General features: G+C 31.7%; 96 protein-coding genes, 3 rRNA genes, 5 pseudogenes and 1 riboswitch (2 of these 105 cut by a window edge). Of the genes and pseudogenes, 75 read left to right on the forward strand and 29 right to left on the reverse strand.

Going from position 1 to position 115,343, the window contains the following annotated elements; all coding sequences use genetic code 11:
• The 14 genes from FDN13_RS14550 to FDN13_RS12890 form a co-directional block, all read left to right on the forward strand.
• Nucleotides 1–274, forward strand: partial view of a BMC domain-containing protein gene (locus FDN13_RS14550; RefSeq protein WP_138980754.1) — the 3' portion only. 296 nt of this gene lie to the left of the window's left edge; the window shows 274 of its 570 coding nt (coding positions 297–570); the start codon falls outside the window, past its left edge; the stop codon is at nucleotides 272–274.
• Nucleotides 267–920: a phosphate propanoyltransferase gene (locus FDN13_RS12830; protein WP_138980755.1), complete on the forward strand. Its 654-nt coding sequence runs from the start codon at nucleotides 267–269 to the stop codon at nucleotides 918–920. The genes FDN13_RS14550 and FDN13_RS12830 overlap by 8 nt, the downstream gene beginning before the upstream one ends.
• Nucleotides 921–924: 4 nt before the next feature.
• Complete coding sequence (eutJ, locus tag FDN13_RS12835) at nucleotides 925–1,737, forward strand: ethanolamine utilization protein EutJ (RefSeq protein WP_138980756.1); 813 nt, start codon at nucleotides 925–927, stop codon at nucleotides 1,735–1,737.
• 12 nt (nucleotides 1,738–1,749) lie between these two features.
• A complete protein-coding gene (locus FDN13_RS12840) occupies nucleotides 1,750–2,496 on the forward strand; it encodes a flavoprotein (RefSeq protein WP_138980757.1) in 747 nt (248 codons plus the stop codon).
• A gap of 5 nt (nucleotides 2,497–2,501) precedes the next feature.
• Complete coding sequence (locus FDN13_RS12845) at nucleotides 2,502–2,786, forward strand: EutN/CcmL family microcompartment protein (RefSeq protein ID WP_138980758.1); 285 nt, start codon at nucleotides 2,502–2,504, stop codon at nucleotides 2,784–2,786.
• A 17-nt stretch (nucleotides 2,787–2,803) separates the two neighbouring features.
• A complete protein-coding gene (locus tag FDN13_RS12850) occupies nucleotides 2,804–3,778 on the forward strand; it encodes a cob(I)yrinic acid a,c-diamide adenosyltransferase (protein ID WP_138980759.1) in 975 nt (324 codons plus the stop codon).
• Entirely contained in the window at nucleotides 3,759–5,201 is a 1,443-nt protein-coding gene (locus FDN13_RS12855; protein ID WP_138980760.1) for an aldehyde dehydrogenase family protein, read from the forward strand. The genes FDN13_RS12850 and FDN13_RS12855 overlap by 20 nt, the downstream gene beginning before the upstream one ends.
• Nucleotides 5,202–5,252: 51 nt before the next feature.
• Entirely contained in the window at nucleotides 5,253–6,584 is a 1,332-nt protein-coding gene (locus FDN13_RS12860; RefSeq protein WP_138980761.1) for a 4Fe-4S dicluster domain-containing protein, read from the forward strand.
• Nucleotides 6,585–6,594: 10 nt separating this feature from the next.
• Nucleotides 6,595–7,143, forward strand: a complete 549-nt coding sequence (locus FDN13_RS12865; protein ID WP_138980762.1) for a BMC domain-containing protein — start codon at nucleotides 6,595–6,597, stop codon at nucleotides 7,141–7,143.
• Between the two features lie 223 nt (nucleotides 7,144–7,366).
• Entirely contained in the window at nucleotides 7,367–8,011 is a 645-nt protein-coding gene (locus tag FDN13_RS12870; RefSeq protein ID WP_138980763.1) for a LysE family translocator, read from the forward strand.
• Between the two features lie 714 nt (nucleotides 8,012–8,725).
• Nucleotides 8,726–9,205 (forward strand): complex I 24 kDa subunit family protein, encoded by a 480-nt coding sequence (locus tag FDN13_RS12875; protein WP_138981107.1) that lies wholly within the window; start codon nucleotides 8,726–8,728, stop codon nucleotides 9,203–9,205.
• 19 nt (nucleotides 9,206–9,224) lie between these two features.
• Complete coding sequence (locus FDN13_RS12880; protein WP_138980764.1) at nucleotides 9,225–9,614, forward strand: (2Fe-2S) ferredoxin domain-containing protein; 390 nt, start codon at nucleotides 9,225–9,227, stop codon at nucleotides 9,612–9,614.
• 3 nt (nucleotides 9,615–9,617) lie between these two features.
• Nucleotides 9,618–11,426 carry an NADH-quinone oxidoreductase subunit NuoF gene (locus FDN13_RS12885; protein WP_138980765.1) on the forward strand — a complete coding sequence of 603 codons (1,809 nt, stop codon included), beginning with the start codon at nucleotides 9,618–9,620 and terminating at the stop codon, nucleotides 11,424–11,426.
• A gap of 15 nt (nucleotides 11,427–11,441) precedes the next feature.
• The gene (locus tag FDN13_RS12890; RefSeq protein ID WP_138980766.1) at nucleotides 11,442–13,184 is read left to right on the forward strand and encodes an NADH-dependent [FeFe] hydrogenase, group A6; all 1,743 of its coding nucleotides are present in this window, start codon (nucleotides 11,442–11,444) and stop codon (nucleotides 13,182–13,184) included.
• 32 nt (nucleotides 13,185–13,216) lie between these two features.
• Here the strand turns inward: FDN13_RS12890 and FDN13_RS12895 are convergent, their stop codons facing one another.
• The 3 genes and pseudogenes from FDN13_RS12895 to FDN13_RS12905 form a co-directional block, all read right to left on the reverse strand.
• The gene (locus FDN13_RS12895) at nucleotides 13,217–14,458 is read right to left on the reverse strand and encodes a DUF1015 domain-containing protein (protein ID WP_138980767.1); all 1,242 of its coding nucleotides are present in this window, start codon (nucleotides 14,456–14,458) and stop codon (nucleotides 13,217–13,219) included.
• Between the two features lie 11 nt (nucleotides 14,459–14,469).
• Nucleotides 14,470–15,381: a D-2-hydroxyacid dehydrogenase gene (locus tag FDN13_RS12900; RefSeq protein WP_138980768.1), complete on the reverse strand. Its 912-nt coding sequence runs from the start codon at nucleotides 15,379–15,381 to the stop codon at nucleotides 14,470–14,472.
• A 13-nt stretch (nucleotides 15,382–15,394) separates the two neighbouring features.
• A pseudogene (locus tag FDN13_RS12905) lies at nucleotides 15,395–16,467 on the reverse strand (pyridoxal-phosphate-dependent aminotransferase family protein).
• Nucleotides 16,468–16,647: 180 nt separating this feature from the next.
• On the opposite strand from FDN13_RS12905, the gene FDN13_RS12910 reads away from it, so the two are divergent.
• Entirely contained in the window at nucleotides 16,648–17,250 is a 603-nt protein-coding gene (locus tag FDN13_RS12910; RefSeq protein WP_138980769.1) for a Sir2 family NAD-dependent protein deacetylase, read from the forward strand.
• A gap of 127 nt (nucleotides 17,251–17,377) precedes the next feature.
• On the opposite strand, the gene FDN13_RS12915 is transcribed toward FDN13_RS12910, so the two are convergent.
• From FDN13_RS12915 to FDN13_RS12930, 4 genes are all read right to left on the reverse strand, one after another.
• Nucleotides 17,378–18,268, reverse strand: coding sequence for a sulfite exporter TauE/SafE family protein (locus FDN13_RS12915; RefSeq protein WP_138980770.1), 891 nt, complete (start codon nucleotides 18,266–18,268; stop codon nucleotides 17,378–17,380).
• A gap of 220 nt (nucleotides 18,269–18,488) precedes the next feature.
• On the reverse strand, nucleotides 18,489–26,630 hold the full coding sequence (locus tag FDN13_RS12920; protein WP_138980771.1) for a GH36-type glycosyl hydrolase domain-containing protein: 8,142 nt from the start codon (nucleotides 26,628–26,630) through the stop codon (nucleotides 18,489–18,491).
• 23 nt (nucleotides 26,631–26,653) lie between these two features.
• Nucleotides 26,654–29,113, reverse strand: a complete 2,460-nt coding sequence (locus FDN13_RS12925) for a sugar phosphate nucleotidyltransferase (protein WP_138980772.1) — start codon at nucleotides 29,111–29,113, stop codon at nucleotides 26,654–26,656.
• 75 nt (nucleotides 29,114–29,188) lie between these two features.
• Nucleotides 29,189–29,620 carry a DMT family transporter gene (locus FDN13_RS12930; protein WP_138981108.1) on the reverse strand — a complete coding sequence of 144 codons (432 nt, stop codon included), beginning with the start codon at nucleotides 29,618–29,620 and terminating at the stop codon, nucleotides 29,189–29,191.
• Nucleotides 29,621–29,727: 107 nt separating this feature from the next.
• Between FDN13_RS12930 and FDN13_RS12935 the strand changes: the two genes are divergently transcribed.
• A complete protein-coding gene (locus FDN13_RS12935) occupies nucleotides 29,728–30,300 on the forward strand; it encodes a M15 family metallopeptidase (protein ID WP_138980773.1) in 573 nt (190 codons plus the stop codon).
• 34 nt (nucleotides 30,301–30,334) lie between these two features.
• Here the strand turns inward: FDN13_RS12935 and FDN13_RS12940 are convergent, their stop codons facing one another.
• Entirely contained in the window at nucleotides 30,335–30,511 is a 177-nt protein-coding gene (locus tag FDN13_RS12940; RefSeq protein WP_078696048.1) for a zinc-ribbon domain-containing protein, read from the reverse strand.
• A 363-nt stretch (nucleotides 30,512–30,874) separates the two neighbouring features.
• Between FDN13_RS12940 and FDN13_RS12945 the strand changes: the two genes are divergently transcribed.
• Complete coding sequence (locus tag FDN13_RS12945) at nucleotides 30,875–32,587, forward strand: IS1634 family transposase (protein WP_138978594.1); 1,713 nt, start codon at nucleotides 30,875–30,877, stop codon at nucleotides 32,585–32,587.
• 144 nt (nucleotides 32,588–32,731) lie between these two features.
• On the opposite strand, the gene FDN13_RS12950 is transcribed toward FDN13_RS12945, so the two are convergent.
• From FDN13_RS12950 to FDN13_RS12965, 4 genes are all read right to left on the reverse strand, one after another.
• Nucleotides 32,732–33,772 (reverse strand): M42 family metallopeptidase, encoded by a 1,041-nt coding sequence (locus FDN13_RS12950; protein WP_168190167.1) that lies wholly within the window; start codon nucleotides 33,770–33,772, stop codon nucleotides 32,732–32,734.
• A gap of 61 nt (nucleotides 33,773–33,833) precedes the next feature.
• Complete coding sequence (locus tag FDN13_RS12955; protein WP_138980774.1) at nucleotides 33,834–34,085, reverse strand: hypothetical protein; 252 nt, start codon at nucleotides 34,083–34,085, stop codon at nucleotides 33,834–33,836.
• Nucleotides 34,086–34,094: 9 nt separating this feature from the next.
• Nucleotides 34,095–35,312 carry a tyrosine--tRNA ligase gene (tyrS, locus tag FDN13_RS12960; protein WP_138980775.1) on the reverse strand — a complete coding sequence of 406 codons (1,218 nt, stop codon included), beginning with the start codon at nucleotides 35,310–35,312 and terminating at the stop codon, nucleotides 34,095–34,097.
• Nucleotides 35,313–35,392: 80 nt separating this feature from the next.
• The gene (locus FDN13_RS12965) at nucleotides 35,393–36,556 is read right to left on the reverse strand and encodes a cation diffusion facilitator family transporter (RefSeq protein WP_138980776.1); all 1,164 of its coding nucleotides are present in this window, start codon (nucleotides 36,554–36,556) and stop codon (nucleotides 35,393–35,395) included.
• Nucleotides 36,557–36,884: 328 nt separating this feature from the next.
• Nucleotides 36,885–37,048: riboswitch (Lysine riboswitch) on the forward strand.
• Between the two features lie 65 nt (nucleotides 37,049–37,113).
• Between FDN13_RS12965 and FDN13_RS12970 the strand changes: the two genes are divergently transcribed.
• The 3 genes from FDN13_RS12970 to FDN13_RS12980 all read left to right on the forward strand — a co-directional run bounded on the left by FDN13_RS12970 (nucleotide 37,114) and on the right by FDN13_RS12980 (nucleotide 41,108).
• Nucleotides 37,114–38,304: an aspartate kinase gene (locus FDN13_RS12970; protein WP_138980777.1), complete on the forward strand. Its 1,191-nt coding sequence runs from the start codon at nucleotides 37,114–37,116 to the stop codon at nucleotides 38,302–38,304.
• Nucleotides 38,305–38,382: 78 nt separating this feature from the next.
• The gene (locus tag FDN13_RS12975) at nucleotides 38,383–39,465 is read left to right on the forward strand and encodes a polysaccharide deacetylase family protein (protein WP_138980778.1); all 1,083 of its coding nucleotides are present in this window, start codon (nucleotides 38,383–38,385) and stop codon (nucleotides 39,463–39,465) included.
• A gap of 176 nt (nucleotides 39,466–39,641) precedes the next feature.
• The gene (locus FDN13_RS12980; RefSeq protein WP_138980779.1) at nucleotides 39,642–41,108 is read left to right on the forward strand and encodes a DUF445 family protein; all 1,467 of its coding nucleotides are present in this window, start codon (nucleotides 39,642–39,644) and stop codon (nucleotides 41,106–41,108) included.
• A 96-nt stretch (nucleotides 41,109–41,204) separates the two neighbouring features.
• On the opposite strand, the gene FDN13_RS12985 is transcribed toward FDN13_RS12980, so the two are convergent.
• Nucleotides 41,205–42,287, reverse strand: a complete 1,083-nt coding sequence (locus FDN13_RS12985) for an NlpC/P60 family protein (RefSeq protein ID WP_138980780.1) — start codon at nucleotides 42,285–42,287, stop codon at nucleotides 41,205–41,207.
• A 177-nt stretch (nucleotides 42,288–42,464) separates the two neighbouring features.
• Between FDN13_RS12985 and FDN13_RS14605 the strand changes: the two are divergent.
• The 3 genes and pseudogenes from FDN13_RS14605 to lysA form a co-directional block, all read left to right on the forward strand.
• Nucleotides 42,465–42,596, forward strand: a pseudogene (locus tag FDN13_RS14605) (PAS domain-containing protein); the annotation flags it as partial.
• Between the two features lie 300 nt (nucleotides 42,597–42,896).
• Nucleotides 42,897–44,274, forward strand: a pseudogene (locus FDN13_RS14610) (sigma-54 interaction domain-containing protein).
• A gap of 203 nt (nucleotides 44,275–44,477) precedes the next feature.
• Nucleotides 44,478–45,767, forward strand: coding sequence for a diaminopimelate decarboxylase (gene lysA, locus FDN13_RS13000; protein WP_138980783.1), 1,290 nt, complete (start codon nucleotides 44,478–44,480; stop codon nucleotides 45,765–45,767).
• A gap of 207 nt (nucleotides 45,768–45,974) precedes the next feature.
• Here the strand turns inward: lysA and FDN13_RS13005 are convergent, their stop codons facing one another.
• Nucleotides 45,975–47,024 (reverse strand): GerMN domain-containing protein, encoded by a 1,050-nt coding sequence (locus tag FDN13_RS13005; RefSeq protein ID WP_168190169.1) that lies wholly within the window; start codon nucleotides 47,022–47,024, stop codon nucleotides 45,975–45,977.
• A 108-nt stretch (nucleotides 47,025–47,132) separates the two neighbouring features.
• Nucleotides 47,133–48,176, reverse strand: a complete 1,044-nt coding sequence (locus FDN13_RS13010) for a GerMN domain-containing protein (protein WP_138980785.1) — start codon at nucleotides 48,174–48,176, stop codon at nucleotides 47,133–47,135.
• Between the two features lie 146 nt (nucleotides 48,177–48,322).
• Here FDN13_RS13010 and FDN13_RS13015 point away from each other — a divergent pair, with 146 nt between their 5' ends.
• The 5 genes from FDN13_RS13015 (at nucleotide 48,323) to rrf (ending at nucleotide 54,840) form a co-directional block, all read left to right on the forward strand.
• Complete coding sequence (locus tag FDN13_RS13015) at nucleotides 48,323–48,505, forward strand: hypothetical protein (RefSeq protein ID WP_138980786.1); 183 nt, start codon at nucleotides 48,323–48,325, stop codon at nucleotides 48,503–48,505.
• An 85-nt stretch (nucleotides 48,506–48,590) separates the two neighbouring features.
• Nucleotides 48,591–49,073 (forward strand): LiaF transmembrane domain-containing protein, encoded by a 483-nt coding sequence (locus tag FDN13_RS13020; RefSeq protein WP_138980787.1) that lies wholly within the window; start codon nucleotides 48,591–48,593, stop codon nucleotides 49,071–49,073.
• A gap of 584 nt (nucleotides 49,074–49,657) precedes the next feature.
• A 16S ribosomal RNA gene (locus FDN13_RS13025) occupies nucleotides 49,658–51,279 on the forward strand.
• Nucleotides 51,280–51,596: 317 nt separating this feature from the next.
• Nucleotides 51,597–54,489 (forward strand): 23S ribosomal RNA (locus FDN13_RS13030).
• 234 nt (nucleotides 54,490–54,723) lie between these two features.
• Nucleotides 54,724–54,840 (forward strand): 5S ribosomal RNA (gene rrf, locus FDN13_RS13035).
• The 16S, 23S and 5S rRNA genes sit together here, the layout of an rRNA operon.
• 181 nt (nucleotides 54,841–55,021) lie before the next feature.
• Here the strand turns inward: rrf and FDN13_RS13040 are convergent.
• The 6 genes from FDN13_RS13040 to FDN13_RS13065 all read right to left on the reverse strand — a co-directional run bounded on the left by FDN13_RS13040 (nucleotide 55,022) and on the right by FDN13_RS13065 (nucleotide 61,467).
• Nucleotides 55,022–56,023 carry an isocitrate/isopropylmalate dehydrogenase family protein gene (locus FDN13_RS13040; protein ID WP_138980788.1) on the reverse strand — a complete coding sequence of 334 codons (1,002 nt, stop codon included), beginning with the start codon at nucleotides 56,021–56,023 and terminating at the stop codon, nucleotides 55,022–55,024.
• Between the two features lie 10 nt (nucleotides 56,024–56,033).
• Nucleotides 56,034–57,968 carry an aconitate hydratase gene (locus FDN13_RS13045; protein WP_138980789.1) on the reverse strand — a complete coding sequence of 645 codons (1,935 nt, stop codon included), beginning with the start codon at nucleotides 57,966–57,968 and terminating at the stop codon, nucleotides 56,034–56,036.
• A gap of 15 nt (nucleotides 57,969–57,983) precedes the next feature.
• Entirely contained in the window at nucleotides 57,984–59,408 is a 1,425-nt protein-coding gene (locus FDN13_RS13050; RefSeq protein WP_371414847.1) for a 2-isopropylmalate synthase, read from the reverse strand.
• Nucleotides 59,409–59,652: 244 nt separating this feature from the next.
• Nucleotides 59,653–60,492 carry an aminotransferase class IV gene (locus tag FDN13_RS13055; RefSeq protein ID WP_138980791.1) on the reverse strand — a complete coding sequence of 280 codons (840 nt, stop codon included), beginning with the start codon at nucleotides 60,490–60,492 and terminating at the stop codon, nucleotides 59,653–59,655.
• A gap of 78 nt (nucleotides 60,493–60,570) precedes the next feature.
• Nucleotides 60,571–60,981, reverse strand: coding sequence for a hypothetical protein (locus tag FDN13_RS13060; RefSeq protein ID WP_138980792.1), 411 nt, complete (start codon nucleotides 60,979–60,981; stop codon nucleotides 60,571–60,573).
• Nucleotides 60,982–61,023: 42 nt separating this feature from the next.
• Entirely contained in the window at nucleotides 61,024–61,467 is a 444-nt protein-coding gene (locus FDN13_RS13065; protein WP_138980793.1) for a cell wall hydrolase, read from the reverse strand.
• Nucleotides 61,468–61,646: 179 nt separating this feature from the next.
• Here FDN13_RS13065 and FDN13_RS13070 point away from each other — a divergent pair, with 179 nt between their 5' ends.
• From FDN13_RS13070 to FDN13_RS13150, 18 genes and pseudogenes are all read left to right on the forward strand, one after another.
• The gene (locus FDN13_RS13070) at nucleotides 61,647–62,567 is read left to right on the forward strand and encodes an acyl-CoA dehydratase activase-related protein (RefSeq protein ID WP_138980794.1); all 921 of its coding nucleotides are present in this window, start codon (nucleotides 61,647–61,649) and stop codon (nucleotides 62,565–62,567) included.
• Nucleotides 62,539–63,636 (forward strand): acyl-CoA dehydratase activase-related protein, encoded by a 1,098-nt coding sequence (locus tag FDN13_RS13075; protein ID WP_138980795.1) that lies wholly within the window; start codon nucleotides 62,539–62,541, stop codon nucleotides 63,634–63,636. Before FDN13_RS13070 ends, FDN13_RS13075 begins: the two co-directional genes overlap by 29 nt.
• Entirely contained in the window at nucleotides 63,617–64,573 is a 957-nt protein-coding gene (locus FDN13_RS13080; RefSeq protein WP_138980796.1) for an acyl-CoA dehydratase activase, read from the forward strand. The genes FDN13_RS13075 and FDN13_RS13080 overlap by 20 nt, the downstream gene beginning before the upstream one ends.
• Nucleotides 64,574–64,590: 17 nt before the next feature.
• Nucleotides 64,591–65,277: a heparan-alpha-glucosaminide N-acetyltransferase gene (locus tag FDN13_RS13085; protein WP_138980797.1), complete on the forward strand. Its 687-nt coding sequence runs from the start codon at nucleotides 64,591–64,593 to the stop codon at nucleotides 65,275–65,277.
• Between the two features lie 178 nt (nucleotides 65,278–65,455).
• Nucleotides 65,456–67,584, forward strand: a pseudogene (locus FDN13_RS13090) (glutamine synthetase III).
• 125 nt (nucleotides 67,585–67,709) lie between these two features.
• Nucleotides 67,710–68,984 (forward strand): ATP phosphoribosyltransferase regulatory subunit, encoded by a 1,275-nt coding sequence (hisZ, locus tag FDN13_RS13095; protein ID WP_138980798.1) that lies wholly within the window; start codon nucleotides 67,710–67,712, stop codon nucleotides 68,982–68,984.
• Nucleotides 68,985–68,998: 14 nt separating this feature from the next.
• On the forward strand, nucleotides 68,999–69,640 hold the full coding sequence (hisG, locus tag FDN13_RS13100) for an ATP phosphoribosyltransferase (protein WP_138980799.1): 642 nt from the start codon (nucleotides 68,999–69,001) through the stop codon (nucleotides 69,638–69,640).
• Nucleotides 69,618–70,916 carry a histidinol dehydrogenase gene (gene hisD / locus FDN13_RS13105; protein ID WP_138980800.1) on the forward strand — a complete coding sequence of 433 codons (1,299 nt, stop codon included), beginning with the start codon at nucleotides 69,618–69,620 and terminating at the stop codon, nucleotides 70,914–70,916. Before hisG ends, hisD begins: the two co-directional genes overlap by 23 nt.
• Nucleotides 70,900–71,955 (forward strand): histidinol-phosphate transaminase, encoded by a 1,056-nt coding sequence (hisC, locus tag FDN13_RS13110; protein ID WP_138980801.1) that lies wholly within the window; start codon nucleotides 70,900–70,902, stop codon nucleotides 71,953–71,955. Before hisD ends, hisC begins: the two co-directional genes overlap by 17 nt.
• Nucleotides 71,948–72,535, forward strand: a complete 588-nt coding sequence (hisB, locus tag FDN13_RS13115) for an imidazoleglycerol-phosphate dehydratase HisB (RefSeq protein ID WP_138980802.1) — start codon at nucleotides 71,948–71,950, stop codon at nucleotides 72,533–72,535. The genes hisC and hisB overlap by 8 nt, the downstream gene beginning before the upstream one ends.
• A gap of 17 nt (nucleotides 72,536–72,552) precedes the next feature.
• Nucleotides 72,553–73,158, forward strand: coding sequence for an imidazole glycerol phosphate synthase subunit HisH (gene hisH, locus FDN13_RS13120; protein ID WP_138980803.1), 606 nt, complete (start codon nucleotides 72,553–72,555; stop codon nucleotides 73,156–73,158).
• The gene (gene hisA, locus FDN13_RS13125; protein WP_138980804.1) at nucleotides 73,155–73,889 is read left to right on the forward strand and encodes a 1-(5-phosphoribosyl)-5-[(5-phosphoribosylamino)methylideneamino]imidazole-4-carboxamide isomerase; all 735 of its coding nucleotides are present in this window, start codon (nucleotides 73,155–73,157) and stop codon (nucleotides 73,887–73,889) included. Before hisH ends, hisA begins: the two co-directional genes overlap by 4 nt.
• Nucleotides 73,858–74,643, forward strand: a complete 786-nt coding sequence (hisF, locus tag FDN13_RS13130; protein WP_138980805.1) for an imidazole glycerol phosphate synthase subunit HisF — start codon at nucleotides 73,858–73,860, stop codon at nucleotides 74,641–74,643. Before hisA ends, hisF begins: the two co-directional genes overlap by 32 nt.
• Nucleotides 74,621–75,241 (forward strand): bifunctional phosphoribosyl-AMP cyclohydrolase/phosphoribosyl-ATP diphosphatase HisIE, encoded by a 621-nt coding sequence (hisIE, locus tag FDN13_RS13135; RefSeq protein ID WP_138980806.1) that lies wholly within the window; start codon nucleotides 74,621–74,623, stop codon nucleotides 75,239–75,241. Before hisF ends, hisIE begins: the two co-directional genes overlap by 23 nt.
• On the forward strand, nucleotides 75,231–75,356 hold the full coding sequence (locus tag FDN13_RS14510) for a hypothetical protein (RefSeq protein ID WP_256372265.1): 126 nt from the start codon (nucleotides 75,231–75,233) through the stop codon (nucleotides 75,354–75,356). The genes hisIE and FDN13_RS14510 overlap by 11 nt, the downstream gene beginning before the upstream one ends.
• Nucleotides 75,350–75,532, forward strand: a complete 183-nt coding sequence (locus tag FDN13_RS13140; protein WP_138980807.1) for a hypothetical protein — start codon at nucleotides 75,350–75,352, stop codon at nucleotides 75,530–75,532. Before FDN13_RS14510 ends, FDN13_RS13140 begins: the two co-directional genes overlap by 7 nt.
• Before the next feature lies 1 nt (nucleotide 75,533).
• On the forward strand, nucleotides 75,534–76,286 hold the full coding sequence (locus FDN13_RS13145; RefSeq protein ID WP_138980808.1) for an EFR1 family ferrodoxin: 753 nt from the start codon (nucleotides 75,534–75,536) through the stop codon (nucleotides 76,284–76,286).
• Between the two features lie 11 nt (nucleotides 76,287–76,297).
• Nucleotides 76,298–77,248, forward strand: a complete 951-nt coding sequence (locus FDN13_RS13150) for a flavodoxin domain-containing protein (protein WP_138980809.1) — start codon at nucleotides 76,298–76,300, stop codon at nucleotides 77,246–77,248.
• 23 nt (nucleotides 77,249–77,271) lie between these two features.
• On the opposite strand, the gene FDN13_RS13155 is transcribed toward FDN13_RS13150, so the two are convergent.
• Nucleotides 77,272–77,469, reverse strand: coding sequence for a DUF378 domain-containing protein (locus tag FDN13_RS13155; protein WP_138980810.1), 198 nt, complete (start codon nucleotides 77,467–77,469; stop codon nucleotides 77,272–77,274).
• Between the two features lie 129 nt (nucleotides 77,470–77,598).
• On the opposite strand from FDN13_RS13155, the gene FDN13_RS13160 reads away from it, so the two are divergent.
• The 17 genes from FDN13_RS13160 (at nucleotide 77,599) to FDN13_RS13240 (ending at nucleotide 98,424) form a co-directional block, all read left to right on the forward strand.
• Nucleotides 77,599–78,141: a hypothetical protein gene (locus tag FDN13_RS13160; RefSeq protein ID WP_138980811.1), complete on the forward strand. Its 543-nt coding sequence runs from the start codon at nucleotides 77,599–77,601 to the stop codon at nucleotides 78,139–78,141.
• Between the two features lie 175 nt (nucleotides 78,142–78,316).
• The gene (pyrB, locus tag FDN13_RS13165; protein ID WP_138980812.1) at nucleotides 78,317–79,234 is read left to right on the forward strand and encodes an aspartate carbamoyltransferase; all 918 of its coding nucleotides are present in this window, start codon (nucleotides 78,317–78,319) and stop codon (nucleotides 79,232–79,234) included.
• 7 nt (nucleotides 79,235–79,241) lie between these two features.
• Nucleotides 79,242–79,679: an aspartate carbamoyltransferase regulatory subunit gene (locus tag FDN13_RS13170; protein WP_138980813.1), complete on the forward strand. Its 438-nt coding sequence runs from the start codon at nucleotides 79,242–79,244 to the stop codon at nucleotides 79,677–79,679.
• Nucleotides 79,676–80,875, forward strand: coding sequence for a dihydroorotase (locus FDN13_RS13175; protein WP_138980814.1), 1,200 nt, complete (start codon nucleotides 79,676–79,678; stop codon nucleotides 80,873–80,875). Before FDN13_RS13170 ends, FDN13_RS13175 begins: the two co-directional genes overlap by 4 nt.
• A complete protein-coding gene (gene pyrF / locus FDN13_RS13180) occupies nucleotides 80,865–81,731 on the forward strand; it encodes an orotidine-5'-phosphate decarboxylase (protein ID WP_138980815.1) in 867 nt (288 codons plus the stop codon). Before FDN13_RS13175 ends, pyrF begins: the two co-directional genes overlap by 11 nt.
• Nucleotides 81,715–82,461, forward strand: a complete 747-nt coding sequence (locus tag FDN13_RS13185) for a dihydroorotate dehydrogenase electron transfer subunit (RefSeq protein ID WP_207670894.1) — start codon at nucleotides 81,715–81,717, stop codon at nucleotides 82,459–82,461. The genes pyrF and FDN13_RS13185 overlap by 17 nt, the downstream gene beginning before the upstream one ends.
• Nucleotides 82,448–83,350 carry a dihydroorotate dehydrogenase gene (locus FDN13_RS13190; RefSeq protein ID WP_138980817.1) on the forward strand — a complete coding sequence of 301 codons (903 nt, stop codon included), beginning with the start codon at nucleotides 82,448–82,450 and terminating at the stop codon, nucleotides 83,348–83,350. The genes FDN13_RS13185 and FDN13_RS13190 overlap by 14 nt, the downstream gene beginning before the upstream one ends.
• A gap of 3 nt (nucleotides 83,351–83,353) precedes the next feature.
• Entirely contained in the window at nucleotides 83,354–83,908 is a 555-nt protein-coding gene (pyrE, locus tag FDN13_RS13195; protein WP_138980818.1) for an orotate phosphoribosyltransferase, read from the forward strand.
• A 309-nt stretch (nucleotides 83,909–84,217) separates the two neighbouring features.
• Complete coding sequence (gltB, locus tag FDN13_RS13200) at nucleotides 84,218–88,747, forward strand: glutamate synthase large subunit (protein ID WP_138980819.1); 4,530 nt, start codon at nucleotides 84,218–84,220, stop codon at nucleotides 88,745–88,747.
• Between the two features lies 1 nt (nucleotide 88,748).
• Complete coding sequence (locus FDN13_RS13205) at nucleotides 88,749–90,170, forward strand: glutamate synthase subunit beta (protein ID WP_138980820.1); 1,422 nt, start codon at nucleotides 88,749–88,751, stop codon at nucleotides 90,168–90,170.
• A gap of 138 nt (nucleotides 90,171–90,308) precedes the next feature.
• Nucleotides 90,309–91,757 carry a PLP-dependent aminotransferase family protein gene (locus FDN13_RS13210; protein ID WP_138980821.1) on the forward strand — a complete coding sequence of 483 codons (1,449 nt, stop codon included), beginning with the start codon at nucleotides 90,309–90,311 and terminating at the stop codon, nucleotides 91,755–91,757.
• On the forward strand, nucleotides 91,758–92,519 hold the full coding sequence (locus FDN13_RS13215) for an alpha/beta fold hydrolase (protein WP_138980822.1): 762 nt from the start codon (nucleotides 91,758–91,760) through the stop codon (nucleotides 92,517–92,519). It begins immediately after the preceding gene.
• Between the two features lie 43 nt (nucleotides 92,520–92,562).
• Nucleotides 92,563–94,131 (forward strand): UDP-N-acetylmuramoyl-tripeptide--D-alanyl-D-alanine ligase, encoded by a 1,569-nt coding sequence (locus FDN13_RS13220; protein WP_207670895.1) that lies wholly within the window; start codon nucleotides 92,563–92,565, stop codon nucleotides 94,129–94,131.
• A gap of 15 nt (nucleotides 94,132–94,146) precedes the next feature.
• Nucleotides 94,147–95,340 carry a D-alanine--D-alanine ligase family protein gene (locus tag FDN13_RS13225; RefSeq protein ID WP_138980824.1) on the forward strand — a complete coding sequence of 398 codons (1,194 nt, stop codon included), beginning with the start codon at nucleotides 94,147–94,149 and terminating at the stop codon, nucleotides 95,338–95,340.
• Between the two features lie 76 nt (nucleotides 95,341–95,416).
• The gene (locus FDN13_RS13230) at nucleotides 95,417–96,451 is read left to right on the forward strand and encodes a M20/M25/M40 family metallo-hydrolase (protein ID WP_138980825.1); all 1,035 of its coding nucleotides are present in this window, start codon (nucleotides 95,417–95,419) and stop codon (nucleotides 96,449–96,451) included.
• Complete coding sequence (locus tag FDN13_RS13235) at nucleotides 96,444–97,454, forward strand: M42 family metallopeptidase (protein ID WP_138980826.1); 1,011 nt, start codon at nucleotides 96,444–96,446, stop codon at nucleotides 97,452–97,454. Before FDN13_RS13230 ends, FDN13_RS13235 begins: the two co-directional genes overlap by 8 nt.
• On the forward strand, nucleotides 97,441–98,424 hold the full coding sequence (locus FDN13_RS13240) for a M42 family metallopeptidase (protein ID WP_138980827.1): 984 nt from the start codon (nucleotides 97,441–97,443) through the stop codon (nucleotides 98,422–98,424). The genes FDN13_RS13235 and FDN13_RS13240 overlap by 14 nt, the downstream gene beginning before the upstream one ends.
• A gap of 47 nt (nucleotides 98,425–98,471) precedes the next feature.
• Here FDN13_RS13240 and FDN13_RS13245 read toward each other — a convergent pair whose 3' ends face one another.
• A complete protein-coding gene (locus FDN13_RS13245; RefSeq protein ID WP_138980828.1) occupies nucleotides 98,472–99,344 on the reverse strand; it encodes a DMT family transporter in 873 nt (290 codons plus the stop codon).
• Nucleotides 99,345–99,531: 187 nt separating this feature from the next.
• Between FDN13_RS13245 and FDN13_RS13250 the strand changes: the two genes are divergently transcribed.
• Both FDN13_RS13250 and FDN13_RS13255 read left to right on the forward strand, forming a co-directional pair.
• Entirely contained in the window at nucleotides 99,532–99,798 is a 267-nt protein-coding gene (locus tag FDN13_RS13250) for a DUF1294 domain-containing protein (RefSeq protein ID WP_138980829.1), read from the forward strand.
• A gap of 68 nt (nucleotides 99,799–99,866) precedes the next feature.
• Nucleotides 99,867–101,219, forward strand: a complete 1,353-nt coding sequence (locus FDN13_RS13255) for a glucose-6-phosphate isomerase (RefSeq protein ID WP_138980830.1) — start codon at nucleotides 99,867–99,869, stop codon at nucleotides 101,217–101,219.
• An 83-nt stretch (nucleotides 101,220–101,302) separates the two neighbouring features.
• Here FDN13_RS13255 and FDN13_RS13260 read toward each other — a convergent pair whose 3' ends face one another.
• On the reverse strand, nucleotides 101,303–101,569 hold the full coding sequence (locus FDN13_RS13260) for a hypothetical protein (protein WP_138980831.1): 267 nt from the start codon (nucleotides 101,567–101,569) through the stop codon (nucleotides 101,303–101,305).
• Between the two features lie 375 nt (nucleotides 101,570–101,944).
• On the opposite strand from FDN13_RS13260, the gene FDN13_RS13265 reads away from it, so the two are divergent.
• The gene (locus FDN13_RS13265) at nucleotides 101,945–103,336 is read left to right on the forward strand and encodes a glycine--tRNA ligase (RefSeq protein ID WP_138980832.1); all 1,392 of its coding nucleotides are present in this window, start codon (nucleotides 101,945–101,947) and stop codon (nucleotides 103,334–103,336) included.
• 18 nt (nucleotides 103,337–103,354) lie between these two features.
• A complete protein-coding gene (locus FDN13_RS13270) occupies nucleotides 103,355–103,738 on the forward strand; it encodes a DUF6762 family protein (RefSeq protein ID WP_138980833.1) in 384 nt (127 codons plus the stop codon).
• On the opposite strand, the gene FDN13_RS13275 is transcribed toward FDN13_RS13270, so the two are convergent.
• Nucleotides 103,735–104,865, reverse strand: coding sequence for an AlbA family DNA-binding domain-containing protein (locus tag FDN13_RS13275; protein WP_138980834.1), 1,131 nt, complete (start codon nucleotides 104,863–104,865; stop codon nucleotides 103,735–103,737). The genes FDN13_RS13270 and FDN13_RS13275 overlap by 4 nt on opposite strands.
• A gap of 220 nt (nucleotides 104,866–105,085) precedes the next feature.
• On the opposite strand from FDN13_RS13275, the gene FDN13_RS13280 reads away from it, so the two are divergent.
• The 3 genes from FDN13_RS13280 (at nucleotide 105,086) to FDN13_RS13290 (ending at nucleotide 107,332) form a co-directional block, all read left to right on the forward strand.
• Nucleotides 105,086–105,463 carry a universal stress protein UspA gene (locus tag FDN13_RS13280; protein ID WP_138980835.1) on the forward strand — a complete coding sequence of 126 codons (378 nt, stop codon included), beginning with the start codon at nucleotides 105,086–105,088 and terminating at the stop codon, nucleotides 105,461–105,463.
• A 233-nt stretch (nucleotides 105,464–105,696) separates the two neighbouring features.
• The gene (locus tag FDN13_RS13285) at nucleotides 105,697–106,110 is read left to right on the forward strand and encodes a hypothetical protein (RefSeq protein ID WP_138980836.1); all 414 of its coding nucleotides are present in this window, start codon (nucleotides 105,697–105,699) and stop codon (nucleotides 106,108–106,110) included.
• Nucleotides 106,111–106,183: 73 nt separating this feature from the next.
• Nucleotides 106,184–107,332, forward strand: a complete 1,149-nt coding sequence (locus FDN13_RS13290; protein ID WP_138980837.1) for a class I SAM-dependent methyltransferase — start codon at nucleotides 106,184–106,186, stop codon at nucleotides 107,330–107,332.
• A gap of 45 nt (nucleotides 107,333–107,377) precedes the next feature.
• On the opposite strand, the gene FDN13_RS13295 is transcribed toward FDN13_RS13290, so the two are convergent.
• A complete protein-coding gene (locus FDN13_RS13295) occupies nucleotides 107,378–108,040 on the reverse strand; it encodes an HAD family hydrolase (RefSeq protein WP_138980838.1) in 663 nt (220 codons plus the stop codon).
• A gap of 177 nt (nucleotides 108,041–108,217) precedes the next feature.
• On the opposite strand from FDN13_RS13295, the pseudogene FDN13_RS13300 reads away from it, so the two are divergent.
• A pseudogene (locus tag FDN13_RS13300) lies at nucleotides 108,218–110,673 on the forward strand (FAD-dependent oxidoreductase).
• A gap of 26 nt (nucleotides 110,674–110,699) precedes the next feature.
• On the opposite strand, the gene FDN13_RS13305 reads toward FDN13_RS13300, so the two are convergent.
• The 3 genes from FDN13_RS13305 to FDN13_RS13315 are packed head-to-tail and all read right to left on the reverse strand — an operon-like array spanning nucleotide 110,700 to nucleotide 113,029.
• Entirely contained in the window at nucleotides 110,700–111,476 is a 777-nt protein-coding gene (locus FDN13_RS13305) for a DUF2225 domain-containing protein (protein ID WP_138980839.1), read from the reverse strand.
• Between the two features lie 45 nt (nucleotides 111,477–111,521).
• A complete protein-coding gene (locus FDN13_RS13310) occupies nucleotides 111,522–111,782 on the reverse strand; it encodes an EscU/YscU/HrcU family type III secretion system export apparatus switch protein (protein ID WP_138980840.1) in 261 nt (86 codons plus the stop codon).
• The gene (locus FDN13_RS13315; RefSeq protein WP_138980841.1) at nucleotides 111,779–113,029 is read right to left on the reverse strand and encodes a flagellar hook-length control protein FliK; all 1,251 of its coding nucleotides are present in this window, start codon (nucleotides 113,027–113,029) and stop codon (nucleotides 111,779–111,781) included. The genes FDN13_RS13310 and FDN13_RS13315 overlap by 4 nt, the downstream gene beginning before the upstream one ends.
• A 76-nt stretch (nucleotides 113,030–113,105) precedes the next feature.
• On the opposite strand from FDN13_RS13315, the gene FDN13_RS13320 reads away from it, so the two are divergent.
• The 4 genes from FDN13_RS13320 to FDN13_RS13335 all read left to right on the forward strand — a co-directional run.
• Nucleotides 113,106–113,783 (forward strand): metallophosphoesterase, encoded by a 678-nt coding sequence (locus tag FDN13_RS13320; RefSeq protein ID WP_138980842.1) that lies wholly within the window; start codon nucleotides 113,106–113,108, stop codon nucleotides 113,781–113,783.
• A gap of 36 nt (nucleotides 113,784–113,819) precedes the next feature.
• Nucleotides 113,820–114,032 carry a heavy-metal-associated domain-containing protein gene (locus FDN13_RS13325; RefSeq protein ID WP_138980843.1) on the forward strand — a complete coding sequence of 71 codons (213 nt, stop codon included), beginning with the start codon at nucleotides 113,820–113,822 and terminating at the stop codon, nucleotides 114,030–114,032.
• A 101-nt stretch (nucleotides 114,033–114,133) separates the two neighbouring features.
• Nucleotides 114,134–115,045, forward strand: a complete 912-nt coding sequence (locus FDN13_RS13330; RefSeq protein ID WP_138980844.1) for an AEC family transporter — start codon at nucleotides 114,134–114,136, stop codon at nucleotides 115,043–115,045.
• 26 nt (nucleotides 115,046–115,071) lie between these two features.
• On the forward strand, nucleotides 115,072–115,343 hold the beginning of the coding sequence (locus FDN13_RS13335) for a [Fe-Fe] hydrogenase large subunit C-terminal domain-containing protein (RefSeq protein ID WP_138980845.1). Its footprint extends 1,060 nt past the window's final position; the window shows 272 of its 1,332 coding nt (coding positions 1–272); the start codon lies at nucleotides 115,072–115,074; its stop codon lies beyond the right edge, outside the window.

Raw genomic sequence — 115,343 nt, forward strand, 5'->3', positions numbered from 1 at the left:
GAATGAAAAAAGTAATGCTATAGAAAATAATGAAATAGTAAAAAAAATAATTGATAGTAAAGAAAAAATTATTGAAGAAAGTACTGCTCAGGATAATGTAGAGGAAATCTTAAAAATAGATGAAAAACAGTTCAATCAGGATGATGAACATCAAGAGAGTAAAGATGATGTATGTAATATATGTAAGGATCCTTTATGCCCAAGAAAAAAAGGACAACCAAGGAACCTATGTATTCATTATAAAAAAGATAAGTTGGTGAATGAAGATGAATAATATAACAGCTGAAGTTATCAAGGATATAGTTAGAGTAACTTTAGAGAAATGTTTGGTTAAGGATAGCAGTTTTTCAATCCCTGTTGGAGTATCTAATAGACATGTCCACTTATCTCAGGAGGATTTAGATATTTTATTTGGAAAAGGATATAAATTGACTCCTAAAAATCCAACTTTACAACCAGGACAGTTTGCAGCAGAGGAGACTGTATGTATAGCAGGTAAAAAGGGAGCCTTTGAAAGAGTTAGAATTTTAGGACCAGTTAGGAAAGAAAGTCAGGTTGAAATATCAAGAACTGATTCTTATGTTCTTGGAATAAAAGCTCCAGTGAGAAACTCTGGAAATTTAGAAGGCTCGGAATGCCTTTCTGTAATAGGGCCAAATGGTATGAAAATATTTAAAGAAAAGGTAATTGTAGCAATGAGGCATATACACATGTTGCCAGAAGATGCAGATAGATTTGGGGTAAAAAATGGAGAATTGGTGGATGTTGAGTCTTTAGGGGGTAAAGGAGTTATATTTAAAAATGTGTTAATAAGGGTTAGCAGAGATTCGGCCCTTGAATTTCATATTGATACTGATGAAGCTAATGCAGGAGAAATTAAAAACGGAGATAAAGTTAGAATTATTAGAATAAATAGGTGATAAAATGCTGGAGAGAGCAAATAACTTAATAAAAGAAACTGAGAAAACTATAAAGGTTTATAAAGAAGTAAAAAATAATGAGGAATTAAAGGTAGGGGTTGACCTTGGCACAGCCAATATAGTGCTAACGGTGCTAAATAAAGAAAATATACCTGTTGCATGTAATATCTATCCTGCAGATGTAGTAAGGGATGGAATAGTTGTTGATTACTTAAATGCCGTAAATATAGTTAGAAATTTAAAGAAAGAAGTAGAGAATAAACTTGGAAGAAATCTTGAAAACGCAGCAACAGCTATTCCTCCAGGAATAATACCAGGGAATGTAAAAGTGATTAGAAATGTTGTAGAGGCTGCGGGATTTAATGTTCTTAATATTGTAGATGAGCCAACAGCTGCATCTAAAGTTTTAGGAGTTAAAGATGGTGCAGTTGTAGATATTGGAGGAGGTACAACAGGAATTTCTATTTTAGAAGATGGTAAGGTAGTATATTCTGCTGATGAGGCTACAGGAGGAAGACATTTGACTTTGGTTATATCAGGTAACCTTGGAATATCCTACGAAGAGGCAGAAATATATAAAGTTAATAAAGAAAACTATAATACAGTTTTTCCACTTGTAAGGCCTGTAATAGAGAAGATGGCAAATATAATACAAAGGCATGTAAGAATGCATAATGTTAAAAATCTTTATCTTGTTGGAGGAACATGCTGCCTTGATGGAATTGAGGATGTTATTGAAAAATATACGTCTATTAGGACAATAAAAACATATAATCCTCTTCTTGTAACGCCAATAGGTATTGCAATGAGCCTATAGAGAGGTGAATTTATGGATATTGAAGAGTTGATAAAAAGTATAGCCATAGAAGTTTTAAGTAAAATGAAAAGAAGAGTACTTCTTTTTATAACAGGTGGTTCTGTTAATATCAAAGAAGTTTTTATTGCGTTAAGAGAAAATTCCATGATTCAATATAGCATTGTTATGTCGGATGCAGCTTTAAATGTTATTCCTAAAGAGTATATAGAGAGTATAGATGGAAAATTAATAAACGAAAAATCAGAAATGACAAAGGAGATAAGTAAAGCTGACCTTATTGTTATACCAGTTCTTACAAGGAATACTTTGTCTAAGATTAGTAATGGAATATCAGATAACCTTGTAACCCTTGGTATCTCTGAGGCTATTATGATGAATAAAAAAATTGTTGCAGTAAAGGATAGCTTTGATCCTAATAACTCTGTAAATATATATCTTGGATACACAAGAAACAAGGCATATAATGAAATGCTACTTAAATATTTAAAAGTACTTGAAGATATGGGTATAGAGTTTGTAAATGCAGAACAGCTAAAGGATAAAATAAACGATTTTTTTAATTTTAATATAGAAACTAAAAAGAATAATAAAGTTGTAAAGAAAATTTTTTCTGGTGTATTAACTCTTGAAGATATTTTATGCATAGAAGGAAAATTAGAGGAATTATGCATTAAGAAGGGAACGACAATAAGCCCTTTAGCTTTAGACTATGTAAGCAACAATAAAATAAAAATATGTTACGTTGAAGAGAAGGAGTAGAGTTTATGTATTTAGCAAAGGTTATAGGCAATGTTGTTTCAACTCAAAAGGATTCAAAATTTATAGGAACAAAGCTTTTGCTTGTTCAAAGAATAGATGCAAGAGAGAATCCGATTGGTGATGTAATTGTGGCGGTTGATACTGTTGGTGCAGGTATTAATGAAATTGTTCTTGTAATAACTGGCAGTGGAGCAAGGCTTGTTTATGAGGATAGAAATGTACCTGCAGATGCTTCTATTATTGGAATTGTAGATAACATAGAGGTAGATGATAGAATCTATAATGAATGAAATAGGGAGTTGGTCTAATGAAAATATATACTAAAACAGGGGATAAAGGTGATACCAGCCTTGTTGGAGGAAGCAGAACAACAAAGTCGGATATAAGAGTATGGGCTTATGGTACTATTGATGAAGCTAATTCAAGCCTTGGGCTTGCAAGAGCTAAAATCTGCAATAAGGAAATAAAAGAAAATATTTTATTAATTCAAAAGATGCTTTTTGAAGTAGCAGCAGAGATTGCATCTATCGGAACTGAATCCTATAAAGAGAGGATTAATGAAGAAGATGTATTTAAACTTGAAAAGTTAATAGATTATTATGACGAGTTGAAACCTCAAATACATGCTTTTATTGTTCCAGGCGGAACGGAGGAATCAGCACTTCTTGATATATCAAGGACGATAATAAGAAAGTCTGAAAGATATATTGTAGAATTAAAAGATTATTATAAGGTAAATGAACAACTTTTAAAATATATAAATAGATTATCTGATGCAATATATACCTTTGCAAGGTATTTAGATTATATAGATATAAAAAATAAGGTTAAAGTGAATATAGGATTATATAAAAAAAATAAATTAGATAGGGAGTTTGCAAGGTATTTAGTTGATAAATGTATAGTTAAAGCTTTGGAAATTGGTGTTCCAATGGTAATTACTGTAGTTGATGATAGCGGGAATATTATTATTCAGGAAAGAATGGATGGGGCACTACTTGCGAGTATAGATATATCAAAGAATAAAGCCTATACAGCTGCTATATTTAAAAAACCAACCCATGAGCTTAAAAAATTATCAGAGCCAGGGGAAGAACTCTACGGTTTAAGCAATATGAAAAACGTAATTACTTTTGGAGGAGGTTTTCCTTTAAAAATAGAAGGAGATTTATTTGGAGCCGTTGGAGTTAGTGGAGGAACAGTTGAAGAGGATATGACGGTTGCTGCTTATGCAATTAAGATTTTTAAGGAGGTTTTTACCTATGGAGTTAGAGAAGAGTGAAATAGCTTTAATTATTGAAAAGGTTTTAAAGGAAATCAATGAAAGGGAGCTAAAACCTAAAAATAGCGATGGTATATTTTATAACATGAATGAGGCTATAGAAGCAGCTTACAGAGCCCAAGAGAAATTAGTTGAAATTTCTATAGAACAGAGAGAAAAGCTTATTGCTTCAATGCGAAGTGCCATACTTGAAAATGCAATGTCTATAGCAAAACTCTGTGTAGAAGAAACTGGAATGGGTAGAGTTGATCATAAGTATTTAAAACTAAAACTTGTAGCAGAAAAGACTCCAGGAACAGAGGTATTAAAGACGACTGCTTATACAGGAGATAAAGGGCTAACTCTTATAGAAATGGCACCCTATGGAGTAATAGGAGCGATAACTCCTGTTACAAATCCACCTGATACAATTGCATGTAATAGTATAGGAATGATTGCAGCTGGAAATGCTGTGGTTTTTTCTCCACATCCAAGTGCTGTTGAATGTTCTTTGGCCATGATAAGAATTTTAAATAAAGCAATAATAGAAGCAGGAGGTCCTGAAAATTTAATTACAACAGTAAGTAAGCCTACTATTGAGAGTACAGATGAGATGATGAATCATCAGAAGGTAAAATTAATTGTTGCAACTGGTGGTCCTGCAATTGTTAAAAAGGTATTATCTTCAGGTAAAAAAGCAATTGGAGCTGGGGCAGGAAATCCTCCTGTTGTTGTAGATGAAACTGCAGATATTAAAAAGGCTGCAAGGGATATAATAGCTGGATGTAGTTTTGATAATAACATGCCATGTATAGCAGAGAAGGAAGCAATAGTAGTTGAAAAGGTATATGATGAGCTTATTAGACAAATGAAAGCTAATGGAAATGTATATGAATTAAACGATAAAGAAGTAGAGAAATTGATGAAGGTAGTTCTGACAGAAGAAGAAAATAAGGCAACAAAGGGTTGTGATATTGAGGAAAGAAATAAAAAATATATGGTAAATAAAAAGTGGGTTGGAAAGGACGCAGCTGTTATTTTAAAGGAAATTGGTGTAGTACCTCCAAAGGGAGTTGAATGTTTGATTTGTACAGTTGATAATGAGCATCCTTTTGTTCAGGAGGAACTTATGATGCCTATACTGCCAATAGTTAAAGTAAAAAATGTGGATGAGGCTATAAAAATTGCTGTTAAAGATGAACATGGTAATCGTCATACTGCAATTATGCATTCAAAAAATGTGGACAATTTAACAAAGATGGCAAGAGCAATAAATACTACGATTTTTGTTAAGAATGCTCCCTCTTATGCTGGGATAGGATTTGGAGGCGAAGGATTTACAACTTTTACAATAGCTGGTCCAACAGGTGAAGGATTGACTAACGCAGCAACTTTCACAAGGCAAAGAAGATGTGTTATGGTGGATGGTTTTAGGATTATCTGATTAAAGAGTTACTTTGATATTATTTTATACTTAATCTGTGAGGTGCTCAATATGGATTTATTAAACAAAATATATATGGCAGGTGTAGTAGGAGCTGGGGGAGCTGGATTTCCAACTCATATTAAGTTAAATTGCAAGGTAGATTATTTAATTGTTAATGCTTTAGAATGTGAGCCTCTTTTAAAAACAGATCAATATGTAATGAGAACTAAAAGCTATGAGATAATAAAGGCCCTTGAAGAGTTAGGAAGGTTAGTAGAAGCTAAATATATTTTTATTGGAATAAAAGAAAAGTATAAAAAAGAAATTGAAGCGCTAAAATCAGCTATCAATGATTTAAATTCAAAAGTAAAATTATACTTTTTTGAATCTGTTTATCCTGCAGGGGATGAACAGATTTTAGTATATGAAATTACTGGTAGGGTAATCCCCCCTGGTGGAATTCCCCTTAATGTTGGAACAGTTGTTTCAAACATTGGAACGGTTTATAACATTTATAATGCAATGGAAGGTGTATCTGTAATAGATAAATATATTTCAGTTTTAGGAGAAGTTAATGAACCTAAACTGCTTAAAGTTCCAATAGGGGTAACAGTTGCCCAATGCCTAAAGGCATGTAACGGTACAACAATAGATGATTATAGCATAATAATGGGTGGGCCTATGATGGGCAGGAAGATTAAAAAAGATGAAATAAATAGTAGAGTTATTACAAAAACAGATAGCGCTATAATAGTTATACCTGATAGCCACTATATTATAGAAAAGGATAAAATACAATTAAATCATATTATAAATAGAGCTAAATCTGCATGTATTCAATGCCGCTATTGTACAGAAATGTGTCCAAGGCATTTAATAGGACATCCTTTAAGTCCCCATAAAATTATGCGTGCCATTGCATTATCCGAGGAGAGTGATGTATTTAAAGAAGCTTTTTTATGTTCTGAATGTGGTATATGTGAATTATATGCATGCCCAATGGGACTATCACCAAGAAGAGTAAACATATATTTAAAAGATAAACTTAAAAAGCAAGGTATTAAACCTCAATTTAATGTTAAAGAATTAAAAGCCTATATTGAAAGGGAGTATAGAAAGATACCAACTTTTAGATTAATATCAAGGCTTAATTTGAGTTTATATAGTGCTCAGAAAATAGATAAAGTAGAAGAAATAAGTGCTTCAAAGGTTAAAATTCCATTAAAACAGCATATAGGAATAATGGCAAAGCCGGTTGTAAATGTAGGAGATATAGTAGAGAAAGGACAGTTAATAGGAAAAGTTGAAGCAAATGAGATAGGGGCTAACGTACATTCAAGTATTTCGGGAGTTGTAGTTGAAATATCAAAGGACAGCATTGTAATTGAAAATGCAGAATAGGGGTGAAACTATGATCAGAACTATCGGTTTATTGGAGTTAAATAGCATAGCAAAGGGAATTGAAACAGCAGACTTTATGATAAAGGCTGCAGAGGTTGATTTGCTACTTGCAAAAACAGTATGCCCAGGAAAGTATATAATTTTGATAACAGGTAATGTAGGAGCAGTAGAATCGTCAGTTGCTACTGGGATAGAGTGTGGTGGGGCTTATGTAGTTGATAAATTAATAATTCCAAATATTCATGAGCAGTTGATTCCAGCAATTAATGCTACATCTAATATTGAAGAATTAAAAGCCTTAGGGGTTATGGAGTTTTTTGGAATTGCCTCTGCGATTGTTGCAGCAGATGCAGCGGTTAAGGCTGCAGATGTTAATCTTATTGAGGTAAGGCTTGGCATTGGAATAGGAGGAAAGGCTTTTGTGACTCTAACAGGGGATGTAAGTTCTGTAAAATCGGCAGTTGATGTTGGTGCCTCAACAGCTGCCAGAAATGGAATGCTTGTAAACAAAGTTGTTATACCATCACCCAGGAAGGAATTACTTGAAAGTTTATTATAATATATTAAACAATAAACCACCTGATGAAACAGGTGGTGTTAATTTTAAAGCCATAATTCATAAATATATCCTTAATCAATTGCTTTAATAAAGATGCAATATTTAAAGCATATTCAAAATGTAAGATTGAATTTGTATCTTGCATTATTATATAATTAAAGAATCAGAATATAAAAATAATAAAAAATTATTTATTGGCAGCAATATTGAAAGGGATGTTAGTTTGAAATATTTATTCACACTATTAAGGATGATAATAACAGGTTTTTTTACTGGAATAGTTTTTGCAATTCCCCTTGGGCCTGCAGGAATGGAGTCGATTAAAAAGACATTAAATAATGGATTAAAAGAAGGATTATTAGTTGCTCTTGGGGCTGTTCTTTCGGATGCCGTAGATATAATATTGATTAATATAGGTTTATTTAATTTGCTAAATGAAAATAAAAGAACAGAGGGTATATTTTTTATTATTTGTGGTATATTAATCATTTTTTTTGCTTATGATGATTTTAGAAAATATAAAGATAAAAAAGATGTTAATGTTAACAAGTTCGAGTCAATGCCTGTTTTAAAAGGATTTTTAATCGCCTTTACAAATCCTATGACACATTCCTTTTGGTTAACTATTAGTGGTACATTGATACACAGATTTAGCGATAATGGTTCCTTTAATTACTACTTGTTTTTGCTTTTTATTATTATTGGTATGTTTGGCTGGTTTGTAATATTAAATATAGCAGCATTAAAGGGAGTAAAAAAATTTAAATCAGCTAATGAAGACAAATCTTTTGAAAAGATTATAATAATGATTTTGTTATTGCTTGGTATGGGATTTATTTTGTATGGTTTCTGTAAATTTTTTAGATGATTTTATTTAGCTCTTTTATAATAAAACATAAAAAGAGAAATAAATCTAAAGTAAAATAGTATTAAAGTGCTGCCAATGGGCGGTACTTTTTTATTAAAGTTAAATAAAGGGCTTTTAGCCCTTTATTTAACTTACTGTTTGTATAAAAGTTTTAAATGAATAAGCATATAAAATATAGAAAAGTTGAATACGCATTTTATAAATTAATGCCTATTTTACTTTAGTTGATGCTCTATGTCTGAATAAGGAGCCAACATATATTGTAAGTGGAATTGTAATTAAGTGGAGTATAATCCAATAAGTCCAACCTAATCTTGGAGTATACATAATTTTACCTCCTAATCAACATCTTTTCTCATCATACCTTTTCCTAAATAAAATAACAAAGGAATAGTGATTATATGAAGTAAAAGCCACCACCCCCAACCAATTGTTGGTGTTAGATTAGTCATAAAATCGCCTCCTTTAACATTCTATGTCTATTATTTCCTTAATGAAAAAAACTATACATTTAGTTTTATTTTAGAATAGAGGGACAATAAATTATTTATGAATGATTATTTTATAAATTGATTTAACTTTTTATAAAAATATAAATTATCAATAGATTAGATAAATAATAAAGTATATTTTGGAAATACTTATAAGGTGAAGGATTTTAGAATGATACTGAGAAAGGATGGTGGAAATCCTGCATTAATAGCAGGCAAGTTTATGGCTGAATATAATGTGGATAGTGAAAAACTAAAAAAGCTTGAAGAATATATTGATGGGCTTGAAGAAAAGGAGGGAGCACTTATAAATATACTCCATGAAGCCCAAGATATATTTGGATATCTTCCAAAGGATGTACAGCTTTTTATTGCAAGAAAATGTGATATTCCGGCATCAAAGGTCTTTGGAGTAGTAACTTTTTACTCATATTTTACTATGGAACCCCAGGGAAAACATGTAATCAATATATGTATGGGTACAGCATGTTTTGTAAAAGGTGCAGAAAAGATACTGGCAGAATTTAAAAGACTGCTTGATATAAAAGAAGGGAATATGAGTAAAGATGGGTTGTTTACAATTAATACTTTAAGATGTGTAGGCGCTTGTGGCCTTGCTCCTGTTGTTATGGTAGATGGAAAGGTCTATGGAAGGGTGAAGGTAGAAGATGTTGAGAATATTATAAAGGAATATAGAAAATGAATTTATAGGAGGTTTTAATGTGGCAGGTATAAAATCTCTTGATGAACTTAAAGCTTTAAGGGATAAGTATAGAGAAAACTTTATAGGAAGAGATACTTCAGATTCTGAAAATAAAATTCGTATTTCTGTAGGAATGGCTACCTGTGGAATAGCTTCAGGTGCAAGAGATACAATAAATGCAATTATTGATGAGGTTGCAAAGGAGAAACTATCTAATGTAGTTGTAGTTCAATCAGGATGTTTAGGATATTGTTATGCAGAGCCAACTGTAGAAGTTAGAATCCCAGGTAAAGAACCAGTTATATATGGGAATATTGATGCAAATAGAGGAAGGGAATTAGTTAAATATATTAAAAATGGAGAAATTCCAAAGGATTGGATAATTAAAAGAACGTTTAATAATATTTAAGACATGGGAGGTTTTAATGTGCCTAATTATAGAATGAATATACTTATATGTGGTGGAACGGGATGCAAAGCATCAGGTTCTTCTGAAGTTGTTGAAACCTTTGAAAAAGAAATAGAAAAGGCTGGATTGCAAAATGAAATTCAAGTTATAACTACAGGATGTTTTGGCTTTTGTGAAAAGGGCCCAATAGTTAAGATTACGCCTGATAATGTGTTTTATATTGAAATTAACAAAGACAAGGCAACTAAAATTGTTAACGAGCACATTATAAAGGGTAGAGTAGTTGAAGAATTTTTATATAAAGAGCCAATTAGCGAAGAAATTCTTCACGAGCAAACAGAGATGCCTTTTTATAAAAAACAGCTAAGAATAGCATTAAGAAATTGTGGTTTTATTGATCTAGAAAATATTTACGAATATATAGCAGCAGATGGATACCAGGCACTTGGTAAGGTTTTAACTGAAATGACTCCAGAGCAGGTAATTGATGAAATAAAAAGAAGCGGACTTAGAGGAAGAGGAGGAGGAGGTTTCCCAACTGGAGTAAAGTGGGAAATGACAAGAAAATCTAATTCCGATCAAAAATATGTTATATGTAATGCAGATGAAGGTGATCCAGGAGCTTTTATGGATAGAAGTATTCTTGAGGGGGATCCACATTCCGTACTTGAAGCAATGGCTATTTGTGGATACTGCATTGGGGCAGATAAAGGGTATATCTATATAAGAGCAGAATATCCTCTTGCTATACAAAGGCTTAGAATAGCAATAAAGCAAGCCTACGAGCTTGGGCTGCTTGGGAAAAATATACTTGGTACAAATTTTAATTTTGATATAGATCTAAAATATGGTGCGGGAGCATTTATTTGTGGTGAAGAAACAGCTTTAATAAATTCAATTGAGGGTGGACGTGGGGAACCTACTGTAAAGCCTCCATTTCCTGCACAAAAAGGGCTTTGGAAAAAGCCTACAAATATTAATAACGTAGAAACATTTGCAAATATATGCCCGATTATTTTAAAAGGAGCAGATTGGTTTAAATCTATCGGAACAGAAAAAAGCAAAGGTACAAAGGTATTTGCACTTGCAGGTAAAGTAAATAATGTAGGGCTTGTAGAAGTTCCTATGGGACTTACTTTAAGAGAAATAATATATGACCTTGGTGGAGGAATAAAAGAGGGTAAAAAATTCAAAGCAGTTCAGACTGGTGGGCCTTCAGGAGGATGCATACCTGTACAGCATCTTGATACACCTATAGATTACGATACCCTAACACAAATAGGTTCTATGATGGGTTCTGGTGGAATGATAGTTATGGATGAGGATGACTGCATGGTAAATATTGCTAAATTCTATCTTGAGTTTACATGTGATGAATCCTGTGGAAGATGTACTCCTTGTAGAGTTGGTAATACAAGGATGCTTGAAATATTGAATGAAATTACAGAAGGTAAAGGTACAATGGAACATCTTGAGGAATTAAAGGAGCTAGGGCAAATAATTAAAGACACATCGCTTTGTGGACTTGGTCAAACATCTCCTAACCCTGTTTTAAGTACAATGAATTTCTTTTGGGATGAATATGTAGCCCATGTAAAGGATAAAACATGTCCTGCAGGCGTTTGTACTGCACTATTAAAATATTACATATTACCTGAAAAATGCGTTGGGTGCACAGCATGTGCAAAAGTATGCCCTACAAATGCTATTTCAGGTGAGGTTAGAAAAACTCATGTTATTGATAGAGAAAAGTGTATAAAGTGTGGAGCATGTATGGCTACATGTAGATTTAATGCTATAACTAGAAGGTAACTCTTAGAAAGGAGAATAAAAATGGTCAATTTAACGATAAATGGAATGAAAATTTCTGTGCCTGAAGGGACAACAATTTTAGAGGCTGCAAAAAAGGTAAACGTACATATTCCAACTTTATGTTATTTAGATTTACATGATATTAAAATGGTAAATAGAACAGCATCATGTAGGGTTTGTGTTGTGGAAGTGGAAGGAAGGCGCAATCTTGCTCCAGCCTGTGCTACTGAAGCTTTGGAAGGAATGGTAGTAAGGACAGATACACCAAGAGCTATAAAAGCAAGAAGAACAGTAGTTGAGCTTTTACTATCAGATCATCCAACGGATTGCTTAGTTTGTGAAAAAAATACTCAATGTGAGCTTCAGCAACTTGCTGCAGATTTGGGAATAAGAACTATAAGATATAAAGGCAAAATGTCAACATATCCCAAAGATACCTCAAGTGAGTCAATTTATAGAAATCTTGATAAATGTATAATGTGCAGAAGATGTGAAACTATGTGTAACGAAGTTCAAACCTGTAATGTCTACTCTGCTGTAGATAGAGGCTTTGAAACAGTGGTTTCACCTGCATTTGGGCTTCAAATGATAGATACCCAGTGCACTTTTTGTGGTCAGTGTGTTGCTGTTTGCCCAACAGCAGCATTAACACAAATGAGCCATGTTTCTAAGGTATGGGGGGTACTTTCAGATCCTGATAAATATGTTATAGTTCAAACAGCCCCGGCAATTAGGGTAGCACTTGGAGAGAAATTCGGTATGGAACCGGGAAGTATTGTAACCGGCAAAATGGTTGCAGCATTAAAAAGACTAGGATTTAAAAAGGTCTTTGATACAGATTTTGCTGCAGATGTAACTATTTTAGAGGAAGCCCATGAATTTATAGATAGACTCCAAAATGGAGGAAGGCTTCCTATTTTAACAAGTTGCTGCCCAAGCTGGGTTAAGTTCATAGAGCATCAATTTCCTGATTTACTTGATATACCTTCAACCTGCAAATCTCCTCACATAATGTTTGGGACAATAGCAAAGACGTATTTGGCTGAAAAATTGGGAATTGATCCTGAAAAGATGGTTGTTGTTTCTATAATGCCATGCCTTGCAAAAAAATATGAGGTAATAAGACCAGAATTAAAACACGAAGGTAAGAAAAATGTTGATTTGGTAATAACAACCAGGGAACTTGCTGCTATGATAAAAGAAGCTGGAATAGATTTTACAAGTCTTCCTGATGAAGATTTTGATGACCCACTTGGAGAATCAACAGGTGCATCAGTAATTTTCGGTACAACTGGAGGAGTTATTGAAGCAGCCTTAAGAACAGCTTATGAATGGCTTACAAATAAGCCTCTTGAAAATGTTGAATTTCAAAGTGTTAGAGGATTAGATGGATTAAAAGAAGCTACGATTAATATAAATGGTCAAGATATTAGGATAGGAGTAGCTCATGGTCTTGGAAATGCAAGAAAATTGCTTGAATCCATACAAAAGGGAGAGTCAAAGTATCATGCAATAGAGATAATGGCTTGTCCTGGAGGATGCATTGATGGAGGAGGGCAGCCATATCATTTTGGTAACTTAGAAGTTGTTAAAAAGAGAATGGAAGCAATATATAAGGAAGATAGAAATAAAAAAATTAGAAAATCCCATGAAAATCCTGCTGTATTAAAAATGTATGAAGAATATATTGGAGAGATTGGAGGAGAAAAAGCACACAGACTTCTTCATACACATTATACAAAAAGAGAAAAAATATAAAATAAAAAGACCAGTAAATTTTGCTGGTCTTTTTATAGCTTATGAATAAATAGCCCACTTCTTAATTTAGGTTCAAACCATGTAGATTTTGGAGGCATAACTTCTCCAACGTCTGCAATATCCATTAAATCATCAATTGTTGTAGGATACATAGAAAAAGCAACTCCATTAAATTTATTAGCTTTCTTTTCAAGTTCTTTTAATCCTCTTATTCCACCTATAAAATCTATTCTATCACTGGTTCTTGGGTCATCAATTCCAAGTATAGGTCTTAAAAGATTATTTTGAAGTATTGAAACATCAAGTTTTTCTATAGGATTGCTTTCATCAAAGGTTCCTTCCTTTGCCTTTAATATGAACCATTTATTATTTATATACATACCAAAGGTATGCTTTTCTTGAGGCTTAAAAGGTTCAGATTTTTCATATAATGTTATATAAAATTTTCCAGTAACCATATTTAAAAATTCGTCAATTGAAAGACCATTTAAATCCTTAACAACCCTATTATAGTCCATTATATAAAGATGCGAGCTTGGAAAAAGAACTGATAAGAAATAATTAAATTCTGCATCTTTATTATAGTTAGCATTTTCACTACGCCTTTTTAAGCCTACCTTAACAGCAGAGGCTGCTCTGTGATGACCATCAGCAATATAAATATTATTAATTTTACTAAATAAATCAATTAACTTGCAAATAGTAGTATCATCATCTATTACCCAAACTGTATGTTTTATATTATCATCGCTTGTAAAATCATATAAAGGTGATTTTTTTGTCCATTTATCTACTATATCATTTATTTCTTCATTATCTTTATATGTTAAAAATATAGGGCCAGTATTTGCATTACAATAATCAACATGGTTTATCCTATCTTCTTCTTTATCTTGTCTTGTGTGTTCATGTTTTTTTATTATATTATTTAAATAATCATCTATTGAGGTGCAGCCAACTATTCCTATTTGACTTCTACCCTCCATTGTTAGACGGTATAAATATAGACATGGTTTATTCTCTTCAATAAATATACCTTTTTTTATGAAATCATTTAAATTATCTCGTGCTTTTTCATATACTCTTTTATCATATATATAAATATCTTCTTGAAAGTCTATTTCAGCCTTATCAATATGCAAAAATGAATAAGGATTGTTACTAGCTATAGCTTTTGCTTCCTCACTGTTTAAAACGTCGTAGGGAAGGGCTGCTACTTTGTGAGCTAAATCCTTTATAGGTCTTATTGCCTTAAATGCTCTTAAAACTGCCATTTAAATCCTCCTTAATTGAAAAAACTATCTATAATATCAACAATTTCAAAACCAATTCTCTTTTGTGCCTCTACTGTTGAAGCACCTATATGAGGTGTTACAGAAACTTGAGGATGATTTATTAGAGCTTCATTTTTTGAAGGTTCTTCTTCAAATACATCTAATCCTGCACCAGCAATTACATTATTATTTAAAGCATCAAGGAGTGCAGATTCATCAACAACCCCACCTCTTGCACAATTTATAAGAAAGGCTGTATTTTTCATCAATGAAAGTTCCCTCTTACCTATAACTGTGCCACTTTTTTCATCGTAAGGAATATGAAGAGATACATAATCAGATTTTTTTAGTACATCATCGAAGCTACAGAATTCATATTCATCATATCCTTCAGCTTTACCTAATATATCATAGTAAATTATATTCATGCCTAAACAATAAGCTCTTTTAGCTACTTCTCTTGCTATTCTTCCAAAACCTATAAGACCAAGAGTTTTACCAAAAAGCTCAGTACCTTCATATTTTTTCTTTTCCCATTTATTATCTCGCATAGTTACATTTGATATGTGAAGAAACCTGCTTAGTGCAAGCATGTGGCATAGAGTGAGCTCAGCAACGGAAATGCTGCTTGCAGAAGGCGTATTCCTTACTGCAATACCGTTATTTTCTGCATACTCAACATCTATATTATCAACACCTACACCACCTCTTATTATAAGTTTTAAGTTCTTACTTTCCAAAGATTTATCAATTAATGGTTTCCTTACTTTAGTTGCTGATCGTACAACTAAACAGTTAAAATCCTTTATTTTTTCAAGTAATATTTCAGGCTCGTAGTGTTCACAAACAACTTCATAGTTTTTTTGTTTTAATAAATCTATTGCATCATCGTCAAGTCCGTCTGAAATAAGAATTCTAACCATAAAAACCCTCCAATCATTTTAACCCAAGAATATCGTTGATATTTTCAATAAGCTCTTTAATATCATCTATTGTAGAGTCAGCCATATGGGCAATTCTAAATGTTTTATCCTTTAATGAGCCATAACCGTTTGATATTTGGAATCCTCTTTCGCCAAGTTTTTTATTTAAATCAGCTACATCAATATTTCTTGTATTTTTAACAGCAGTCACAGTGTTTGATAAATATCTATCATCAGCAAAAAGCTCAAAATATTTTTTAGCCCAGTTTCTAACATAGTTTGCCATTTCAATATGTCTTCTAAATCTATTTTCTAGACCTTCATTAAGAATCTTATCTAACTGGTAATCAAGTGCAAACATGTGAGATAAGGATGGAGTAGAAGGATACTGATAATCCTTTTTTGTATATAGTTATAAAGTGATAATAAATCTAAATAAAATCCTCTATAAGGAACAGTTTTTGCTCTTTCTACTGCCTTTTTTGAGAATGAACAAATTGAAAGTCCTGGAGGAAGACCTAATGCTTTTTGAGAAGAAGTTATACATATATCAATACCAAGTTTATCAACTTCTATTTTTGTTCCTCCCATTGAACTTACTGTGTCAACGCACCATACAATGTTTGGATATTTTTTTATAACCTCTGATATTTCTTCAATTGGATTCATAACTCCAGTGGATGTTTCATTATGAGTTATTGTAACAAGGTCATATTTTCCGGTTTTTAGAACATCATCAACCATATCAGGAGTTGTAGCTTTACCCATTTCACATTCAAATAAATCAGCAGGAACATTATTATATAAAGCCATTTCATACCATCTTTTACCAAATGCGCCCACTGAAAAAACAGCAGCCCTTTTTGAAGTGCAAGAACGGATTGCACCTTCCATAAGTCCACTACCAGAAGATGTAGAGAGAAGAATTTCTTCTTGAGTATAAAATACCTGTCTTAATTTATCGCTTATTCTTCTTTGAAGCATAGAGGCTTCTTTGCTCCTGTGACCTATCATTGGTGTTGCCATTTTTTCTAATACATCCGATTGTACTTCAACCGGACCTGGAATGAATAATTTTTTGTGCATAAGAACCCTCCTCTATATATAAATAAAAATAACATTAACTGCATAAAAATAAATTAAAGATATTTTACCACTGTAATTAAGTAAATTCAATTTATTTACAAATATTTAACATTTTTTATGTTTTAAAGAGCTAAAATATAATAAGAAGTATTTTATGTAATTCGGATGTGAGGGATTGTTATGAAATTGGTTGCGTTAACAGGTGCTGGGATTTCAAAACCAAGTGGAATTCCAACCTTTGAAGAAATGGGAGATTTAAGACAAAAGTTAAGTAGGGACTACTTTGAAAGTAATCCTGAAAATTTTTATGATATTTTATTAAAGATGAAAGAAAAAATAGATATGGCAATGCCTAATCCAGCACATATTGCTTTGGCAAAATATGATATACCAATTGTTACAATGAACATAGATGGACTACATAAAAAAGCTTTAAGCAAGAATGTGATTGAGATACATGGAAATTTAGAGTATGTAGAATGTAAAAAATGCAAAAAAACTTTTGATTTTAATATAGTAAAGAAAAGAATTTATTGTGATGAATGTGAAAGTTTGCTGCAACCAAATGTAGTTCTTTATGGTGATATGATTCCATTATATTTTAATGCAGTTGAATTAATAGCAACAACCAATGAGTTACTTGTAGTTGGAACTTCTTTTTATACTTCAACATCCTCAGATTTGGTGTATATTGCAAGAAATGCTGGTGCAAAAGTAACTATAATTAATGATAGAGCAGAAGAAAAGTTACCAGAATATCTTAAAAATATATTTGGATTTTGACATAGCATTAATTCGCTTCAAGGTGAGTGGTGCAAAGGCTATTTGTAAAAGATAGATGCTATATTTTAAGAAGTTATAAAATATTAGCCCTCGAGAAATATCGAGGGCTTAAAATTTAAACTTATGTTTACGCTGCTAAATCTTGTTTAACATATTTTTCATTGTATTTAGCTGACTTAAACATTGCAATAGATGTGTAAATTAATACTCCGACTACTACCCATTTTAATATTCCAAGGGGTAAGGACTTTACTATAAATGCTGCTATTAAAACACCAATAGGTCCAAGTAATGATATAATGAAAGATGCCTTTGTGGAATGAGCTTCTTCTTTTATGAATTTGAAAGATGCAGCAGGCATTAAAAGTGCCGCAGAGCCCATCATTATTGGGAATGCCACCTTGGGGTTCATTCCAAGAGCAAATACAAGAGCCATACAAGGGGCATAGTTTCCTATTCCAAGGCAATTTAAAGCACCTATTATAAAGTTGCCTATTAGTGCTATTATAATTTTAAGTCCGGAAAGACCACTTAAATTACCTCCTGAAGGGAAAATATGGAGCAGTCCTCCAAGCATGAATAATGCAACAACAATCAGTGCAAATCCCATAGAAATTTGTATGGCTTTTTTATTAAGTTTAGATACTATTGCTGCGCCGAATATTGCTCCTAAAACTGATGAAAATATCATAGAAAATAGAGTTAAAGGGTCAACCTTTATTGCAGTTAAAAATATTAAGGCTTCAAATATTGTTGGTATTGTAGCACCAACGTTTAGAGTACCTGGAATAAGTCTGTCATCAACAAGATTAAAGTTTTTAAAAAAGCCTGTTTCAATAGCAAAACTACCTATTCCAAGAGTATCTAAGAAATTTGCAAATATACCTACAAAGCCGATGACAATTGAGTTACCTTTTTCTAAAGTACCTTTTTTAAATTTTTTAGTAAATTCCTTTGTAACTAATAAAAAAATAATTGCTCCAAGAACTATCATAAGTATTTGTACGAATTTTAACATAAATTCCTCCTACTTTAAGAAATATAAAGATAACCGTTTGAAATTATATAATATAAAAAATTATTTTTCAATAATACTTAAATAAAAATAACAATGTAAATAATGGTTAGTTAACATTAAACCTTTTATATTTACAAAAAGTTACATAATTAAGTTGAATTACATTAAAAAAGCGGAATTAATTAAATCCCGCCTTTAATAAATTATATTATTTTATAGCTTACAGGTGCCCCATGATTATATTAATATTATGTTCTGATCTATCGTCAATAAGAGGTATTCTATTGTCTTTAGTACTTATTCCGTCCATTGATATGGATTGAACTCCTGTATTTAAGCCGTTAGGATTTTGGACTTTAATATTATAAAATGTATTTTTATATTTGTATCTAATTGAAAACTCCTTCCAATCAGAGGGTATGCAAGGGTTAATATAGAGAATATCACCTTTTTTCTCAAATCCCAGTATTTTTTCAAGCCCAACTTTATACATCCAGCTTGAAGAACCGGTATACCAAGTCCAACCTCCTCTTCCTATATGTGGCTTTGAGGCATATACATCAGCAGCAACTACATAAGGTTCTACTTTATATTTGTTGCATTCCATTTGTGTTCTTGTATGGTTTAGTGGATTTATAAGGTTGAATAAGTGGTGTGCCATATCTCCATCACCGAGTTTAGCATAAGCATAAATAACCCATGTTGAAGCATGTGTATATTGACCACCGTTTTCTCTAACTCCTGGAACGTAGCCTCTTATATATCCAGGATTTAATTCACCTTTATCAAAGGGAGGAGTAAATAAAAGTATTAAACCATCCTCTTCTTTAACAAGATAGTCATAAACTGATTTTATAGCCCTTTGTGCTCTATCGAATTGTGCAGCATCGGATATTATGGCCCAAGATTGAGCAATAGAATCTATTTTACATTCTGAATTTACAGATGAACCAAGGGGGGTTCCATCATCAAAGTATGCACGTTTATACCACTGACCATCCCATGCATTTTTTTCGATAGAAGAAACAATGTGCTTTGATATTTCTTCATAATATGCTGCTTTTTCTTCATCTTTCATATATTTGCAAAGAGGTATGAATTTTTTAAGAGTATCATACAAGAAGAAACCTAGCCATATACTTTCACCTCTTCCTTTTCTTCCAACAGCATTCATGCCATCGTTCCAATCGCCACTTCCCATAAGAGGAATTCCGTTAGGTCCAAATTTAAGAGCTCTATCTATTGCTCTAATGCAATGTTCATATATAGTTGACTTTTCATCAGATATTCTTGGTATAATATATTTTTCATCTTCATCCTCTTTTAAAGGAACATCTTCAACATATCCTACAATTTCATTTAATATGTCATAGTCTCCTGTCTTTTCAATATATTCTGCTGTAATATAAGCAAGCCATACAAGGTCATCAGAGAATTTTGTTCTAATGCCTCTGTCATAAGCTCCACTGTGCCACCAGTGTAGAACATCTCCTTCAACAAATTGATGGGCTGCATGAAGCAGAATTTGCTTTTTTGCAACATCAGGCATTGAGTATAAGATACATAGTGTATCTTGAAGTTGGTCTCTAAATCCATAAGCTCCTCCTGACTGGTAAAAAGCCGATCTTGCCCATAGTCTGCAGGAGATAGTCTGGTAGAGTAGATAATGGTTAAGCATTATATTCATAGACTCATCAGGAGTATCTACTTTTATAGTACCTAATATATCTTCCCAGAATAATATAACTTTTTTAAGGGATTCTTTACAGTTAGAAATATTTTTATAATCTTTGCATAGACTTAGAGCTGAGCTTTCATTAGTGCTTTCTCCTATAAGAAGTACTAATTCTTTTTCACTGCAAGATGGTATATCTAATACGTAGTGGAGGACACAACAAGTGTTAAATCCACAGCCTGTAGTGTTAGAAAGGGTAGAATACTCTAAGGCTTTGGGAGAATATATATTACCATAAGGTCCTAAAAACTCCATTCTGTCAGTTGTATAACTTTTAGCATCTATTGATGAAGATATAAAACAAACTCTATTTGGATGGTCTGTATTATATGAATTAGTAAATAGCAGAGCATTAAAATCTTTATTAAACTTAGTTGATATAAACTGTTCACTTATATGCTCTGAAACTCCCATAACAGGTCTTAAATAGTGAAAGATAGATAGTTTTCTATTAGAGTTAGATTTATTTTTTAAATTTAGATAACATATCTTAATATTGTCATTTAAAGGGACAAATAAAGTAAGCAGACCATCAATTCCATGGCTATAGTGATTAAATCTTGAATATCCAAAACCATGGTACACATAATAAGGTTCTTTTTCCCTTATTGGAGAAGGAGTGATAGTCCAAAACTCACCAGTTTCATCATCTCTTATATAAATTATTTCTCCTAAAGTATCACACACAGGATCATTAGACCAAGGAGTAATTTTGTTTTCACGGCTATTTTCTGCCCAAGTATAACCTCCACCACTTTCACTAATAATAAACCCAAAATTTTTGTTTGAAATTACGTTTATCCAAGGTGCAGGAGTGCTTAAATCTTTTTTTAGTTTTATAACATATTCTTTTTTATCCTCATCAAAGCCGCCATATCCATTGAAAAACTTAAGGTTTAAATTATCATCACCGTTTAGGTATTCAATTTCAGTATTTTTAATTTTGTTTATGGGTTTGCTCTTAGGTATATTGTACCAGCTTAGATCTACTTGATTAAGAATGTTTCCAAGCTCAGCTTTTATAACAATCCTTGCAACGGAATATAAAAGAGTAATGTCTTCCTTTGGCATATTTGATGCACTTCTAATGAATATTCCGCCTGTGCAGTCAATAAAACTTCTAAAACTTCCAGAGAAAACTAAATCCCTTAAAAGGTTTTGAAGAGGTTCAAGGTAGCTGCCTTCGTCCTCGTTTAATATAACAAGATCCACTTTAAGTCCTCTTGTTCTCCAATATTCAAATGCTTTTAACATTTCCTTTACAATTTCAATATCATCAGCTTTTTTTATAGTTGTAAGTACAATAGGTAAATCCCCAGAGATTCCATAAGCCCAAAGGCCACTTTGACCTTTAACATTGTTTTTTATAATATCACTATATTTTTGTCTTATAGGACTTAGATAAATAATATGGGACATCAAATTATTATAAAGCTTAATATCAGATTCTTTAAGATTTAAGTATTTAGTTTCCATTAGGCTTCTTACATAAGCAAGTTCAAATGTTCTTTCTATATTTGAAACCTGACTATACTTTTGAGATAGCTCTAAGGCAATTTCTTTATTATCTGCATAACCGGTAATATAGGATACAGTTATGCTCTTGTTAGGTTCTATTGTTACTCTACATCTTAAGCTCATAATAGGATCAAGAACAGGTCCTATTGTATTTGTTAAAGGATGGTTTAATGCATGGGCATTAGCGATATATCTGTTTCTACCAATGAATTTATATCTATCGGTTTCATATTCAATATTTGTTACAGATTCACAGTGGGCAGTTAATGTATGAAAAGCCCAAAGAGTGTTTTTATTTATCTCACGCTGTCTTCTTGATGCAAGAAGAGTTTTATTTTCTTCTACCCATTCGGTTCTTATAAATAGGTTATTAAAGGCAGGATGAGCAACATCTGCTGCCTGGTGAGATAAAACAACCTCTAGATAGCTTGTTATTTCAATTGAACGTATAGAATTGGAAACATTTCTTAAGGTTATCTTTCTAATCTCACAGTTATCTTCTGGAGAAACACATATTTCAATATGAGTTTCTATATCCCCATCAAGTCTTATAAATTCGGCCTTATCTTGAGAAAATTTAGAATCATATCTATCTGGTTTAACATTTAAAGGTTCAAAGGTTCCTGACCAAATATAATTAGATTCTAAATCACGAATGAAGAAAAACTGCCCATAACCTCTTGACACTGTATCTTCTCTCCACCTTGAAATATTTATGTCTTGAGCTTTGCTAAATCCTGAACCACTGTTATTTATCATCAGGGTGTAATATCCATTTGAAAGCATATGACATTTAGGAATTATAGTATTGTAGCCATAATGACTTGCAGTTGTAACTTCAATTCCTTCAACCTTTTCAAAAGGCTTTATAGTTTCTTTATGCTCTTTAGTTATTATAGCTCTTACTGGTATTTTTTCTTGAAGCAAAAATTCTCCAGCTTTCATAAAAGGTGAGGAATGGAATCTTTTTATTATAATGTTATCGTTTAGGAAGTTGTTTAAAGATACTAGAATCATTCCCTGATGATGGGCCATATAGCTTTCAACTATAGCATGATTTTTGTTAAAAGGGAGTCTATCTGGTGTATAATCTATAGCTTCATATAATCCATATTTTCCTTCAATCCCCTTTTCAATGAGTTTTTTTAAGTTTAGTATAGCTTCCTTTGGGCTAAAGGGTAGAGCAAGTATTGTAGAGTAGGGGGAAATTACCATATCGCTAGATAATCCTCTTTTAAGCCCAAGATCGGGTACACCGAAGGCTTTATATTGATAGTTTAAAGCAAGATCAAAGGTATAAAAACCTGATTCAGATGTACCCCAAGGAACACCTCTTCTGTTGCCATATTTAATTTGTGCCTTTATTGAAGTTTTATAGGTTTCAGATAAAAGGGTGTTGTCATAGTATTTCATAACAAGGGCAGGCATTAAATATTCAAACATTGTTCCAGTCCAGGATACTAAGCTTTCATATCTATCAATGAGCGTAAGGGAACGCCCAAGTTTAAACCAATGAGAAACAGGAACCTCCCTCCTTGAAACAGCAATATAACTAATTAATCTTGCTTCAGAGGCTAAAAGATCATAATAAGAGTTTGTAAGATGATCTTCCTCAACATTGTATCCTATCGAAAATAGATTCCTTTTTTCATCGTATAGAGGTAGAAATTTAGTATTGTCAATAATATAATCTATTCTTTTAATTAGTGATGATGCTATTTCATTTGAATTTGTTATACTCTCAAAAAACTGCTTTAGAACTATAAGGTATCCTATGAAATTGCCGCTATCTACAGTTGAAATATATTTAGGACGTAATACCTCAAGTGTTCTTGTATCATACCAATTATAAAGGTGCCCATTCCATTTTTCTAATCTTTCAATTGTAGTTATTGTTCTATCAATTCTTTGAATTAACTCGTTTAAAGTTATAAACCCTAAATCATAAGAACAAAGCATTGAAATAAGGTAAAATCCAATATTTGTTGGAGATGTCCTATGGGCTATTCTTTTTACAGGTGTTTCTTGATAATTATCTGGTGGAAGATAATTATCAGATTCGGTTGTAAAGTTTTCATAAAAATCAAAAGTTTTCTTTGCTATTCTTATTAAGATTTCCTTATCTTCATTGCTTAATTCATATTTTTTACTGATGATTGGTTTGCTTATATAATAAGCTACGTAAGGTGCAATAAGCCAAATAAAAGATAATAAAGCAGACAGAATTATATCTGATGGTTTGAATATTGATACAATTGATAAAAATATCAAAGAAATAATAATCTGAGAAGACATATTCTTATAATATCCTTTAAGGTCGTTTCTTGATTTTTTTTCAGCATCAGCGGCAGTTATCCATTCAAGAAGTTTATGTTTTGATATAAAGAGTCTATATTGTGCTTTTATTATAGCATCACATAAAATAAAAGCATGATAGGGTAGAAAAATAAACATAAGTATATCTTCATATAATATTGATTTTATACCATAGATTATATTGCCGTTTATTCTCTTTCTTGAGCCTTTATAATGTCCATAATTTATATATCCTAATATAAATGTAAAGAGTGTAAAGAAAACTATGAATAACGAGTAGCCAATATAGAAAATTAAATCTCCTGGGAAAATTGTACTTCCAAGTAAAATAATAAGCATTAAAAATAAAGGAACAAGGCTTCTTCTCATGTTATCAAGTATTTTTAGTTTTGAAAGGGATGATAATGGGTTTTTGATTATTTCTCCTTTTCTGTTCTTTATTTTTTTAGATAACCACTGTATTATTTGCCAATCTCCACGAGTCCATCTATGAAGTCTCATTATGTAAGAACTGTACTTTTCAGGAAAGCTGTCAATTAATTCAATGTCTGTTGCAAGCCCGCATCTTAAATAACTTCCTTCAAGTAGGTCATGACTTAATACGGTATTATCGGGTATAGCATCATTAAGGCATTTTCTGTAAATATCAATGTCATATATTCCTTTACCTGTGAATATCCCTTCATTAAATATATTTTGATAAAGATCTGACATAGCTGAAGAATAAGGATCGATACCAGCGTTACTTGCAAAAATACAATTAAATATTGATTTTATAGTTACATCAATGTTTATACCAATTCTTGGCTGGATTATTCCATATCCTTCTGTTACTATATTTTTATTTTCATCATATTCTGCCATGTTTAAGGGATGGGATATTGTGCCTATAAGTCTACTTGCACATCCAATAGGCATTATAGTGTCAGCGTCAAGGGTTATAATATATTTTATATCCTTTAGGTTTTCTATACTTCCAGATATAATTGAATAAGTTGTGTCATTGCTTCCCTTTATAAGATTGTTTAGCTCTAAAATTGCTCCTCTTTTTCTTTCGTATCCAATCCATTTTCTCTCAGAAGAGTTGAAGGTTCTTTTCCTGATAAAAACATAAAATATATCTTTTCCTTTAGAATATTTTTTATTTAACTCGGATATTTTTTCTAAAGCAGTTTGTATTATATTCTTATCAGTATCTTCAATTTCTTTATTGGAATCTTTTAAATCTCCTACGATTGCAAAGTATATATTCTCCTGACCATTTGCGGCATAAGTAATTTCAAGGTTTTTAATAAGCTCAATTGTACGGTTTTCATCAGGTAATATTGTTGGTACTATAACTAATGTTGAACAATCTTCAGGTATGCCATCTTTTAAATCAAGTTTTGGCAGTAATTTTGGAAAGATTGTATTGCTAAAAATATAATTTGATAAATCAAGAGCAATTTGGGTTGCGGGAATTATGAAAATTATAAAGCAAAAAATAGACATTAAAATACCTTGTCTTTGATATACATAGCAAGCAGGCAAAAAACTAGCTAATAAAGTTGTTAAAATAAAAGTAAATGCAAATTTAAAAGCATAAGAGAGATTTATTACTTTTGATTTACCAAGTTCTTCAAAAAGGTATTTTTTGCCTTTCCCAATGATATAGTATCCTACATGGCATTCTTTTAGGCTTTTTTGTGATTCTTTTGATGAGTTAGCAAGCTCAAGTACTTTTTTGGCGACAGTTGTTTCGGATTTCTTAATATCATGAGCAATTTTTTCCAATGCTTTTCTATAATAGTTTCTACTTTCAAAATCTTGCTTTGAATATACACCAATAGGATCTTTTCTTAATATTTTTTCTACTAAAGACAAAGATTCAAATATTTCTTTCCAATCTAATACATTTGAAAGCCTAAGGCTTGAAATACAGTTTCCCATTGTTATTTGATATGAAGACTGCTCTTGATGTTCTCTTTTTATAACGCTTTCAACGTCTAAATCAAGATTACTAAGTTTAGTATTAAAATGGTTGAATATTGTATATAAATTAATGTCATTTTTTCTTAAAACCCTTAAAGCATGTTCGATATATGGAAATAATGAAGGCGTAATTTCTTCAGTGTTTTTCCTTATTGATTTAATTATACTGGAATGATCCATGTCCTTAAGTTTTTCAGCCTTTACCCATTGATTTTGAACAAAGAGTATCTTTTCACAAGTATGCCTTATGTTTTCAATTAATGCTATTTTTATCATAAAGGAAAGGCTCCAGAGTTCAGCCATAGATAAGGGTGATATAGATTGATAAGAAGTAATAAAATCAACCAGTTGATTTTTGTCAAGCCTTCCATCAGTATGAGATATTAATTCAACTGCGAGCAAAAATACCCTTGGATAATTCTTATGGCGCCCGCTTTTTAGTATATTTATTTTATTGAAGAATTTTGCATTGGAGTTTTGTTTTAAATTCTTGTACTGTTCTTCAATAACGTAGAAATTGTCAAGAAGCCAATCAGAGCCAGGACATAGTGGTAGCCCCATCTTTGAATTTTCATTAAGGTATAAATAGGTCTTAGTAATGAATTTAAAGTTTTCATCGAGCCTTTTGAAAAGTTGGGAGGAGCTTTTTTTTCTTTTGCATTTGAGGTGCTCATTTGCAATATCGCGGGCATGTTGTATAAGCTCCTCATTAGATAAAAGGGCATCATTTATTATTAAATCACTTGTTTGAATATTAATATCAATTTTTTTGAGTAGTATTATTATAAAAGCTATTGCAAATATTATAATAACCCAATACATCCTATCTCCCTATCCTTTCAAAATTAGTCTCTTATTTTTAGTAGAAAATTTATCTTATCAATAATTGTCTGTGAAATTTCACTAGCATATTCTTCACAGTAACCTTCGGAAAAAATATTTAGAACAGGTTTTTCGTTATCTGGCAGAACTAGAGCCCAGCCTTTATCAGTATTTATTTTGATTCCTTCAAATAGCTCTATATTTTTGTTTCTAGATTCTTCAATTAGCATTCTAATTATTCTTCCTTTATCAGTGAAATCACATTTTATCTCTTTCTTATCTAAATAAAAAGCAGGAATTTCATCTACAAGGCTACTTAAAAGTAGTGAATGTTCTGTAAGATAATCCAATATTTTTGCTAATGCATATACTCCATCAAAGTTTAGAATATACTGTAGAATATAGCCTTCATCCTCAGTATTTTTTAACATCTCATTCATAATGCTGGAAGTAGAAAGCTTAGTTCTAATTACATGAGCTCCATATTGTTTTGCAATATCTTCTACTGCCATAGTTGTATTGTATGGAACTACAATTTTTTTTGTTCTTCCTGATTTGAGTAAAATTAGAGCTGCAAGAATTATATATCTTTCTTTGTTTATAATTCTCCCAAGATTATCAATTAAGGTTAAATCCTCACCAGAAGAACTTATTATAGCTCCAATATCCATATTTCTTTTTTTAACTATAGTTGATATATGTTTGATATAATTGTTTATATTTTTGCTATTATCTAAATGTTCGTATTCAACGTAGCACCCCATTTGTTCAAAGAGAGAGAGAGAAATAGAAAGAATGTTATTATTTGCAGACGCAATAATTATCTTTGGCCTGTTTCTTTTAATTTCAGTGAGATTTTTTATGTTATTTAAACTATTTAATATATATAGCGATGAAAAGTTTTCAACGTTTATAATAGGCTTTATTGAATTAGAATTACATCTTTCAAAATCTTGCCTTAAGAATAACTGTTCAATTTTCTTTTCTGTTGACCTATCAATATTGCCTCCATTTTCGTTAATAAACTCAATATGAATTATATCTTTACCTTTATTATCACAGCTAATATGTATGCCTCCAGATGCACTATAAAATTTAACAGCAAATCGATTTATTGGAATTGTACTGCTTCCTATATTAATTACACCTACACCAGCAGAGGATACACCAGATAAAAGAGAATTTTTTAAAAGGTCAGAAGCATTTTGTCCATCTGAACTTACTATGATAGGGGTATCCTTTTTTATTAAAGATGCGAAGGCAGAACCAATTAATGAAACAAATTCTGGAGTTATTTCAACGTTAAAGCTTCCACATATACCACAGTTGCCGAACAAATTTTTAGATGTTCCATCTCCCCAAACAAGATTTTTGCTTACTATTGAATCTTCTTTTATATTTTTAAAAGGCCATATCTTTACATCAGGTTTTATTGTAACTTTTTGAGATATATAACATTCATGACCTATTACAGAGCCTTCGTATAGGTTTGAATTATCCTGTATAGTAACTTTATTGCAAATAATAGTTCCTCTGCACTGAACTTTTTTACCTATATGGGAATTGTTCCATAGGATACTTCGTTTAAGACTTGAGTTTGCTTCAATTGTACATCCGTCACCAATTATTGTAAAACTATCCAAAAGAACATTGTCTTTTATAATGCAATTATTGCCAATTAAAACAGGAGGATTTATTTGAACGGTATTTGATACAATTGTTCCTTCTCCAACAAATATATTTGGAGAAATTTCATTATAATATTTATTAACCTCTACTAAATTTTTAAGGATATCAAAGCTCGTTTCTTTATATGTTAAAATGTCTCCAATATCACACCAGTATCTATCTGTAATATATCCATACATTGGCATATTATCTTTTAAAAGTTTAGGAAAAAGATCTCTGCTAAAATCAAATACATCGCCCTTTTTATAGTAGTCAAAAACTTCAGGCTCTAATATATATATTCCAGTATTTACTGTATCGCTGAAAACTTCTCCCCAACTTGGCTTTTCAAGAAATCTAATTATCCTTCCAGATTCATCAATAATAACTATACCGTATTCAAGGGGAACAGGTTCTTTTTTTAATATTAGTGTTGCTATGGATTTTTTTTCTTTATGAAATTTTAATGCATCATCTATGTCAACATCAGTTAATGCATCTCCACTTATAACTATGAAGGTACTATCAAGAAAGTCCTTTACATTAAGAACACTTCCACCTGTACCTAAAGGAGTGACTTCAGTAGAATAGTGTAGGTCAACACCGAATTCTTTTCCGTTTCCAAAGTAGTCTGTTATTGCTGATGGAAGATAATAAAGTGTTGCAGTAATATCATATATTTTAAATTTTTTTAAAAGATTTATTATATGCTCCATAACGGGTTTATTTATAATAGGAACCATAGGCTTTGGAATTCCAGTTGTGAGAGGTCTCAGCCTTGTTCCTTCTCCTCCAGCCATTATTACTGCCTTCAAACTATTCACCTTCCTATAGATAAATTTTGATGAGCATTTCTTATTTTTCCCCAAAAATTATAAAAATATTTATAATTAACCTTTCCATTTAAAAATGATAATTCCAATAATCATTATTATTACTCCGAGAATTTTTGAAAAATGAAATACTAACTTTTTAGTTTCAAATAATCCACAGCAGTCAATAATAGCTGCAGTAATAAGCTGGGTTATTAAAATTATAGAAACAGCATAAGTAGGGCTTAGCATTTTCATACCTTTCATAACTGTAAAAATTATAAATACGCCTATTAAACCTCCTGTAAGGTAAAGTTTGTTTATCTCTGATATTCTTTTAATATTTCCATTACCGAATATAAAAAAAACTATCAGGGTAATCAAAAAACCGGTCCCCTGAACAAATACGTTTATTTCCCAAAGTCCCATCTTCTCTGAAGCTCTTGTGTTGAATACTCCCTGCATACTCATTAATGCACCGGCAATAGCTGAAAAAATTATTCCAAGAATTTCTTTACCCATTATTTCACCTCATAATTTAGTCTATCCAATTTTCAAATATTATATTTTTATAATCTGTAGTATAATTAAATTTAGAAAAGTGAAAGGATGAGAGTATGGGAAAACTTAAAACTATTGAAGGTCTTGTAAATGTTATGGATATAGATGATTCTTTAGTAATTGATTTAAGATATGCAACAGATAATAATTTTTTAAAAAAGAAAATATATCCTTTGTCACTATGTATACTTCAGCTTGAAACTGCAAAAAAACTTTTAAAAGCAAATTCTGAGGCTAAAAGGTTAGGATACAGAATTAAGGTTTTTGATGCATACAGGCCTTTATCTGTTCAAAAACTTATGTGGGATTTAGTACAAAATGAGGATTTTGTTGCTCCTCCTTGGAAAGGGTCAAAGCATAATAGAGGTGCTGCAGTAGATGTTACCTTAGTTAATAAAAATGGAGAAGAATTGTTAATGCCTTCTGAGTTTGATGAGTTTTCAAATAGAGCTTCAATAAACTTTATGGATGTACCAAAAGAAGCTATAGAAAATAGGGAATTACTCGGAAGAATAATGACAGAAGCTGGATTTTTAAGATTGAATAGCGAGTGGTGGCACTTTGATGATAATGAATGGTATAAATATGGATTATATGATGTTGGGCTTGAAAAATTTTATGAAAAATAAAAAGCTCCCCAAAATGGGAGCTAATTTTGCGATATTACTTTCTGAAGGATCTGTTTTCGTTATTTCTTCTTTGTTGCTTTCTTGCTTTTCTGCATTCTGGGCATCTTAATGGTTCGTTTTCAAAACCTTTTTCCTTGTAGAAAGCCTGCTCGCCTTCTGTGAATATAAATTCTTTTCCGCAATCTTTGCATACTAATGTTTTGTCTGCCATTTTACAAACCTCCTAAATTTGGGATTAGGGATTTAACGACTCAAAGACTCATACTCCCAAATTAAGGAGGATAGGGTCTAAGTTGGTTAAATCTCTATTAATTTTTACTTTATAAGTATAGCATAATATTTATATATAATCAATGGTCAAATTAAAATTTTAAGAGTTTAAATATAAATATTCAGCAAGTAACTTTGTAGTATTTAATATAGCATCTCGGGTCTTTGACAGTTGCAAGACAAAAAAAGTGCCTTAAAGCCTTGATATAGGCTTATTTTTTTGTCAAATTTTAAATTTTTATAGTGCACAATGTGTAACAATGTGTTATAATATAGATATAAATATATGAAGAGATGTGAAAAAATGAGATTACAAATTGTTAAATCAAAAAATGCAGCATCCTTATACGTAGTTAAATCTGTTTATGAAAAAGGCAATCGTACTTCAAAAGTAGTTGAGAAGCTTGGCACTTATGATGAACTTTTAAAAAAACTAAACGGACAAGACCCTATAGAATGGGGGAAGAGGTACGTTGAAGAGTTAAATAGAAAAGAAAAAGAAGAGAAAAGAGAAATATTAGTAAAATACTCGCCTGTTAAACAAATTAACAAAGACGAACAGCATACTTTTAATGGTAGTTACTTGTTTTTACAAAAAATATATAACGAGCTTGGGCTGCAAAATATCTGTAAAAATATTTCGGATAAACATAAATTTAATTTTAATCTAAATTCAATACTATCAAGATTAATTTATGCAAGAATTATTTATCCATCATCTAAGCTTGCTACATACGAACTATCAAAAAAATTTATTGAGCAGCCTGATTTTGAGCTTCAGCATATTTATAGAGCTTTAGAAGTAATTTCAGAAGAAACAGATTTTATTCAGTCAGAATTATATAAGAACAGTCTTAAAGTTTGCAATCGTAATAAAGGAGTTCTCTATTATGACTGCACCAACTATTTCTTTGAAATTGAACAGGAAGAAGGATTAAAACAGTATGGAGTATCGAAGGAACATAGACCCAATCCAATTGTTCAAATGGGACTTTTCATGGATGGAGACGGCATCCCCCTTGCATTTTGTATAAACAAAGGTAATACTAATGAACAAGTAACTTTAAAACCTTTAGAGCAAAAAATTATATCCGAATTTGGGCTTTCAAAATTTATCATTTGTACAGATGCAGGGCTTGCATCTACAGCAAACAGAAAATTTAATAATATACAAAATCGAGCTTTTATTACTACACAATCTATTAAAAAATTAAAATCACATTTAAAAGAATGGGCGTTAGACCCCAAAGGATGGCATCTTAGCGATTCAGACAAAGTATATAATTTAAACGAAATTAACGAAGAAGCAGATATTAATAAAATTTTTTATAAGGAACGCTGGATAAAAGAAGACGGGCTTGAACAAAAACTTATTGTAACATTTTCCTTGAAATATAGAAACTATCAAAGAACTATAAGAGGTAACCAAATAGAGAGAGCTCAAGAGGTTATTGATACCAATCCTACAAAATTGAAGAAATGTAATGCTAATGATTACAAACGCTTTATTTCAAAGACTCACTACACACCTGACGGTGAAGTAGCTGAAAAAGAATTATACAGCATTAATGCTGATTTAATAGCACAAGAGGCAATGTATGATGGTTTTTACGCAGTATGTACAAATATAAGTGATGATGCTGCCGCAATTATAAAAATTAATAGAAGGCGTTGGGAAATAGAAGAGTCCTTCCGTATTATGAAATCAGAGTTTAAGGCAAGACCAGTATATTTAAGAAGAGATGATAGAATAAAAGCGCATTTTACAACTTGTTTCATTTCCCTGATGATATATAGGCTATTAGAAAAAAAGCTTTCAGAAAAATATACGTGTAGCGATATTATATCAGGACTTAGAGAAATGAATTTTTATGAGATTAAGAATGAGGGCTATATTCCAATATATACAAGGACTGATTTTACAGATGATTTACATGACAAATTTGGCTTTAGAACGGATTATCAAATAATTAATATGAAACAAATGAAGAAAATTTTTAAAGACACGAAAAAATAAAAAACATTGTTCACTTTTTTGAAAAGTATAAAAGCCTGAGAGCCCTTGATATTCAATGGTTCTACAGGCTTTTTGCTTCTCGCAACTGTCAAAGATGAGAGTATAGCATAATATTTATATATAATCAATGGTCAAATTAAAATTTTAAGAGTTTAAATATAAATATTCAGCAAGTAACTTTGTAGTATTTAATATAGCATCTTTATGTGTTCTTTCATAGCCATGGGATGCAAATACTCCAGGACCAATAAGAGCGGTTTTTATATCATAACCAGAACGAAGTGCTGTACTTGCATCAGAACCATAATGAGGATAAATATCTATTCTATAATCTATGCTTTTTTCTTTGCAGAGGTTTACTAATTTGCATCTTAAGCTATAATCATAAGGTCCGTGGGAGTCCTTTGCACATATACAAACAGAATATTCACTTGAGTTTTGTCCTTCTCCAGGAGCCCCCATATCAACAGCGATAAACTCAACAGTGTTTTCAGGAATAGATGCGGCAGCTCCATGGCCTACCTCTTCGTAGTTAGTAAAATAAAAGTTGGTAGTGTAAGGGAGAGGTATATTATTTTCGACTATATATTTAATAGTTCCAAGTAGTATACCTGCACTTGCTTTATCATCAAGATGCCTTGATTTTATAAAACCACTTTTTGTTATCTGGGTTCTTGTATCAAAAAATATAAAATCTCCAATTTCTATTCCAAGGTTAACTACATCTTTATCGTCATTAACCTTTTCATCTATTATAATTTCCATGTTTTCAAGTTTTCTTTCAATCTGTCCAGCATCGCTATGTATATGAACTGATGGTTTAGTAGTTACAACTGTACCTGTATATTGTTTTCCATCGCATGTTTCTATGATACAATTTTCACCTTCTATTGAATTGAGCATATATCCGCCTATTTTGTCAAAGCTTATTCTACCGTTGTTTTTAATTTTTTTTACCATGGCTCCAAGAGTATCAATGTGAGCTGAGACTGTTCTTTGGTATTTAGAGTTTTTACCTTCAATAGTTGCAATAAGTGAACCTTTGTTTGTAATAGTGTAGTTTATGCATAATTCTTTAACTATTTTTTCAATATAACTTATTGCCTTGTTAGTATATCCACTGGGACTTGGTATGTTAGAAAGATTTACAATGTTATCCAAAATATAATTTAAATATTCATTCAAAATTATCACCTCAACTTAATTTACATTTAAAGTTTTAGCTTTAAAGGAAAGAGGCAAAGAGTTACTTCTTTGCCTCGACTTTGAATTCAAAACTCATGTCTATTCCTCCGGCAGCTACCTTTTCAACAAGAAGTTGCAGTTCCATTGGATTATTAATCTTTGCATGTATAATATAACAATCAGATTTCATATCATCATTAAGCACTTTCTTCTCTCTATAGTATTTAATATTGCTTTCTTTAAGCTCTTCTTCAATCATATCTATATCTTCTTTATATAAAGAAGACATAGTTGCTTTTATATAATCAAACATTTTCTCACCTTACTTAATAACAATTTGATTGTAGGTTTTCTTGCCTTTTCTAACAAGTATTTTTCCGTCTTTAAACATTTTATCATCTGCAATAGTGTCTATATCGGTTATCTTTTCATCATTTACGTATAATCCACCCTGCTGAATGAGACGTTTAGCTTCACCCTTTGAAGGTACAATAGAGGCTTCAAGAAGAATATCAACAAGCTTTGAACCTATAAAATCCTTTGGAATAGTTGAAGTTGGAATATTTTCAAGATTTCCTCCTGATTCAAATAATGCTTCAGCAGCCTTTTTGGCCTTCTCAGCTTCTTCCTGCCCATGTACTATTTTTGTAATTTCATAAGCAAGAATCTTTTTAGCTTCATTTATCTCTTTATCTTTTAATGCTCCAAGCCTTCTAACTTCATCCATTGGAAGAAACGTTAAAAGAGCAAGACACTTTTCAACGTCAGCGTCATTAATGTTCCTCCAATATTGATAGAAATCATAAGGTGATGTTTTTTCAGGGTCAAGCCAAACAGCACCCTTTTCAGTTTTTCCCATTTTCTTTCCTTCGCTTGTTGTAAGAAGGGTGAAAGTCATACCATAAGCAGGTTTAGATTCTTTTTTGCGTATGAGTTCAACACCAGCTATAATGTTAGACCACTGGTCATCTCCACCAAGCTGCATAATGCAACCATATCTTCTGTTAAGTTCAAGGAAATCATATCCTTGCATTAACATATAGTTAAATTCAAGAAAAGTTAGTCCCCTTTCAAGTCTTTGTTTTACTGATTCTGCTGTAAGCATTCTGTTTACAGAAAAATGGACTCCTATCTCTCTTAAAAATTCTACATAGTTAAGATTTAAGAGCCAATCAGCATTATTTGCCATAATCGCTTTATCGTCAGAAAAGTCAATAAACTTCTGCATCTGCTTTTTAAAACATTCAGCGTTTTGGTCTATTGTTTCTTTGCTTAGCATTTTTCTCATATCTGTTTTACCAGTAGGATCTCCAACCATTGCTGTTCCACCACCGAGTAAGGCAATGGGTCTATGACCAGCCTTTTGCATATGGGACATTACCATAAGCTGAAGAAAGTGGCCTACATGAAGGCTATCTGCAGTAGGATCAAAACCTATATAAAAAGTTACTCTTTCTTTTTCAAGAAGCTCTTTTATTTCATCCTCATGGGTAAGTTGTGCAATATATCCTCTTTCCTTTAAGACATCAAAAACAGACATTTACAAAACCTCCTGATATGTATATATAATATTTCAGTATATTTTACCAGATAATTATTTAACTTTCAAATATACATTTCTTATGGATTATAATTTCTGTCTATGTGTATTTTAATATTGTATTGGGAATGCACTTTTTTGATTTTATTTACTATTTCATGTTTAAGTTTTTCTTCATCTTCTTTTTTTACTTCTTGAGAAACTACCACATCAAATAATATGTTTTTATATTCACCATCTCCTACAAATCTGAAATCATGAAATGAAAGTATTTGAGGGAAAGACTTAATAACTTCCTCAATTTCCTTTTTTGTTTCTTTTATCTTTTCATCATCTACATTTACGGGATCCTGATGTATCACAAGTAATATATCAAGTTTTTTAGAGATTTCATTTTCTGCCCTATCAATTATCTCATGGGCCTCCATTATAGGTATGTTTGAAGGGATTTCAGCATGGATAGATGCCATATATTTATTTGCACCATAGCTGTGGATTATAAGATCATGGGTTCCTATTATATTATCATAGCTTAAAACTTCTTTAACTATTGCTTTGACAAGCTCAGGATCAGGCGCTTCCCCAAGTAATGGACTTATTGTATCTTTGGTTAAATTATATCCGGCAAAAAGAATGAATATTGAAACTATAAATCCTATATATCCATCAATGGGGAAAGAAATATATTTTGATAGCAAAAGGGACAATGCAACTGTAGATGTAATTATGACATCACTGAAGCTATCAAGGGAAGTTGCATTTAATGTACCAGAAGATATATTTGAGTTGAGCTTTTTATAAAAAGTTCCGAGCCAAAACTTTATGCTTACTGATAAAATAAGTATTAAAAAAGGTATAAGCTCAAATTTTAGCCTTACAGGATGAAGTATTCTATCTACTGAATCTCTAACGAACTGAAAACCTACAAGTAAGACCATAAAGGAAACAATAAGACCTGCTATATATTCTCCTCTTCCATGTCCAAATGGGTGATCTTTATCTGCAGGTTTATCGGCTATTTTAAAACCTATTATAGTTATAATAGAGGAACCTGTATCAGAAAGGTTATTAAAGGCATCAGCTGTTATTGCAATACTATTTAGCAATGTTCCTATTATAAATTTTATTAAAAATAAAATAATGTTAACTGATATACCTACTATTCCACCGACATATCCGTATATCTGGCGATTATGTTTTTTAGATTCAGGTATAAACTTTTTAATTATCCAGTTGCTAAACATGCAATCACCTCATTTGACTTATTATAAAATATTATAACATATTGTTAACAATAATAAACAATATTACCTGCCGCAAAAGTGATTATTATTTTATATAGATATTAATTATTGATATATAAATAAGTTTGGACTAAGGGTATTAAGAATTACTTAACAAAATAGCAGAAGAGTAAGGAGGAGTTTAGTAAGGATATAAAATGTTTTGAAATAAGGCTTTAAACTTATGAAGCCCTATATTATAATATAGTTAATAAAATGTTAAGAAAATGAATAATTAATACTTGTAATGTATAAATATCTATGATATTATTTCAATAATACTATAAAAACCTCAAGTAGAGGTGCTGCAATTATGAGTAACCTGTGGAGCTGGCTGCAAAGAAGCAGGAGAAAGGAATTGTGGCCGAAGGGGATAGGTGCCAAACTATCTAACCTGGCATTATGTAGAATATGCATAATGCTGTCACCTTTTGGTGGAGAGCTACAGGGGTTGTTTAAGTGCATTCAAGCAGCTTAGGCAAGTCCTAGCTGCATATTTTTTTTGTTGGAGGTGTGTTATGAGTATAATTGTACAAAAATATGGAGGAAGTTCAGTTGCAACGATTGAAAAGATTAAAAAGGTTGCAGATAGCGTTATTGAAAAGTATAAAGAGGGTAATAAGGTCGTTGTTGTTGTATCAGCTATGGGTGATACTACTGATGATCTTATAGCAATGGCAAAAAAGATATCCAATAATCCCGATAAAAGGGAATTAGATGCACTACTTTCTACCGGTGAAATGGTTTCAAGTTCTCTTTTATCGATGGCGATAATCGATAAAGGATTTCAAGCTGTATCTTATAATGCTTTCCAAATACAGCTTAAAACTGATGGAACTTATGGTAAATCTCTTATTAAAGAGATTGATACAAAAATTATCGAAAAATCCCTTGATGAGGGGAAAATAGTAGTTGTTGCAGGATTCCAAGGTATTTCAAACGATGGGGATATAACAACTTTGGGGAGAGGAGGTTCAGATACTACTGCAGTTGCTTTAGCTGTAAAGCTTGGAGGTGTATGTGAAATATATACTGATGTTGATGGAATTTATAGTGTAGATCCAAGAATTTATAATAAAGCTAAAAAGCTTGAAAAAATAAGCTACGAGGAAATGCTTGAACTTTCAAGCCTTGGAGCACAGGTTATGCATTCAAGATCTGTGGAGTTGGGGCAAAAATATGATATACCAATTTATGTAGGATTAAGCTGTAGTGATATTAAAGGAACATATATAATGGAGGTAAATGATATGGAGAGCAAACCAATTACAGGTATAGCAGTATCCGATGATGATATTGCAATAACAATACAAAATGTTAAATATGATATAAATCTTTTATCACAAATTTTTGAAACTATTGCTGCAAAAAAGATAAACGTTGATATGATAAGCCAGACATCTCCAATTGATAATCATGTAAATATTTCTTTTACTATTCCTAAAAATGATAAAAGTGAATGTATAGATGTATTAAATGGATTTGGGTGTAAAAACCTTATCGTAGATGAAAATATTACAAAATTTTCAGTTGTTGGAATAGGAATGAAGACAACATCTGGAGTTGCAGCAAAGCTTTTTAAAATTTTTTCAACTAATAAAATAGAAGTTAAGATGATAACTACGTCTGAAATAAGAATTACATGTGCAATAAACAATTATGACAAAACAAAGGCAGTTAAGCTTGTTGCAGAGGAATTTAATTTATAACATTAATGTAGAATTATATCAAATAGTGCAAAAAAATGATATAATATATTTGCAACATAATTGATTGGAGGATTTTAAATGGGTAAAAGATTAATAAAAATTGTTGCAATAATTATATCATCAGCACTAATAACATCTTGTACGATAAAAACGGTGGCTAGAACTAATACTAATAGTATAGAAATTGATAATAAAAACAAAAGTGAAATTATAGAAACCAAGGAAAATGACAGTAAAAAAATGGACAAGACTTATTCTAGTTCTGTAAAACCCAATGAGCTTGGAAAGATAATGATTCTTATGTATCATGATATAGGTGAAAAAGAAGGGGAATGGGTAAGAACTCCAGAAAACTTTAAAAAGGATCTTGAAACTTTATATGAAAAAGGATACAGGTTAATAAGCATAAAGGATTATATAAATAACAATATAGATATACCTGAAGGTACGACACCAGTAATATTAACCTTTGATGATGGTACATTAGGACAGTTTAATATGATAAAAGAAAATGGAGAATATAGGGTCGATAATACTTGTGCTGTTGGCATACTGGAAGATTTTTATAAGTTACATCCCGATTTTGGTCTTAAAGCAACTTTCTATGTTTATTATCCTGTACCATTTAGGCAAAAAGAGTTAATTGAAAAGAAGTTTAGATATTTAATTGATAATGGAATGGATATTGGAAATCATACCTATAATCATGAAAACCTAAGAAAACTAAATACTGCTGGCATTCAGGAGTCATTAGGCAAAAATGTTATGAATACTAAAAAGTATCTTCCTGATTATGAAGTGGACAGTTTAGCTCTTCCTTATGGAATAAAACCTAAAGATAATAGCCTTATTGAATATGTTATTAAAGGTGAATATAAAAATACAATATACAATAACAAAATAGTGCTTTTAGTTGGTTCAAACCCTGCCTATCCTATATATCATATAAAAACAAAACCTGATGCTATTCCAAGGATTAGAGCAAGTGAGATGGATACTTATGGTACAGGCCTTTATGACTGGCTTGATTATTTTGATAAACATCCTGAAGAAAAATTTATAAGTGATGGAAATGCTAATATTATAAGCGTACCAGCAGATAAACAAAATGAGATTTATAAGGATAAAGTAAACGGAAAAGAAATTGTACTTATTAAATAAAATTTATTTTAACATAACATATATTGTTTAAATATTAAGTATTCCCATATACTTCTAATATAAAAAATTAGACGGTATATGGGATTGCTTTTGAATTATAATAATTATAATTTTGCTTTTTCAATTTTTTATTCTATAATGTTTATGTATTTTTAACTTAGGAAGAGGTGCTTGATGTGAAATTAATTATACCTGGATTAGTAGGAGCTTTAATAGGATATATAACTAATTATCTTGCTATTAAAATGTTATTTAGGCCTTATAATGAAGTTAGAGTTTTTGGACTACAAATTCCATTTACTCCCGGACTTATACCAAAGGAAAAGAAGAGAATTGCAAAAAGTATTGGAAAAACTGTTGGCAGTCATCTTTTAACCTCTGATTTAATTATTGAAACCTTATATAGTAAGAGAGTCAATGATGAAATCCAAGGCTACTTAAAAAAGAAATTTTACTTAATAAAAAATAGTAATAAAAATATAAAAGATGTAATAGAAGATTTTGGATTGAAGCTTGATAAAATTGAAAACAATTTAAGTCTTATGCTTTCAGATTTTTTGATAAGGACAATTAGGGGTCAATTTTCAAGGGAAAAGATAAAATATATAATTGAAAAATATATAATAAGTAGGTTTGATAATATAGTTAGTATTACTATTTTTGATAATATAATTGACAATATTGATAGGATTTTTGAAGATGCTACTTTAAGGAATAATATAAAATCTAAGGTTGGTGAATGGATTACAATTTTAAAAGATGATGAAAAGCTTTTGATTCAAGTGATTCCAGTTGAAATTACAAATAAAATTAAAAGGATGATTTATGAAAATGGAGAAAAAGAATCTCAATTTGTACTTGAAATCATAAGAAAACAAGAAGTAAGGGATGAAATAAAAGAGTATATATCAAATATAATTGAACTAAATCTTGGAAAGTTTGCAGCTATGCTAATACCCTTAAACAACATATCAGAGAGGATTTTAATTTCTTTTGAAGTTTTCTTACAAAATCCTGATAATTATTCAAAAGTATCTACTTTTTTTGAAAATATAGCAGATATGTTACTTGAAATAAAAATATCAGATATTATAACTTATTTTCCTGATAAATCAATTGATAAAGCTATTGATTATATTTTTGAAAAGCCTTTAAAATTTATTTTAACTGATGAAAACAAAAATGTGTTTAAAGAATATATAAGGTCTTTAGTTGATTCAAATAAAATTGGAATAAGCAAAAGCCTAAGCGATTATTTATGTAGTTTTATAGAAGCGGAAATAAGTTCTAATGACTTTAGCAATGTTATAGGCAAGATTAGTAGTTATACTATAAATTATGTTGTAAATATACCTTTTTCTCAGTTGCTGTTAAATATGAAATTTAGTACTTTAAAAAACTTTAAAGAATTTATACAACTGCATTTTGGAGAATTTATTAAAGATAAAGCTTTATCAATTATTGAGCTTGTTGATATACCCTGTATTATTGAAGATAGGATAAATAGTTTCGATCCTAAGTTTGCAGAGCAGATAATAATTGAAGTAGCAAATAAAGAGCTTTCTGCTATAACTTGGCTTGGAGCATTACTTGGCGGAATTATGGGACTTATTACACCACTGCTAAATAGCTTATTACAATAAAAATTTTAGCCCATATATTTCTAAGCTGATTTAGGGTATTTTTTAGAAAATGAAATCATCTTAGTAATAAATGGGCTATTTTTATTAATAAAAATTTTATGGTATTCTTCTTGCACGGTTATAGTCACTTCTTGTAAGAGGAGATATTTTAACTACATCACCAGTTCTTGGTGCATGAATAAAACAGTTATCACCAACATATATTCCTACATGGTGTATTGGATTACCAAAGAACACAAGATCTCCCGGCTTTAATTGATCTCTTGAAACAGGTATACCTTGTGTAGCCTGATCCCTTGATACTCTATAAAGTGTTTTTCCAAAATGAGCAAAGACATATTTAGTGAAACCAGAACAGTCAAAGCCACTAGGTGTTTCGCCACCCCAGACATATCTTACTCCAAGAAATTTCATAGCATAGGCTACAACAGCTTCACCACTATAGTTTGCAGTACTTGTTCCTGCATATTTTTTTTGAAGAGCAGCAATTTGCTTCTTTGTAAGCTCTATATCCTTTTGATATTGTGCTATTCTTGAAGCATAATATCTTTTCTTTTGTTCAAGCTGAGTTATAAGCCTTTGTTGTTCGCTTTTTTTATTGTTTAAAGCTTCAAGTTTCTTTTGGTTTTCGGATTTTAATGATGATAACTTATTTTTTTCATTTACAAGTTTTTCTTTTTCAATTGTTATTTTTTTCTTTTTATTTATTAAATCAGTTATAAGATTATTATCATAAACTATTATTTTTTTTATCATATCAAATCGAGCAAGAAAATCGCTAAGACTTTTAGAATTTAAAAGTATATATAAATACCCAAAGTTTCCATTCATATAGAGTGTTCGCATTCTCTTTTTAAATATTTCTTGCTCTTTTTCTATGTCTTTTTGAGCATCTGAGATGTTTTTTTCAACTATTTCTATATTACGTTTTGTATTATTAATTTTGGTATTCAAATCCTTAATTTGGTTCAGAATATCTCCTATTTGATCATCTAATATTTCTATATTGCTTTCCATTTGATCTATTTGACGTAAAATCTCATTATATGTATTTCTGCTTTGTTGAAGTTGCCTTTGCTGAGTTTGAAGTCTTTCTGTTAAAGGAGTTGCAATTGCAGTTGTACTTGTTGTAAGTAATAGTATAATTAATATAATAAAAGTAAAGCGATTTTTATTCAAGCTTGTCCCACCCCCGGCAATAAAAATAAAAGCAATGTATATTTTACAATAAAAATGTCATTTAATCGTATAAAATGATTATAACATTTTATTTAAATAAAATCAAAATGTCAAAATATGGATTTGAACCATACTTTATATATTAATATAATATTTTAATGGATTTTGAGGTGAATTATGAATAATAATATTATTAAATATGAGATATTGAAAAATATACCAGTTGGAGTTATAGCTATTGATTCAAATAAAAAAATACAAGAAATAAATAAAAAGGCGAAGGAGATATTTGGTATAAGCTATTCTTTGAACTTTTTCCACGAAGAAGGAAAAATAGAAAAGGGAGATATATTAATTATTGGTGATAATTCAATAGGAATTGATGATGGAGGAATAGATGAGAAAGATTTTAAACTCCTTGGAATTGATGAAGATGTTCAAAAGGGGGCTGCCTTTGTTTATATAGGAAAATACAAAAAAGGTGGTGATTATAAGTATAGGGAAATACAAAATAGTGATGTTTTATCTTTAGAAAAGAAAATATTAGGAAAGATTTGTAAAGTTGAAATAGATTTTTTAAATAAAATCATTAACATAAAGGTAGATGATATGGAGTTTCCATTTAAATATATAAAAGGCATAGGGCATATTGTTATATTGGATGGTAAGACAGGGAAAATAAAATTTTATCAGAGTAAAGGCTATACAGTGAGAAAAGAAGATTTAAAGAGCATTATTAATGGAAAAAACTTTTTAAAAAAATCATTAGAAGGAGATATGGAGACTGAGGTTATTGGAGAGGATATTACAAATATATTGGGAACATCTGTTAGCATACAAACGTTGATAAAGGCTGCTGAGGGAAAAGAATTTAATTTTATAAATCAATATGATGAGATAAATGGCAGACCGGTTCGTTGTAGTGTTTTTAAAATAAAAGATGAAGAAAAAATTTATGGAGCTTTTTTATTGGTTGAAGATTTATCTGAACTTAATAGATTGATAAAAGAAAAGGATGAGATATTGAAAAAACTTCTTGAGATAGAGGAAACTACATATAATCCTTTTGATGTTATAGTTGGAGAAAGCCAAGCAATTCAGAATTTAAAAAGCTATGCTAAAAAGGCCGCTATTACAAATTCTACTATTTTAATTCTTGGAGAAAGTGGTACAGGAAAAAGCCAACTTGCCAGGGCAATACATGAATATAGCGGAAGGAGAGGTAAAAAATTTGTTGAATTAAATTGTGGGGCTTTATCAGAGAGTCTACTCGAAAGTGAACTTTTTGGATATGTACCAGGTGCCTTTACAGGAGCAAAAAAAGAAGGCAAAAAAGGTCTTATTGAAAGTGCTGATGGTGGGACGCTTTTTCTTGATGAAATATCAGAGCTTCCATTAAACCTTCAGGTTAAATTACTTCATGTTCTTCAGTAAAAAATTTTTGCCTGTTGGATCTACAGAACCTAAGAATGTTGATGTAAGGTTTATATGTGCTACTAACAGGGATTTAAATAAAATGATAGAGGAAGGTAGTTTTAGAGAAGATTTATATTATAGGATAAATGTAATTCCAATTGAAATTCCATCATTAAGAAATAGAAAAGAAGATCTTTATTTATTAGTTCAATTCTTAATACAAAAGATAACAAAAAAAGAAAACACAACCACAAAAGTTTTATCAGATGAAGCTTTTAATAAACTCTATGCTTACGATTTCCCAGGAAATGTAAGAGAACTTGAAAATATTTTGGAAAGGGCAATTAACTTATGTGAAGGGGATATTATTACAGATAAAGATATTATATTAGATTATCAAGATAAAAATGCTGACAAAACGTTGAAAGAAATTATAGAAGAAACAGAGAAAAAAGCAATTATTAATTGTTTAAAAAGATACAACGGAGATAAAAATAAAGTTATGAAAGTTCTAAATATCAAAAAAACATCTTTTTATGATAAAGTAAAAAAATATGGAATAAAAATTTAGCCGAAATTTCGGAATTTATTCCGCAGATACGGAAAAGGCGCAGCTTGAAAATATTAAGGTATAGATGAGTTTCCGTAAATACGGAAATAATAAAAAGTGATTTTAACCCATAATACATAATATCACGAAAAAAATAGTATTATGGGTTTTTATTTTTGGTATGGATTTTGCATATAAGAATAGAAAAAACTTTGGAGGGTACTATGCTTGGATATAATTATTTAGAGATAAATGAAAAAGGAAATCTTTCTATTTCAAAGTGTGATTGTTTAGAACTTGCAAAAAAATATGGAACACCTCTTTATGTTATGAGTGAAGATGAGATAAGAAGAAGATGTAGAGAGATAAGAAAAAATCACATAGAAAAATACAATGGTTTTGCAGTATATGCAAGCAAGGCTTTTTTGAATAAGGAGATGTGCAGAATAATAAAAAGCGAGGGGTTAGGCCTTGATGTAGTTTCAGGTGGAGAAATATATACAGCATATTCAGTAGGCTTTCCAATGGATAAGGTTATATTCCATGGCAATAATAAAACTATTGAAGAGCTTGAAATGGCGATTGAATATGGGGTTGGAAGATTTGTAATAGACAATTTCTATGAAATTGATTGCCTTGAAAAAATATTAAAGAAAAAGGGAAAGAGTATTAATGCACTAATAAGGCTTACACCAGGAATTGATGGGCATACTCATGAGTTTATTAAAACAGGTCAAGTTGATTCAAAATTTGGTTTTTCTATGTTTGATGATAGTGCTGATAGAGCTGTTGAAAGGATATTAAAAATTGATAGAATCAATTTAAAAGGTTTTCATGCCCATATAGGTTCACAATTACACGAAAATGAAGTGTACAAGAAAGAAATAGAAGTACTTGCTGAATATTCAAAGAAAATAAAGAATTTATATGGATTTGAGGTAGAGGAGCTTAATGTTGGAGGAGGATTTGGAATATTTTATGTAGAAGGTGATAAGAGACGCTCTATATCATTCTTTACGGATATAATTAATGAGTCAGTAATCTCTGAATTTAATAAGCTAAACCTTAAAAAGCCTCTTGTTATAATTGAGCCGGGAAGATGGATTGTTGGAGAAGCAGGTATAACCCTTTATACAATTGGATGTATAAAGGATATCAAAGGGATAAGAAAATATGTAAGTGTAGATGGAGGTATGGCAGATAATCCAAGGCCACCATTATATGATGCATTATATTCTGCAGTTGTTGTAAATAAAAAATGCGATGAAAAAGAAGTAGTAACAATAGCTGGAAAATGTTGCGAGTCTGGGGACATACTAATAAAAGACATAGAACTTCCCAAGGTTGAAAGTGGAGATATATTAGCAGTATTAAGTACAGGCGCATATAATTATTCTATGGCAAGCAACTATAACAGAATAAGAAGGCCAGCAGTTGTAATGGTAAGTGAGGGAAAGCATAGACTTATAGTTAAAAGAGAAACTTATGAAGACTTGGTAAGATTTGATATTTAATGGTAGTGAAAAAAGTATTTATTGTTAAATAAATAATTAAAAAGGCTGTTGGCAAACAAATTTTGCAGCAGCCTTTTAATTTTGAGTATTCCAAATGATTTTATTATTCGCGTTAGATATAAATATATTAGTACAATACTTATGGAGAAATTATAATGTTCATAATAATATTTTATATTTAGTAACAATCCGACATATAAAGATGAACTATTTTTTATATTCTTTTATATTTTTATAGTCAACATAGTATATATTACTACTATTAACTTGCAGGGAATTTAAAATAAAAGGTGAACTTTCTATGCTTATATTTACTTTATCAGTATTGAAATAATCTGCAAGAGTGTTTACTATACACTGAACAATCTTTTGACTATATAAAGTATTGAATTTTAACCAATCTGAAAAATCTTTTGAAAAATCAATATAGACGGTATGGTCAGCATAATTGAAATATACCTTATTTATTTTTGTATTATCAGATATAAGTTTTGGAAGTTCAAAGGGAGGATACTTAAAATAATTTTCCAATGCATTTTTTAATAAATCGTTTGTTTTAAAGTATAATTTGACTTTTGTATAAATAATCTCATTACTTATGTTATTAGGATAGTAAAATTTCACTATTTGCATGTATTTAGAGTTATTTTCAATTTTATCTATTACTATTTCATTTGTTGTATCGTTATATTTATATATTGTTTTTATGGGGCCAAGACCTAATGCATAGTAATCTATTGTTGTAAGGTTGTTTGATTTTGTTGTTACTTCAAGAGCTGTGAAGTTTCCTAAAGGAGTTTTAACATCAACGTTAATTCCTGAAATAAATCTTTCATTTCCATTTGGTAAAAGCCATTTGTTACCTAATTTTATTGGTTCTTTTAATAAGATTTCTGGCTCGATGTTAACATAAGACATTATGTTGTCAATATAATAAAATTCATTTCTTGTATTAATTATTTTAAGTTCTCCATTACTAAATTCTATTACCTGGCCTTTTATATCAGAAGGAGTTATAATTCTAAGTTGTATTTTATTATTATCAATGTAATCAATATATATAGTTTTGTCATCTAAATTGCTGTTTTGACTTTGATAAATTAATTTATAGTTGCCCTTAAATGTGAAAAAATCTTGTACACTATAATTTGAAGTATTATCATTTGGTTTTATATTATTAGAATAATAGGTACAGGAGGAAAGCAATAAAGAAAGAAAAAAATATATAAAAAAAATAAGAATATATAACTTTTTCATTATATCCCCCCAGATAAAGTACTTAAAATTATTATACAATATTTTGGGAAAATATAACATATAAAATAAAAATTTATGTATATATAGTAGAAAAAATTATATGTAAAATCATTTATATTCCATAACTTTTTTATAATCTACGTAAAATGGCTCTCCTTCTTTAACTTCAAAATGACCTGAAGAATAGGGTTTGCCTTCTATGGTAATATAGACTTTATCAACGTTATAATAGTCTCCTAAAGTATTTGTTACGCTTAAGAGTATTAACCCTTCCAATGCAGAACCTGCATTCATTTCAGAAATGAACTCTTTAGAAAAGTCTATATAGACTTTATTTTCTGCTCTATTAAGATAAAGTTTATTTATTTTTGTATTATTGCTCATTAATCTAAAGTTGCCTTTAGGAGACTTCTTAAAATACTTTTCAAATATATCTTTTAGTCTATCGTTTGTTTTAAAGTTAATTTTTTCTTTTATATATATTGCTTTCTCACTGTCTAAATTAGGATAGTAAAATTTAATAGTTTGTGTAACTGAGGCATCTTTTTGAAATTTTGAAAGATTTGTTTCTACAGTAAAATCATTTGATTTATAAATAGTTTTAACATGACCTAAATTTAAAACGTAATAATCATAGGTTTTTGAGTCAGTATACTCAGTTGTAACTTCTAAAGCCTTAAAGGTTCCGTAGGGGACAGATATATTAACATCTGTATTAGAAATATATCTTTTGTTGCCATCAGGTAAAGTCCAAGTTGTTCCTTTTTCAAGGGGTTCTTTTAATAGTATTTCAGGATTATTATTATCGTAAGAGGTTAAATCGTCTCTGTTGTAGAATTCCCCAATTGATGCTATAAGTCTTAGTTGACCGTCTTTATTTTCTATAACTTGTCCTAAGACAGTACCAGGGTTTATTACTCTAAGTTGTATCCTGTTATTATTTATATAATCTACATATACGTCTTTTTCAGCATATTCATTTCCTATTCCTTCATATTGCATTCTTATATTAGGGGTAAAGGGGAAATAGTCACTTATTTTAGGTTTACTGCTCTCTGATGATTGTGAAGATATATTATTTTGTTTAGAAGGTCTTTGACTGCAGGAAATAAATAATAATAAAATAGAAATTGTTATTAATATCTTTTTCATATTAACCCTCCAAATTTATTCTTTGTGATTATTATACTACTAAAATTACTAAATTTATACATTATATTCAAAATACTAAGTTTCATAATTTATTTGAATATTATTTTGAATTTTAGTAGAGAATAATTATAAGAGGAGGGATGTTTTTGGTAAACAAAGAACAACTTATGGCTGTTGCAGCCAGTTGCAGTAGTTACAGCCCAAAGGCAACAAATTCATCATACCTAAACTATGGTGGTGCAACCTGTGAATTATGTGCCCATTGGGATGGTGAAAGATGCATGATAAATGTATACGATAAAGTACTGAATGGATTGGATCAAACTTAATAAATTTTATATTAAAAAACTGTTTAAATTGCCACCTTTTAGTATATAATTGTATTACAAATACTATATAAAAGGTGGTGTTATTTTGAGCAGAAACATAGCAGCAGGAATCTTTTTAATAACAATTGGTATAGTATTAATTATTCAAAGAACAGTAGGAATAAATTTATGGAATTATATCTGGCCTTTTTCCCTGATTGTAGTAGGCATAGGAATACATTACAAGTTTTTTCATGATAAAAACGATTCAAATATATTAGTTATAGGAGGAATATTATTAACTTACGGTTTGTTATTTTTATTTAATAATATTACAAATGGAGCTTATAATAGTAAAACAAACTTTGTTTACTTTCTTGGAATAGGCATAGGTTTTATTGAAAGTTTTATATTTGGAGATAATAATAAAAATCTAATACCTGCAATAATTTTTATTTCAATATCAATATATTTCTTACTAAAACAAGTATTTCCACAAATTTATAGTATAAGAATAAGAGATTATCTTATACCAGGGTTTCTCATAATTTTTGGAGTATATATACTTTTTAAAAATAGAAGACAATAAAGTAGTATAAAAAATAAATATTTTATATAAGCTGTTAATGATTAAGGTAGGTATTTGCTGAGAATGCCTACCTTATTATTTTTGATAGTCTTTATATAATAGGTATATATTAAAATATCAAAAATAAGCTTATATTTTTAAATAAGCAGGTGGAATTCCTTGATATAATATCAACGTCGCCAGGTATATCGATATATTTAACATGAAGAAAAACAAAATATAATAGAGCATTGTAAATCTAATTTTGATTAATTGATAAAAATAAAAATAAATAGGTAAAAGTTTATGATAACATATAAAAGTCGCTGCGATGCGGCGGCAACAAAAAATAAAAAAGTTGTTGACACAGTAAAAAGCTGATGCTAAAATAACAAGTGCTGTCGCTAAGAAGCAGCAAACTAAAAGCTAAAAAATAGAAATAAAAAATATGTTGACAATGAAGAAATGACATGATATGATAATTGAGCGCCTTGATGAGAGGCAAGTTTGAACCTTGAAAATTGAACAGTGGATAAGCGAACGTACCGAGAAGTAATTCAAATAAAACAGGATTGAAATGTGGATACCACATTGAAATAAGATTTTATCTTAAGAGTTTGATCCTGGCTCAGGACGAACGCTGGCGGCGTGCCTAACACATGCAAGTCGAGCGGAGGCAGCACTTAACACTGAGTGCTCAGATGTGAATATAGTTTAAAGTAAGCCAGCGTCAAGCACGCGCAAGCGGGCTTTACGCTAAAAAGGATAACACATACTGAGTATTGAGTGTTAAGGGCTGCCTTAGCGGCGGACGGGTGAGTAACACGTGGGTAACCTGCCTCAAGGAGGGGGATAACACTAAGAAATTGGTGCTAATACCGCATAAAGCTAATGCTTCGCATGAGGCGTTAGCCAAAGGAGCAATCCGCCTTGGGATGGGCCCGCGGCCCATTAGCTAGTTGGTGAGGTAACGGCTCACCAAGGCGACGATGGGTAGCCGACCTGAGAGGGTGATCGGCCACATTGGGACTGAGACACGGCCCAGACTCCTACGGGAGGCAGCAGTGGGGAATATTGCACAATGGGGGAAACCCTGATGCAGCAACGCCGCGTGAGCGAAGAAGGCCTTCGGGTTGTAAAGCTCTGTCTTCCCTGACGATAATGACGGTAAGGGAGGAGGAAGCCACGGCTAACTACGTGCCAGCAGCCGCGGTAATACGTAGGTGGCGAGCGTTGTCCGGAATTACTGGGCGTAAAGGGTGCGTAGGCGGTTCTCTAAGTGGGATGTGAAATCCATGGGCTTAACCCATGAACTGCATTCCAAACTGGAGAGCTAGAGTGCAGGAGAGGAAAGCGGAATTCCCAGTGTAGCGGTGAAATGCGTAGATATTGGGAGGAACACCAGTGGCGAAGGCGGTTTTCTGGACTGTAACTGACGCTGAGGCACGAAAGCGTGGGGAGCAAACAGGATTAGATACCCTGGTAGTCCACGCTGTAAACGATGGGTACTAGGTGTGGGAGGCGTAGCCTTCCGTGCCGCAGTTAACACATTAAGTACCCCGCCTGGGAAGTACGATCGCAAGATTAAAACTCAAAGGAATTGACGGGGGCCCGCACAAGCAGCGGAGCATGTGGTTTAATTCGAAGCAACGCGAAGAACCTTACCAGGGCTTGACATCTACCGAATCCTGTAGAGATACGGGAGTGCCCCTTTGGGGAACGGTAAGACAGGTGGTGCATGGTTGTCGTCAGCTCGTGTCGTGAGATGTTGGGTTAAGTCCCGCAACGAGCGCAACCCTTGCCTTTAGTTGCCAGCACTTCGGGTGGGCACTCTAAAGGGACTGCTAGGGTTAACCTAGAGGAAGGTGGGGATGACGTCAAATCATCATGCCCTTTATGCCCTGGGCTACACACGTGCTACAATGGCCGGTACAAAGAGCAGCGATGCCGTGAGGCGGAGCAAATCTTTAAAACCGGTCCCAGTTCAGATTGTAGGCTGCAACTCGCCTACATGAAGCCGGAGTTGCTAGTAATCGCGGATCAGCATGCCGCGGTGAATACGTTCCCGGGCCTTGTACACACCGCCCGTCACACCATGAGAGTCGGCAACACCCGAAGTCAGTGGGCTAACCCGAAAGGGAGGCAGCTGCCGAAGGTGGGGTTGATGATTGGGGTGAAGTCGTAACAAGGTAGCCGTAGGAGAACCTGCGGCTGGATCACCTCCTTTCTATGGGGAAAATGCCTAAACGGCATTTTCCGGGCAGCTTAGCCTATTATTAGGCGGTAAAAGCTGCACCGGAACCGTTAGGTTTAAAAGCCTAAATGGCTTTTATGGGGAAATTTGACCACAAGAGGAATACCTCGCAGGCTAAATTTCCCCGGGGAAGTAACTTTAATAGTTAACTTTTCTGTAAGAGCATTTGAGGCTTTATAGCGTATCGCTAATCCACTGTTTGATTTTGAAGATTCAAATATCGAAATGATATTTGTCTTCAGATAGTTCTTTGAAAACTGCACAGCAAAAACAATCGCGAGAAAAATAAAGGTCAAGCTAATAAGGGCGCACGGTGGATGCCCTGGCATTAGGAGCCGAAGAAGGACGTGATAAGCTGCGATAAGCTGCGGGTAGCCGCAAATAGGCTGTGATCCGCAGATTTCCGAATGGGGGAACCCACATAGCTAACGCTATGTATCATATACTGAATCAATAGGTATATGAAGGCACACCTGGGGAACTGAAACATCTAAGTACCCAGAGGAAAAGAAAGAATAATCGATTTCCTAAGTAGCGGCGAGCGAAAGGGAAGGAGCCCAAACCAATTCCTTCGGGGATTGGGGTTGAGGAGGCAGCATAAAGGGAGCAGAGGTTTAATCGAAGAGGTCTGGAAAGGCCCGCCACAGAAGGTAACAGCCCTGTAGGTGAAAAGCTAAAGCTTTCGCTGTCATCCAGAGTACCACGGGACACGTGAAACCCTGTGGGAAGCAGGGAGGACCACCTCCCAAGGCTAAATACTACCTAATGACCGATAGCGCATAGTACCGTGAGGGAAAGGTGAAAAGAACCCCGGGAGGGGAGTGAAATAGAACCTGAAACCGTGTGCCTACAAGCAGTCGGAGCACGTTAAAGTGTGACGGCGTGCTTTTTGTAGAACGAGCCAGCGAGTTACGGTATGCAGCGAGGTTAAGGACTTAAGGTCCGGAGCCGTAGGGAAACCGAGTCTGAATAGGGCGTAAAGTTGTATGCTGTAGACCCGAAACCGGGTGACCTATCCATGGACAGGGTGAAGGTGAGGTAAAACTTACTGGAGGCCCGAACCACGTTGGTGTTGAAAAACCATGGGATGAGCTGTGGATAGCGGAGAAATTCCAATCGAACTCGGAGATAGCTGGTTCTCCCCGAAATAGCTTTAGGGCTAGCCTTAAGGTAAGATATACGGAGGTAGAGCACTGAATGGGCTAGGGGCCATCAAGGTTACCGAACCCTATCAAACTCCGAATGCCGTAATATTATCCTTAGGAGTCAGACTACGAGTGATAAGATCCGTAGTCAAGAGGGAAACAGCCCAGACCATCAGCTAAGGTCCCAAAGTGCATGTTAAGTGGAAAAGGATGTGGGATCTCTAAGACAACCAGGATGTTGGCTTAGAAGCAGCCATTCATTCAAAGAGTGCGTAATAGCTCACTGGTCGAGAGGTTCTGCGCCGAAGATGTCCGGGGCTCAAACATGCCACCGAAGCTATGGATCCGCAAGGATGGTAGGGGAGCGTTGTATGCGGAGCGAAGCATAACCGAAAGGATATGTGGACTGCATACAAGTGAGAATGCTGGCATAAGTAGCGAGAAATAGGTGAGAATCCTATTCGTCGAAAGCCTAAGGTTTCCTCAGGAAGGTTCGTCCGCTGAGGGTTAGTCGGGACCTAAGCCGAGGCCGAAAGGCGTAGGTGATGGACAATCGGTTGATATTCCGATACCACCATAGACCGTTATTAGAGATGGGGTGACGCAGGAGGATAGGCTGAGCGCATTTTTGGCTAAGTGCGTCCAAGGGCTGAGTCAGACTTTCAAGGCAAATCCGGGAAGTTAATGACAGGGCTTGATGGGGAGCCCGTAAGGGTGAAGCAGCTGATTTCACACTGCCAAGAAAAGCCTCTATCGAGGGATGTGGTGCCCGTACCGCAAACCGACACAGGTAGGTGAGGAGAGAATCCTAAGACGAGCGAGAGAACCCTTGTTAAGGAACTCGGCAAATTGACCCCGTAACTTCGGGAGAAGGGGTGCTCTAGAGATAGAGCCGCAGAGAATAGGCCCAGGCAACTGTTTAGCAAAAACACAGGTCTCTGCTAAATCGCAAGATGATGTATAGGGGCTGACGCCTGCCCGGTGCTGGAAGGTTAAGGGGAAAGGTTAGCGCAAGCGAAGCTTTGAACCGAAGCCCCAGTAAACGGCGGCCGTAACTATAACGGTCCTAAGGTAGCGAAATTCCTTGTCGGGTAAGTTCCGACCCGCACGAATGGCGTAATGACCTGGGCACTGTCTCAACAAGGGACTCGGCGAAATTGTAGTACCGGTGAAGATGCCGGTTACCCGCGATTGGACGGAAAGACCCCGTAGAGCTTTACTGTAGCTTAGCATTGAGTTTCGGTATTGTCTGTACAGGATAGGTGGGAGACAGAGAAGGCAGGGCGTCAGCTTTGCTGGAGTCGACCTTGGGATACCACCCTGATGATACTGAAGCTCTAACCGGAGGCTTTGAATCAAGTCACGGGACATTGTTAGGTGGGCAGTTTGACTGGGGCGGTCGCCTCCTAAAGAGTAACGGAGGCGCCCAAAGGTTCCCTCAGTGCGGTTGGAAATCGCGCGGAGAGTGCAAAGGCAGAAGGGAGCTTCACTGTGAGAGAGACATCTCGAGCAGGGACGAAAGTCGGGCTTAGTGATCCGGTGGTACCGAGTGGAAGGGCCATCGCTCAACGGATAAAAGCTACCTCGGGGATAACAGGCTGATCTCCCCCAAGAGTCCACATCGACGGGGAGGTTTGGCACCTCGATGTCGGCTCGTCGCATCCTGGGGCTGAAGTAGGTCCCAAGGGTTGGGCTGTTCGCCCATTAAAGCGGCACGCGAGCTGGGTTCAGAACGTCGTGAGACAGTTCGGTCCCTATCCGTCGCGGGCGTAGGAAATTTGAGAGGAGCTGTCCTTAGTACGAGAGGACCGGGATGGACGAACCTCTGGTGCACCAGTTGTTCCGCCAGGAGCACAGCTGGGTAGCCATGTTCGGAAGGGATAAGCGCTGAAGGCATCTAAGCGCGAAGCCCACCTCAAGATGAGATTTCCCACCGTAAGGGTAAGACCCCTTGAAGAACACAAGGTTGATAGGCCAAAGGTGTAAGCGCCGTGAGGCGTTCAGCTGATTGGTACTAATAGGTCGAGGGCTTGATCAATAATTTGCTGTGCAGTTTTGAAAAAACTACATTAAGTAGTTGAGATTTTTAATATTTTACGACGAAGCATTATGATTTATTCGTATTAGTTCTTGCCGAGTCTGACGCAGAAAATTTTAGAACTTTTGCTTGTTTGAGAGAAGCGAGTTTGCAAAAGTTCTTAATTTTCAAGGAAGCGAGGCTTAGAACTAAAGAAGAAATCATATAGCAAGGAGAAAAATATTAAAAATAATATCTGGTGGTTAGGCATCTGGGGTAACACCCGTTCCCATTCCGAACACGAAGGTTAAGCCCGGGTGCGCCGATGATACTAAGCTGGAGACGGCTTGGAAAAGTAGGTGTCTGCCAGATTGTTTTGCAAGAAGGTATGTGTAAACGTACCTTCTTTGCATTTTTTGAATAATATTAGTAATGATTGATTAGACTTTGTTTTAAAGAAATATAGTATATTCCAACTTTTTCAACGGTTTGAGTAAAAATTAAAATGGAAGCCTTTTTGGCTTCCATTAAAAATATATATATTTCGAGGATTTTATTTTAATTCTTTAATAACGGCCTTTGCAAATTCAATAGTTCCAGTATTTCCACCCATATCAAATGTTTTATATTCTTCCTGCTTTAAAACTAAATTAAGAGCATTTTCTATAGAATCAGCTATATCTAATTCACCAAGGTATCTTAGCATCATAACAGAAGACAATATAGCAGCTGTTGGGTTGGCTTTATTTTGCCCAGCTATGTCTGGTGCAGAACCATGAACTGGTTCAAATATTGCTATGTCATTTCCAATGTTTGCACCTGGAACCATTCCAAGTCCGCCAACAAGTCCTGCTGCAAGATCTGACAATATATCTCCATATAAATTTGGCATTACAAGTACATCGTATTTTTCTGGTGACATTACAAGTTTCATACTCATAGCATCTACAATCATTTCTTCATATACTATTTCAGGATAGTTTTGGGCTACTTTTCTTGAACAATTTAAAAACAACCCATCAGTGCATTTCATTATATTTGCTTTATGAACAGAAGTAACTTTTTTTCTTTTTTCTTTAACTGCAAGGTTAAAAGCAAAATCAACTATCCTTTCACTTGCTTTTCTTGTAATTATTTTTATACTTTCGGCAGCATCATCGCCAACCATGTGTTCAATGCCTTTATAGAGATCTTCAGAATTTTCTCTTACTATTATAAGATTAACGTTATCGTATTTTGAAGGAACTCCAGCAATAGTTTTTACAGGTCTTATATTAGCATATAAATCAAAGGTTTGCCTTAAAGTTACATTAACACTTTTAAATCCCGTTCCTATTGGAGTTGTAACAGGACCTTTTAGAGCAATTTTGTTTCTATTTATAGAGTCTATAACATTTTGGGGTAGTGGAGTGCCATATTTTTTTATAGAACTTTCACCAGCTTCTACAATATCCCAGTTAAATTTAATTGGGCAAGAATCAAGTATTAGTTTGGTGGCGTTTATAACTTCAGGGCCAATGCCATCACCTAAAATCAACGTAACATCGTAACTCATAGTAAGCCTCCTAATTGTTATTATTTTGCTTTGTATAATTTAGTAGTCCTCCGGATAACAATATATCAACTTGCCTTTGTGTAATATTTAGTTGCATTTTATATACTCTATTTTTTGAAACATTTTTTATGAAAACTACTTTATCTTTAACCTGGGATAGAGCACCCTCTATTATTAATTCGTCAAATTCATCGATGTCATCATAATCAGAAGGATTGTCAAATACTAAAGGCAATATTCCATTATTAATCAAGTTTGCCATATGAATTCTTGCAAAAGATTTTGCAAGTACTCCTTTAATTCCAAGATAAAGAGGAACTAAAGCTGCATGTTCTCTGCTTGAGCCTTGACCATAGTTTTCACCTGCTACAATAAACCCACCATTATTTTCCTTTGCCTTCCTAGGGAAAGAGCTATCACAAGGAGTTAAACAATAATCAGAAAGATATGGTATGTTAGATCTATATGGTAAAAGCTTAGCATTTGAAGGCATTATATGGTCAGTTGTTATGTTATTACCAAGCTTTATAAGCACTTTCCCGAATAAATTATCTGACAATGGCTTGGCTTTTGGAAAAGGCTTTATATTTGGACCTCTTAGTATTTCAACTTTATCAGGTTCATCAGAGGGTGGAATTATCATATTATCGTTTATTATAAAGCTTTCAGGCATTTCTATAATAATTTGTTTTTCTAAATCTAATTCTCTTGGATCAGTAATATACCCTGTAATTGCAGATGCAGCTGCAACTTCTGGGCTTGTAATGTATACCTTTGCTGATGGTGTACCAGATCTACCTTCAAAATTTCTGTTAAATGTTCTTAGGGATATCCCGTCTGTAGAAGGTGATTGTCCCATACCTATACATGGACCACATGCACATTCAAGTATTCTTGCACCAGCAGAAATTAAAACAGATAATCCTCCGTTTTGTGCTATCATATTAAGTACTTGTCGTGAACCTGGGGAAATTACTAAAGATACATTTTCAGCAACAGTTTTTCCCTTAAGAATTTCTACTGCCTTCATTATATCTGTATAGGAAGAGTTTGTACAACTTCCTATTGCAACCTGATCAACCTTTACATTTTTTAATGATGATACATTTACTACGTTATCAGGACTGTGAGGGCAAGCAATCATAGGTTCAAGAGAGGATAAATCAATTACTATTTCTTCATCATATACTGCATCTTCATCTGGTTTTAGCTCTATAAAATCCTGCTCTCTACCTTGTGCTTTTAAAAATTTATATGTTTGGCTATCAGAAGGGAATATAGATGTTGTTGCACCAAGCTCTGCACCCATGTTAGCAATAGTTGCTCTTTCAGGCACAGATAATGATTCAACTCCTTCACCAGTATATTCTAATATTTTTCCGACGCCACCTTTAACAGACAGTCTTCTTAAAAGCTCAAGTACTATATCCTTAGCAGAAACAAAGGGCTGGAGTCTTCCTATAAGCTTAATATTTACAATTTTAGGCATTGAAATATAATAAGCTCCGCCTCCCATTGCAACAGCAACATCAAGGCCTCCTGCACCAATAGCAAGCATTCCCATTCCGCCACAGGTTGGAGTATGGCTATCAGAACCTAAAAGTGTTTGCCCTGGAACTGCAAACCTTTCAAGATGTACTTGATGGCATATTCCATTACCTGGTTTTGAATAATATATACCATGTTTTTTAGCTATAGTTCTAATATAAGCATGGTCATCAGCATTTTCAGGACCAGTTTGAAGAGTGTTATGATCAATATAGGCTACAGATCTTTTAGTTTTAACTTTATCTATTCCTATTGCTTCAAATTGAAGGTAAGCCATTGTACCTGTTGAATCTTGTGTTAGAGTTTGATCAATTTTTATTGCTATTTCACTTTTAGGTGTCATATCACCACAAACTAAATGTTCTTTGATTATCTTTTGAGCTATTGAGTATCCCATTATGATTCCTCCATTTTAAAGAGTTTTTGTCTTAAGTTTTATTTTTTTATTATTTTGTCTGTTTAAAAACTTGTAATCAGTTTCAATTGAAACATTTTCAACATCTAAAATATTTGGCATATACTCCTTTACAAGAGCTTCAAGCTCGTTGTTGCTTATTACAGTTGTTCGCCCATTCTCATATTCTTTGTCAACCCAATCTTTTATTTTTTGAACAACAGGGTGCTTTTTATCTATCTTGTTATTACCCTTTAGATTAAAATACATATTAATCCATGCAGCAATACCTGCAAGGCCTGAATACTCGTTAATAGCAACAACAGGTGGGCGGTTTAAAAGTTTTGTTGTGTCAAAAATGTTATATATCTCTTCATTCTTAAGCATCCCATCAGCATGAACTCCAGCCCTTGTAACGTTAAATTCTTTTCCTACAAAAGGAGTACGTGGAGGTATTGAGTATTTAATATCCCTTTCAAAGTATTCGGCAATTTCAGTTAATACTTCAAGTCGCATATTTTTAGTATTTCCTCTAAGCTGTCCATATTGAATTACCATAGCTTCAAGTGGGCAGTTTCCAGTTCTTTCTCCTATTCCAAGAAGAGAGGTATTAACAGATGATGCCCCATATAACCAGGCAGCCGTTGAATTGGTTACAACGCTATAAAAGTCATTATGACCATGCCATTCTATATATTCAGAAGACAAGCCGCAATAATGTCTTAATCCATATATTATTGCAGGAACGCTTCTTGGAAGTTCAACACCAGGGAACGATACACCAAGACCTAATGTGTCACAGGCTCTTATTTTAAATGGTATTTTTGCTTCATTTGAAAGTTTAATAAGTTCATTTACAAAAGGAACAACAAAGCCAAAAAAGTCTGCTCTTGTTATATCTTCAAGATGACATCTTGGTATAATACCGTGTTCAAAGGCCTCAGCTGCAATTTCAAGATATTGATTCATAGCTTGTTTTCTTGTCATATTAAGCTTTTTAAATATATGATAATCTGAGCAGGACATAAGTATTCCAGTTTCTTTTATGCCTATATCTTTAACGAGTTTAAAATCTTCCTTTTTGGCTCTAATCCATGTTGTTATCTCAGGATACTTATATCCTTTTGAAAGACAGGCTTCCAAAGCCTTTCTGTCCCTTTCAGTATATAAAAAGAATTCAGTTTGTCTTATTATTCCAGAATTGTTATCTAGTTTATGAAGATAGTCGTAAATTTTTATTATTTGCTCAGCTGTAAATGGAGATATAGCCTGCTGACCATCTCTAAATGTTGTATCTGTTATCCATATTTCATTCGGAACGCATATAGGTATATTTTTATAATTAAATGTAATCTTTGGTATCTCAGAGTAGGGGAATATATGTCTAAACAGGTTTGGTTCATTAACATCTTCTAATTCGTAATTGCACTTTTGAAGTTCCATAAGATTTGTTATGTTATTAAGCTCAGCTTTTAGCATGTTTTACACCTCCCTGTATAATTGTATACAAACATACATAATACTATAATTGTTATTATATAGCATATATGAAAGTATTACAATACAAAATTTCAACTTTAAAATTATAATTTTTGTAATAAAGTATAAGTGATGTTATAAAAAATAAAAAAATTGCAATATGTGTTTAAAATTAAATTATAGAAATCAGTATAAAAAAATAAGTGCATTACTGCACCTGTTTTTGCTTTAAAATATAATTTTTAATTTCATCATCATATAATTTCATAATTCTTAATAGTAAAGGATTTTGAATGTTAAAATCAAAATTATCTATTTTGGCTATAGGAAGTACCTTTGGGGAGGTACCACTTATAAATGCAGCATCAAAACTGTTTATATCATCAGTATAAATAGAAGTTTCATATACAGAGATGTTGTTTTGATTGCAAATATATAAAATCTTCTGTCTTGTTATACCTGGAAGTACCTTCGAAATATGGGCAGTATAAAGAGAATTATTTTTTATAAAAAATATATTTGAACGGCTTCCTTCTGTTATTTCATTATCTTCGTTGACTAATATAGCTTCATAGTAATTTTTTGTACTTAAAATGTTATTTATTTTATTCCTAAGATATGCGTTAATAACTTTTGCATTTGGATTTTCTCTTACTGCTTTAAAAAGGCAAGTTTTAACCCCTTTTTTATATGTTTGCTCATCAGGATAAGAACTTTTGATAAAGAAATAATACTCATTTAAACTGCTTTTGAGGTTGTTTAAAACTATCTTTATGTTATATTCCTCTATATCATTTAATTTAATCATCTTTGTAATGTTTTCTTTAATATGCTCAAGAGAAATGTTTTTTTCATCAAGATTAAACCCTATAATCTGTGCTGAGTTTTTAAGCCTTTCATAATGATCTTCTAAAAATATGGGGATTTTATTTATAATTCTTATTACTTCATATATTGAAGGATTAATTTCAATGTAAATTTTATCAAATTCTGAAACATTGTATATTTTGCTATTATGTATAAAAAAATTAAAAGTTGCCTCTGACATATAAACACCTCCAATGCTATTCTAAGTCAAAAACAAAAATTAGTCTACTAAAATAAAATAGGCGGTTTTCCGCCTATTTTAATAATTAGTATTAAGTCTTGGCATAGTGTTGTTTGGTTCAAATATGTCTACAAATTTAATAGAATATAAATCACACATAACTCTTATATTTGACTCTGGTACTTTTAATACGATGTAGCTCACTCCAACTTGTTCAAGTATTCCAACTCTGTCTGTTAAATTTGTTGTTCCAATTAAGAATGTTATTCTAACTCTTTTACCTATCTGTGTTTTTAAAAATGCTTGAGTGTATGCTATGTCAGTTAATGTAGGTTCTGTTGTTGAACCGGGTGTAAATTCAGGTGGAGGGGTATCGAGCATTCCAGGTTGACCTTGTCTTTCAATGCAGCTATCACATTCTTCATCAGTTGGATACCTAAATACTGGTGGGTAGTAGCCAAAACCATAAGCTGGTTGTTCGTACATCATGTTGTCTTCAAAATTATCATTAGACATATTATACCTCCTATATCATGTTTTCCAATATAATGCAGTTGGATTATAAAAACAATGCTGAGCAACCCTTGTATTATAGACACCAGATCTGTTTTTTGGAAAGTATGTGGCGCATATTGGACTATAAGGATTATAATACCAGAGAGCCAGCTCAGTGCCTGTTAGTTTATTTCCTGATAAAGCCCAGTCAGCAATGTCATAGTGAATCTGGTCTGGATTCATGTTGTAGATATTTTGAGCATTTGGCTGCCCATAAACTTCAGTAAGAGCGCAAGTAAATTGATAAGGCTGAAGTATAACTCTTCTTAAATCACCTTGACCTGTTCTTAGATATTCTCCACCAGATACATGCACCCTATTCATTACAACTGTAGCAACAGCCTTCATGCCCATTTCTCCTTCTCCTTCAGCTTCGCATTTTATTAGCCTTGCAAATAGCTCTCTTGCAGATAAGGGCATATTTTCACCTCTGAAATTCTCGATTAATATTAATATATACATCATCTATGGTGTTTGTTACAAGAAATAGAAATATCTATCAATATATTATATAAATAATAAAGTCTATATATGAATAATAAAGAGGCAACTGGATAAAATACATTAATGAATGTAAAAAATTATTTTTGGAGGGTGTCATGAGGATTGGAATTCCAAAGGGGCTTTTATATTATAGATATTATCCTTTTATTGAAAGTTTTTTCTATGAATTAGGCTGTGAAATAGTAACTTCTGGTGATACAAATAAGGAAATATTAGATGGCGGTGTTAAATATTGTGTTGATGAAGCATGCCTTCCTATAAAAGTTTTTCATGGGCATGTGTTATCAATAAAAGATAAATGTGATATGCTTTTTATTCCAAGAATAATGAGGCTTTATAAAAATGAATTTATATGCCCTAAATTTTGTGGCTTGCCAGAAATGATAAAACATAGCATACCCAATTTACCACTTATAATCGGTGATACATTGTATGCAGATTCAAAGTATAAGCTAAAAAGTTGGGCTTTTAATGTTGGTAAAAATATAACTAATAATAGAAAAAGAATTGATAATGCATTAAAAGTTGCATTAGAAAGTCAAAAACAAAATAAAAAAGGCATTATGGATAAAGATTATGAACTTAAAGTAGCTTTAGTCGGGCATCCATATAATATCTATGATAGTTTTATAAATATGAACGTTATAAAAAAATTAAATAATTTAAAAGTTGGAGTTACAACCGAAGAAAGACTAAATGAAGAGTATATAAATAGCCAAATATCAATACTATATAAAAAACCTTTTTGGACTTTTGCAAGGAATTCTTATGGCTTTTCAACCTATATGGCAGAAAATATGTTAATAGATGGAATAATATATGTATCCTCATTTGCTTGTGGTATTGATTCTGTAGTTGTTGAACTTATAAAAAATAGAATAAGAGATTTTCCTATGCTTGTATTAAAAATAGATGAACATACTGGAGAGGCAGGTTTTGACACAAGAATTGAAGCATTTGTAGATATGCTTGAAAGGAGGAGCAATATTGAAAATAACTTTTCCGCATCTTGGTAATGTGTGCTTTGCAGCAAAGGCTTTATTTGATGAGCTTGGCATTGAATGTATAGTGCCACCTTTTAATAATAAAGAGGCTTTAAAAATAGGAACACTATATTCACCAGAGGAGATATGCTTACCTTTTAAAATAATGATAGGTAATTATTTGCAAAGCATTGAAAAGGGTGCTGATACAATTTTAATAACAGGAAGTTGTGGACCTTGTAGGTTTGGAGAATATTGTGAACTTCAAATTGAACTTCTTAAAAAGCTTAATAAAAAGGTTGATTTTATTGTTATGGATGTTCCATCAGATATTGGAATTAAAGAGCTAATAAGAAGAATAGGAAAAATATCTGCTGCAAGCAATAGGTCAAAATCACAAAAGGTTAAGGCATTATATAAAGCATTAAAAATTCAAAACTTAATTGATGGAATTGAAGCTGATGCACATTATATTTCAGGCTATGAAAAAAATAAAGGTGAGTGCAAAAGGCTTTTAAATAGGTGTAAATCAGAGGCAATAAATGCTAAAGGCGCAGATGAAATGATAGATATTATAAGTGAATATAGCAAAAAAATAAATTCTATTGAAGTAGATGATAGTAAAAATCCATTGAAGATTGCATTAGTAGGTGAAATATATACAATAATAGAACCTTTTTCAAATCTTTATATTGAAGATAAGCTTATGGACTATGGAGTTTCAACAAAAAGAGTGCTTACTCCAAGCTGGTGGGTTAAAAATACATTTCTATCACCTCTTAAAATAAATTCATTAGATATAAAAAGTGCATCAAAAAATTATATCCCTTTATGTATAGGAGGACATGCTATGGAATGCGTTGGAGAGTCAGTAATTGCAAAAAATGAAGGATTTGATGGAGTAATACAGATATTTCCAATGGGATGTATGCCTGAAATAGTATCAAAGGCTGTACTTCCTTCAATTTCAAAGGATTTAGATATACCTATAATGTCTTTAGTTGTTGATGAAATGACTGGAGAAGCAGGATATGTTACGAGGTTAGAAGCTTTTATTGATTTGCTTGAAAGGAGGAGACAAAGTGTATTATCTTGGAGTTGATGTGGGCTCTGTAAGTACTGATATTGTAATTTTAGATAAAAATTATAATGTAGTGGAAGCTCTTTATTTAAAAACAAAGGGACGTCCAATCGAAACTATACAGGAAGGTTTTAAAGTGTTAAAATCAAAGTATGATAATAAGCAAATATTAGCAGCGGGAACTACAGGAAGTGGAAGAAATATCGCATCTTTTTTAATTGGTGCAGATGCTGTTAAAAATGAAATAACTGCCCATGCAACAGCAGCATTAAGTATAGATAAGGAAGTTAGTACTATAATAGAAATTGGCGGACAGGATTCAAAAATAATAATATTAAGAAATGGTATAGTTTTAGATTTTGCCATGAATACTGTATGTGCAGCAGGTACAGGATCTTTTCTTGATCGTCAGGCAGAAAGGCTTGAAATATCAATCGAAGAATTTGGCGATTATGCTTTAAAATCAACCTCTCCAGTAAGAATTGCAGGAAGATGTGCAGTGTTTGCAGAATCAGATATGATTCATAAACAACAGCTTGGATATAAACAGGAAGACATAATAAGGGGGCTTTGTGAAGCACTGGTGAGGAATTACCTTAATAATGTTGCAAAGGGAAAGGAAATAATGCAAAAGGTATTTTTTCAAGGAGGAGTTGCAGCAAACAAGGGAATGAAAGCTGCTTTTGAAGATGCACTTGGATTTGAGGTTTATGTACCTCCTTACTACAATATGATGGGAGCAATTGGAGCAGCAATAATTGCTTCTGAATCTGTTAAAAAGGCAGAAAAAAGCAAATTTAAAGGGTTTGAGATTTCCGATAGTAAAATAACTTCTTCAAGTTTTGAATGTAATGGATGCCCAAATAGATGTGAAGTTGTAAATCTTAAGGAAAATGGTATTGTAATAGGATGTTTTGGAGATAGGTGTGGTAAACATAGTAATAAAATTGCAGTATAGTTTTTAAAGGTGATAACGTGAAAAACAAAAGGATTTTTGAAATAGATTTATTGAGAACCATAGCAATATCATTAATGGTTTCTTTTCATGTTGTTTATGATTTAAATACCTTTGCTGGGTTTAATATATCATATACCAGTAAAACATGGTATTGGATTGGAAAAACTTCATTACTGCTTTTTATTTTTTTATCAGGTATTAGCAGTACTTTAAGTAAAAATGTTATAAAAAATGGAGTAAAAGTATTTTGTTTTGGATTGATGATATCAGTTATAACTTATATACTTTTTCCTAAGGAATATATAAGGTTTGGAGTACTACATTTTTTAGGGATCTGTATGATTATATATCCGTTGCTTAAAAAAATACAAAAAAAAATACTCTTTATTATGGCTATATTATCATTAATGCTTGGCTTTTATTTTGAAAGCATTACTTTAAATACTTGGGTATTTGTTCCTGTTGGAATACTATATAATGGCTTTAGTACTCTTGATTATGTTCCGTTGTTTCCCTATTTATCTTTATACATAATTGGAATTTTGGCCGGAAAGTCATTTTACAATGAAAAAAAGAGTCTTTTTAAATTGGAATATGATTTTGGCTTTATAAGAAGCATAAGTAAAAATTCTCTTTTGATATATATTGTTCATCAGCCAATTATATATTTTATAATATTAATTCTAAATAAGTTCATTAAATAACAAAATAGTTAACATATTTTTAACAAAAAAAGTATTGCATTTTAATATATAAAATACTATCATATTATCATAATTAAATTTGGTTTTGAAGCAATGGCGCTTCAAGGAATATGTATCAGGCATGTTCTTTGGGGCGCTTTATGTTTATTTTTAATTTTTTTAGGGGAGGATGATGTTTATGAAAGGTGAAAATTGTAATAAGGGAACTATTTCAGAAGTCTTTGGGGTTAATGTTTTTAATGATTCGGTAATGAGGGAAAGGCTTCCAAAGGAGACCTATAAGGCTTTAAGAAGGACGATTGAACTTGGCTTACCACTTGAACCTAATGTAGCTGAGGTTGTTGCAAATGCAATGAAGGACTGGGCTATTGAAAAGGGGGCTACTCACTATACTCATTGGTTCCAGCCATTGAACGGGATTACAGCAGAAAAACATGATTCATTTATTTCTCCAACATCAGATGGAAAAGCAATAACAGAGTTCTCAGGAAAAGAGCTTATTAAAGGAGAATCTGATGCATCATCTTTTCCTTCAGGAGGACTTAGAGCAACTTTTGAGGCAAGAGGATATACGGTATGGGATTGTACTTCACCGGCATTTTTAAGAGAGGATGAAGGAGGAGTAACTTTATATATACCAACTGCTTTTTGCTCCTATACAGGAGAAGCTCTTGATAAGAAAACACCTCTATTGCGTTCTATGAAGCATTGTCTAAGCAGGCTATTAGAGTATTAAGGTTATTTGGTAATACTTCATCAAAAAGGGTTATACCAACTGTAGGTCCGGAGCAGGAATATTTCCTTGTTGATAGTACACTATATAACAAAAGAAAGGATCTTGTATTTACTGGTAGAACATTATTTGGTGCAAAGCCTCCAAAGGGTCAAGAACTTGAGGATCATTATTATGGAAGTATAAAAGAGAGAATAGCTTCTTTTATGAGAGAACTTGATATAGAGCTATGGAAGCTTGGAGTATCAGCAAAGACTAAGCATAATGAAGTAGCTCCAGCTCAGCATGAGATAGCAACAATTTATACTGATGCAAATACCGCAACAGATCATAATCAGATAGTTATGGATACTTTAAAAAAGGTTGCAAACAGACATGGACTTGTATGCCTTTTACATGAAAAGCCATTTGCAGGGGTAAACGGTTCAGGAAAGCATAATAACTGGTCATTAAGTACTGATGATGGTCAGAACCTTCTTGATCCAGGTAAAACACCTCATGAGAATGCACAGTTTTTAATATTCCTATGTGCAGTGATTAAATCAATTGATAAATATTCAGATTTACTACGTGTTTCAGCTGCAAATCCAGGAAATGATCATAGGCTTGGGGCAAATGAAGCACCTCCTGCTATAATATCTATATTCCTTGGGGATCAGCTAACTGGAATCTTAAATCAGCTTGAAAATGGAGAAGAAACAAAGTTTTTAAAGCAAAAAGAAGAACTTAGGATTGGTGTTACAACACTTCCAAAGCTCCATAAGGATATAACAGATAGAAATAGAACTTCACCTTTTGCTTTTACTGGTAACAAATTTGAATTTAGAATGGTTCCATCCTCAGCTTCGATTGCAGATGCTAACACTGTATTGAATACAATAGTAGCTGAAATCTTAAAGGAAATAGCTGATAGGCTTGAGAGGGCAACAGATTTTAATGCTGAAGTTGAAAATATATTAAAAGAAATAGTTAAAAATCATAAGAGGATTATATTTAATGGTGATGGATATTCTAAGGAGTGGGTTGAAGAGGCTGAAAAAAGAGGTCTTCCAAATATCAAATCAACAGTTGAGGCAGCAAAAGCACTTATTACTGACAAAGCAATTGAGCTTTTTGAAAATCACAGTGTTTTAAGCAGAGATGAACTTTATTCACGATATGAAATACTCCTTGAATCCTATATAAAACAAATAAATATTGAAGCTTTAACTATGCTTGATATAGCAAAGAAACAAATACTTCCTGCAGCAATTAAATTTACAGGAGAACTTGCAAAGACTATCAATGAGATAAAGCAAACAGGCATTTTAGCCGAAACTTTTGCACAAGAAGAACTTTTACTTGAGGTTTCAAAGGTTATTACTTCATTTAAGAATAATATAAAAGGACTTGAAGAAATTAATTCAAAGGCTTCAGATATTGAAGATGATATCTATGCAAAAGCTAAATTCTATAGAGATGAAGTATTTGTGGCAATGCAAAGGTTAAGAGCAGATGCAGATAAGCTCGAAACTTTGGTTGATGAAAAATTATGGCCTATACCAACTTATGGAGAATTATTGTTTCATATTTAATTAAGGACGCTAATGCGTCCTTTAATTTTTTGTTAAAAATATTGACTTAATAATAAAGAAGATATATTATTATATTAATAATTTAGCATGGTAAAGTGATAAAAAATTAAAGTGAGGGATGGGATTTGGAAAATTTATTTGGAATAATACCAGAAGGTGTTGAGGATATATTTTACCACGAATATGAAGTAAAGGAGAATGCTATATTAAAGGTAAAAGACATATTTAAAAGTTATGGTTACAGACCTATATCTACTCCGAGTTTTGAGTATTATGATTTGTTTTATGAAATGGACTCAATTACAGATAGGGATGAAATGTTTAAGCTCATAGATGAAAATGGGAAAATACTGGTTCTAAGGCCGGATATGACAATACCTATTGCAAGGATTGCAGCTTTAAATTTTAATAATATTCATGGAAGTTTAAAGCTGTCTTATGTAGAGAATGTATATAGAAGAAGTAATAATGGAGCAGGTTACGGAAAAAAAGAATTTGTTCAAGCAGGAATAGAATATTTTGGGAAAAGTGAAGCAGATTCAGATGCAGAAGTTATTGCAGTTGGAATAAAAAGCCTTATTGACTGCTCATTAACAGATATAACTATTGAAATAGGGCATGTAGGCTTTGTTAAAGGGATACTTGAAAGCTGTGATATATCAAAAAAACATTATGAAGATATAAGAAAATATATTGAGAGTAAAAATTATGATGAACTTGAAAGAGTACTAAATGAGGCAAAACTACCAAAAAAATATAAGGATACTTTACTTAACGTTATTTATCTCTATGGCGATCCTAATGAAGTGCTCTTAAAGGCTGAAAAAATGATATTAAATAGAGGAATGGAACAATCGCTTTATAATATGAAAGATATATATGAAATTTTAAAGCTATACGGTTATAAAAAATATATAACTTTTGATTTAGGGCTTATTAATCATATTAATTATTATACCGGTGCTATATTTAAGGGGTATGTAAACAGCTATGGAAGAGAAGTTATGAGTGGAGGAAGGTATGATACCCTTACACAAAGGTTTGGAAAATTTATTCCTGCAACTGGTTTAGGTTTGAATATAGATGAGATTATGGAGGTGATAGGTATGGGGGAAATTGGAGATATGTTTAAAACAGACTACATTTTAATCTATAGCAACGAAACGAGGGATAAAGCTCTATCAATTGCATCAAAACTTAGAGAAAACAATTTCATTGTTGAAACAGAACTATTGAATGAAATAAGTTTAAATAATAGCAAACAGGCAAGGGAAGTGGTTTATATTTCTAAAGATGGTTTAAAAGTTAAGAATATGGAAAATGGAGCAGTTTACGTATGTAAAGAAGATAGATTTTTAAAGCATGTTCTTTTTAATAATATTATAACACCAATTCATTAGCGGAGGAGAGAAAAGTGGATTATTTAAGTATAGCGCTTGCAAAGGGAAGAATAGCAAATAAAGCAATAAATATTTTAAAAGATTGTGGAATTAATTTTACAGATTATGAAAATTCAAGAAAACTCATATTTGAAGATAAAAGCTCCAAAACAAGAATTATACTTGTAAAAGCAGATGATGTTCCTATTTATGTTGAAAGTGGTGTTGCAGATGTTGGAATTGTTGGTAAAGATACAATTTTAGAATCAGATTCTAATGTATATGAAATAATGGACTTAGGTTTTGGAAGGTGTAACTTTGTTGTAGCAGCTTTAAAGGACTTCTGCTATAGAAAAGGAAAAAAATTAAAAGTTGCTACTAAATATCCAAAGGTTGCAAGGGAATATTTTATTAAAAAGAAAGAACCAGTTGATATTATTAAGCTTAATGGTTCAGTTGAACTTGCACCTATAGTAGGTATTAGTGATGTGATAGTTGATATTGTTGAAACAGGGACAACTCTTAAGGAGAATGGACTTGTAGTTCTTGAAGAAATATGTCCTATAAGTGCAAGACTTATTTCAAATAAAGTGAGTTTTAAAAATAAGTCTGAGGATATTAAAAATTTGGCTGATTGTTTCGGGAGGCAAAGGGATGAGAAGGATATATGTAAATGAAAATAATTTTAAACAGGCGATAAAGAATATAAATGAAAGAAGTGAAAAATTCTACAGGGAAATTGATAATGTTGTTTTAAATATAATCAATGATGTTAAGGAAAAAGGAGATAAAGCATTACTTTATTATACAAATGCCTTTGATAAGGTAAATTTAGATGATTTAAAGGTAAAAGATAAGGAAATTGAAAATGCATTAAGTATTGTTCAAGAGGAGTTTATAGAGATACTAAAAGAGGCAAAAAAGAATATCTATGAATATCATGAAAAAACTCTGCAAAGTTCTTGGATGATGTATAAAAATGAAGGGATAATTTTAGGACAGAAGGTAAGCCCTATTGAAAGAGTTGGAATATATGTTCCAGGGGGAAAGGCAGCCTATCCTTCAACAGTTTTAATGAATGCTATTCCAGCACAGATTGCCGGTGTAGAATCAATAGTTTTAGTGTCACCTCCTGATAAAAATGGCTCAATTAGTCCTTATATACTTGCAGCTGCCTGGGTATGTGGCATAAAGGAAATATATAAAATAGGTGGAGCACAGGCAATAGCAGCTCTTGCTTATGGAACGGAAACTATTAAGCCTGTATATAAAATAACAGGTCCAGGAAATATATATGTTGCAAGGGCAAAAAGCATGGTATATGGGAAAGTTGATATAGATATGGTGGCAGGTCCAAGTGAAATATGTGTTGTTGCAGATGAAAGCTCAGATACAAAATTCATAGCAGCAGATATGCTATCCCAAGCTGAGCATGATGAAAATGCAGCATCTATTTTAATAACAACAAGTGAAAAGGTTGCATATAAAGTTATTGAAAATATAAATACTCAATTAAAATATTTGAGTCGAAAGGATATTATTGAAAAATCATTAGAAAGTAATTGCAGAATATTTATAACAGATAATATTAAAACCTGCATTAATATTTGCAATGAAATTGCACCAGAGCACCTTGAGATTATGGTAGAAAACCCCTTTGAACTGCTTCCTTTAGTTAAAAATGCAGGGGCTATTTTTTTAGGGAAATTTTCTCCAGAGCCCCTTGGAGATTATTTTGCAGGTCCTAATCATACCCTTCCAACTTCAGGTACAGCAAAATTCTCATCACCTTTAAGTGTTGAGAGTTTTATGAAAAAATCAAGTATTATTTACTATGATGAAATGAATTTAAAAAATATAAAAGATAAGATAATAAAGTTTGCAAATAATGAAGGGCTCGATGCTCATGCTAATTCTATAAAAGTGAGGTTTGATTATGGAGAAGCTAATTAAAAAGAGTGTATATGAATTAGAGGCATATAGTGCAGTTAATGAACTTTGTGAAATAAAACTTGATGCTAATGAAAACCCTAACGATTTATTTAGAAATTATCATGAATATTTTTTAAATGAAATTATAAAAAATAATATAAACAGATATCCTGATCCTACTAGCCTTAGATTAAGAAAAGAACTTTCAAAATATACTGGCATTGATGAGGATAATTTAATATGTGGGAATGGTTCTGATGAAATAATTGGGTTGATAATAAATGCTTTTGTAGACAAAGGAGATAATGTGGTAATACATGTTCCAACCTTTTCAATGTACAAAATTACTGCAAGAATATCAGGAGCAAAGGTTATCGAAGTAGAAAGTGATGAGGACTTTAATATAGACATAAACAAAATTATTAAAAAAGCAAATGAAAATAATGCAAAGCTTATATTCCTTTGCAACCCTAATAATCCTACAGGAAATGTAATAAAAAGGGATGATATATTAAAAGTTTTGCATGATACAAATAGTATAGTTGTTGTTGATGAAGCTTATTTTGAATTTTATGGGCAAACAGTTATAGATAAGATTGATGAGGATAGGCTTATAGTTATTAGAACTCTTTCAAAGGCTTTTGCTCTTGCTGGAGCAAGAATAGGATATGCTGCTGCAGCCACGAAAATTATTAATGTTTTAAATAAAATAAGGTCCCCGTATAACCTCAATATATTTTCACAAATTACAGGGGTTATAATGCTTAAGCATGTTGATGATGTTAGAAAAAGTATAGATGAAATAAAATGTGAAAAAGAATATATACTAAATCAGCTTCAAGGTTTAAATGGGATAAAAGTTTATAATGGCTGTGGGAATTTCTTGCTTATCCGTTTTCAAGAATTCAATAAAGCTGTAAAACTACTAAAAGAACATGGTATTTCAGTAAAATCATTTAATTCGGATATCCTAAAAGGATGTATAAGGGTTACAATTGGAAAAAGACATGAGAATGATAAATTTATAAATACTGTAAAGAGAGTGGTTAATAATGAATAGAGAAACAAATATATTAAGAAAAACAAATGAAACAGATATTAATATGTATTTATGTATAGATGGTAAAGGACGAGGGGAGATTGATACTAAAATAGGATTTTTAAATCACATGTTAGATCTTTTTTCAAAACATAGCTTTTTTGATTTAAAAATCAAAGCTGTTGGCGATATAGAAGTTGATAATCACCATACAGTTGAAGATTTAGGTATTGTTCTTGGACAGGCTTTTTTAAACTGCATAGGAGATAAAAAGGGAATTTCAAGGTATTCTACAGTATTTACACCAATGGATGAGGCTCTTTCTATGGTTTCAATTGATATAAGTGGAAGAGGGTATCTAATATTTGACGTTCCATTCAATAAGGAGTTTATTGGTAATTTCGAAACTGAGCTTATAAAAGAATTTTTTTATGCATTTGCAATAAATTCTAAAACTACCCTTCATATTAAATTAATGTATGGAGAAAACAGTCATCATATTGCTGAATCTATATTTAAAGGGTTTGGAAGAGTACTATATAATGCTTCAAGAGTTGATGAAAAAATTGAGGGCGTTTTATCGACAAAAGGAAGTCTATAGAATATAGGAGGTTGGGTATGATTGCAATAATTGATTATGGAGCAGGGAATTTAAAAAATGTTTATAGAGCAGTTATTAATATGGGCTTTGATGCAAAGGTAACGTCAAAGGCTGAAGATATAAATAATAGTAAAGCTATGATACTTCCAGGGGTTGGAGCCTTTGGAGATGCTATTTATAACCTTGAAAAGGCAGATTTAATTGATTGTATAAAAGAAAACATTTCTAAGGGCAAATATATTCTTGGAATATGCTTGGGATTTCAGCTTTTTTATGATGTAAGCTATGAAGGAGGATGTTATAAAGGATTAGGTCTTTTGAAAGGAGAAGTAGTAAGATTTAGCGGAAAGTTAAAAGTGCCTCATATAGGATGGAATAGCCTTGTTTTTAATAAAGAAGATGAAATTGTAAAAGGAATTAGAAATAACGATTATGCTTATTTTGTGCACTCTTATTATGTTAAGCCTGATAACTTTGAAGATGTAATTTTATATTGTGATTATGAAGTTAAGGTTCCTGCTATTGTAAGGAACAACAATATAATAGGTATGCAGTTTCATCCCGAAAAAAGTGGGAAAGTTGGGGGAAAACTTTTAAAAAATTTTGGGGAGTTGATAAAGTGATAATATTTCCAGCAATTGATATTAAAAATGGCAGATGTGTTAGGCTAACACAGGGTAATCAAAAGTATGAAGAAGTTTTTTATGATAATCCTGTTGATGCTGCAATGTTATGGGAAAAATTAGGGGCAGAATATTTACATGTTGTTGATTTAGATGGTGCATTTTGTGGGCAGCCTCAAAATAAGCATATAGTCAAAAATATAATAGAATCAGTAGATATTCCTTTACAGCTTGGAGGAGGAATTAGAACCATTAAAGATATTGAAGAGGTAATCTCATTAGGAGTAAAAAGGGTGATTTTAGGAACTGCAGCAATATCCAATAAGGAATTAATAATAAATGCATTAAAAGAATACGGGGATAATATTGCAGTATCTATTGATGCAAAAGATGGCTATGCTGCAATAAATGGATGGATGGAAGTGAGCAATAAAAACGCCTTTGATTTGGCAATAGAGCTTGAAAGATTAGGATTAAGATACCTTATATATACGGATATACTAAAGGATGGGATGTTGTCAGGTCCTAATTTTGAACATATAAGATTGCTAAAAAATAAAACAAATTTAAATATAATTGTTTCTGGTGGAATAAGTTCTGCAGATGACTTGTTAGAGTTGAAAAAACTTGGTGTTTATGGGGCAATTGTTGGAAAGGCTCTTTATACAGGGCAAATAAAAGATTTTGGAGGGATTGTGCTTGCTTGCAAAGAGGATTATTCCCTGTCTTGATGTAAAAGATGGAAGAGTTGTCAAGGGGAAAAGGTTTAAAGATATATGTGATGTTGATGATCCTGTTAAGTTGTCAGAGTATTATAATGAAGAAGGAGCGGATGAACTTGTATTTTATGATATAACCGCATCCTTTGAGAAGAGAAATATATTTTTAAATGTTGTCGAAAAGGTTGCAGAGAAAATCAACATACCTTTTACTGTAGGAGGAGGTATTAATAGTATAGAAGATTTTAGAGCAGCTTTGTTAGCAGGAGCAGATAAGGTGTCAGTTAATACGTCAGCTGTTCGAGATCCAGATATTATTAAAAAAGCAGCATTAAAATTTGGAAGCCAGTGTGTGGTATTATCTATGGATGTTAAAAAAACTGAAAATGGATACTATAAAGTATTTATAAATGGAGGAAGAGTTGAAACAAATCTTGAGGCTATATCTTGGGCTAAAACTGGGGAGAACCTTGGAGCAGGAGAGATAGTATTAAACAGTATTGACTGTGATGGAGTAAAAAATGGATATGACATTGAACTTACAAGGGCAATTGCAGAGGCCGTAAATATTCCTGTTATAGCTTCAGGAGGTGCAGGAAATATGGAGCATTTTAGTGAAGTTTTAAAATATGGTAAAGCTGATGCAGCTTTAGCAGCATCTATATTTCACTATGGGGACATTAAAATAAAAGATCTTAAGGATTATTTAGCTAAGGATGGAATTTGTGTAAGGAGGGAATATTATGACGCTGCAGATAAAGTTTGATGATAATGGGCTCATACCAGCAATAATTCAAGATGAAAAAAGTAAAAAAGTACTTATGTTAGCATATATGAATGAGGAGTCAATAGAAAAAACGATTACTACTGGAACAACATGGTTTTATAGTAGAAGTAGGAAAAAACTTTGGAATAAAGGAGAAACCTCAGGAAATTATCAGAAAGTAAAGAGGATAAGTTTTGACTGTGATTGTGATACAGTTCTCATTGAGGTTGAACCTCTTGGAAATGCATGTCATACAGGAAGTAGCAGCTGTTTTTTTAATGAATTTTATGTAGATGAAGATAAGAGCAGTGATGATAAAGAAATAATAATAAATCTTTATGAAAGAATTATGAACCGTAAGCAAAATCCTAAAGAAGGTTCATATACTAACTATCTTTTTAATAAAGGAATAGATAAGATATTAAAAAAAGTTGGAGAGGAGTCAAGTGAAGTTATTATAGCTTCTAAAAACGATAGTAGAGAAGAAATGATTTATGAAATATCTGATCTTTTGTATCATGTACTTGTGCTTATGGTAGATAAAGGAATATCAATTGAGGATATTAAGAAGGAAATTAAAAGAAGATATGAAAAGTAGAGAACTTAAAATATATGTAATAAGAATAATAAAAGCAGGATTAAAGTTTAATCTTGCTTTTATTTTTGATATAATATTTTTAATAAATTATGATATGAGAGGTTTAAAATGGTAAAGATTATAAACAGCAATTGTAAAAAATGTCCTTATTTAAAAGCAGGAAGTTGTAGTGGAGAAGATAAACAATGTATTTGCAGGTTCTGCCCAAGAAATATTGCTACATGTATCACTGTAAAATGGTGCAGGGAAACAGAATCACCATTAATAATAGAATATAGATCAGAGGGATAGAATGAAAGGTGCTATAGTTTATTTTTCAGGTACAGGTAATACAGAATTTGTGGCTAAAAATTTTAAAGATGAGTTCCAAAAAAGAAACATTGAATGTGTACTAATAGATATTAGCAAAAAAAAGAAAATAAATGATGATTATAATTTTTATGTTTTTGGATGTCCTATACATTCAGATCTTTTTCCAGATTACTTTATTGATTTTATTAATAATAACATTAAGTACGGAAACAGAAGAAAATGTATTATATTTTCTACCCAGGCAAGTAATTCAGCTGCCGGGGCAGATTATCTTGGAGAAATATTAAATAAAAAAGATTTTGAAATAATGGCTAAAATAATGGTTAAAATGCCTCAAAATTTTTTTATAGCAGGATTTAAAAAAACTCCTCAAGATGAATGTGAAAAACTTAAAAAAGATGCACAGGCTTATGTGAAATCTATTGTTGAAAGTTTCTTAGAAGGTAAAAAGGTTTTAAATAATGTTTCAAATTTAAGATTAGTTTTTGGTAAGGCAATATATAAAATGTTTAAAAAATATGCATTAAATTGGGCTAAGAATAAGCTTAAAGTTGATATGTCTGTATGTGTAAAATGTCAAAAATGCATTCAAAACTGTCCTACTAAAAATATAACATTTGATGAAACAATAAAATTTAAATCCCAATGTATATGTTGCCAAAGGTGTATTCATGGTTGTCCTGTGAATGCCTTTTATTTTAAAGGGAAAAGGGTTTCTCAATATAAAATTTAAGGGGGGTTTATATGAAAAAAACTTTAATAATATGTGAAAGTAAATATGGTACTACAAAAAAAGCAGCAGATACTTTAGCCTTAATATTAGGACCATCGAAGGTCATATCCTGTAATGAATTTAATGAAGAATACAAAAATTATGATTTTTTTGTTTTAGGATCTCCAATATACATGGAGAGTTTTGATGAGAAAATTATTCGTTTTGCCATAGAAGAAAGAGATTTTTTAAGAACAAAGAAAATTGCTCTGTTTTGTACGTGCCTTGCTAAATCAAAGGAAAAGGAATATTTTAAACCGATAATATCAATCCTTGAAAAAGAATGTATAGTAACAGCTAAAGCACTTGGTGGTGCTTTAAAGCTTAAAGAACTGGAAAAAGAAGATATGGATCTTCTAATTAGTTTTTCTGAAAAAGCAAAGATTGTTTTAAAGGATGCTGATTTTTATGATGTTAAGGAGGTTGTGGATTTAGGCCTTGAAATTAAAGGCTTTAGGGATAAAATAATTCCGTCTGCTCCTTATTTAAAGGTTAAGTTTTTATTAGAGGAATTTTTAAAATGCCACAATACCTGTACTCTTTCAACATCATTTAATGGTAGGGTTAGAGGAACGCCTATAGAATATACTTATGAAGATGGATATATATATTTATTTAGTGAGGGTGGAGAAAAATTTGCCAATATATTATTAAATGAAAATGTTTCAATTTCTATATACGATAATTATGATAATATGACTAAGCTTGCAGGGGTACAGATTTTTGGTAAAGCCTATATAGTACCATATAGAGGTAAGGAATACTGTGATATAGCACAAATAAAAGGACTTAATGTTGAGCAGCTTCTAAAACTGCCAATTAAAATGAATATTATAAAGATTAAGTTAATAAGAGCAGAGATTTTATTTTCAAAATTCAAAACCATGGGGTATGATATAAGACAAATATTCAATTTTGAATAATAAAAGGATGGGAAGATCCATCCTTATTTTTTATTAGCAATAAGATCAGATAGAAGATATATGCCGGATAGCCCAACAAGTGTATATATAATTCTTGAAATTAAGCTGCTTGCCCCTCCAAAGAGGGTAGCTACAAGGTCAAATTGAAAAAGCCCTACGAGCCCCCAATTTATAGCTCCAATTAGTACAAGTATCAATGCTACTTTGTATAGTTTTTTCACTTACAACCCTCCGATTATTATTCTATATAATAATATTTCCATTGTTTAATATTTATGCTATTTAATATTTATAATTTTTTGTATAATAATAATTAGATTGATAATAAATAATAATGTTGAGGGGTAGTTATGAGGAAAGTAACAAATATTATTTTCTTTTTTCTTCTTACGATTACGATATTTTATTTTTATAATAATTTTGATATTAAAAAAGGTCTTACTATAGATGAAATAAATAAAATTGCAGCAAGCAGGATAAATAAAACTGAAGGTGAAAAAATATTAAATAGCCTAAAAAATATAGACCTTAGCAGATTAGATATAGATAAACAAGAAAGCATTTTAAAGTTTATTGGAGATCAAAATCTTTTTGAAGGTAACAGACTTAAGGATTTTATAAATTCTTCTAAAAAGCTTGAGGGTATTTCAAAGGAATTATATTATAAAGTTTTATATGGCATCTATACCAAAAACCCTTCAGAGTTTTTAAAAAAAGTATTATATTTAAATACTGATGATATGGGAAAAATATTAAAAGCCTTTAGTGATAAATATATTGAAAAACCAAAACTTATATCGGATTTACAAGATATATTAAAAAATGGAAAGCTTAATAAAGAACAAAAGGATAAAATTAATAAGATAATCCATGAAATTAAAAACTCATATTGACACTCTACAGGGTTTGTGATATTATATTAAAAATGCCTTTAAGCTGGTACTGCGATACCGGGAAGGATGTGATGAGAGCAATTCTAAAATTGTGTATTTTTATGCCTTCCCATGAGGAAGGCTTTTATTTTAAAAACTTTTAATTTGTCCAGTGAGGCAAAAAAGGAGGAATAATATGTTAAAAGGAAGACATTTAATTGACCCTATGGATTTTTCAGTTGAGGAAATTGACAGTATACTTGATCTTGCAGATAAAATTGTTGAAAATCCAGAAAAATATGCTCATGCATGCGATGGAAAGTTAATGGCAACACTTTTTTATGAGCCAAGTACAAGAACAAGATTTAGCTTTGAAGCTGCGATGTTAAGGCTTGGAGGTAAAGTAATAGGATTCTCAGAGCCTAATTCAAGTTCTGTTGCTAAAGGGGAAAGTGTTGCAGATACTATAAGAACCATATCCTGCTATGCAGATATTGCAGTTATGAGGCATCCTAAGGAAGGTGCTCCAAAGGTTGCATCCTTATATTCTGAAATTCCACTTATCAATGCTGGAGATGGAGGTCATCAGCATCCAACTCAAACCTTAACAGATCTTTTAACTATAAGATCAGTTAAAAAAACATTATCAAATCTTACAATTGGCCTGTGTGGCGATTTAAAATTCGGAAGAACAGTTCATTCATTAATAAAATCCATGTCGAGATATGAAAATAATAAATTTCTATTGATTTCCCCAAAAGAGCTTAAAGTTCCAGATTATATTAGAAAAGAAGTATTAGAAAAGAAAAACATAGAATTTAAAGAGGTTGAGAGAATAGAAGAGGTTATTGATACGCTTGATATACTTTATGTAACAAGAGTGCAGAGAGAAAGGTTTTTCAATGAAGAGGACTATGTTAGGTTAAAGGACAGTTATATTCTTGATATGAAAAAAATGAAAATGGCAAAAGAAGATATGATAGTTATGCATCCTCTTCCAAGGGTAAACGAAATAGCTTATGAGGTGGACAGTGATAAAAGGGCCTATTACTTTAAACAAGCAAAGTATGGAATGTTTGTTAGAATGGCACTTATTATGAAGCTATTGGGGTAGATGAGATATGTTAACAATAAATAGCATTAAAAAAGGAATAGTAATAGATCATATTAAAGCTGGCTGTGGAATAAAAATATTCAACTATCTTAACCTTGATAAGGCAGACTTTAGAGTTGCACTTATAATGAATGTTGAAAGTCAAAAACTTGGAAAAAAAGACATAATTAAAATAGAAAATGTTATAGACCTTGACTATACTGTTCTTGGGCTTATAGATCCTAATATAACGATAGATATTATAGAAGATGAGAAAATAAAAAATAAAATAAAACTGAAGTTGCCTAGTAAAGTTGTAGATGTCATAAAATGCAAAAATCCACGCTGTATAACCTCCATAGAGAAATATGTTCAAAATGTGTTTTATCTTGTGGATGAAGCAAAGGGAGAATATAGATGTCAGTATTGTGATGAGGTTCATAGGCTTGAGGAGGCAAAGGTATGAAACTCCTTATAAAAAATGTAAGGATAATAGATAGTGAGAAGGATTTTATTGGTGATGTTTATATAAATGAAGGGATTATAAAGGAAATAGGAAAAGGAATTGAAAAGAGTTGTAAAGTGGTAGATGGAAAAGGCCTTATTCTAATGCCTTCATTTATAGATTTACACTGCCATTTCAGAGATCCGGGCCTTACCTATAAAGAGGATTTATTATCAGGAAGTCTTGCTGCAGTCTGCGGAGGATATACAGCAGTTAATCTTATGGCAAATACAAAGCCTGTTTGCTCTGATATGGAAACTGTTGGTTATGTTTTGAATAAAGCAAAGAATATTGGACTTATAGATGTGCATCAATGCGTATCTGTAACTAAAGATATGAATGGTGATGATGTAAGCCACCTTAAAAATATAAGTTACCCAGTAAAGTTTATTTCTGAGGATGGGAAGGGAATTCTAAAGGATGATGTAATGCTAAGGGCAATGAGCATTGCAAGGGAAAAAGGATTTACAGTAATATCACATCCAGAACATGAGGAATATGTAAAGTGGGACAAAAGGTTATCTGAAAACTATATGACTATGAGGGACATTGAAGCTGCTAAAAAGACTGGATGTCATCTTCACATAGCTCATATTAGTACAAAAGAAGCTATGATGATGGTTAAAAATGCAAAAAAAGAAGGTTTTAATATAACCTGTGAGGTTACACCTCATCATATAAGCCTTTGTGATAAAGTTATGTACAGAGTAAATCCACCCTTAAGATTAAAGAAAGATGTAGAATTTTTAATAAATTCTATTAAAGAAGGGTATGTTGATGTTATTGCAACGGATCATGCACCTCATACGCTTGATGATAAATTAAATGGTGCACCTGGAATATCAGGGATTGAAACGGCTTTTTCTGTATGTTATACATCCCTTGTAAAAAATGGTTATATCACACTTAATATGCTTTCAAATCTTATGTCAAAAAGGCCATCTGAAATAATGGGATTAAATAAAGGAAGAATAGATATAGGCTTTGATGGGGATTTAGTTCTTGTAGACATAGACAAAAAGTATAAAGTTAATGCTAATAAATTTAAATCAAAAGGGAAGAATACCCCATTTGATGGAATGGAACTTTATGGTGTGGTTGTTTTAACAGTTAAGGGTGGAAGAGTTGTTTATAGGAGTGATGAATATGATAATTGATAAGCTTTATGAAAATGTTGAAAAGAAAAGCTGCCTGTGTGTTGGGCTTGATGTTTCACCTGAATATATACCTGAATCCATTAAAGCTAAATACAATACATTAGCAGAGGCTATATTTCAATTTAACAAGAGAATAATAGATGCTACCTTTGACATAGTATCATGCTATAAGGTTCAGATAGCCTATTATGAAGCTTTAGGAATAGAAGGATTATTTACGTATATGAAAACCTTAAAATATATAAAGTCCCTCGGAGGAATTGTAATAGGTGACATTAAAAGAGGAGATATATCAAGCACTGCAAAGATGTATGCTAAAGCTCATTTTGAAGGTGATTTTGAATGTGACTTTATAACCTTAAACCCCTATATGGGATTTGATAGCATAGAGCCCTATCTTGAATATGTAAAAAACAAAAATAAAGGATTGTTTATACTTTTAAGGACTTCTAACCCTGGTGCAAAGGACGTTCAGTATATAGAAAGCAAAGATAATAAAAAGGTTTTCTTTCATGTAGGAGATGAAATTCATAAAATATCAAAGGACTATAAGGGGGAGTGTAATTATAGCAGTATAGGTGCAGTTGTAGGTTGTACCTATATGGAAGAAGCACAAAACATTAGAAATAGCTATAAAGATATGTTCTTTTTAATACCAGGCTATGGGGCTCAAGGAGGGAAGGCAAAAGATGTTGCCCTCTATCTTAATAATGGGAATGGGGGAGTCGTTAATTCATCAAGGGCTATACTTTTAGCCTATAAAAATTATGAAAATGGTGAATTAAGATTTGATGAATGTTCAAGGTTTGAAGTTTTAAAGATGAAAGGAGAGATTGAAAGTGCAATTAAGCTGTAAAAATGGACGGGTAATTGAAAATGTTAATCTCTCAAAGGATGTTTTTAGGATAGAAGTTGAAGGTGACTTTAACATAAAACCAGGTCAGTTTTTTATGTTAAGGTGCTATGACGAAGAACCAATTTTATCAAGACCTATAAGTGTACATGATAATGAGGATGGTGTTGTAAGTTTTTTATATCAAAGAAAGGGAAGAGGAACAAGTATCATGACAAAGTTGAAAAAATATGATGATATAAAATTAACTGGTCCCTTAGGAAATGGATTTGATATAGAAAAAATAAAAGGTAAAATTGCAATAGTTACAGGTGGTATTGGAATAGCACCTATGCTTTATACAGTGAAAAAGCTAAGGGAATGTGATATAGATTTATATGCAGGATTTAAAGATGAAATTTACTCTGTAGATGAGTTTGCGCAATATGTTTCTAATATATATATATCAACAGAAAGTGGGCAATATGGATATAAAGGTTATGTAACTGACATTTTCAGCCCCTTTGAATATAATGTGGTACTTTGTTGTGGACCAGAGGTTATGATGGAAAAGATAGTTAAGGTTTGTAAAACTTATGCAACACCAGTTTATGTTTCAATGGAAAGGCATATGGCCTGTGGAATTGGAGCCTGTCTTGGATGTACATGTGAAACAAAACATGGAAATAAAAGGGTATGCAAAGACGGACCGATATTTTATGGTAGGGATGTGTTTATAGGTGCTAAATGTTAATATATGTAACGTTGAATTAAAAAATCCTGTTATTGCAGCATCAGGGACCTTTGGGTTTGGTGAAGAATATTCAGCACTCTTTGATGTTGGAATACTTGGAGGAATATGTACAAAAGGATTGACTTTAAACAAAAAAGAAGGAAATAAAGGAATAAGGCTTCATGAAACAAGGGCAGGGCTTATAAATAGTATAGGCCTTCAAAATCCTGGAATAGAATATTTTATAGAGCATGAACTTCCCAAAATGAAGAATATGAATACTGCTATAATTGCAAACCTTGGTGGAGGAACTGTTGAAGAATATATAGAAGGAGCAAAAAAATTAAGTTGCAGTGAAGTTGATATGATAGAGCTTAACATATCCTGCCCTAATGTAAAAAGTGGTGGGATAGCCTTTGGAATTAAATCTGAAACTGCATATAAGGTTGTATCGAAAGTAAAGGAGTATTGCAAAAAGCCTCTTATAGTAAAACTATCTCCAAATGCTGAAGATATAATTGATATGGCAATAAAATGCTGCGAAGCTGGGGCTGATGCATTATCGCTAGTAAATACTTTCAAGTCCCTTGCAATTGACATATATAAAAAGAAACCTGTTTTTGATAATGTATTTGCTGGCTTATCAGGACCTTGTATAAAGCCAATTGCTCTAAGGATGGTTTATGAGGTTTGTGGGATAGTCGATGTTCCTGTTATAGGGATAGGAGGAATATCATCCTATAAAGATGCAATAGAGTTTATAATGGCTGGTGCAACAGCAATTCAAGTTGGTACAGCGAATTTTATAAATCCAATGATATGTGTAGAAATTATAGAAGGAATTAAAAGTTTTATGGAAGAACAAGGGATTAAAGATATTAAAGAAATAAGAGGAATAGCAAGGAGGTAAAATATGATAGATATTTTAAAATCAGTAGATGCTCTTTTAGAAGGACATTTTTTACTCTCTTCAGGAAGACACAGTAATAAATATATACAGTGTGCAAAGCTTTTACAGTATCCTGATAAGGCAGAAACAGTATTAAAGGTGGTTTGTGAAAAATTAAAGGGAATTGATTTTGATGTTGCAGTAGGACCTGCTATGGGAGGTATAATAGTTGCTTATGAGATAGGAAGACAGATGGGCAAAAGAGCAATATTTACTGAGAGAGAAAATAATGTTATGACCTTAAGAAGGGGATTTGAAATAAAAAAAGGTGAAAGGGTTTTAATTACAGAGGACGTTGTGACTACAGGCAAATCATCCCTTGAAGTTGCAACTCTTTTAGAAGGTTTAGGGGCACAGGTTATAGGAATTGCATGTATAGTTGACAGAGGAGGCGGCAATTTAAAATATCCCGTATATAGCTGCGTGAAACTTAATGTGGAAAGCTACGAAAAAGATGATTGCCCTCTTTGTAGACAAGGAATAGCTTATGTTAAGCCAGGAAGCAGGGAAATTGTGTAAAATATGATGTAGAAGAGAATGTGTAGAATGTTGAAATGTTATCTACAGATATAATAAATGAGAATATACAGAAGAATTATATTCAAGAGGTTTATTTTTATTATGTTAAATTTGATGGATATTAATAAAAATAAGCCTCTTTTTATAATTATTAATATTATGAAACATATTTGATATAAAGATTCACATTTACTTTTTTTTAAATAATCTTAAGCAAAATTTTATTAAAAAATTGCAAGATACATATTGAAATAATTCATTTTTCTAACTATAATATTGATTAAATTAATTTTATGGAGGGGTTTGATTATGGAAAATATTGGGGGATTTCCGTCGAAGCAGGGACTTTACGACCCCGCGTTTGAAAAAGATAGCTGTGGAGTTGGATTTGTTGCAAACATCAGAGGAGAAAAAACGCACAGTATTGTTAAACAAGGACTACAGGTACTTGTAAATCTAACGCACAGAGGTGCAGTTGGATCTGATCCTAAAACTGGAGATGGAGCAGGGATTATGGTTCAGATTCCTGATGAATTCTTTAGGATCGAATGTGATAATTTAAAAATAGAACTTCCACCAGAGGGAGCTTATGCTGTAGGAATGATTTTTCTTCCTAGAGAACCTGCATTAAGACTACAATGTGAAGGGATTTTAGAAAGAATAATTGAAGAAGAAGGCCAAAAAGTATTAGGATGGAGGGATGTGCCTACAGATAATAAAGTTATAGGAGAGACTGCACTTGGGACTGAGCCTACAATAAGACAAATATTTGTTGGCAAAAATTGTGGCAGTGAGATGGAATTTGAAAGGAAACTATATTTAATTAGAAAAAGAGCAGAAAATGAGGTTAAGAAACTAGTTAAAAGAGGTTCAGGATATTTTTATATCTGCAGCCTTTCAAGTAGGACTATAGTTTATAAAGGTCTATTATTGGCAAATCAAATTAAGGGATATTATATTGATCTTAATGATATAAACTTTAAGAGTGGAATTGCAGTTGTACATCAAAGATACAGCACAAATACTTTCCCAACTTGGGATTTGGCACAACCATTTAGATTCCTTGCACATAACGGTGAAATCAATACAATTAGAGGAAATAGGAACTGGATGCATGCAAGGGAAGGAGTTTTAAAGTCAGATACATTTGGTGATGATTTGAGTAAATTATTTCCGATAATAACTCCTAATGGAAGTGATTCGGCGTCACTTGATAATATTTTAGAACTTTTATATATGGACGGCAGAACTCTTCCACATGCAATGATGATGTTAATACCAGAGGCTTGGGAAGGCAATAAAGAAATGGATAGTTATAAGCGTGCTTTTTATGAATATCATGCATCACTTGTAGAGCCATGGGATGGTCCTGCAACAGTTGTATTTTGCAATGGTAAACAGGTTGGAGTTACACTTGATAGAAATGGACTTAGACCAGCACGATTTGTTATTACTAAAAGTGGACTTATAGTAATGGCATCCGAAATTGGTGTACTTGATTTTGAACCAGAAGAAATAGAACATAAAGGAAAGCTAAAGCCTGGGAAAATGTTGCTTGTGGATACAGAGCGAGGCAAAGTTTTGAGGGATGAAGAGATTAAAAAAGAAGTGTGCTCTGAAAAGCCTTATGCTGAGATGATTGCTAAAAATAAACTTATACTTGATAATTATTCGCCTATTATTGAAAATACAGAGATTGATCCAGAAATTTTAAAAGAAAAGCAAATAGCCTTTGGATATACTTTAGAAGATCTTAATGTAATAATTGGCACAATGGCAAAAGACGGGAAAGAACCTGTAGGTTCTATGGGAAATGATACTCCTCTTGCAGTATTATCAAATAAGAATCAGCTTTTATTCTCGTATTTTAAACAACTGTTTGCACAAGTTACTAATCCTCCAATTGATCCAATTCGTGAGGGACTTGTAATGTCACTTATGAATTTTCTTGGAGCTCAGGAAAATATTCTTAACAAGGATTTTTCAGATAATCCTTTTATTGAACTTGAAAGACCTGTTTTAACTGATTTAGAAATGGCAAAGATTAAAAATTTCAAAAATAAAGATTTTAAAGCAATAACGATACCAATTACCTTTAAATATGATTCAGGGGTAGAAGGATTTAAACATGCACTTGAAAAAATATGTGAGAGGGCATCAAGAAGAATTGAAGAAGGTTATAACATTTTAATTCTTAGCGATAAAAAAATAGATGCTTATGAAGTTGCAATACCAAGTTTATTAGCTGTTTCAGCAGTGCATCATCATCTAATAAGAGAGAAGACAAGAACTAAGATCTCCTTAATAGTTGAAACAGGTGAAGCAAGAGAAACAATGCATTTTGCCCTTCTTTTAGGATATGGGGCAACAGCTGTTAATCCTTATTTAGCATTTCAAACTATAGAAAATCTTGTTAGAGAAGGTGAACTTGAGGATATAACAGTAGAAAAGGCAAAAGATAATTACGTTAAGGCGGTATGCAATGGCTTGCTAAAGATATTATCAAAGATGGGAATTTGTACAATGGCAAGTTATCATGGTGCACAGATATTTGAAGCAATAGGTTTATCCGAGGATTTTATAAATAAATATTTTGAAGGAACACCATCAAGAATTGGCGGTATAGGAATTGATACAATTGCTGCTGAAACTCTTGAACGTCATAACAGAGCATTTAATAATGTTAGAAACCCTGTAACTGAATTAGATGTTGGTGGCCAGTATTCATGGAGAAAGGAAGGAGAAGCACATCTTTTCAATCCTGAAACAATATCAAAGCTTCAGCATGCAGTAAGGACAGGAGATTATAATATATATAAACAATATGCAAAAATGATAAATGAACAAAATAAAACACTTTATACTTTAAGAGGGATGTTTAAATTAAAATATCAAAATCCTATTCCCATTGATGAGGTTGAACCAGTTAGTGAAATTTTAAAAAGATTTTGTACAGGAGCAATGTCTTTTGGTTCTTTAAGTAAGGAAGCCCATGAAACCATTGCTATTGCAATGAATAGAATAGGAAGCAAGAGCAATTCTGGTGAAGGAGGAGAGGATCCGGAAAGATATAAGAAAAATCCTAATGGTGATGATAGAAGAAGTGCTATAAAACAAGTAGCATCGGGACGTTTTGGAGTTAATACAGAATACCTTGTAAACGCTGCAGAGCTACAAATAAAGATGGCTCAAGGTGCAAAACCAGGAGAAGGTGGGCAACTTGCTGGTTGGAAGGTAAATGCAGATGTTGCCAAGGTAAGACATTCCGTACCAGGTATTGATTTGATCTCTCCACCACCTCATCATGATATTTATTCTATTGAAGATTTATCCCAGTTAATCTATGATATAAAGTCCGTTAATCCATTGGCAAGGATAAGTGTAAAGCTTGTTTCAGAGGTTGGTGTAGGTACAGTTGCAGCCGGTGTTGCAAAGGCTCATGCAGACGTTATTTTGATTAGCGGATATGATGGAGGTACTGGTGCATCACCGATTTCATCAATTAAACATACAGGTATTCCATGGGAACTTGGACTTTCTGAAGCTCATCAGGTTCTTGTATTAAATAATTTAAGAAGTAGAGTAAGGCTTCAGGTTGATGGGCAGCTTAAAACAGGAAGGGATGTAGTAATTGCTGCGCTTCTTGGAGCAGAAGAGTTCGGATTTGCATCATCTGTTCTTGTATCATTAGGCTGTACAATGCTAAGAAATTGTCATAATAATGCATGCGAAATGGGAATTGCAACTCAAGATCCTGAACTTAGAAAGAACTTTAAAGGAAAAGTAGAGCATATTATAAACTTCTTTACTTTTATTGCTTGGGAAGTTAGAGAATTAATGGCACAGCTTGGATTTAGGACAATGAACGAAATGATAGGAAGGGTAGATAGAATAGAAATAAACGATAAAATTGATCATTGGAAGGCAAAAATGCTTGATCTATCACCAATACTATATAAACCAGATATGCCAAAGAGAATAAAAAGCTATTGTGTTATTGCACAAGATCATGGGTTAGAAAAATCTTTGGATTATAAGCTTATACAAATAGCAAGAAAAGCCCTTGATGAAGGTATTAAGGTAAAAGGAAGCTTTGAAATTAGAAATGTACACAGGGCTGTTGGTGCAATGCTAAGTGGTGAAATTGCAAGAAAATATGGTGATGAAGGATTACCAGAGGATACAATTGTGTTTAATTTTAAAGGTTCTGCAGGTCAAAGTTTTGGAGCATTTGGTGCAAAAGGTCTTACTTTAATTCTTGAAGGTGATGCAAATGATTATGTTGGAAAAGGATTATCAGGTGGAAAGGTAATATTAAAGGCTCCTTGTGGTGCTACCTTTAAACAGGATGAGAACTTTATTGCAGGTAATACAATATTATATGGTGCAACAAGTGGTAAACTTTTTATAAATGGACTTGTTGGAGAACGTTTTGCTGTAAGAAACAGTGGTGCTGAAGCAGTAGTTGAAGGTGCTGGAGATCATTGCTGTGAGTATATGACAGGTGGAGTAGTTGCTGTTTTGGGAAGAGTAGGAAGAAACTTTGCTGCAGGTATGAGTGGCGGTATTGCTTATGTATTAGATGAGGATGATACCTTAATGAAAAAATGCAATATGGAAATGGTAGAAATTGAAGATGTAACAGATAAAAGAGATATAGAAAAGCTTTATAACCTTATTAAGGAACACATAGAATGCACTAATAGTAAAAAGGCAATTAAAATAATAAACGAATGGGATAAATATGTTGTTAAATTCAAAAGAGTAATACCAACAGTATATAAATCAATTCTTGAAAAGATGTACAAAGTTGAAGAATCTATGGAAGTAGGTGCATAGTATGGGAAAGTTGATGGGGTTTAAGGAATATAAAAGAGAAACACCAAAAAAACGAAGAGTAGAAGAAAGAATTAAAGATTACAAAGAAATATATGAAAAACTTCCAGAACAAACATTAAAAAGACAGGCAGCAAGATGTATGAATTGTGGTACCCCTTTCTGCAATTGGGCTTGCCCTTTAGGAAATATAGCTCCAGATTTTAATCAAATGGTTTATAAAGGGCAGTGGGAGAAGGCATATAAAAGATTGTCATTAACCAGCCCTTTCCCAGAAATAACTGGAAGAGTATGCCCAGCATTATGTGAAGGCTCATGCACCCTTGGAGTAAATAGGGAACCAGTAACCGTTAGGGAGATAGAACTTTCAATAATTGAAAGGGCTTTTAACGAAGGATGGGTAAAACCTGTACCTCCAAGGGTTAGAACAAACAAGAATGTAGCAATAGTAGGTTCAGGACCGGCAGGATTATCTGCTGCAAAATATCTAAATTCTATGGGACACTTTGTCACAGTATTTGAAAAAGCAGATCAGGTTGGAGGATTATTAAGATACGGGATACCAGATTTTAAGCTTGAAAAAAATGTTTTAGACAGAAGAATTAAGTTGATGGAAGAGGAAGGAATAATATTTAAGACAAATGTTGAAATCGGCTCAAACTATGGAATTAATAGGCTTATGGCTGAATTTGATGCTATACTTCTTGCAGGAGGCTCATCAGTTCCAAGAGATTTGAATGTAGAAGGAAGAGAACTTGAAGGTGTCTACTTTGCAGTTGATTATCTGACACAGCAAAATAAAAGAGTTGCAGGAAAGCCTATAGATGGTAAAGAAATAGATGCAAAGGATAAAATAGTTATAGTAATTGGAGGAGGAGATACAGGTTCTGACTGCATAGGTACAGCTATAAGGCAAGGTGCAAAGAAAGTTTATCAATATGAAATCCTTCCTAAACCTCCAGTTGAAAGAGATGAAACAATGCCATGGCCTGAATTCCCCAGAACTCTTAAAGTAACAACATCTCATGAAGAAGGATGTATAAGGGAATGGTGCATATCTACTAAGAGGATACTTGGAAATAACGGAGTAGTTACAGGAGTTGAAACTGTAAAAGTAGAATGGATAAAAAATTCAAATGGGCAAATGATAATGAAAGAAATACCAGATTCTAAAGCAGTTCATAAAGCTGATCTTGTTATTATATGTATGGGCTTTTTACATCCAAATCATGATGGGATAATAAAGGATCTGGGACTTGAGCTTGATTCAAGAGGTAATGTATATACAGACGACAAATATATGACTTCAAAGAAAGGAATATTTGCAGCAGGTGATATGAGAACAGGACAATCATTGGTTGTGAAATGTATTTTTGATGGAAAGACAGCAGCAAAACATATAGATAGATATCTTTGTGAAGAATGATTTTATAAGGACGATTACATGCCATAAAATGGCATGTAATCGTCCTTTTACTTTATACCACAGAGGGATTAAAATAAATACTAACTGGTTCTTTAAAATTAAATTTTTTTATGCCACAATATAATTAGAGGTGTAATTATGTTTAAAGATATAAAGCTGAGCGAAGGAAGGCCTTATTATCTTCAGATAAAGGATTATGTAAAAAAGCTAATATTAAATGGAGTCTATGTAAAGGATGATAAACTTCCATCTACAAGGGAATTATCCTCAATACTTAATGTTAGCAGAAATACAGTTGTAGAGGCATATAGATATCTTGAAGACGAAGGATTTATAAAAAATGTTCCTAATAAGGGAGCTTTTGTATCCTATAGTGCAATTAATAATAATGAAAATTATTTTATAAAATGGGATGATAAGATAACAAACTATGCTTTACTTGCAGATGAACTTGATACCTATAAGCATGATATAAGATGGGAAAAGGGAATGATTTCATTTAAAAGCATATCTCCAGATGACAGGTTATTTGATATTGAAGATTTTAAAAAGGCTTTTTTAAATAGGATAGCTATTGAGGAAAGAAAAATACTCAACTATGGCTATGCAAAGGGATATAAGCCTCTTATTGACTATCTTTTGAAGTATATGGAAAATAAAGGGGTTAATATAATAAATAAGGATATAATTATAACTAATGGATTTACCGAAGGATTTGATATAGTACTTTCAGCTTTAGTTAATAGAGGAGACAGGATTATATGTGAAAACCCAACCCACAATACTGCAATCAAGATAATGAAGCTTCATGGGCTTGATATAAAAGGAATAGAAATTTATGAAGATGGAATAAACACAAAGGTTTTGAAAGAAGAATTGACTAAAAAAGGAGCAAAGTTAATATTTTTAATACCATCCTATCATAATCCAACAGGGATTATAATGTCACCGGAAAAAAGAATAGAGGTTTACAATATTGTAAAAGAATTTAATATACCTATAATTGAAGATGGATTCAATGAGGAACTTAGATATTCAGGTTCACACATATCTCCTATTGCAGCCTTTTCAGGCAGTGGTAATGGAGTTATATATATTGGTAGCTTTTCTAAGGTATTATTCCCTGGAATTAGAATAGGATGGATTTTGGCAGATAAGGACCTTATATATTATTTTGAGAGCATTAAAAGAAGCAGAAATATACATACTTCATTTCTTGATCAGGCAATATTATATGAGTACTTAAGTGTAGGGAATTTTGAAAAATATATCAATAAGGTAAGAAAAGTGTATAAAGAAAAATATGAGTGGACAATAAATTGCATTAAAAAATACATTCCATATAAAAGACTTTTGGGTGAAGGAGGATTACATGTATTTATTGAACTTGATGGAATAAAATCAAGAGAGGTTTTAAGTGAAAGTATTAAAAAAGGGGTAATATTTACTCCAGGGGATATATTTTATACCGATGGAAAAGGCGAAAACTCTTTAAGAATTGGATTTTCAAGGGTTGATTATGAAGATATTGAAAAAGGGATAAAAATACTTGGAGATGTTATTAAAAATAAGAGAAAGGGAGATTAAATGTTTGTAGATATTGATGGAATAAATATATTTTATAAGAATGAGGGTAGTGGAAAAAAAATTATACTTCTTCATGGCTGGGGAGGGAATGCTGATAGCTTTCTTCCAGTTTTTAATCATTTAAAATCAAAGTTTGAAGTCTATGCGATAGATTTTCCGGGGTTTGGAAGATCATCGCCTCCTGATAGGCCCTTTGATGTTACAGATTATATGAATATACTTTATAAATTATTTAAAAAACTAAAAATTGAAAAGGCAAGCCTTGTAGGACATTCCTTTGGGGGAAGGGTATCTATACTTTTTTCAGCTGTTCATCCAGAATGCGTAGAAAAAGTTGTACTTGTAGATAGTGCAGGTATTATACCAAAAAGAACTTTAAAATATTATTATAGAGTTTATAAGTTTAAACTTTTGAAAAAAATTTATTTGTTATTTTCAAAAGGTGATAAAGAGGAAAAACTGGAAAGATTTTATAAAAAATATGGCTCAAAGGACTATAGAGAGTCGGGAAACATGAGGCAAACATTTGTTAAGGTTGTTAATCAGAACCTTAGGCCTTATTTAAAGGATATAAAAGCTCCAACCCTTCTTATATGGGGGGAAGAGGATAAGGATACTCCACTATACTTTGGAAAGATTATGGAGAAAGAAATACCAGATGCAGGGCTTGTTGTTTTTAAGGGAGCAGGGCATTTTTCATATCTTGATAAATTAAGCGATTTTAATATTATAATAACAAGATTCTTTGAAGGGAATGAGTAGGATGAATTATTTAATATATATAGTGTCGATTTTGCTATTTATATTGGCTTCATATAAAGAAGTAATAAGACAGCTTCATATAGCACAGCTTGAAGGATACAAACCTAAACAATATATTATATGGCAAAAAAATAATTTTTTACAAATATATATTAAAGGGAACACTTTGTTTTTATTGTCAGCTATTGTTTTATTCATATTGAATCTTATATTTAAAAATCAAAATCTAAATTTTATATTTTTAGCTATATTTGCAGCTGCTTGTATAATTTTTGCCTATAGGGATAAAAACAGAAATGTAAAGGCAAAAAAGCCACTTGTTTATACTAACAGGGCAAAAAGATTATTAACAACAAGTGTTATTATAACAGGTGCATTAGTAGTTGTTTTGTTTAATTTATTTAGATTGAAATCATTTGTTTTAGGTCTTTTGATTCTTAGAATTATTATTCCTTTTATAATGTATATTTCAACAGTTTTTATATATCCTGTTGAGATGCTTATTCAATATAGGTATTTTAAAGAAGCACAGAATAAAATAAGAAATATGAAAAACTTAAAAGTTGTAGGTATTACAGGAAGCTATGGGAAAACAAGTACAAAATACTTTATAAAAACTATACTTTCTGAAAAATATAATACCCTAATGACACCAGAGAGCTACAATACTCCTATGGGAATAACAAAGGTTATAAGGGAACAGCTAAAGGAAGAACATGAAGTTTTTGTATGTGAAATGGGTGCAAGATATGTAGGAGATATTAAAACTTTATGCAGACTTGCAAATCCATCAATAGGAGTTTTGACATCTATTGGTAAGCAGCATCTTGAAACTTTTAAATCAATTGAAAACATTGCAAAGACTAAATATGAGCTTATAGAGTCGCTACCTGAAAATGGAGTTGCAATATTTAACGGTGATAATGAATACTGCCTTAAACTTGCAAAGAAAACAAATAAAAAGACATATCTTTATGGATTTAAAAATATTGATAAAAATTTATATGTTTATGCAAAGGATATTGAAATTACAAGAGAAGGCATAAAGTTTAGGGTTTGTGGTAATAATGGAATTGACTTTACCTGTAAGACACAGCTTCTTGGAAAGCATAATGTTAGCAATATACTTGCAGCAATATGTGTTGCATTTGAGATGGGCCTTGATGAAAAACAGATAATATCTGGCGTATCTAAAATAAAGCCTGTACCTCATAGGCTAGAGCTTGTAAAGTCCAATTCCGGTGTTACAGTTATTGACGATGCATTCAATTCAAATCCAGTTGGAGCCAATGAAGCTCTTGAAACTTTAAAGGAAATTGATGGTAATAAAAAGATTATAGTTACTCCTGGAATGGTTGAACTTGGAGAAATAGAATACGAGGAGAATAAAAAGTTAGGGGGAAAGATTGCAGAGTGTGCTGATTATGCTATATTAGTTGGAGTTAAAAGAAGTAAGCCTATAAAAGAGGGACTTTTAGAAAAGGGATTTCCTGAAGATAGAATATTTGTTGTATCAAACCTTGATGAAGCTACCTCAAAACTTTCAGGTATAGTAGCTATAGGAGATGTTGTTCTGTTTGAGAATGATTTACCAGATAATTATAATGAATAATAAGGAGGATTTTATATGTCAAAGAAGAAAGTAGCTGTTATTTTTGGAGGACGTTCCGTTGAACATGAAGTTTCGGTAATAACTGGAATTCAGGTGATAGAAAACATTGACAAAAATAAATATGATGTTGTACCTGTTTATGTTTCAAAAAGTGGTGATTGGTATACAGGAGAGGAGCTTTTAGATATAAAAAATTATAAAGACATAAATAACCTATTATCAAAATCTAAAAAAGCATTTTTATCACCTGTACCATCTATAAAGGCATTAATAGTTATTCCAGAGAAGAAGGGTTTTTTCAAAAAGGATGTTGAATATATTCCAATAGATGTTATATTCCCAGCTTTTCATGGAGCCCATGGTGAAGATGGAACTATGCAGGGACTTTTTGAACTTGCAGATATCCCTTATGTTGGAAGTGGCGTTACAGGTTCAGCTGTTGGGATGGATAAGATAATAATGAAGGATATTTTTAAAGCAAATGGCCTTCCAATTGTAAATTATATTTGGTTCACAAGAGATGAATATGAAAAAAATAAAGATAGTATAGTTCAAAAAATTGAAAGTCAAATAGGATATCCTTCCTTTGTAAAGCCAGCTAATCTTGGTTCAAGCATAGGGATTGGAAAAGCAAAAAATACAGAAGATCTTTTGAATGCTATCGAAGTAGCTACTAAATATGATAGAAGGATAATAGTTGAAAAGGCTGTTGAAAATTGCATTGAAATAAATTGTTCAGTTATAGGATTTGATAATGATTTTATATCATCAGTATGTGAACAGCCTATATCAATTGAAGAATTTCTAAGCTTTGATGATAAATATATGAGAGGAAGCAGTTCTAAGGGAATGAAGAGTACAGTAAGAAAAATACCTGCACCGATTTCTGAAGAAAAAACTAAGGAGATTAAGGATCTTTCAATTGATGCCTTTAGAATGCTTGATTGCAGTGGTGTTGCGAGGATTGACTTTTTAGTTGAAAAGGATTCTATGAAGGTATATGTCAATGAGATTAATACAATACCTGGATCTATTTCCTTCTATCTTTGGGAACCTTGTGGCATAAAATTTAAAGAACTTATTGATAAACTTATAGAGATTGCAATAAAAAGACATGATGAATACAATAAAAATATCTATACCTTTGATACGGCACTTTTGGCAAAGGCAAGTGCTGGAGCTATAACAGGGGGAAAAGTTAATAAATAATAGAAGCCTTTCAGCCTTTGGTTGAAGGGCTTTTTTAATGATATAATAGGTATTGGAAAGATTAAGGAGGGATTTTATGGAGGGCAGAGAATTTCTTTTTAAACTCAGCAATAGTATGGGTGTTTCAGGATATGAGCACAATCTTAATAGTTTACTTGAAGAATACTTTAAAGGTTATGTTGATGAAATTAGCTATGGCAAACTTGGAGATTTTATTGGAATAAAAAAAGGTAGGGGAAGCCTTAAAATAATGATTGCTGCCCATTTAGATGAGGTCGGGCTTATGGTAACAGAAATTGATGATAGAGGATTTGTGCATTTTAGAGTTATAAATGGAATAGATCCTAAAACTCTTCCTGCACAGGAAGTTATAATTCATGGTAAAAAGGAAGTTTATGGAGTAATAGGTGCAAAACCACCACATATATTAACAAGTGAAGATTTAAAGAAGGCTATAGATGTTGATGATATGTTAATTGATACAGGGCTTGAAAAAGATAAGCTGATTGAAATAGTTTCACCTGGAGATGTAATAACTATAAAAAGAGATGCTACTAATCTTTTAGGGGATTTTATAACAGGAAAAGCATTTGATGATAGGGCTGGAGTATGTGCAATGTTTGAATGCGCAAAGATTTTAAAGGATTGTGAACATTATCCTGATGTATATTTTGTTGCTACTGTCATGGAGGAGGTTGGGCATAAAGGTGCAAGAACAGTAACTAATGTTATTAATCCCGATATTGGTATAGCAATTGATGTAACGAGTGCCGATAAATATGCAAGTGATGATATATTGGTTGAGTGTGGAAAAAACATAAAAATAGCTGTTGGACCTAATATACATCCTGAGCTTGTTGAAAAATTAATTGAAACTGCCCAGGAACAAGACATACCTTATAAAATTGTTGCTGAACCAGGAAGAACAGGTACCGATGCCTGGGACATTCAGGTTTCTGGGGAAGGCGTGGCAACGCTGCTTGTTTCAATTCCAATTAAATATATGCATACATCGGTTGAAGTATTAAATTACACTGATATTGAAAAAGTTGGGAAATTAATAGCATCATTTATATTGTCTTTAAAGGATTGGAGTGATATATATGCTTAAGGAATATGCAACATCCTTTGGAGTTTCTGGCTGTGAAGGTGAAATAAGAAACGTTATAAAAAAGAATGTTGAAGAAATAGGTAAAGTTTCAATTGATAGGATAGGTAATCTTATAGTTCATAAAAAAGGAAAAGGGAAAAGGGTTATGATAGCAGCTCATATGGATGAGGTTGGGTTTATAGTAACTAATATTTTAAGTGATGGTAGAATAAAGTTTGCCCCTGTTGGTGGTATAGATTTAAAGATACTTCCATCTAAAAGAGTAGTTTTTGGCAAAAACAAGATTAAAGGAGTTATAGGTGTAAAGCCAATACATCTACAGCCACAGGAAGAGAGAAATAAGCCTTTTTTATCAAAAGATTTATTTATAGATATAGGAGCAACATCCTTTGATGAAGCCAGTAAATATATAAGAATAGGTGATTATGCAACTTTTGAAAGTGAATATATTGAATTAGAAGAATTCATAAAATCAAAAGCACTGGATGACAGGGTAGGTTGTGCTATTATAACTGAGGCTTTAAAAGACAACTATAACCTTGACCTTTATGGTGTGTTTACTGTTCAGGAGGAAGTTGGATTAAGAGGTGCTGAGGTTGCATCAAGGACTATTATGCCAGAGATTGCAATAATAATTGAAGGGACAACCTGTGCTGATATCGTAAAAGATGAAAGGGATTTTGTAACAACTTTAGGATTAGGGCCTGCAATTTCTCTTATGGATAGAACATCAGCAGGGAATTTAAAACTAATTAAAAGGATAGTTGATGTTGCAAAGAAATATGATATTCCTTTTCAATATAGAAAAGGAAGTGTAGGAGGGAATGATGCAGGAATTATACACAAAGCCGGTGAAGGATGTATAACATCAACTATATCTGTTCCTACAAGATATATTCATTCGCCGGTTAGTATGATAAATAAAAAGGATTACAAAGATACTTTAGAATTATTAAAATTAGTATTGCATAGCTTGGAGGTAGATTTAGATGAAACTAATTAAAGAATTAACAGAAGCCTTTGGACCATCTGGTGATGAGGAAAAGGTTGCAAACATTATTATTAATGAGATTAAGGATTATGCTGATGAAATAAAAAGGGACAGGCTTGGAAATGTGATTGCTCTAAAAAGAGGGAATGGCAAAGGCAAAATGATGCTTACAGCTCATATAGATCAGATAGGTATTCTTGTACTTGATATTGAAAAAAATGGTCTTTTGAGATTTACATCTGTAGGACATTATAATCCAATAGCAATAATAAATCAAATCGTCGTATTTAAAAATGGAGTATGTGGGAGGATAATGGCAGAAAATTTTGAAAAAAATAAGGAAATAAAAATTAAAGATATGTTTATTGACATAGGAGAATTAAACTATGAAGGAGCAAGTAGTAAAGTTAATATAGGTTCCTTTGGAATTTTAAAGACTGATTTTATAGTCAATGATAGAAGAATAATAACAGGAGCTTTAGATAATAGAATTGGATGTTTTGCATTAATTGAAACTTTAAAGAAAATAGAGAATAACGAATGTGATGTATATTTTGTATTTACTGTTCAAGAGGAAACTTATTTAAGTGGTGCTTCAGTTGCAGCCTATTCGATTGAACCTGATATTGCAATAGCAGTTGATACAACTTTTACGGGAGATTCATTGGAAGGAATAAGAACAAGTGTAAAGCTTGGGGAAGGGACAGCAATAACGATAATGGATGATGGACTTATAAGCCATCCTGAAGTTAAAAATTTGCTTTTAGATACAGCTAGAAAATATGGTATAAAATATCAGTTTGATATTGCTAAGGGTGCAACTGATGGAAGTGCAATACATGTTACGAAATATGGTGTTAAAACTGCTTCTTTAAGTATACCACTAAGATATATGCACACTCCCTATGAGGTTGTTGATATGAATGATGTAGAAGAAACTATTGAGCTTCTTTTAAAGATAGCAGTGGAATATAAAAAATAAATTAAAAAGGTAATTAAGGTGAAATAGAGCCTTAATTACCTTTTTAACTAACTTTCATATTTTTTAAGTACTATAACAGAGTAAATAACAATAACTATTCCTAATATTTGAAGTATAGAGATTTTTTCTTTCAAAAATATAAGGGATAAAATGGCGGCAGATGGGAGCTCTAATGTCCCTATAATGGAAGTTATAACTGGCCCAATATATCTTATTGCTGCATAAAGTAAAGTCAAAGGTATGATTTCGCAAAAAAAGGCTAAAAGTGCTGCATTTAAAATTGATTTATATGATAGATTAGGAAGTTTTAATATAAAATTAAAGTTGAAGACTAAAAGTACAAAAAGTGAAAATAAAGTTGTGTAAAATGTAACTATTACAGGATGCAAATCATCAACTATTTTTTTTGCATATATGTTCATAAATGTATAAAAAATTGCTGCAAGTAATCCAAAAATGATGCCAATTATAGATAGATTTTTGAAATTGTTTGAAAATATGTTAAGAACCATCATACAACCTAAGAAAGTTCCAAGTATTGCAAATACCTTTATTTTAGAAATTTTTTCTTTTAAAAATATTGAGGATGATATAGCAACCATAGCAGGATATGTATATAAAAGCATTGTTGCTATAGAAACATCAAGATATTTAAATGATGAATAAAAGAAAACAGTCATTAGTGTATTTGCAAAGGCACCTTGTATTAAAAGCTTTTTAAAAACAGATTTTGATATTTTCATTTCCTTTTTGTATTTTATTTTACATATTAATAAAAGTATAATACCTGCTATTATATATTGAAGCATTAAAAGATCTGTTGGGCTGAAATTGTCACTATATCCGTTTTTAACAAATATACCTGAAGTTCCAAAAAATATTGCAGATATTATTGCATATATATATCCTTTAACTTTCATGCTTATCCCTCCCTGCGATAATATTATACCAGATAAGATAATATTTATAAAAAAGGAAGTAAGCTATATAAATTCTAATAATTATGTTTATAATAAATGGTAGATGCTATTGTACTTTATGCTAAGTTATGCGCAGTTAAACTACTATATTTATTTTGTATATAAAAGTGTGATAAGGGGGGAGAGAATGAGATTTATAGTGTATTACCTTATTTTGATAAATTTATATGCATTTTTTATTATGTATTTTGATAAAATTAAATCAAGAAAAGGTAAGTGGAGAGTGCCTGAAAGCAGGCTCTTTATTATAGCATCTATTTTTGGAAGTATAGGTATTTATTTTGGAATGTATGCATTTAGGCATAAAACAAAGCATAAGAAATTTACAGTTGGAATACCTGCAATAATTATAGCTCAGATATTTATAACATTTAAGATAATAGGAAAAATATAAATATTAAATTGATATTTTAAAATTATTATATTAGAATAAAATGGATAATGATTTTAGGAGGGATAGTTATGGAAAGGATTACTGTTGATTATTCTAAAACATTAGGCTTTTTAAAGGAAGAAGAGATAGAAAATATAAAAAGCCAGATTATCGATGCCCATAATAAACTTCATAATAAGACAGGAGCAGGAAATGACTTTTTAGGATGGGTAACGCTTCCTTATGATTATGATAAAGAAGAATTTCAGAGGATACTTAGTGCAGCTGAAAGGATTAGAAATAATTCCGAGGTTTTTATAGTAATTGGAATAGGTGGTTCATATCTTGGTGCACGTGCAGCAATTGAAATGCTAAATCACAGCTTTTATAATATACTTCCTTCAGATAAGAGAAAAACTCCACAGATTTTTTATGTTGGGAATAATATAAGTCCAGTATATTTAAAGGATCTTTTAGATGCTATTGAAGGTAAGGACGTATCAATTAATGTAATTTCAAAATCAGGAACAACAACTGAACCAGCAATAGCTTTTAGAATATTTAAGGATTACTTAGAAAAGAAATATGGTAAAGAAGAAGCCAGAAAGAGAATTTTTGCAACAACTGATAAAGCAAAGGGAGCATTAAAAAAGCTTGCTGATTCTGAAGGCTATGAAACTTTTGTTATTCCTGATGATGTTGGAGGAAGATATTCTGTACTTACAGCTGTTGGGCTTTTGCCAATTGCAGTTTGTGGTATTGATATTAGTGGGATTATGAGAGGAGCAAAGGATGCTGCTGATGAATATTCAAACACAGATATTTTAAACAATCCTGCATATATTTATGCTGCAATAAGAAATATACTTTATAGAAAGGGAAAAACTACTGAAATACTTGTTAATTATGAGCCTTCTCTTCATTACTTTAGTGAATGGTGGAAACAGCTTTATGGAGAAAGTGAGGGAAAGGATAATAGAGGTATATTCCCTGCGTCAGTTGACTTTTCAACAGACCTACATTCTATGGGGCAATACATACAAGAGGGTATGAGAAACATATTTGAAACTGTTATAAATATAGAAAAACCAAGATATGATGTTGAAATATTTGAAGATAAAGACAACATAGATGGTCTTAACTTTTTAAGTGGTAAGACTATGGATTTTGTAAACAAGAAGGCCTTTGAAGGAACTGTTCTTGCTCATAACGATGGAGGAGTTCCTAATATAATTGTAAACGTTCCAGAAATAAATGAATATTATTTTGGAAAGCTTGTTTATATGTTTGAAAAAGCCTGCGGAATAAGTGGATATGTTCTTGGAGTAAATCCATTTGATCAGCCAGGAGTTGAAGCTTATAAAAAGAACATGTTCGCTCTTTTAGGAAAGCCAGGATATGAAAGTCAAAGAGAAGAATTAGAGAAGAGATTGAAAAAATAGGAGGACTGTTTAAGTTCTTTATAATTAGTTGAGGCAGGTATCTATTTAAAATACCTGCCTTTTCTTTTTTTATCGAGTCGAGGTTATTTTTCTTCTATTACCATAATATCAAAGCTGTCAAAATCTATTTCTTCTATAAAATTTTCTTGTGTAAATGAAGTTTTTTTGTATTTGTTATATTCTTCAAGATTCTTTTGAAGCCAGTAGGGCTTTTGGATATCCAATTTGCTACATATTTCCGTAATGCATTTTTTAAGCTGAAGTTGATAATCTATGTTTTCATTACAACAGAATTCTTCATGAACTATTATCTTATGATTTTTAATAATTTTTCCCCAAAGTCTAATCATTTGAACCATCCTATCCAATTTATATCATGAATAGTATATCAGAAATGATTTAGTTTTAAAATATATTATCGAAAGTTTTTTGAATGATTTAGCTAAATATTTATTGACAAATATAAAATTTTTGGTATCATTACATTAAAAGTCATATATTTGGTACTATGAAGGGAAGGAGTAATCCTATTCCATTTAAAGCGAGCCGGTGTTGGTGTAAGACCGGTAATGGATAACGATGAAGGGCGTCCTGGAGTATCTATTTATAAAGAGGGCTTTTGCCAATGAGGGTGGAACCGCGGAAGTTTACCTTTCGTCCCTTAACAGGGATGAAAGGTTTTATTTTTGCAGAAAATATATAAACTAAAATAGGAGGGTTTAGATATGGCAGTTGAAAAGACAATGGAAAAAATCGTAGCCTTATGTAAAGGAAGAGGATTTGTATTTCCGGGTTCGGAAATATACGGAGGACTTGCAAATACTTGGGACTATGGTCCACTTGGAGTTGAGCTTAAAAATAATGTTAAAAAAGCTTGGTGGAAAAAGTTTATACAGGAATCTCCCTATAATGTTGGTCTTGATTGTGCAATACTTATGAATCCAGAAGTTTGGGTTGCATCAGGCCATGTAGGAGGCTTTAGTGATCCTTTAATGGATTGTAAAGAGTGTAAATCAAGGTTTAGAGCCGATAAACTAATTGAAGATTATTTAAAGTCTAAGGGTGTTGAAAATCCTTTAGTTGACGGTTGGAGTAACGAAAAAATGATGGAGTTTATTAAAGAAAACAATATAGGATGTCCAGAATGCAATTCCCACAATTTTACTGATATTAGACAGTTTAATCTTATGTTTAAAACCTTTCAGGGTGTTACAGAAGATACAAAATCACAAATATATTTAAGACCAGAAACTGCCCAAGGTATATTTGTAAATTTTAAAAATGTACAAAGGACTACAAGAAAGAAACTTCCCTTTGGAATAGGTCAAATAGGAAAATCCTTTAGAAACGAGATAACACCAGGTAACTTTACATTTAGAACAAGAGAATTTGAACAAATGGAGCTTGAATTCTTTTGTAAGCCCGGAGAGGATTTAGATTGGTTTAATTATTGGAAAGAATTTTGTAAAAATTGGCTTTTGAGCCTTGGAATGAAAGAAGAAAGTATAAGGCTTAGAGATCATTCAAAGGAAGAGCTATCCCATTATAGTAATGCAACAACAGACATAGAATATAAATTCCCCTTTGGATGGGGTGAGCTTTGGGGTATAGCTGACAGAACTAACTTTGATTTGACTCAACACATAAATCATTCAGGAGAGGATTTGTCATATTTTGACCCTGATACAAATGAAAAAATTGTACCTTATTGTATAGAACCTTCTGTAGGTGTTGACAGAGTTGCATTAGCATTTTTAATAGATGCTTATGATGAGGAAGAACTTGAAAAAGATGATAAAAGAGTTGTTTTAAGGTTACATCCAGCTATTGCTCCTTTTAAAGCTGCAGTATTACCTCTCACTAAAAAGCTTAGCGAAGGTGCACAAAAGGTTTACTCAATGCTATCAAAGAAGTTCATGGTTGACTACGATGAAACAGGAAGTATAGGTAAAAGATATAGAAGACAGGATGAAATTGGTACACCATTTTGCATAACCTTTGATTATGATTCATTAAATGACAATAGTGTAACTATAAGAGATAGAGATACAATGCAGCAGGTGAGAATTTCTATAGATGAGGTAGAAAAATATATAGAAGATAAAATCCAATTTTAAATTATTGGAGGAGTTTTTATGGAAGCTGATAGTGTTGTTTTAATGGAAAAGGAAAATGGTATTCTAGCAAAGGAACTTGGAAGCTATAGAATTGAAACAGGAATAGAATATATATATAAAGCCTATGTTGAAGAGGAAAATGTAAAGTTGTTTCTAACAACTGATGTTGATGTAAGTGATGATGAGTACAATGAAATTTATGATGAATATAATTTTGAACCATTATTGTCTCTTGGCTGTGAAGTTGAAGAGGTAGAAGGTGAGTATAATCCTGTTTGGCTTGTTAGAATACCCTTTGAAAAAGTACATGATGATATGGAGAAAAAATTAAACGATATAGTATCATATCACGAAAAGGAAATAAAAAGTATATTTAAAAAATTAAGAAGCAATCCTCTTTAGGATTGCTTACTTTTTTTTACAATAGGTATTATTGCTTTAAACAAATTACGGGAAAGTATATTATAAAATTTTATGTTTTTATATTCCTTTGAATTAGTATATTGATTATAAAGGTATTTTTTATCAATATCTAATGATAAAAATTTCAAATAGAGCCACATATTTCTTTTTGTATACACATCTTTACTTTTCCCAAAACCTTTAGTAGAAGCACCAGGGTTAATGATTTCTATACTGTTTTTATTTAAATTTACTTCAACGCAGTTATATATTTCAAAATAATCCCTATATATTACAGCTTTAGATAGAAGGTTTTCAATAATCTGTTTTGGGAAAAAATATTCAGATAAGCAGTTAAATATAAAATTACAGGCATTGTCAAGCATTTCAATAAGCGTACCAGTAGCAATATAATTTTGAGGGCAAGATAAACTAATATTGTTATGAACTTTAATTAAAGAATGAGGCAGATAGTTTTGAGGTAACTTACCAAAAAGGAGCAAACCACCACAGGATGGATGATATTCACCTGTTTCTCTTTCTATAGTAATAATGCCTGTACTTGCAAGTATATCTTTATTTATATCTGGTGGGAGATTAGAGTTAATTAAAAACTTTTTTATTTTTTCTTCATCAAGATCCTTTAATGAGGCCTTTATAACTGGTAAAAGTTCATAACTAATAAGCCCGTTATCCTGCATCATTGAGGCTATTTCTTCTTTATGCATTATATCTGTAGTTGATCCTCTTCTTATATAAAAGCTACCAGTTTCTCTTATTTGATGTGGCTTTTGCTCAGTGCTATATATTGTTATAACGCCTATATTTTTATCTTGAAAATTAATAACTTCAACGGATATGGGCACTGGAGGAACAATTCTTGTACTTACTACCTGCTGTATTTGCTCCTCATCAAATTCATCCTTGCTAATACCTATAATTTTTTTAGTTTTATCTTCTATTCCAAATATTATATATCCTCTTCCACCTCTTGAATTTGCAATTGCACAAACATCTTTAGCAAGTTCTTTTTTACTGCTTTCGGTATCTACAATTAGTTTTACTTTAAAATCAAGTTTTGGACCTTCATCCTTTGATAGAAGTAACAATAGCTTTTGAATATCCATAATAATTCACCTAAATATTTTTTAATATTATTATATAAAATATATAAAACAAATGCACTAATTTATTAATTATTGATTATAATATTCAATCCCAATTTAAATCAGTAGAAAATATCTTGTAAAGCTGATAAAATTATATTCTAAGGGTTCAATTTAAAGTTTTATATAGTATAATATAATATAGATGTAATATACCCACGAAGGGGGCTGTAAGGGATAAATGAGTGACGATATAATGGTATGTGTTACACAACAAAGAACATGTGAAAGACTAATTAATAAAGGCTCAATTCTAAAAGAAAAGTATGAAAGTAAACTTTATGTTATTCATGTTGCAAAGGAAGGTACTGAAATTTTAGGAAACAAAGATGAAGGTAATGCTTTAGAGTATTTATTTGACGTATCAAAGGGGGTAGGAGCGGACCTTACTGTTTTAAAATCTAAGAATGTTGTTGATGCTATTGTAGATTTTGCAATTAACAAAAAAATAGGACATATAGTTTTAGGAGAGTCCCCAAATGATAAAGAGGATGGAATTGTTACAGAAATAAGGAGAAAACTACCTTATTGTAGTTTTTATATTATTCCATCTAATTAATAAGTTTGATGTAAACCCTGAAAGCTTCAGGGTTTTTTATATTTAATAAATTTTAAATAGGAGAATAATTGCCTTATGTTAAATTAATATTAAAATCTTAGAAAGTCGTGAATAAAAAGGTTAAATAAGAGAATAATACAAAATGTAAGAGAAAAAGAGCAGTAATTAGAATTGAAAAAATTTTCTGAATAAACTATTATTATATTAGAAAATAAATTATTGGGGTGATTAAAATGATTCAGTTACTTGCCGGAGAAAAGGGTTCCGGAAAGACAAAAAGGCTAATCAATATAGCAAATGAGATTGCTTTAGAATCAAAAGGGCATGTTGTTTATATTAGTACAAACTTGGAAGGCATATTTGATCTTAACTCTTCAATTCGTCTCATTGATGTTTCAAATTTCCCCATTTCTTCAATTGATTCTTTCGTAGGTTTTATCTATGGTATTATCTCAGAGGACTATGATATAGAATGTATAGTTATTGACAACCTTAGCAATATACTAATGAACTGTAATGAAAATTTGCCAAGGTTTTTTGAGCTTGTTAAAAATATAGGAGAAAATTACGGCATTAGATTTATAGCGGGAATTAGGGGTTCTACTGAGACTCTTCCAAAGCTTGAAGCAGAATATATTGCCGTTTAATATAAAGGGGCTTAGCCCCTTTTTAATTTTATGATATAATTTTTAAGAAATACTTATGGGAGGAGTCTTGACGATGAAAAAACAGGCAATTGAAAAATTAGGTTTTATGCTACAAGGGATGATTACAAGAGCTGATGAGAATAAAAGTTATTTAAAAGCAATTTTTTTTATTTTTAAATCTGGTTTAAAGCAGTATAAAGGTATATATGATATTGAAAAATCTTTGCTTAATTTCAACGGAAAAAATGAATATATGAAATTAACAAATATACCTCAATATGTTTGCATGGAAGCATTTAATTATGATTCAATCGAATTTGTTATTGAGGAAAGGGGAAGGAAATCAATATTATATGCAGATAATAAGGGTGTGAAAATTATAAAAGATGATAAAGAAGAGCTACCTTCTGATAAAGTTTCAACATCACATATACTAAACAGAAATTACTATATAAATGCCTCTGAGGCATCAGAACTTCTAAAAGAAATTGGAATATTAACAAAAGAAGGCAAAATTAAAAATGACATGATAAGGAAATATAATCAGATTGATCATTTTGTTGAGCTTATTGATGAAATTATTGATGATCTTTCTGATGAAGATGTGATTAATGTTATTGACTGTGGGTGTGGGAAATCCTATTTGTCCTTTGTACTTAACTACTACATAAAAGAGAAGAAAAAGAAAAATTGCTATTTTATTGGAATAGATAGAAGTGAAAAGGTTATAGAATCATCAAAGGAAATAGCAAAGAGACTTAATTATAAGAATATGGAATTTATATGTGAAGATATAAATAATTATCTACCTAATAGAAAGATTGATATGGTAATAAGCCTCCATGCCTGTGATACTGCAACAGATATGGCTTTAGGGCTTGCTTTAAGAACAAAGTCAAAAGCCATTGTTTGTGTTCCTTGCTGTCATAAAGAATTATTAGAGCAATATAACTTTAATGAAATTGAACCTATTATAAAGCATGGAATTTTTAAAGCCAGATTTGCAGATATCTTGACGGACGGCATACGTGCCTTACTTCTTGAAAGCCAAGGATATAAAGTATCAGTAGTAGAATATATATCCCCACTTGAAACTCCTAAAAATCTTTTGATAAGGGCAAAGAAAGTTTCAGACAAGAATTTAAAAGCTTTAGAAGAGTATAAAGCTATTAAAAAGAAATTAAGCATTAATCCCTACCTTGAGAGGTATATAAATCTATAAAAAATTATTAATTTAAAATAGAGGGAATAAAAACTTAAATTCCCTCTATTTTTTACAATATTTATTTAATATACATTCAAAATCTTCTATTAACATTTCAGTTGCATTAGATAGCTCTTCGGGAGTGCATGTTCCATAACAGTCATATACCCCTACTACTTTCATACCTGCAAGTTTTGCACCTTGAACAGCTGAAATAGTATCTTCAAAAACAAGGCATTCATTAGGAGAAACCTTTAACCTTTTTGCTGTTTCAAGGAAAACATCAGGGAAGGATTTATCCCTTGGTACTTCACAGGTTGTTACAATGCAATCAAAATAATGGAGTATATCATTGCGAGTTAAAACAGATTTAACAAGCTCAATATAATTGCTTGTAGCCATTCCGACTTTGTAGTTGTTTTCTTTTAAGAAACTTAAAAATTCTTTAACTCCTTTTTTAGCTTCTATAACTGATTCATAATAGTCTTTAACCATATTAAGCCATTCGTTTTTTATTTCATCTATACTTTCTTTAATTGAAAATCTATTTTTGAAATATATGGCAGTTTCAGTAAAGCTAAGCCCTTCTATAGATTTTTGAAGATCATCTGGAAGGGGTATCCCTCTTTTTTTTAAATAATCCATATCGACTTGCTTCCAAACCCACATTGAGTCTATTATAGTTCCATCCATGTCAAATATTACAGCTTTTATATTATTTAGCATAAAAACCTCCGAAGATATAAAAGAGTATATAATTAAGTATAGCAAAGAAAATTTTAAAGTCAAACCAAGAATACATAATACCAGTTGGGGGTATATTGACATTAGCCTGTATTTGTTATATTATTAACTTAGTAGGGAAATAATAAATAATAATATAGATAATAAGGGGTTGATAAAATGTCAAAGAAAATAATAATAGTTGGCGGTGTTGCTGGAGGCGCAAGTGCTGCTGCAAGGCTTAGAAGACTTGACGAAAAGGCGCAGATAATTATGATTGAAAGAGGAGGATATATTTCCTTTGCAAATTGTGGTCTTCCATATTATATCGGAGGAACTATAAAAGAGAGGGAAAAGCTTCTTGTACAAACTGAAGAAGGAATGGAAAAGCGTTTTAATATTGACATCAGGGTAAACAGTGAAGTTATAAAAATAGACAGGGATAAAAAAGAAGTTGAAATATCATCAGAAGGCAAAACTTACAGAGAAAGTTATGATTATTTAATACTTTCACCTGGTGCAAAACCTGTAGTACCTCCTATACCTGGCATTGAAAGAAAAGAAATAATGACTTTAAGGAATATGGAAGATGTAGATAGGATAAAAAGTTACGTTGATAATAATAAGCCAAAGAGTGCAGCAGTAATCGGCAGTGGATATGTTGGAGTAGAAGTGGCTGAAAACTTAAAACATCTTGGAATGGATGTAGTTTTAATCGAAGCTATGGATCAGATACTTGGAGTATTTGACATTGAAATGGCAAGAATACTTGAAAAGCATGTAGTTGAAAATGGAATAAAGCTTATAACTAAGGATGCAGTAGAAAAGTTTGAAGGCGAAGGAAAAGTTGAAATTGTCTTAAAAAGTGGAAGAAGATTCACAACTGATATGGTAATATTATCAGTAGGAGTTAAGCCTGAAAACACCCTTGCAAAGGAAGCGGGGCTTGAATTGGGAGAGAGAGGCGGAATAAAAGTAGATGAACACATGAGGACTTCTGACCCATATATATATGCGGTTGGAGATGCAGTTGAAGTTAAGGATTATGTAACAGGTATAGACACTCTTATACCTCTTGCAGGACCAGCAAATAAACAAGGAAGAATAGCAGCTGATAATATATGTGGAAGAAACAGTATATATAAAGGAACTCAAGGCTCAGCTATTCTTAAAGTTTTTGATTTAACTGCTGCATCTACAGGAAGCAATGAAAAAACTTTAAAAAGGCTTGGCATACCATATTTAAAATCTTATACTATTTCTGCTTCCCATGCAGGATACTACCCTGGGGCTTTTACAATGCAGATTAAGCTTTTATTCTCTCCTGAAACAGGAAAGATATTAGGAGCTCAAATTGTAGGAAAAGAAGGTGTTGATAAGAGAATAGACGTGCTTGCTGAGGCTGTAAGACATAATCTTACCGTTTATGATCTTGAAGAGCTTGAACTATCTTATGCACCACCTTATTCATCAGCTAAGGATCCAGTTAACATGGCAGGATATGTTGCATCAAACATTTTAAAGGGAGATATGAAGGTTATTCACTGGGATGAAATTGATAAAATAAATAAAGATGAATACTTTATATTAGATGTTAGAACACCAGTGGAATTTCAAGCTGGACATATAGAAGGGGCTGTAAATATTCCAGTTGATGAATTAAGAGGAAGACTTAATGAAATACCAAAGAATAAAAAAATACTTGAATATTGTAAGATTGGCTTAAGAGGATATATTGCATATAGGATACTTTCACAAAATGGATTTAATGTATTTAATTTAAGCGGAGGATATGATATATATTCTGCTGCAACTTTAAAATTAGAAAATAAGATTGAACTTAATGAGCAGATGACTCAAATTGAAAAAAAAATGATAAAATAGAGAAAGATAAAAAGACTATTAAAATAGATGCCTGCGGATTACAGTGTCCAGGACCAATTATGAAGGTTTCTAAGGAAATACAAAATATTAATCCTGGAGATATACTTGAAGTTCATGTAACTGATGCAGGTTTTACAAGTGATATAAAATCCTGGTGTGAAAGAACTGGAAACACGTTAATTGGAGTTGAGAAAAGCTGTTGTGATTATACTGCATATATAATGAAGGGGCAGGATAGTGTAAAAGAAAACAGAGAAAATACTAATAAAGCAGCAGAAATTTTAGAAGGCAAAACTATCGTTGTATTTAGTGGTGATTTAGATAAGGCAATAGCTTCGTTTATAATAGCAAATGGTGCAGCGGCAATGGGAAGGCCAGTTACTATGTTTTTTACCTTCTGGGGACTTAATATATTAAGAAAGGATGTAGCTCCAAGAGTAAATAAAACATTTATTGAAAAAATGTTTGGGGCTATGATGCCAAGAGGAAGCAAAAGGCTTAAATTATCAAGTATGAATATGGCTGGAATAGGGCCTAAAATGATAAGAGGCATAATGAAAAAGAAAAATATATTATCCCTTGAAGAGTTAATTGACCAAGCAAAAGAAAATGGAATAAAACTAGTTGCTTGTTCAATGTCTATGGATGTTATGGGAATTAAAAAAGAAGAGCTAATTGATGGTGTAGAAGTTGGAGGAGTTGCTTCATATCTTGGAGAAGCTGAAAAATCAAATGTAAATCTGTTTATTTAAAAATAGCGGCTTTAAAGCCGCTATTTTTAAATGCTTTTTATTAAATCTTTTTGATCCCTTGCAAGTTCTTTCAGCCTTGGATTAACATTAGGAGTTACAATTACTTTACTAAACCAAAGGAGAGCTTCATGATTATCTCCAAGTCTTCTTGCAAGCTCACCTAAAAGATACATAAGAGTAAATCTGTCCATCCCGCATATAGGAAAGGACTCCTTTTCATAGGCTTCTTTAAAACCTATGAAGGCTTGTTCAATAAATTTGTTTTCTTCTTCTTTATTTTCTTTTAATCTATAAAGCCATGCAATTTTAAGACATATATATGCTTTTTCACTATTTTTAGCATTTTTTACAACAGCGTTTAAAAGAGCAAGTTTATATCTTTCTATTCCAGTTTCTAAGTCGAAAACTTCTGGATACATTCTTGGTTTAAACTTTGGAGTTATATTTTTTCTTATAAGTTCGGCCTGATTTTGTTTTAGTTTATCAAAATATTTTATAAGTGCTGAATAACCGCATCTTTGGCATACTATTACATCATATAGTAGAGGGTTAATATTTTCATATTTTGGCATTAAGTCAGTATCTTTAGAAACTAATCTCGCTTTTCCAATTTTAACAGTTTTCTCTTTAAAAATATTTCCACATACAGGACAACTATACGTTTTATCATATAAATAATCTTGAATTTTTGTTTCTTTGTTTTTAATATTAGCTGTTTCTTCCGTATTTTCATTGCTGTAAATATTTACATTTTTTAAATCATTAAAACCAAGGTTTTCAAGTCCTGAAAATATTCTGTCCATTATTATCATCCTTTCAGATATTTTGCATTAATATTATAGCAGATATTAATTATATTTTGTATCATTTAAACTGTATATAAATGCTATGATTTCAGCAACAGTTTCATAGAGCTCTAATGGTATATAATCATCAATAGATAATGTGCATAAGCTATTAACAAGTTCATCATTTTTTACAATTGGAATGTCAGATTTTTTTGCAGTTTCAATTATTTTCTGAGCAATTTCTCCAAAACCTATTGCTGTTACTTTTGGTGCTATATAAGTTTTATCATATTTTAATGTAGCTGCTTTCTTCTTTTTCATACTTTCACATCCAATTCTTTAAATGTGAATTCATTAAAAAAATCTGATAAATATACTAAAGTATTTTTTTGTTGTAACTTTTCTACAGATATGTCTATAAAGTTATATCCTAACCTTGCTAAGTTTTCTTTAAGAGTTGAAACTTTGCGATTAAAAAGATTAGTAAAGTTACTTCCAACTTTTAATTTTACAGATAAAAAAGAATTTTTTTTAGCAATATAACTTTCAACTGTGCCTAAATTAGGAGTATCAATTGAAATAAATATTTTAGTATTGTTTAAATCAAAAGCATTAGAGTTTTTGTATTTCTTTTTTATAATTAAGCTGTTTTTAAATATTTCATTTTGATAGTAACCATTGAAAAAAAATATATTATACATATTATTTAACTGCTTTAAAATAGGTAAATTATGATTTAGCAATTTTAAAAAATCAGTATTTAAACTTTCATATATATTTGAATCTTTATTTACAATATCAAGTGCATTTGAAAGGGATAAAAAGTGGAAATCTTGTTTTAAATAATAATGCTTAATAGAGGATACTAATTTATTAAAAAAAATATTTACATTTTCAAAGTTTCTTTTAGAATATGAACTATTTTTATCAATAAAATTTATAAAATCATTAAATTCATTGAATGTATCAGCAAAATATTTTATTTTAATTATATTTTCTATATCTATTTCAAAATCATTTTCTCTTAAAAATGATAGGAAATTTATATCAATTTCTTCTAATTTATGCAATACTTCTTTAATTTTTTCATCTGTAATTTCAGATTTTAAGCTAACAATTTCATTTTGAATTTGTGAATTTATAGTATCTTTGTTTAATGAGTTTAGTACTTTAAAATTTTTATATATTTCGAGTATGTTTTCATTACTTGCTGGTAAGCCAAATTTTAATAACGTTAAGGCTATATTTTTGGCATCTTTTGAAGGTATGTTTAAATTTTTTATTATTTTATTAATAGAATCTTCCTTGAAAGGTTCCTGTGTATTTGCCAATTGCTTTAAAACCAAGGTATTTTTATTTATATGAACAATTTCAAATTTTGAAAAAGAATTATATTCTATATTATCCTCAATAAATATAGCAGGCAGCATAGTACCGTCCGTAAGTTTTATTATGTTACCTAATTCATTATCAGCTAAAGCTTTACCATAAAGTATGCTGCCTTTTTTTATACTTGTAATAAATGATAAATTGTTATTTAATAGTTGTTCAATATTTTTTATATACATAATTATCACCTATTAATTTATCGGAAAAAATATTATAAAATAAATAGAGGTAATAAAGTAGAATGGATGTGATTTTATGGCTTTATTTGCAATAGGAGATTTACACCTATCCTTTGGTACAGAAAAGCCTATGGATGTTTTCGGTGATTTGTGGTATGAACATTATAAAAAAATAGAGTATAACTGGAATAGCAAAATAAAAAAAGAAGATTTCATTCTAATACCTGGTGATATATCATGGGGTATGAAATTTAATGAAGCTCTCCCTGATCTTGAATTTATACATAATCTAAATGGTAAGAAAATATTAATAAAGGGGAACCATGATTATTGGTGGAATTCAATAAAGAAGTTAAATAGCCTTTATGATGATATGTATTTTATACAAAATACATATACAAAATATGAAGATTATGGAATATGTGGTACAAGAGGATGGATTAATTTAAACGGTGAGGAACATGATGAGAAAATTTATAATAGAGAGCTATTAAGATTAAAAATGTCCCTTGATTTGGCAATAAAAGATGGAATGACTAAAATAATTGTTATGCTTCACTATCCTCCTATAACAAAGATTTCCAAAAGCAGTGAATATATTAATCTTATGCTAAACTATCCTGTAGAAAAGGTTGTGTATGGTCATATTCATAGTGATTCAAAGGAATTTTGCATAAATGGGCTATATAAGGGAATTGAGTTTATATGTGTCTCCAGTGATATTATAAATTTTAATCCTCTAAGGATATTATGATATAAAATGCAAAAAATAAATGTAGGAGGGATATGAGTGAGGGAATATTCTTTTATAATTCCATCAATGCATGATGAGATTTCAGCAAAGGATGTAAGAAGCATAATAACGGGTATTAGAGGAATTGAAGAAGTTGACGTTGATTATGAGGATGGGACTGTAAACGTATATTATGATGAAAATCAAGTTATTATTGATAAAATAAGGTATGCAGTAGAAAAACAAGGTTATACCATAAAAAATCTATAAATTTTAAAACTTGCAATCTTTAGGTTGCAAGTTTTTTTTTGTAAAACAATTTTATTTGTTATACAATATAATAATAATATAAGCTGATCTGGAGGTTTGAAATGAATACTTTAAAAATTGTGGAACAAGTTTTGGCTCTTTTTTTTATGATGATTATTGGATATATAGCAAGGAAAGCTAAAATAATTAGCGGAGACATGAATAGAGGCTTATCTGAAATTCTTTTAAAAGTAACCCTACCATGCCTTATAATATCATCTTTTAATGTGTCCTATTCAAAGGATACTGCATCAAATGCATTTACATTATTATTGTATTCATTAATAATTCATATTTGTCTATTTTTTGTAAGTAATATATTTTATAACAGATATCCAAAATCCGTCCAAAGTGTATTAAGATATGGTACTATTTTTTCTAATTGTGGATATATGGGTATCCCAGTGATTGAGAGTATATATGGAAAAACTGGTATATTTTATACATCAATATTTAACATACCCTTTAATATTTTAATATGGATTTTAGGTGTTTATCTTTTTTTAGGTAAAAGTGATTTAAAGACTTTAAGAAAGGCAATAATAAATCCAGGACTTATTTCAACCATTTTAGGGGTTATAATGTTTATATTTTCATTAAAACTTCCTAATATCTTAATGAAAACCTTTGAAGGCGTTGGCTCAATAACAACACCATTATCTATGATATTAATAGGTTCAATGATTGCGGAAATTCCTTTAAAAGAACTTTTTTTAAGCAAAAGCATATATTATTTTTCATTTATAAGGCTTATTTTAATTCCTGTTTCTATATTGTATATTCTTAATTTTTTTAAAGCTGATGGTATGCTTCTTAGTATTCCGGTATTAATAACAGCAATGCCAGCTGCAGCGAATACTCCTGTTTTTGCAGAAATATACGGTGGCGATACTGTTATAGCTTCAAAATGTGTACTAATTTCAACTCTTATATCTATAATTACTATTCCTTTAATTATTTTTTTAATACAATGATTTTTTAAAATTGAGGAGGTAAAGTTGTGATAAATGATTATATTAATATATTTCGTGAGTTAGTAAAGGCATATAACGAAGGCAATTTAAAAGAGAAATATAATCAGCTTATAGAAAATGCTAAAGATGATAATGCAAAAAAATATGTTTTTGCAGCAATGGGTTTAGATTATATAGAAAACGCTTCCTTTGAGGATATTAAAAAAGCAATGGATATGAAAAAAATGAAAGGTAAGATAGTAGTAAGAGTAGGCAACTGTGGAACTAGATGTATAGATGAGGATGGATTAACTTCATG

It is taken from the genome of Caloramator sp. E03 (assembly GCF_006016075.1).
Classification (GTDB): domain Bacteria; phylum Bacillota; class Clostridia; order Clostridiales; family Caloramatoraceae; genus Caloramator_B.

Excerpts from the sequence above, each read along its gene's own strand:
- FDN13_RS13060 (WP_138980792.1), bottom strand. The coding sequence starts at position 60,981 with ATGATGTACGAACAACCAGCTTATGGTTTTGGCTACTACCCACCAGTA.
- FDN13_RS13040 (WP_138980788.1), bottom strand. The coding sequence starts at position 56,023 with ATGAGTTACGATGTTACGTTGATTTTAGGTGATGGCATTGGCCCTGAA.
- FDN13_RS12975 (WP_138980778.1), top strand. The coding sequence starts at position 38,383 with ATGGGTAAAAGATTAATAAAAATTGTTGCAATAATTATATCATCAGCA.
- FDN13_RS12955 (WP_138980774.1), bottom strand. The coding sequence starts at position 34,085 with ATGTTTGATTATATAAAAGCAACTATGTCTTCTTTATATAAAGAAGAT.
- FDN13_RS12920 (WP_138980771.1), bottom strand. The coding sequence starts at position 26,630 with ATGTATTGGGTTATTATAATATTTGCAATAGCTTTTATAATAATACTA.
- FDN13_RS12900 (WP_138980768.1), bottom strand. The coding sequence starts at position 15,381 with ATGGTTAGAATTCTTATTTCAGACGGACTTGACGATGATGCAATAGAT.
- FDN13_RS12875 (WP_138981107.1), top strand. The coding sequence starts at position 8,726 with ATGGCTGAATATAATGTGGATAGTGAAAAACTAAAAAAGCTTGAAGAA.
- FDN13_RS13230 (WP_138980825.1), top strand. The coding sequence starts at position 95,417 with ATGGAGGGCAGAGAATTTCTTTTTAAACTCAGCAATAGTATGGGTGTT.
- tyrS (WP_138980775.1), bottom strand. The coding sequence starts at position 35,312 with ATGTCTGTTTTTGATGTCTTAAAGGAAAGAGGATATATTGCACAACTT.
- hisD (WP_138980800.1), top strand. The coding sequence starts at position 69,618 with ATGAGAAGGATATATGTAAATGAAAATAATTTTAAACAGGCGATAAAG.
- FDN13_RS13285 (WP_138980836.1), top strand. The coding sequence starts at position 105,697 with ATGATTCAGTTACTTGCCGGAGAAAAGGGTTCCGGAAAGACAAAAAGG.
- hisIE (WP_138980806.1), top strand. The coding sequence starts at position 74,621 with ATGACGCTGCAGATAAAGTTTGATGATAATGGGCTCATACCAGCAATA.
- FDN13_RS13145 (WP_138980808.1), top strand. The coding sequence starts at position 75,534 with ATGAAAGGTGCTATAGTTTATTTTTCAGGTACAGGTAATACAGAATTT.
- FDN13_RS13205 (WP_138980820.1), top strand. The coding sequence starts at position 88,749 with ATGGGAAAGTTGATGGGGTTTAAGGAATATAAAAGAGAAACACCAAAA.
- FDN13_RS13265 (WP_138980832.1), top strand. The coding sequence starts at position 101,945 with ATGGCAGTTGAAAAGACAATGGAAAAAATCGTAGCCTTATGTAAAGGA.
- FDN13_RS13305 (WP_138980839.1), bottom strand. The coding sequence starts at position 111,476 with ATGGACAGAATATTTTCAGGACTTGAAAACCTTGGTTTTAATGATTTA.
- FDN13_RS13210 (WP_138980821.1), top strand. The coding sequence starts at position 90,309 with ATGTTTAAAGATATAAAGCTGAGCGAAGGAAGGCCTTATTATCTTCAG.
- FDN13_RS13240 (WP_138980827.1), top strand. The coding sequence starts at position 97,441 with ATGAAACTAATTAAAGAATTAACAGAAGCCTTTGGACCATCTGGTGAT.
- FDN13_RS13315 (WP_138980841.1), bottom strand. The coding sequence starts at position 113,029 with ATGTATATAAAAAATATTGAACAACTATTAAATAACAATTTATCATTT.
- FDN13_RS13215 (WP_138980822.1), top strand. The coding sequence starts at position 91,758 with ATGTTTGTAGATATTGATGGAATAAATATATTTTATAAGAATGAGGGT.
- FDN13_RS13290 (WP_138980837.1), top strand. The coding sequence starts at position 106,184 with ATGAAAAAACAGGCAATTGAAAAATTAGGTTTTATGCTACAAGGGATG.
- FDN13_RS13055 (WP_138980791.1), bottom strand. The coding sequence starts at position 60,492 with ATGTCAGAGGCAACTTTTAATTTTTTTATACATAATAGCAAAATATAC.
- FDN13_RS13245 (WP_138980828.1), bottom strand. The coding sequence starts at position 99,344 with ATGAAAGTTAAAGGATATATATATGCAATAATATCTGCAATATTTTTT.
- FDN13_RS13260 (WP_138980831.1), bottom strand. The coding sequence starts at position 101,569 with ATGATTAGACTTTGGGGAAAAATTATTAAAAATCATAAGATAATAGTT.
- pyrB (WP_138980812.1), top strand. The coding sequence starts at position 78,317 with ATGTTAAAAGGAAGACATTTAATTGACCCTATGGATTTTTCAGTTGAG.
- FDN13_RS13005 (WP_168190169.1), bottom strand. The coding sequence starts at position 47,024 with ATGAAAAAGTTATATATTCTTATTTTTTTTATATATTTTTTTCTTTCT.
- FDN13_RS13140 (WP_138980807.1), top strand. The coding sequence starts at position 75,350 with ATGGTAAAGATTATAAACAGCAATTGTAAAAAATGTCCTTATTTAAAA.
- FDN13_RS13235 (WP_138980826.1), top strand. The coding sequence starts at position 96,444 with ATGCTTAAGGAATATGCAACATCCTTTGGAGTTTCTGGCTGTGAAGGT.
- FDN13_RS12910 (WP_138980769.1), top strand. The coding sequence starts at position 16,648 with ATGAAATTGGTTGCGTTAACAGGTGCTGGGATTTCAAAACCAAGTGGA.
- FDN13_RS12935 (WP_138980773.1), top strand. The coding sequence starts at position 29,728 with ATGGGAAAACTTAAAACTATTGAAGGTCTTGTAAATGTTATGGATATA.
- FDN13_RS13160 (WP_138980811.1), top strand. The coding sequence starts at position 77,599 with ATGAGGAAAGTAACAAATATTATTTTCTTTTTTCTTCTTACGATTACG.
- FDN13_RS12850 (WP_138980759.1), top strand. The coding sequence starts at position 2,804 with ATGAAAATATATACTAAAACAGGGGATAAAGGTGATACCAGCCTTGTT.
- eutJ (WP_138980756.1), top strand. The coding sequence starts at position 925 with ATGCTGGAGAGAGCAAATAACTTAATAAAAGAAACTGAGAAAACTATA.
- FDN13_RS12965 (WP_138980776.1), bottom strand. The coding sequence starts at position 36,556 with ATGTTTAGCAACTGGATAATTAAAAAGTTTATACCTGAATCTAAAAAA.
- FDN13_RS13225 (WP_138980824.1), top strand. The coding sequence starts at position 94,147 with ATGTCAAAGAAGAAAGTAGCTGTTATTTTTGGAGGACGTTCCGTTGAA.
- FDN13_RS13275 (WP_138980834.1), bottom strand. The coding sequence starts at position 104,865 with ATGGATATTCAAAAGCTATTGTTACTTCTATCAAAGGATGAAGGTCCA.
- FDN13_RS14510 (WP_256372265.1), top strand. The coding sequence starts at position 75,231 with ATGAAAAGTAGAGAACTTAAAATATATGTAATAAGAATAATAAAAGCA.
- FDN13_RS12915 (WP_138980770.1), bottom strand. The coding sequence starts at position 18,268 with ATGTTAAAATTCGTACAAATACTTATGATAGTTCTTGGAGCAATTATT.
- FDN13_RS13320 (WP_138980842.1), top strand. The coding sequence starts at position 113,106 with ATGGCTTTATTTGCAATAGGAGATTTACACCTATCCTTTGGTACAGAA.
- FDN13_RS12845 (WP_138980758.1), top strand. The coding sequence starts at position 2,502 with ATGTATTTAGCAAAGGTTATAGGCAATGTTGTTTCAACTCAAAAGGAT.
- hisC (WP_138980801.1), top strand. The coding sequence starts at position 70,900 with ATGGAGAAGCTAATTAAAAAGAGTGTATATGAATTAGAGGCATATAGT.
- FDN13_RS13270 (WP_138980833.1), top strand. The coding sequence starts at position 103,355 with ATGGAAGCTGATAGTGTTGTTTTAATGGAAAAGGAAAATGGTATTCTA.
- FDN13_RS12860 (WP_138980761.1), top strand. The coding sequence starts at position 5,253 with ATGGATTTATTAAACAAAATATATATGGCAGGTGTAGTAGGAGCTGGG.
- FDN13_RS12865 (WP_138980762.1), top strand. The coding sequence starts at position 6,595 with ATGATCAGAACTATCGGTTTATTGGAGTTAAATAGCATAGCAAAGGGA.
- FDN13_RS12840 (WP_138980757.1), top strand. The coding sequence starts at position 1,750 with ATGGATATTGAAGAGTTGATAAAAAGTATAGCCATAGAAGTTTTAAGT.
- lysA (WP_138980783.1), top strand. The coding sequence starts at position 44,478 with ATGCTTGGATATAATTATTTAGAGATAAATGAAAAAGGAAATCTTTCT.
- FDN13_RS13295 (WP_138980838.1), bottom strand. The coding sequence starts at position 108,040 with ATGCTAAATAATATAAAAGCTGTAATATTTGACATGGATGGAACTATA.
- pyrE (WP_138980818.1), top strand. The coding sequence starts at position 83,354 with ATGATAGATATTTTAAAATCAGTAGATGCTCTTTTAGAAGGACATTTT.
- pyrF (WP_138980815.1), top strand. The coding sequence starts at position 80,865 with ATGATAATTGATAAGCTTTATGAAAATGTTGAAAAGAAAAGCTGCCTG.
- FDN13_RS13010 (WP_138980785.1), bottom strand. The coding sequence starts at position 48,176 with ATGAAAAAGATATTAATAACAATTTCTATTTTATTATTATTTATTTCC.
- FDN13_RS12830 (WP_138980755.1), top strand. The coding sequence starts at position 267 with ATGAATAATATAACAGCTGAAGTTATCAAGGATATAGTTAGAGTAACT.
- FDN13_RS13150 (WP_138980809.1), top strand. The coding sequence starts at position 76,298 with ATGAAAAAAACTTTAATAATATGTGAAAGTAAATATGGTACTACAAAA.
- FDN13_RS13250 (WP_138980829.1), top strand. The coding sequence starts at position 99,532 with ATGAGATTTATAGTGTATTACCTTATTTTGATAAATTTATATGCATTT.
- FDN13_RS12895 (WP_138980767.1), bottom strand. The coding sequence starts at position 14,458 with ATGGCAGTTTTAAGAGCATTTAAGGCAATAAGACCTATAAAGGATTTA.
- FDN13_RS12855 (WP_138980760.1), top strand. The coding sequence starts at position 3,759 with ATGGAGTTAGAGAAGAGTGAAATAGCTTTAATTATTGAAAAGGTTTTA.
- FDN13_RS12940 (WP_078696048.1), bottom strand. The coding sequence starts at position 30,511 with ATGGCAGACAAAACATTAGTATGCAAAGATTGCGGAAAAGAATTTATA.
- FDN13_RS13050 (WP_371414847.1), bottom strand. The coding sequence starts at position 59,408 with ATGGAACTTCAAAAGTGCAATTACGAATTAGAAGATGTTAATGAACCA.
- FDN13_RS13070 (WP_138980794.1), top strand. The coding sequence starts at position 61,647 with ATGAGGATTGGAATTCCAAAGGGGCTTTTATATTATAGATATTATCCT.
- FDN13_RS13310 (WP_138980840.1), bottom strand. The coding sequence starts at position 111,782 with ATGAAAAAGAAGAAAGCAGCTACATTAAAATATGATAAAACTTATATA.
- hisH (WP_138980803.1), top strand. The coding sequence starts at position 72,553 with ATGATTGCAATAATTGATTATGGAGCAGGGAATTTAAAAAATGTTTAT.
- FDN13_RS13065 (WP_138980793.1), bottom strand. The coding sequence starts at position 61,467 with ATGCCCTTATCTGCAAGAGAGCTATTTGCAAGGCTAATAAAATGCGAA.
- FDN13_RS12945 (WP_138978594.1), top strand. The coding sequence starts at position 30,875 with ATGAGATTACAAATTGTTAAATCAAAAAATGCAGCATCCTTATACGTA.
- FDN13_RS13170 (WP_138980813.1), top strand. The coding sequence starts at position 79,242 with ATGTTAACAATAAATAGCATTAAAAAAGGAATAGTAATAGATCATATT.
- FDN13_RS13175 (WP_138980814.1), top strand. The coding sequence starts at position 79,676 with ATGAAACTCCTTATAAAAAATGTAAGGATAATAGATAGTGAGAAGGAT.
- FDN13_RS13280 (WP_138980835.1), top strand. The coding sequence starts at position 105,086 with ATGAGTGACGATATAATGGTATGTGTTACACAACAAAGAACATGTGAA.
- gltB (WP_138980819.1), top strand. The coding sequence starts at position 84,218 with ATGGAAAATATTGGGGGATTTCCGTCGAAGCAGGGACTTTACGACCCC.
- FDN13_RS13330 (WP_138980844.1), top strand. The coding sequence starts at position 114,134 with ATGAATACTTTAAAAATTGTGGAACAAGTTTTGGCTCTTTTTTTTATG.
- FDN13_RS12885 (WP_138980765.1), top strand. The coding sequence starts at position 9,618 with ATGGGAGGTTTTAATGTGCCTAATTATAGAATGAATATACTTATATGT.
- FDN13_RS13045 (WP_138980789.1), bottom strand. The coding sequence starts at position 57,968 with ATGGGATACTCAATAGCTCAAAAGATAATCAAAGAACATTTAGTTTGT.
- FDN13_RS13255 (WP_138980830.1), top strand. The coding sequence starts at position 99,867 with ATGGAAAGGATTACTGTTGATTATTCTAAAACATTAGGCTTTTTAAAG.
- hisB (WP_138980802.1), top strand. The coding sequence starts at position 71,948 with ATGAATAGAGAAACAAATATATTAAGAAAAACAAATGAAACAGATATT.
- FDN13_RS12970 (WP_138980777.1), top strand. The coding sequence starts at position 37,114 with ATGAGTATAATTGTACAAAAATATGGAGGAAGTTCAGTTGCAACGATT.